Raw genomic sequence first — 111,233 nt, 5'->3', positions numbered from 1 at the left:
CGCGATGGACCACTGGCGCCGCATGATCGCCGCCCAGGGCGGCGACGTCGACGCCCCGCTCCCGGTCGCCCGCGAGCAGCACGTCATCCCGGCCCCCGCCTCCGGCGTGCTCACCACGCTGGACGCCTACGCGATCGGCGTCAGCGCCTGGCGCCTGGGCGCCGGCCGCGCCCGCAAGGAGGACCCGGTGCAGGCCGGCGCCGGCATCGAGATGCACGCCAAGCCCGGCGACACCGTGGTGGCCGGCCAGCCCCTGCTGACCCTGCACACCGACACCCCCGAGCGCTTCGACTACGCCGTCGAGGCCCTGGCCGGCGGCATCGAGGTCGCCCCGGCGGGCACCGCCTTCACCCCGAACCCGATCGTCCTCGACCGCATCGCGTAGTCATACGGCCACCGCGTGTGCGGCAGCGTGCTCTACGCTGCCGCACACGGGAGTCGACCGCTTCAAGAGGCGTATGCGGGGGACTGCCGAGGTCACCCGGGCGCTGTGGGCCCGGAAGGTCTGCGAGCCGGGTGACGAGGAGCCCGCACCCGCCACCCAGGTGCGGGCTCCTGTGCGTCAGGCGTACGTGAGCAGACTGCCGGTGTCGAGCGTCCAGGGGCCGACGGCGATCGTGTCGCCGAAGGCGAACTTCTCCCGGGACTCGTAGCCGGGTTCCGAGTGCACGACGCCCGTGCCCGTGCGGGGATCGACGAGCAGGTAGAACGGGATCCCCATGGCCGAGTAGTCGCGCACCTTGTCGTGGTAGTCGTTCTCCGGGTTGGACTTGGAGACGATCTCCACGACGAGCAGAACCTCGTGCGGGAGGACCGCCCGCTGCTCGCCCTCCAGGGTCGCCTCGGGGAACACCATCAGGTCCGGGTTGCGCAGTCGGCCGAGCCCCGCGTCCTGGAGGTCCGCGCCGTGGTAGGCGATGTGACCCGGGTGGGTCGTCGGCAACTGGGCGTTGAGCTGCCGGGAGAGGCGCAGCACGGCGAGCTCGTGGCGCTTCACGGGCGACATCATCATGACGATCTGGCCGTCGGCGATCTCGATCTTCCCTATCCCCGGCACCTTCGGCAGCTGATCCGCGATCTCGAGCAACCGGGCGTACACAGCAGGATCGATGCTCATATTCCGGAGTGTATCGGCGGCCGCCGTCAAGCGTCCGCGACCGTTCGCCGGGCGGTGGTGTGGGCCTGGCGGGTGGCGTAGAGGGTGACGGCGGCGGCGAGGGTCATGGCGGTGAGGCCGACGGTGGCGGCGCCGGGCCAGCCGGTGGCGTGGTAGGCGTCGGCGCCGAGGGTGCCGCCGAGGCTGTTGCCGAGGTAGTAGGCGATCAGGTAGAGGGCGGAGGCCTGGGCGCGGCCCTCGGTGGCGGTGCGGCCGACGGAGGAGGAGGCGGTGGCGTGGCCGGCGAAGAAGCCGGCGGTGATCAGGACCAGGCCGAGCAGGGCGCAGGTGAGGGATTCGGCGAGGGAGAGCAGCAGGCCGGCCGCGGTCACGCCGATGGAGACGTAGAGGGCGCCGCGCCGGCCGAGGCGGCCGGCGAGCCGGCCGGCCGCGGCGGAGGTGCCGGTGCCGACCAGGTAGACCACGAAGATCGAGGCGGCGATCGACTCCGGCAGGTGGAAGGGTGCGGCGATCAGCCGGTAGCCGACGGTGTTGTAGACCGCGCCGAACACCGCCATGAACAGCATGCCGAGCAGGTACAGCCGCAGCAGCAGCGGGTTGCGCAGGTGCCGTCCGACGGTGCGGGTGAGCGCGCGGGCGTCCACCTGGGCCGGGGTGAAGTGCCGGGCGGCGGGGATCAGCAGCCGGAAGGCGAGGGTGGCGAGCAGGGCGAGGACGGCGGAGGCGGCGAGGCCCCAGCGCCAGCCGAGTCCGGCGGCGGTCCAGCCGGAGAGCAGTCGGCCGCCCATGCCGCCGATGCTGTTGCCGGCCACGTACAGGCCCATCGCGGAGGGCAGGGCGCTGGGGTGGACCTCCTCGGCGAGGTAGGCCATGGCGGTGGCGGGGAGCCCGGCGAGGACGGCGCCCTGGAGGACCCGCAGGACGACGAGGGTGGTGAGGTCCGGCGCGAAGGGCAGGGCGAGGGCGAACGCGGAGGCGGCGAGGGTGGAGGCCGTCATCACCGCGGTGCGGCCGTACCGGTCGGAGAGCGCGCTGGCCGGGAGCAGCCCGAGGGCGAGGCCGAGGGTGGCGGCGGAGGCCGTCCAGCTGGCCTGGCCGGGGGTGAGGTCGAGGTCGGCCGAGAGGATCGGCAGCAGGCCCTGGGTGGAGTAGAGCAGGACGAAGGTCGCGACCCCGGCGGCGAACAGGGCGAGGTTGGCGCGGCGGAAGGCGCGCTGGCCGGGGCGGTGGCGGTCGTCGGCGGTGAGGGTGGTGGGGGCGGTGGCGGGGGCATCCGGGGTGGTCACGGATGCCCCGGTATCGGCGGGCTGCATGTCGTCGACCGTAGGCCTGTCGGCGTTGATGCGTCCAATGCATGAAGTGTGGATGATTGATGCACTGGCGTATGAGTCGAGGTGGTGCGGGGATGTCCGGTCTGGAATCGGTGGACGGTGGGGAACAGCGGTACCGGGTGGCCGAGTTGGGGCCGGAGGAGCCGGCCGTGCTGCTGGCGCCCCGGCTGGCCCGGTTCGCGGCGGTGGCCCGGCTGGAGCACGTGACCCAGGCGGCCGCGCTGCTCGGGGTGCCGCAGCCGACGCTGTCGCGCGCGGTGGCCGGGCTGGAGGAGGAGCTGGGGGTGGACCTGCTGGCCCGCCAGGGCCGTACGGTCCGGCTGACCAGGGCGGGCCGGCTGCTGCTGGCCTCGGTGGAGCGGGCGCTGGCCGAGCTGGAGCGGGGTGCGGAGGCGGCCCGGGCGGAGGCGGACCCGGCGGTGGGCCTGGTGGCCTTCGGGTTCCTGCACACGATGGGGCCGGACGCGGTGCCGGCGCTGCTGCGCGGCTTCCGCGCGGAGCACCCGCGGGTGCGGTTCCAGCTGGTGCAGGACTACGGCGCGGCGATGCTGGAGCGGCTGCGGGCCGGGGAGTTGGACCTCTGCCTGGTCGCGCCGCTGCCGGAGGACCCGGCGTTCGCCGCCCGGCCGCTGGACGAGCAGCGGCTGCACCTGGTCGTCCCGGCGGACCACCGGCTGGCCGGGCGGCGGCGGATCCGGCTGGCGGAGGTGGCGGAGGAGCCGTTCGTCGGGCTGGAGCAGGGGTACGGGCTGCGCGCGATCACGGACGGCTTCTGCGCGGAGGCCGGGTTCGTCCCCCGGCTGGCGTTCGAGGGGGAGGAGGCGGAGACGCTGCGCGGGCTGGTGGCGGCCGGGCTGGGGGTGGCGCTGCTGCCGCCGGCCCTGGTGCCGCGGCCGGGGGTGGTGGAGCTGGAGGTGGCGGCGCCGCGGACCCGGCGGGCGATCGGGTTGGCCTGGGCGGCGGGGCGGCCGTTGGCCCCGCCGGCGCGGGCGTTCCGGGACTTCGTGCTGTCCCGGCGCGGGCGGCTGCTGCAGCACGACTGAGAACGCCGTCGTGCGGCGCGACCGGGCCCGCCGCGGCGGCGGGTTGACGCTTTGGTGGATCGTATGGACCGGTCGGTGGAATTCCGGGTGGAGTTTGGACCATCCGGCGGTGTTCGCGGTGGTCGGTCTACGCGCGTAGGGGCTATATTTCCGCAATGGAACAGCAGATCCCCGTCACCACCGCGGGCACCGGCCCGCGCATCCCCACCCCCGACCAGATCCGCCGCGCGCCGAAGGTCCTCCTGCACGACCACCTGGACGGCGGGCTGCGCCCGGAGACCGTGGTCGAGCTGGCCGCCGCCTGCGGCTACCAGGGCCTGCCCACCACCGACCCCAAGGAGCTCGGCGAGTGGTTCCGCGAGGCCGCCGACTCCGGCTCGCTGGTCCGCTACCTGGAGACCTTCGCGCACACCTGCGCCGTGATGCAGACCCGTGAGGCGCTGATCAAGGTCGCCGCGGACTGCGCCGAGGACCTGGCCGCCGACGGCGTCGTGTACGCCGAGGTCCGCTACGCCCCCGAGCAGCACCTGGAGGCCGGACTGAGCCTGGACGAGGTCGTCGAGGCCGTCCAGGAGGGCTTCCGCCTCGGCGAGGCCAACGCCCGCGCGGCCGGCCACCGGATCCGCGTCGGCACCCTGATCACCGCGATGCGGCACGCCGCCCGCTCGCAGGAGATCGCCGAACTGGCCAACCGCCACCGGGACTCGGGCGTCGTCGGCTTCGACATCGCCGGTGCCGAGGCCGGCTACCCGCCCACCCGCCACCAGGCCGCCTTCGACTACCTCAAGGGCGAGAACAACCACTTCACCATCCACGCGGGCGAGGCCTTCGGCCTGCCGTCGATCTGGGAGGCCCTGCAGTGCTGCGGCGCCGACCGGCTCGGCCACGGCGTGCGGATCGTCGACGACATCACGGTGGGCGAGGACGGCACGGTCGAGCTCGGCCGGCTGGCCGCGTACGTGCGCGACAAGCGCATCCCGCTGGAGATGTGCCCGACCTCCAACATCCAGACCGGCGCCGCCGCCTCGTACGCCGAGCACCCGATCGGGCTGCTCAGCCGGCTGAAGTTCCGGGTCACCGTGAACACCGACAACCGGCTGATGAGCGGCACCAGCATGAGCCGGGAGTTCGGCCACGTGGTGGACGCCTTCGGCTACACCCTGGGCGACCTGGAGTGGTTCACGGTGAACGCGATGAAGTCCGCGTTCCTGCCCTTCGACGAGCGGCTGGCGATGATCAGCGACGTGATCAAGCCGGGCTACGCCGAGCTGAAGGCGGAGTGGCTGTTCAGCGCGGGCACCGGCGGCAACTGAGCCTCCGGGGCGCGGCGCCCCGGCGCGCGCCGGTCGGATGAACTCCAGGCTCCTGCAAGGGGGTTGGTGTTCATCCGACTACTCACTCGGGTGAGTGAACGCCCTTTGGCTCCCGCGTGACCTGCTCACTACGGTGTGCCAGTCATGCCGAAACGTCGCGGCGGCGGTCGCCCGTCCGCCGGTCCCGTGCGCGAAGTCGGCGACCGACGAGGACCCAAAGGGGACCAACCATGAAGCAGGCTCTCAAGGCCGCCGGTACCGCGGCGCTCGGCATCGCCATCGTGGCGGTCGGCGCCGGTGCCGCCTCCGCGGCCGACGGCCAGGCGGCCGGCGGCCTCGGGCTGCCCACCGGCGCGTTGACGAACCCGGCGGTGACCGGTGCGGTCACCGACACCGCCGCCAAGCTGCCCGCCGCCGGCAAGGTGACCGAGACGCTGGGCACCCTCGCCCCGAGCGTCGGCAAGGCCGTCCCCGCCGGGGACACCCCGCTGGCCGGCGTCACCGAGCAGCGCGCCGCCCAGCAGCGCGCCGCGCTCCCGACCATCCCCGGTCTGGACAAGACCCCGATCGGCGGGCTGACCAGCACCCTCCCGGCCATCCCCGGCCTGACCGGCTGAGCCACGGCCCACGGCACGGCGACGGGCCGCCCACCCCGGAGACCCCGGGGCGGGCGGCCCGTCGCCGTGCGGTGAGGCCCGGTCGCCCCCGGGCCGCTTGGTCGAGGGCGGGTCCCCGGGCCGCCGGGCTTACGGCTCCTGGGGGAGCAGCACCCAGAGGGCCAGGTAGAGCAGGAACTGGGGGCCGGGCAGCAGGCAGGAGAGCAGGAAGATCACGCGGACGGTCCACGGGGTCAGGCCGAAGCGTTCGGCGATCCCGGCGCAGACACCGGCGAGGACGCGGTTGCGGCGAGGACGGGCGAGGCGCGCACTCATGATTCTCTCCCTGTGGTGGCGGCCCGGTCCGGCAGGTCCGGCGGGCTGGTTCCATCCTCCGCCGCCGTCGGCCCCCGGGCCTCAGCCCGGCAGGTGATTCCCGGCCCCGAAGGGTCACCGGGGAGTCGTAGCCGGATGTCGGGGTTCCCTCGGGGTGGTCCCGTGGAACCGGGCGCGGTCCTCGGTCCGGACCGCCGGACGGGGCTCGGTAGGATGCTGCCGATCGCGGTCGGCCGGGGGGCGGACGAAAGCCCGACACTGTTGCGAAACGATCTCCCGTGCAAGCGATTTCACGTCCTGATGGGTTCTCTCCCGCATTCTCCCGTGAGGTTGGATTGCACATTCGGCAGCGCAGATTCCTGACCGCGACCACCGCCGTCACCCTGGCCTCCGGCCTGGCCGCCGTCGGGGTCGCGGCCGTCTTCGCCGCGCCGGAGGCCGTCGCGCTGTCCCCGGGCGCCCGGACCCGACCCTCGCCGGTCACGATCGCCTTCGGCGGCCTTCCCGGCACCGTCACGGCGGGGGGCGCGCCGGTGGAGTTCACCGCGACGCTCCGGAACACCGCCGACCACCGGCTGGACGTGCCGTCCTCGGCCTTCGTCGTCGCGGACGCCGGCACCGGCGCGGGGCAGGGCCACTTCCGGCTGGAGTACCGGGCGCCCGGCGGCACCCGGTGGCAGGACGCCAGGGCGAACCCCGCGGGCACGGGCGCCGTCTGGGCGCTCGACCAGCCCGCCGTGCTGTCGCTGCCGGCCGGCGCCGAGGCCGTCTACCGGCTGCGGCTCACCGTCACCGCCGACGCCCCGGCCGGCCGGGTGGCGCCGGGCTTCGACTCCGCGGTCTCGGACCCGGCCCTGCCGCCGGAGCAGCGCTCCACCGACGCGAGCAGCGGCCGCCCGGAGCTGGTCATCGTTCCGGCGGGGGCGCCGACCACCGCGCCGGCGACCGCACCGGCCACGGCGCCGCCCGCCCCGGCGGCCACCGCGGAGGTCGGGCTCCACGGGGTGCCCGTCGTGTTCACGGTGGGCGGCGAGGCGAAGCCGTTCACACTGGTCCTCACCAACCGGAGCGGCCGGGAGCTGCGGGTCGTGCCCGCGGTCGTGTTCCAGGGGGCGGCCGAACTTCCTTCGGACACGGTCGAGTTGGAGTTCCGTGGCGCCGACGGGCAGTGGCGGGGCGCCACCCCGGGCCGCGGCCCGGGGCACCCGAACCGGCTCGACTTCGCGCTGCGGACCGGGGACGGGGACGCCGACGTCATCACGCTGGCGAAGGGCGAGAGCCGCACCGTCGACCTCCGGCTGGCCTTCACCAAGGACGCGCCGATCCTGTTCGAGTCCCTGACGGCCGTGTCGCGCACCCTGCCGGAGCGGGGCGAGAGCGCGGCCGAGGCGGCCGGTCCGGCGGCCGACTTCATCACCGTGGCCGCGACGGGCGCCACCGCCGCACCCGCTCCGACCTTCGTGGACTCCGCCCCGGACCCGGACGTGCCGGAGCGGGCCGCCGCCCCGGTCCTCCCGGTCGTGCGGGCCACCGGCACGTCGCCGAGCCCGGCGGGGGCCGGCTCGCCGGTGGTCACCGCCGCCGCCCCGGCCGGGGACGGCGGGCTGGCCTCCACCGGCGGCGGCAGGGCCACGGAGCCGATGGCGATCACCGGGGCGACCGCGATCGCCCTCGGCCTCGGCACCCTGGTGGTGGCGTGGCGCCGCAACCGCGTGCGGGGCGGCACCGGGGACTGAGCCGGACACGCCGGAAGGCCCGCCCGTCGCCGCTTCGCAGCGGGTGACGGGCGGGCCTTCCGGCGTTCGTACGGCGGTACGGCTCGGCGCGATCAGCCGGCCGGGTGCTGCGGCGGCTGCGGCTGCGCGTACGGGTTGTCCGCCACCGGCTGCGGCGGGACACCCGGCTGGTACGGCGAGGCGCCCGGCGCCGGGGCGGGCGGCACGGGGGCACCGGCCGGCGGCGGGACGGGCGCGCCCGGCTGCGCGGCGTACGGGGCGGCCGGGTTGAACGGTGCCTGCGGGGCCTGCGGGGCGTTGGGGTTGAACGGCGCGTTGGGGTTGAACGGCGCCTGCTGGGCGGCGTTCGGATTGAACGGCGCGTTCGGGTTGAACGCCCCCTGCGGCGCGTTCGGGTCGAACGGGGCGGCCGCCTGCGCGGGCTGCTTCTTGGCGTTGCTGCGCTCCACCAGCGCCTTCACCGAGGCGACGATCATGCCGACCGGCAGGATGAACGCCTTGAAGAAGATGGTGTACGTGCCGCCCTCGAAGACGAACGCCAGGTAGTAGGCGTACCCCAGGAACGCGAGGCCGAGGACGAGGTTGAGGATGCGCAGGCCAACCTTCAGTCCGCCGGCCGCGACCCCGAGGGCCACCATGATGGCGCCGCTGAGGGCCAGCAGTACGACGTACCAGGAGAAGAGCGGTTCGGCGCTGAAGTCGAGATTGTTCACGGGGGCTTTCCTGGGAGGGGAAGGAGAAAAACGGCGGGAACCGTTCGGGGACGACAGCGCACAGTACTGGAGGCGGCCGACATCCGTCGCCGCCTTTGTGTCACGGTGTCATTGCGCCGGTCCGGAGCGGGAGTAGACGAGGTGGGGAAATGACGGGGTTTGAGGTGCTGCGGGTCTTTTGCGGGCCCGATGGGAGCCACGGGAACGCGCTCGGGGTGGTGCGCGACGGCGCCGCCGTGCCGGGTCGCGCGGACCGGCAGCGGGTCGCGCGCGAACTGGGCTTCAGCGAGACGGTGTTCGTCGACGACCCGGAGCGCGGGGAGATCGACATCTACACCCCGTCGGTGCGCCTGCCGTTCGCCGGCCACCCGTGCGTGGGCGCCGCCTGGCTGCTCGGGGTGGACCGGCTGGTCACGGCCGCCGGCGAGGTGGCCGTGCGGCGCGAGGGCGGGCTGATCCGGATCGAGGCCCGGCCCGAGTGGGCCCCGGGGCGCACGCTGCGGCCGTACGGTTCGGCGGCCGAGGTGGAGGCGCTGGAGGTGCCGCCGCCGGGGGAGTGGGTCTACGCCTGGGCCTGGCAGGACGAGGCGGCCGGCACCGTCCGGGCCCGGGCCTTCCCCGGGCGGGGCGACGGGATCGACGAGGACGAGGCGACCGGTGCGGCCGCCCTGCTGCTGGCCGCGCACCTCGGCCGGGCGCTGACCATCACCCAGGGCCGGGGCTCGCGGCTGCTGGCCGGGCCGCGCCCGGGCGGGCTGGTCGAGGTCGGCGGCCGGGTGGTCCGGGACCCGGGGCCGGTTCAGCCGGCCGGGGGCGTCGGCTCCGCGTAGGCGCGCCGCCGGGCGGCGGGCGTGACGGCGGCGACCGAGGTGGCGGCCGCGGCCGAGGTGGCGGCGGCGACCGAGGCGACGGCCGGCGGCACCGAGAGCACCGTCATCCGGGGCACCCGCGGCCGCCGGTCCCGCAGCAGGTGCCGCAGGCCCGGGACGAGCGCGAGGTGGACGACGGCCACGCCGACCACGGCGAGCAGGATGTGGTCCACGTTGAGGACGTGCCCGGGTGCCCAGGAGGAGAGGAACTCCAGCGCGGTCGCCAGCAGCGCGGAGGCGCCGGTGGTGCGCAGGAAGGACGGCAGCCAGGGGGCCCGGAGCCGGCCGCCGGCCAGCGGCAGCAGGACCCCGAGCGGGGCCAGCAGCAGGAGTTCGCCGACCACCTGCCAGCCGCTGGAGGAGCGGAGCGAGGCGAACGGCGTCAGGTTGGCGTCGTACACCCAGGCCACCGGCAGCGGTCTCAGCACCAGCCAGAGCACCAGTGCCAGGTGGCCGGTGAGGCCCGCCAGTCCGGCCAACCGGAGGGGACGGTGGACGGCCGCCGCCGGGTTGCTCTCGGTCCCCGCGCCGGAACGCTCGTCGCGTGTCCTGGTGCCATCTCGCTGCACGGGGGGAAGGACGTGGGCCGACGTCACGTCGGTTCCACACCCGGCGTGAACATTCCCAAACGCGCCCCCGAACCCCCTTCCCGCCCCCCTCCCGCCCTTGCCGGCGGCCTGCCCGCCGGGCGGCCCGCTCGCCGGGCGGGCCACTTGCAGGGAGGCCCACCCCCAGGGCGGGCTACCGGCAGGGCGAGGCCGTCGGCACCGCGCTGAACACGTTGTCCGGCGGCGGGCTGCCCGGCGCCACCGGGGTGGGCGACGGGCTCGGGCTCACGCCCGCCTTGGTGCCGCGGGTCGGGGACACGGTCGGGGCCGGGCCCGGCGGGGTGGCCAGGGCCGCCGGTATGTGCGGGGAGGTCGGGCAGGCCGTCCGGCTGGCGGGCGCGCCGGCGTCGACCGGCACGGCGGTCGGCCGGATACCGCAGCCGGAGGCCAGCGCGACCAGCAGCAGCACGCCGGCGCCGCGGCGCAGGACGGTGCGGGGGACAACGGTGTCGGTGGGGCTGGTCACGTGGCGTCCTTGTCCTCGGCGGCGTCGCCGGCGGGGCCGCCCTCGGCCTCGCCCGCGGACGGCGGAGGCGGCGGGGCCAGCGGCAGCGTCAGGGTGAACACCGCGCCGACCTCCCCGTTCGCCGCCGTGATCGTTCCCCCGTGTATCTGCGCGTTGGCCATCGCGATCGACAGGCCGAGGCCGCTGCCCTCCGAGCGGGCCCGCCCCCGGTCCGCCTTGTAGAAGCGGTCGAAGACGTGCGGCAGCACGTCCTCCGGGATGCCCGGGCCGCTGTCGGAGACCTCGACCACGACCGACTCCCCGTCCTGCCGGACCTTGACCCGCACCGGCGAGCCGCCGTGCTTCAGCGCGTTGCCGATCAGGTTCGCGAAGACCACGTCGAGCCGGCGCGGGTCGACCACGGCCAGGATGCCGCGCGGGGCGTCCAGTTCGACCGCGTCGTACCAGGCCCGCCCGTCGATGCAGGACATGATCAGGTCGGCGATGTCCACCTCGTCGGCGACCAGCCTGGCGGTACCGGCGTCGAAGCGGGTCACCTCCATCAGGTTCTCCACCAGGTCGGACAGCCGCCGGGTCTCGCTGACCACGAGCCGGACGGCCGGCTCGATCATCGGGTCCAGCGACTCGGCCTCGTCCTCCAGGATGTCCGTCACGGCGGTCATCGCGGTCAGCGGGGTGCGCAGCTCGTGCGACATGTCGGCGACGAACCGCCGGCTCTGCGCCTCGCGCGCGCTCAGCTCCTCGACCTGCTCGTGCAGCTGCTCCGCCGTCCGGTTGAAGGTCCTCGCCAGGTCGGCGAGCTCGTCCGAGCCGTCGACCTCCAGCCGGGTGTCCAGGTGCCCCTCGCCGAGCCGCCGGGCGGCGTCGCCGAGCCGCTTGACCGGCCGCAGCACGGTGGCCGAGGCGGCCTGGGCGAGCAGCGCCGAGCCGATCAGCGCGAACAGCGTGGCGATCGCCAGCGACCAGCCCAGGGTGTTGAGGTCGGCCCGCTCGTTCTCCAGCGACTTGAACATGTACGCCGTCGGGCCGTTCGGCACCACCTTGGTGCCGCCGATCACGAACGGCCGGCCCTCCAGGTTCTGCCGCTGCCAGTACAGGTGGTACGGGTACGGGTTGTTCTCGGTGATCTCGCGCGGCTTGGCGACGGTGGACTGCAGCGCGGTCGGCACGTCGGCCAGCGTGAAGTGCGCGGGGTCGGAGGAGGCCGGGCACTCCGGGTGCGCCGCGTCGACCACCACCACGTCGTACGTCAGGCCGGAGCTGGCCACGGTGGACGCCAGCGAGGCCAGCTCCTGGCAGGTCGCGTTCAGCGGCAGGTCGGAGACGTTGCGGGTGAGCGAGACCCGGAAGTCGTTCAGCACGGTGTTCTGGGCGCGCTTGAGCACCGCGTCGCGGTTCAGCCAGTACGCGATGCCGGAGGCCGAGACGGCGGCGAGCAGCGCGACGGCCGCGAACACCGCGATCAGCCGCACCCGCAGGGAGCGCAGCCGACGCCACCGGCCCGTCGAGAACCGCCGGGCAGTCGTCTGATGGTCAGTCACAAGAGCCTGTCGTGGTACGGGAGTTCAGAGGTCGGGGGAGGGGCCGGCGGCCGGTTCGCGGGGTCAGGCCGGCGGGTCCAGCCGGTAGCCCACCCCGCGGACGGTGCGGATCAGCGTCGGCGCGGACGGCACGTCCTCGACCTTGGCCCGCAGCCGCTGCACGCACGCGTCCACCAGGCGGGAGTCGCCGAGGTAGTCGTGCTCCCAGACCAGCCGCAGCAGCTGCTGGCGGGAGAGCGCCTGGCCGGGGCGGCGGCTGAGCTCCAGCAGCAGCCGCAGCTCGGTCGGGGTGAGCTGGAGGTCGAGTCCGTCCTTGGTGACGGTCATCGCCGCGCGGTCGATCACTACGGTGCCGTAGGCCGAGGAGTCCGAGCTCTCCCGTTCGCCGCGCCGCAGCACCGCCCGGATCCGGGCGTCCAGCACCCGCGGCTGCACCGGTTTCACGACGTAGTCGTCCGCGCCGGACTCCAGGCCCACCACCACGTCGATGTCGTCCGAGCGGGCGGTCAGCAGGATGATCGGCAGCTGGTCGGTGCGGCGGATCCGGCGGCACACCTCGAAGCCGTCGATGCCGGGCAGCATCACGTCGAGCACGATCAGGTCGGGCCGCTGCTCCTTGAAGAGACGCAGACCGTCCTCACCGGAGGCAGCGGTGGCCACGCGGTGGCCCTGGCGGGTGAGGGCGAGTTCGAGGCCGGTCCGGATGGCGTCGTCGTCCTCGATCAGAAGGAGGAAAGGCACGGCCCCATTTTGGCCCACCGGCAGCGCCGAATCACCCCCCGGACCACCCACCGTCCCTTCTGGAACCGGAACGCGTGCCACCGGCGTCAGGTTCACAGGGGGGCGGTCCGGGACATTCGGACGGCTCCTGTGACACCCCTGTGACAGTCGGCGGACAGCGCCATCACAACCGGCGGGCAGGATTTTCCATGTCGCCGCAGGACAGCGGGCCGCAAGGCCGGCTGAAGGGCGGCTACCGGAACCGCTCGTACCGACCCAGGGGGCGCACGATGAACGCCACGCTTCAGACCCGGACCAACCCGGCTGTCCGCACCGCGCGTTCGTCAGCCACGTCCCACCGGACCCGGTACGAGGTCAGGACCGACGAGAACTCCGGTGCCGTGACCGTGCGGGGGTGCGCGCACAGCACCGGTGGAAACCCTGTCGCCCGTCGGGTGAGCGGCGGCGGCAGGACGGGGGAGCTGTACGGGATCGGCCGTCTGGGGAGTTCGGCCGACTCCGCCACCACCCTCACGCTGCGGGGGATCCTCCCCGTCCGCGTCGAGGGCAAGGACGCCCCGGGGGGGAACCGGGGGACCGGGGGGAACGGTCTGCGGACGGTCGGTTCGGGGGAGCCGACCGGTCGCGAGGCCGCCGGTGCGACGCTGCTGCGGCTGAACCCCGCGGCGGCCCGCACCACCGAGGCCGGGCAGGGAGGCGCGCAGGGGGAGCACCCGGCCGTCGCGGAGGACCACATCACGGAGTTCACCGCGTACGTGCGCGAGCGCCGCGCCTCCCTGTACGCCACGGCCTACCACCTGACCGGTGACCGCTACGAGGCCGAGGACCTGCTGCAGAGCGCGCTCTTCAGCACCTACCGGGCCTGGGGCCGGATCACCGACAAGGCCGCGGTCGGGGGCTACCTCCGCCGCACCATGACCAACCTGCACATCTCCGCCTGGCGGCGCCGCAAGGTCAACGAGTACCCGACCGAGGAGCTGCCGGAGACGGCCGGCGACACCGACGCGATGGGCGGCACCGAGCTGCGCACCGTGCTCTGGCAGGCGCTGGCGAAGCTGCCGGAGAACCAGCGCACCATGCTGGTGCTGCGGTACTACGAGGGCAAGACCGACCCGGAGATCGCCGGCGTGCTGGGGATCAGCGTCGGCACGGTCAAGAGCAGCATCTGGCGCGCCCTGCGCCGGCTGCGCGAGGACGAGCACCTGAACAAGTCCGGCGACACCGTCCGGGCGTTCGGCGAGCTGGTCGCGTAACGAGGACTCCCGTCGGGGGACGGGAAGCGGACGGTCACGGTCCGGGGGCAGCGGCTCGGGGGAGCACGCCCGTGGGGGAGCCGAAGACCGTTCGGGGAAGGCGAAGGGCCCGGTGCGGGGGAGACGCACCGGGCCCTTCGTCATGCCCTGGGGGTTCGGCCGTACCGGGCTCGGCCGTACGGGGTTCAGGCGGCGGAGAGCTCGCCGGCCCGGGTCGCGGCGCGGATCCGCCGCTCGGCCTCCGGCCCGGCGCACGCGTACGAGCCGAGCGCGACCTGCCGTCCGACGATGGACCGCTCGGCCCGCATCAGCCGCAGGCCCCGGCGCAGCAGCACCGGCAGCGACTTGCGGCCCTCCCGGACGTCCCGGCGCAGCCGGCGCCAGGCCGTGGTGAGCGCGCCGTTGCGCAGGCACAGGGCGTCGCCGAGCAGGCCCTGGTCGGCGCACTCGGCGGTGATCTCGGCGGCGAAGATGCCCTCCGCGATGAACGCGTCCGCCCCGTCCAGCTCCAGGCCGCGGGTGCCGATCCGGCCGTTGTCCGGGATCGAGTACACCGGGACGTCGGTGCGGCCGTGCTCGTGCAGGGCGCGGATCGCGGCGACGGCCTGGTCGCGGTGCCAGGCCAGCGGGGAGTCCCAGTCGACGGCGCCGTCCGGCAGCCGCGGCAGGGTCGGGTCGTCCCCGTCCTTGTAGAAGTCGTCGAGCTGGAGCACCGGCAGGCCGCTGCGCTCGGCGAGCGAGGACTTCCCCGACCCGGAGGGCCCGGAGAGCAGGATCACCCGGGCATGCCCGGTCGGTGCGGGGTTCATGGGGGAGTCACTCACGGGACACCAGTCTGACGCATCCCGGCCGGTTGCCGAAACCGGCCGGGGCGGACCTTCTACCGCGCCCCTGGCTTCGACTGTGACGCCGGGTCGGCGAGGGCGACGTGGACCATCGGCAGGTAGCGGCTGTCCACCTGGAGGTAGACCGGTTCGTCGGCGCCGGGCGGCCGGTAGGCGGTGGCGGCCCAGTCCGGGCTGTGCCAGGTGTCGGGCTCGGGCTCGTGGAAGGTCCCGCCGGCGGGCAGTTCGCACCGGCCGGTGTCGCGGGTGACCAGGGCCACGGTGTCGGTGCCGGGCCTGATGCGCAGGCTGCCGTTGACGTAGTCGGGCTGCCGCTCGGACCGGGCCGAGCAGGGCACCCTGACCGGGCGGCCCGCGGCCAGCCGCCGCCTGGTGCGGGCCACGTGCCACGTGCGGTAGAAGCCGTCCGCGAACAGTGCCGTCAGCTCGCCGATGAACTCGCCCATGCGTCCCCCCGGTCGTTCCCCCGGCCGTCTCCGTCACCGGTGATTCTGGCCGGGCCGGTGGGGCGGGCGGGAGCGTCGAAAGTCGGCGGCGCGGGTGACGAAAGTCGACGGGCCGACGGCGGGAGCACCCCGGGAACGCCGACGGACCCGCGCCAGGGGGGGAGAGGCGCGGGTCCGTCCTGTGACCGTCCGGGCCCTGGGGGGGTGAGGGCACTGGGGACGGCCAGTCTGTGGAGTTGTTACCCGGAGTACCGGAGGTCAGATCCCCTTCGGGTGCCAGACCGTCTTCGTCTCCAGGAACGAGAGTAGCCGCTTTGTACCCGGCGCATTGGTCCAGTCCTGGGCGAACGGGTCCAGCGCCGGACGGACCACCCTCTTCAGGGTATCCGCGGCGGCCGCCTCCAGCGCGTACGCCGCGCCGGGACCGTCGGCGGCGATGGCCCCGGTGAGGTCCAGCGCGTTGACGTCCTGGTGCGAGGCCAGGGTGGGGGCGATGTCCGCGGTCCGGCCCGAGACGATGTTGACCACGCCGCCCGGGACGTCCGAGGTGGCCAGCACCTCGCCCAGCGACAGCGCGGGCAGCGGGGCGTCCGCGGCGGCCGCGACCACGACCGTGTTCCCGGTGGCGATCGCCGGGGCGATCACCGAGACCAGGCCGAGCAGCGAGTGCCCGTACCCGGCCTGCGGGGCGACGACCCCGACCACACCGGTCGGCTCCGGGGAGGAGAGGTTGAAGTACGGACCGGCGACCGGGTTGGCGCCGCCCGCGATCTGGGCGACCTTGTCGGTCCAGCCCGCGTACCAGACCCAGCGGTCGATCGCGGCGTCCACCAGCGCGGCGGCCTTCTTCGGGCCGATGCCCTCGGAGACGGCCACCTCGGCGGCGAACTGCTCGCGCCGGCCCTGGAGCATCTCGGCCACCCGGTACAGCACCTGGCCGCGGTTGTACGCGGTGGTGCCGGCCCAGCCCTTGACCGCCTTGCGGGCGGCCAGGACGGCGTCACGGGTGTCCTTGCGGGTGCCCAGCGGGACGTTGGCGAGCCACTCGCCCTTGGAGTCGGTCACCTCGTACACCCGCCCGCTCTCGGAGCGCGGGAACTTCCCGCCGACGTACAGCTTGTAGGTCTTGAAGACGTCAAGACGCGTTGCGACATCAGACATCGAGGGCCTCGACATTCAGGTAGGGCTCCAGACCGTGGCGGCCACCCTCGCGGCCGTAGCCCGACTCCTTGTAGCCGCCGAACGGCGAGGTCGGGTCGAACTTGTTGAAGGTGTTGGCCCAGACCACGCCGGCCCTGAGGCGGTCCGCCATCCAGAGGATGCGCGAGCCCTTCTCCGTCCAGATGCCGGCGGAGAGGCCGTACGGGGTGTTGTTGGCCTTCTCGACCGCCTCGGCGGGGGTGCGGAAGGTCAGCACCGACAGGACCGGGCCGAAGATCTCCTCCTGGGCGATCCGGTGGGCCTGGCTGACGCCGGTGAACAGGGTCGGCTTGAACCAGAAGCCGGTGCCCGGGAGTTCGCACTCCGGCGACCAGCGCTCGGCGCCCTCGGCCTCGCCGGCGTCGGTCAGCGCGGTGATCCGGGCCAGCTGCGCGGCGGAGTTGATGGCGCCGATGTCGGTGTTCTTGTCCAGCGGGTCGCCGACCCGCAGGGTGCCCATCCGGCGCTTCAGGGCGTCCAGCAGCTCGTCCTGGACGGACTCCTGGACCAGCAGGCGCGAACCGGCGCAGCAGACGTGGCCCTGGTTGAAGAAGATGCCGTTGACGATGCCCTCGACGGCCTGGTCGATCGGCGCGTCGTCGAAGACGATGTTCGCGGCCTTGCCGCCCAGCTCCAGCGAGAGCTTCTTGCGGGTGCCGGCCAGCTGCTTGGCGATGGCGCGGCCGACCGGGGTGGAGCCGGTGAACGCGACCTTGTTGACGTCCGGGTGGGAGGTCAGCGCGGCGCCGGTGCGGCCGTCGCCGGTGACGATGTTGACGACGCCCTTCGGCAGACCGGCCTGGCGGCAGATCTCGGCGAAGCGCAGCGCGGTCAGCGGGGTGGTCTCGGCCGGCTTCAGGACGACCGTGTTGCCGGTCGCCAGCGCGGGCGCGATCTTCCACGCCAGCATCAGCAGCGGGAAGTTCCACGGGATGACCTGGCCGGCCACGCCCAGCGGCTTCGGGTTGGGACCGAAGCCGGCGTAGTCCAGCTTGTCGGCCCAGCCCGCGTAGTAGAAGAAGTGGGCGGCGACCAGCGGCAGGTCGACGTCGCGGGTCTCGCGGATCGGCTTGCCGTTGTCGATCGACTCCAGCACGGCCAGCTCGCGGCTGCGCTCCTGGATGATCCGGGCGATCCGGAACAGGTACTTGGCGCGCTCGCTGCCGGGCAGCGCCGACCAGTCGGCGAAGGCCTTGCGGGCGGCGGCGACCGCGCGGTCCACGTCCTCCTCGGTGCCCTGGGCGAACTCGGCGAGCACCTGCTCGGTGGCCGGGTTGACCGTCTTCAGGGCCTCGTTGCCGGAGGAGTCGACGAACTCGCCGCCGATGAAGTGGCCGTAGGAGGTGGCGATGTCGCCCGCGGCGGCCGGCGACTCGGGGGCCGGGGCGTAGGCGAAGAGGCCGCCGGCGGGCTTGGCCACGGGCTCCTCGGTGTTCTTCTTCTTGGCCATGGTGATCAGTCCACCGTCACGTAGTCGGGGCCGGAGTAGCGGCCGGTGGCCAGCTTCTGGCGCTGCATCAGCAGGTCGTTGAGCAGGCTGGAGGCGCCGAAGCGGAACCAGTGCTGGGTCAGCCAGTCGTCGCCGAGGGTCTCGTTGACCATCACCAGGTACTTCATGGCGTCCTTGGTGGTGCGGATGCCGCCGGCGGGCTTGACGCCGACCTGGACGCCGGTGGCCGCGCGGAAGTCGCGGACCGCCTCCAGCATCAGCAGGGTGACCGGCGGGGTCGCGTTGACGGCGACCTTCCCGGTGGAGGTCTTGATGAAGTCGGCGCCGGCCAGCATCGCCAGCCAGGAGACCCGGCGGACGTTGTCGTAGGTCTGGAGCTCGCCGGTCTCGAAGATCACCTTGAGGTGGGCGGAGCTGCCGTCGGGGCGCTTGCACGCCTCCTTGACGGCCACGATCTCGTTGAAGACGTCGAGGTAGCGGCCGGAGAGGAAGGCACCGCGGTCGATCACCATGTCGATCTCGTCGGCACCCGCGGCCACCGCGTCGGCGGTGTCGGCGAGCTTGACCGGGAGGGCGGCGCGGCCGGCCGGGAAGGCGGTGGCCACGGAGGCGACCTGGATGTCGGTGCCCTCCAGGGCGGCCTTCGCGGTGGCGACCATGTCCGGGTAGACGCAGATGGCGGCGACGCGGGGGGTGGTCGGGTCGGTCGGGTCGGGGGTCCTGCCCTTGGCGCACAGTGCGCGCACCTTGCCGACCGTGTCCGCGCCCTCCAGCGTGGTCAGGTCGATCATCGAGATCGCCAGGTCGATGGCGTACGCCTTCGCCGTGGTCTTGATCGAGCGGGTACCGAGAGCGGCGGCACGCGCCTCCAGGCCGACCTGGTCGACGCCGGGCAGGCCGTGCAGGAACCGGCGGAGCGAGGCCTCGGACGCAGCAACGTCCTGAAGGCCGCTGCCCGCAACGCCGAGGGCATTGGCTGCAACAGTGGACATAGTCACCAGAGCAGCATATCTACGCGCGTAGTGGGCCGCCAGGGCACCTGCCATTCGTGGCCGGACCGAGACCTCAGGGTGAGGGGCATGGGGCAGAATCGTCGACATGACCGATTCCGACGGCAAGCCCGGCCAGGGCCCCGCCGCCCCCGACGGGGAGCCCGAGTACGCGGACCGCGTGTACCGCTCTGTCCCCGGTGTGATCTCCGGAGTGCTGCTGCTGGTGGTCGCCGCCTGGCTGATCGGCGACGCGGTGGTGAGCGGGACGGGCAAGACGCCGTACGTCTCGCTCGCCGCGGTGCCGGTGTTCGCCTTCCCGGTGATCGCGTACACGCTGCGCCCGGCCGTGACGGCCGGACGCGACCGGCTGGTGGTGCGCAACCCGTGGCGGACCGTCGTCGCGCCGTGGGCCTCGGTGGACGCGCTGCGCGCGGGGTACTCGGTCGAGCTGCTCGCGGGCGGGAAGAAGTTCCAGGTCTGGGCGGTGCCGGTGTCGCTGCGGCAGCGCAAGCGGGCCACCCGGGCGCAGAACCCCAGCGCCGCCGAGCACGCCTCCCGGACCGGCCTGGGGCTGGGGATGGCCAAGCGGACCAACCCGGTCGTCCAGGGCTCGCCCGACCCCACCCGCGCCTGGTCCGACCAGGTCACCGCCGTCCTCCAGGAGCTGGCCGAGCGCAACGCCGCCCGCCCCGCCGCCGCGGGCCCGGTCGAGGTCCGCTGGTGCTGGTGGGTCATCGCCCCCACCCTGCTCGGCCTGGTCGCGCTGATCACCGTCATCGCGGTCTGACACCGCGCAAACGCGATGGAGGGGCCCGCCGGTCACGACCGGCGGGCCCCTCCACGTGTGCGCGGGGATCAGGCGGTGATGCCCGCCGCGTCGGCGAGGTCCCGCTTGACGGTGGCGAGCAGGGCGGCGGCGCGCTCGCGGACCGGGGCCAGGTCGGCGGCCGAGGCGACCGGGAGGACGACCTCCAGGTAGCACTTGAGCTTGGGCTCGGTGCCGGAGGGGCGGACCACGATGCGGGCGGAGCGGACGCCCTCGCCGGCCAGGTAGTAGCGCAGGCCGTCGGTGGGCGGCAGCTCGGCGGAGCCGGCCGACAGGTCGTCGGCGCGGGTCACCCGGAGGCCGGCCAGCACGGTCGGCGGCTGCTCGCGCAGGCGGCGCATGGCGTCGGCGATCAGCGAGAGGTCCTGGACCCGGACGGAGAGCTGGTCGGTGGCGTGCAGGCCGTGCTCCAGCGCCAGGTCGTCCAGCAGGTCGGACAGGGTGCGGCCGGACTTCTTGAGGGTGGCGGCCAGCTCGGCGACCAGCAGGGCGGCGGTGATGCCGTCCTTGTCCCGGACGCCCTGCGGGTCGACGCAGTAGCCGAGCGCCTCCTCGTAGCCGTAGCGCAGGCCCTGGGCGCGGGAGATCCACTTGAAGCCGGTCAGGGTCTCGGCGTAGCCCAGGCCCGCGGCCTCGGCGATCCGGCCGAGCAGGGTCGCGGAGACGATGGTGGTGGCGAAGGTGCCCTCGGCCTTCTTCGCGACCAGGGCCGAGCCGAGCAGCGCGCCGACCTCGTCGCCGCGCAGCATCCGCCAGCCGGAGGTGCCGTTGCCGGCGCCGGCCGCGTTGCCGTTGACGGGGACGGCCACCGCGCAGCGGTCGGCGTCCGGGTCGTTGGCGATCACGATGTCCGGGCCGACGGTGGCGGCGGTGCGGAAGGCGAGGTCCATCGCCCCCGGCTCCTCCGGGTTGGGGAAGGCCACGGTCGGGAAGTCCGGGTCGGGCTCGGCCTGCTCGGCGACCACGGTGGGCGCGGGGAAGCCGGCCCGGCGGAACGCGGCGACCAGGGTGTCGCGGCCGACGCCGTGCATCGGGGTGTAGACCACCTCCAGGTCGCGCGGGCCGTGCTCGTCGACGATGGAGACGGCCCGGTCCAGGTAGGCCTCGACGACCTCCTCGCCGAGCACCTCCCAGCCCGACGCGGCGCGCGGGACGTCGTCCAGCGAGCCGATCGCGTCGATCCTGGCGGCGATCCCGGCGTCGGCCGGCGGGACGATCTGCGAGCCGTCGCCCAGGTAGACCTTGTAGCCGTTGTCCTGCGGCGGGTTGTGGCTGGCGGTGACGGTGACGCCGGCGGCCGCGCCCAGGTGGCGGACGGCGAAGGCGAGCACCGGGGTCGGCAGCGGGCGCGGCAGCAGCGCGGCGCGCAGGCCGGCGCCGACCACCACGGCCGCGGTGTCGCGGGCGAAGTCGTACGACTTGTGGCGGGCGTCGTAGCCGATGACGACCAGGTCGCCCAGGCCCTGCTGCTTGACGTACGCGACCAGGCCGGCGGCGGCCCGGATCACCACGGCGCGGTTCATCCGCATCGGACCGGCACCGAGTTCGCCGCGCAGGCCGGCGGTGCCGAACTGGAGCCGGTCGGAGAAGCGCTCGGCGAGCTCCGCCCAGGCGAGCTTGCCGTCGGTCTCGACCTCCGGGGCCTCGGCCCGGGCCAGCAGGGCGGCGAGCTCCTCGCGGGTCTGCGGGTCGGGGTCCTCGGCCAGCCAGGTCCGGGCCCGGGCGAGGAGGTCGGTGGTGGGTGCCTGCGTCATGCCAGCTCCATGGGGACGTGCGTCGGTGTGTCGGCCGGAGGTTCCGCTGTGGGTCGGGAGGGTTCCGCTGGGACCGGAGGGTTCCGCAAGGAAGGGGGTCGCGCATGCGGACGGGGCCCACGGGAGGGCGTGATCAGCGGATCACGCCGCCCGTGGGCCCCGTCAGTCATGATTCTGCGCCCGCCGGGCGTCAGATCCGCTCAAGGACCTTCGCCAGCAGCTCGCCCATGCGCTCGGCGGAGGCCTTGCCGGCCTCCAGCACCTCGGCGTGGTTGAGCGGCTCGCCGGTCATGCCGGCGGCCAGGTTGGTGACCAGGGAGATGCCGAGCACCTCGCTGCCGGCCTCGCGGGCGGCGATGGCCTCCAGGGTGGTGGACATGCCGACCAGCTCGCCGCCGATGACCCGGGCCATGTTGACCTCGGCCGGGGTCTCGTAGTGCGGGCCGCGGAACTGGACGTAGACGGCCTCGTCCAGGGACGGGTCGATCTCGCGGCAGAGCTCGCGCAGGCGCTTGGAGTACAGGTCGGTGAGGTCGACGAAGTTCGCGCCGACGATCGGGGAGTCCGCCGTCAGGTTGATGTGGTCGCTGATCAGCACCGGCTGACCCGGGGTCCAGCCCTGGCGCAGGCCGCCACAGCCGTTGGTCAGCACGATGATGCCGCAGCCGGCCGCGGCGGCGGTGCGCACGCCGTGGACGACGGTGGCCACGCCGTGGCCCTCGTAGTAGTGGTTGCGGCCGAGGAAGATCAGGGCGCGCTTGTCGCCGATCTTCACCGAACGGATCGTGCCGGCGTGGCCGGCGACGGCGGGGGCGGGGAAGCCCGGGAGCTCGGTGACCGGGAACTCGGCCACGGTCTCGCCCAGGGCGTCGGCGGCCGGCACCCAGCCGGAGCCCATCACCAGGGCGACGTCGTGCCGCTCGGCACCGGTCAGCTCGCGCAGGCGCTCGGCGGCGGCCTGGGCGGCGGCGTAGGGGTCGGCGGAGACGACCGACTGAGGAGAAGCGTTCACGGGTCAGAGGATAGACGGGTTTCGGCTACGCGCGTAGAAATTCAGCCGCGGCATGCCGGATCGTTACCCGGTTGACCCGAAAACACAGCTCGGTGACGCTTTTCGGGTGAGCGGGCCGTCGGATCGCACACAACCCGGGTGCCGCGCCGGGCCTTTCCCTCCGGGCGGTCGCTTCGTGCGCGTGCCGTCGTGGCCCGTTTCCCGGGGGGCCGGTCCGGGGCCGGCGGCGTTACGGTGACGGTCGGGGCCCGAGGGGCCGAGGGGGCCGATCCTTCGTCGCCGGTCCGGTCCGCGGCTCCGGCGGGGCGCCAGGACGGGGTCGACCGCCATGGGGAACACGGACAGCCGGTACCCGCCGCCCGCGGCGCCGCCCGGGCCCGCGCCGGTGGACCTGGCGGCCCGGGTGGACGCGTTCACCGCGGACTTCTTCCCGAGCGGCCGGTACACCGTGCCGGGCGCGGCCCAGCGCCGGGCGGTGGCCGACGGCGTGCTCGGCGCGCTGGACGGCCGGACCGGGGAGGCCGAACGGGCGCTGGCCCGGGCCGGGTACCGGATCACCGGGTTCACCGAGGCCGTGACCGGCCGCCCGGTCACCGAGATCGCCGAGACGGGCGAGACCGCCGATGACGGCGGCAGTGGGGACGGCCGCGGCTGGGGCCGGGTCTACCTGGACCGCTCGGTCCGCCCCGCCTGGTCCGTACAGGTGCCCCACCCGGCCTCGGACGTCCGCACCGAGGCGCTCGGGGTGGAGCTGTTCCGGGCCGTGCCGGGCGGCGTGCTGGTGCTCGCCGGGGCGCACCGCCGGGCCGGGGCGGACGGCTCCTCGGACGTCGCGCACCGCAGTGACACCGTCTTCGCCGCCGTGGTCGAGGCGCTCACCCTGCGCGGCCTGCCCGGCATCCAGCTGCACGGCTTCGGCGCGGCCAGTCTGCCCGGGCGGGACGCGGTGGTCTCCAGCGGCGCCGGGCGGCCGGGCCCGGCCGCCGAGCTGACCGCCGCGGGGCTCGGCGGGGCCGGCCTCGTGGTCCGCCGGGCCTGGCGGGAGCCGGGTGCGCGGCTGGCCGGCGCCACCAATGTGGCCGGCCTGTTCGCGGCCGGGCTCGGGGTGCCGTGGCTGCACGTCGAACTGGCGTACGGGGTGCGCGCCGACCCGGCCCGGCGCGCGGCGGTGGCGCGGGTGCTCGCGGAGACCGTGCGCGGCTGGGACGCGGATCAGCAGGGGCGGCGGCGCAGGTCCATCACGTAGTCGTGCGGGGCGCCGGCGCTCTCCGCGGCGTCGGCGACCAGGCCGAGGTAGCGGGCCGCGGGCAGGCCGCCCTCGTAGTCGTTGAGCACGTACGTCCAGACCGGGATGTCCCCGTCCAGGGTCTGCGCGCGCAGCTTGATCTTGCGGTAGATGCCGAGCTGGACGCCCTCCCAGCGGTCCAGGCCCTCCTCGTCCATCGGCGCGACGTCGTACAGGGAGACGAAGACCTGGTCCTTCTCGTCCTCGACCACGGTGGCCAGCGAGCCCTCCCAACCCAGCTGCTCGCCACCGAAGGTGAGCCGCCATCCGGCTAGCCACCCCGTGCCGCGCAGCGGGGAGTGCGGGGCTCGGCGGGTCATCTGCCGGGCATCGAGGTTGGTGGCATACGCGGCGTAAAGGGGCATGGGGGCCAGGGTAGCCCGGGCGGCGGGCGGGCCGGGGCGACTGGACGAACGTACGGGAGCCCCGACCCCGGCGTGGCGGCGCCGCGGGCGTGCGGGACAATGGGGAACGTGACTCGGATCGTGATCATCGGTGGCGGACCCGGCGGCTACGAGGCGGCCCTGGTCGCCGCACAGCTCGGCGCGGAGGTGACCGTCGTCGACACCGACGGTCTGGGCGGATCGGCGGTGCTCACGGACTGCGTTCCGTCGAAGACCCTGATCGCGACCGCGGAGGTGATGACCACCTTCGACAGCTCGTACGAGGAGCTGGGCATCCTGGTCGCGGACGACACCCCGCCCGTCGAGCAGGCGGCCCGGGTGATCGGCGTGGACCTGGGCAAGGTCAACCGCCGTGTGAAGCGCCTGGCGATCGCGCAGTCCCACGACATCACCCAGTCCGTCACCCGGGCCGGCGTCACCGTGCTGCGCGGCCGCGGCCGGCTCGGCACCGGCGGGCAGGCCGTGGACGGCTCCCGCGAGGTGCTGGTGGACGCGCCCGACGGCACCGTGCAGTCGCTGCACGCCGACGCGGTGCTGATCGCCACCGGCGCCCACCCGCGCGAGCTGCCGGACGCCCAGCCGGACGGCGAGCGGATCCTCACCTGGACCCAGGTGTACGACCTGGAGGAGCTGCCCCGCGAGCTGATCGTGGTCGGCTCCGGTGTGACCGGCGCCGAGTTCGCCGGCGCGTACCAGGCGCTCGGCTCCAAGGTGACCCTGGTGTCCAGCCGCGACCGGGTGCTGCCGGGCGAGGACCCGGACGCCGCCGAGGTGCTGGAGGACGTCTTCCGCCGCCGCGGCATGAACGTCATGGGCCGCTCGCGCGCCGAGAGCGTCAAGCGGATCGGCGACCGGGTCGAGGTCATGCTGGCCGACGGCAAGGTGATCGAGGGCACCCACTGCCTGATGGCGGTCGGCTCCGTCCCCAACACCTCCGAGATGGGCCTGGAGGAGGCCGGGGTCAAGCTCAACGACTGGGGCCAGATCCAGGTCGACCGGGTCTCCCGCACCACCGCCCCCGGCGTGTACGCGGCGGGCGACTGCACCGGCGTCTTCATGCTCGCCTCGGTGGCGGCCATGCAGGGCCGGATCGCGATGTACCACGCGCTCGGCGACGCGGTGCAGCCGCTGAACCTCAAGACCGTGGCCTCCAACGTCTTCACCGACCCGGAGATCGCCACCGTCGGCTACACGGCGGCCGACGTGGAGTGCGGCAAGATGGACGCCGTCGTGGTCAAGCTCCCGCTGCGCGGCAACCCGCGGGCGAAGATGCAGGGCATCCGGGACGGCTTCGTGAAGCTGTTCTGCCGCCCGGGCACCGGCATCGTGGTCGGCGGCGTGGTCGTCGCCCCGCGGGCCAGCGAGCTGATCCACCCGATCTCGCTCGCGGTGGACGCCAATCTGACGGTCGAACAGGTGGCCAGCGCCTTCACCGTCTACCCGTCCGTCTCCGGCTCGACCGCCGAGGCCGCCCGGCAGCTGCACATCCGCAAGCGGGTCGACGGCGAATCCTGAGCGTCCGGCGCACAGTTGAGGGCGGTTGCCGATCGGCGACCGCCCTTCGCGCGGGCATGGCCGTCACCCGGACGGCGGGCGCAGTTCCGGGCCATTGACGGCGCGTATTCTACGGTCACGCGCCGCTCGTGCGTGAGCAATTCCCGCTACTAGCTGCAAACGCCTGAAAGCAGACGGTCACGCAGGTTACCGTCGGTTCTGTGTTTGCAGCAGAACGTCGCCAGTTGATCCTCGAAATGGTGCGCGCCAACGGAGCCGTCTCGCTCCGGGAGTTGGCCCGCGTCGTCCAGACCTCCGAAGTGACCGTGCGCCGTGACGTGCGGGCGCTGGAGGCAGAAGGGCTCCTCGACCGCCGGCACGGCGGCGCGGTGCTCCCCGGCGGCTTCAGCCGCGAACCCGGATACCCGCAGAAGACCCACCTGTCCGCGGCGGAGAAGAGCGCCATCGCGGACTTCGCCGCCGGCCTGGTGGAGGAGGGGGACGCGGTGGTGGTCGGCGCCGGCACCACCACCCAGGAGCTGGCCCGCCGGCTGGCCCGGGTGCCCGGGCTGACGGTGGTCACCAACTCGCTGCTGGTCGCCCAGGCCCTGGCGCACGCCAACCGGGTCGAGGTGGTGATGACCGGCGGCACCCTGCGCGGCTCCAACTACGCGCTGGTGGGCAGCGGCGCGGAGCAGTCCCTGCAGGGGTTGAGGGTCAACAAGGCCTTCATCTCCGGCAGCGGTCTGACGGCCGAGCGCGGGCTGTCGACGGCGAACATGCTGTCCGCGAGCGTGGACCGGGCCATGGTGCTGGCGGCCGCCGAGGTGATCGTCCTCGCCGACCACACCAAGCTCGGCGCGGCCGGCATGTTCCAGACCGTCGCCACCGAGACCATCACCCGCCTGGTCACCGACGAGCAGGCCACCGCGGACGACAGCACCGTCCGCGAGCTGGACGCGCTCGCCGACTGCGGGGTGCAGGTCGACCTGGCCCCGCTGGGCGCCGGCCCGGGCGGTGACGCCCCGGTGCACGGCACCGGCAGCGGCCCGATGCACCAGCCCCAGCCCGGCCCGATGGCCCGCCGCGGCGGCCCGCCCCCCGGCGGCGCCCCGCTGCCCGGCCAGCGCCGCCCCGGCGCGCACGGCGGGCCCGTCGCCCCGGGCGGCATGCCCGCCAGGCTGGCCGAACTGGGCCTGCCGCGCGGGCGCTGAGCCCGTACGGTCCGCGGAAACGGGACCGGTCCGCACACCCCCGAGGGGCGTACGGACCGGTCCGGGGTCAGGGACGGTGTCAGTCCTTGATCTCGCAGAGCGCGGCGCCGCTGCTGACGCTCGCGCCGACCTCGGCCTTGAGGCCGGTGACGGTGCCCGCCTTGTGGGCGTTCAGCGGCTGCTCCATCTTCATCGCCTCCAGGACCACGATCAGCTCGCCCTCGGCGACGACCTGGCCCTCCTCCACGGCGACCTTGACGATGGTGCCCTGCATCGGCGAGGCCAGGGTGTCGCCGCTGACGGCCGAGCCGGCCTTCTTGGCGCCCACCCGGCGCTTGGCCTTGGCGGAGCCCGCCGCACCGGCCGCCGGGGCCGCCGTGACGCCCAGCGAGGACGGCAGCGAGACCTCGATCCGCTTGCCGCCGACCTCGACCACCACGGTCTCCCGGGTCTCGGCCTCCTCGCCGTCACCGGCCGCGCCGGCGAACGGCGGGATGGTGTTGTCGAACTCGGTCTCGATCCACCGGGTGAAGACCGTGAACGGCCCGTCGCCGCCGTGCACCTCGGGCGCGAACGCCGGGTCGGTGACGACCGCCCGGTGGAACGGGATGGCGGTGGCCATGCCCTCCACCTTGAACTCGGCCAGCGCGCGGCGGGCCCGCTCCAGGGCCTGCTTGCGGTCGCGGCCGCTGACGACCAGCTTGGCCAGCAGCGAGTCCCAGGCCGGGCCGATGACCGAGCCGGTCTCCACGCCCGAGTCCAGGCGCACGCCCGGGCCGGACGGCGGGGCGAACAGCGTCACGGTGCCGGGCGCGGGCAGGAAGTTCCGGCCCGGGTCCTCGCCGTTGATGCGGAACTCGAAGGAGTGGCCGCGGACCTCGGGGTCGCCGTAGCCGAGCTCCTCGCCGTCGGCGATCCGGAACATCTCGCGGACCAGGTCGAGGCCGGTGACCTCCTCGGTGACCGGGTGCTCCACCTGGAGACGGGTGTTGACCTCCAGGAAGGAGATCGTGCCGTCCAGCGCGACCAGGAACTCGCAGGTCCCGGCGCCCTCGTAGCCGGCCTCCTTCAGGATGGCCTTGGACGCCCGGTACAGCTCGGCGTTCTGCTCGGCGGTCAGGAACGGCGCGGGCGCCTCCTCGACCAGCTTCTGGTGGCGGCGCTGGAGCGAGCAGTCACGGGTGGAGACGACCACCACGTTGCCGTGCTTGTCGGCCAGGCACTGGGTCTCCACGTGCCGCGGGTTGTCCAGGTAGCGCTCGACGAAGCACTCGCCGCGGCCGAAGGCGGCGACGGCCTCGCGCACCGCGGACTCGTACAGCTCGGGGATCTCCTCCAGCGTGCGGGCGACCTTGAGGCCGCGTCCGCCGCCGCCGAAGGCCGCCTTGATGGCGACCGGCAGGCCGTGCTCCCGGGCGAAGACGACGACCTCGTCGGCGCCCGAGACCGGGTCCGGCGTGCCGGCCACCAGCGGGGCACCGGCCCGCTGGGCGACGTGCCGGGCGGTCACCTTGTCGCCGAGGTCGCGGATGGCCTGCGGCGGCGGGCCGATCCAGATCAGACCCGCGTCGAGGACGGCCTGGGCGAAGTCGGCGTTCTCCGACAGGAACCCGTAGCCGGGGTGGACGGCGTCCGCACCGGAGTCGGCGGCCGCCTTGAGGACCTTGGCGATGTCCAGGTAGCTGGTAGCGGGGGTGTCACCGCCCAGCGCGTAAGCCTCGTCGGCCGCGCGGACGTGCAGCGCATCCCGGTCCGGCTCGGCGTAGACGGCGACGCTGGCGATACCGGCGTCCGAGCAGGCACGGGCGACGCGGACAGCGATTTCCCCGCGGTTGGCGATGAGCACCTTGCGCACTGTGGCTCCCTTCTTGAACCTCGTTGAGTTTATGGATTCCTGGGCAGTACCGGCGAGTAGCCCCGGGTTGTGAACTATCCCACACGCTCGGTGATGGGTTTTCCGGGCCCGCTGGCGGCCCCGTGGACGACGTCGCAGGTCGGCGCCGGTCCGCCCGGATCGGCGGGGGCCACAGCGGGTGACCGGCCCGCGGCGCGGCGGGAGGGTGGCATGGGCCACAGTCTCGCGCGGGCCGCTCAAGCGGCGCCGGAGCGGGCGGCGGGCCGCCGCAGCGCCTCGGCCGTCACATCGGCCGCCACCTCGACCATGTCCGGCCCGTACGCCTCCGGGTTGACCACCCGCAGGACGAGCGCGAAGGTGCCGTCCTGCCCGTGCCTCCGGGCGAGTTCGCGGTGGTGGGCGACCAGGTAGCGCACCCCGGCCTGGTTGGCGGTGCCGGTCTGGCCGGAGACCAGGAACACCGGGCGGCCGCCGTCCGGGGTGGCGATCCGGGCGAGCAGGACGTGCGTCTCGTCCGGGCCGGCGGTGAAGTCCCGCTCGCCCACCACGAGGACGTTGCTGCCCGGGCCCGGCCCCGAGGTGATCAGCACGCCCGGCAGGCCCCAGGCCAGGTGGGCGGCCATCCGCTCGTTGCTGACCGGACCGCCCAGGCACAGCTCGGTCTTGGCGCCCAGGCCGCGGTGCGCGGCGTCGTGGGCCACCAGCTCGGGCCGCGCCCCGCACTCCTCGACCAGCCCGGCCAGCCACATCAGCGCGTACGCGTCGCGCCGGGTCACGGTGTGGGCGTGCGAGCCCGTCCCGATGCTGCGCGGCACCACGATCAGGCACTCGCTGCCGCCCGGCAGCCCGAAGAACGCCCGTACCCGTTCGACCCTGCGGCGCCGCCGCAGCGCCTGGGCGAGCCAGCCGAGGCCAGCGCTGATCGCGCTGGCCACCAGGCCGAGCACCACGTTGAGCACGCTGTCGGTCATCTGCCGCGTCCCCTCCCCCCGTTCGAGACCGCGGTCAGCTTAGGGCCTGTCTCCTGGATCCTTGCCGGGTCCGCGACGCCGGGGCACACACCTCGCGGCGTTGTCGTCGGTCGCCAATGCTCCGCAGTGGCTCCCTCCTCCGCCTTGCGATGCGCGCACCCCAACGCCGCGGCCTGATCCGACAAAATCCAGGAGACAGGCCCTGGGCCACCGCCGCGGGCTCCGGGAGGTCAGTTCGCCCACAGGTCCGTGATGCGCACGTCGAGGTCGGCGAGCAGCCGGCGCAGCAGCGGCAGGGAGAGGCCGATGACGTTGCCCGGGTCGCCGTCGATGCCGTCGATGAAGGGTGCGGAGCGGCCGTCCAGGGTGAACGCCCCGGCCACGTACAGCGGTTCGCCGGAGGCCACGTACGCGGCGATCTCGGCGTCGTCCGGGGTGCCGAAGCGGACGGTGGTGGAGGCGGTGGCCGAGGACTGCCGGCCGGTCGCGGTGTCGATCACGCAGTGGCCGGTGCGCAGCACGCCGGAACGTCCGCGCATCGACTGCCAGCGGGCCAGCGCCTCGGTGGCGTCGGCGGGCTTGCCGAGGGCCCGGCCGTCCAGTTCCAGGACGGAGTCGCAGCCGATCACCAGCTCGCCGTCGGCGAGTTCGGCGGCGACGGCCTTCGCCTTGGCCTCGGCCAGGACGAGGGCGAGCTCGGCGGGGGTGGCGGCGGTGATCGCGTCCTCGTCGACGCCGCTGACCACCACGCGCGGGTCGAGGCCCGCCTGGCGCAGCAGCCCGAGGCGGGCGGGGGAGGCGGAGGCGAGGACGAGGGGGCGCTGGTCGGTCATGTCCACCAGCGTAGGGGGTGCCGGTGTCCGCCGTTCGGGTGAACGGCTCAGGTGAAGGAGCGGGAGATCATGATCAGCACGGCGCCGACCAGCACGAGGGCGGCGAGCACCTTGCCGGCCCGCTGCATCCGCTCCTGCATCCGACGGGCCTCGGGCGAGGGCTCGTCACGGGGGTCTGACCAGAGCACCCGTCCAGAGTGCGCCGCGCGGGGGTGCGGGCGCCTGAGTATCCGTACTCAGGTTTCGGGCAAAGCGGGCGCCGGGTGCCCGGTACGGCACGGAGGGGGAGAGCGGCGGGGCCGTCCTCCCCCTCCACGCCGCGGAGTTCAGTGCGCCCAGCCCGAGGTCCGCCAGGCGTTCGGGCCCGGACGGGCGGCGAGACGGAGCCGGCGGGCGCGGTCGCCCCAGGGGGAGTCCGGGCCGGCGCCGGCCCTGCGGGCCGCCTCGGCGGCGGCCTGTGCGGCGGCGGCCCGGGCCTGGACCACCGCCAGGACGGTGGCCAGCTCCTCGGGGGTCGGCTGCCCGTGCAGCACGTGGATCGACATGGCTGGTTCTCTCCCGACAGGGACGGGGCCTACAGGGGGATGTTGCCGTGCTTCTTCGGCGGCAGCACCTCGCGCTTGCCGCGCAGCGCCCGCAGGCCGCGGACGATGTGCCGGCGGGTCTCGCTCGGCGCGATCACCGCGTCCACGTAGCCGCGTTCGGCGGCCAGGTAGGGGTTCAGCAGGGTTTCCTCGTACGAGGCGATCAGCTCGGCCCGCTTCTCCTCGGCGGTGCCGGCCGCCTCGGCCTCGGCGATCTCCCGGCGGTGCAGGATGTTGACCGCGCCCTGCGCGCCCATCACGGCGATCTGCGCGGTCGGCCAGGCCAGGTTGAGGTCGGCGCCCAGGTGCTTGGAGCCCATGACGTCGTAGGCGCCGCCGAAGGCCTTGCGGGTGATCACGGTGATCAGCGGGACGGTGGCCTCGGCGTAGGCGTAGATCAGCTTGGCGCCGCGCCGGATGATGCCGTCCCACTCCTGCTCGGTGCCGGGCAGGAAGCCGGGCACGTCCACGAAGGTCAGCACCGGGACGTTGAAGGAGTCGCAGGTGCGGATGAAGCGGGCGGCCTTCTCGCTGGCGTTGATGTCCAGGCAGCCGGCCAGGTCCATCGGCTGGCTGCCGACGATGCCGACGGACTGGCCCTCGACCCGGCCGAAGCCGGTGATGATGTTGCCCGCGAACAGCGGCTGGGTCTCCAGGAACTCGCCGTCGTCGACGATGTGCTCGATCACCTTGCGCATGTCGTACGGCTGGTTCGCCGAGTCCGGCACGATGGTGTCGAGTTCGAGGTCCTGCTCGGTGACGGTGAGATCGGCCTGCTCGGGGTAGGACGGCGGGTCGCTCAGGTTGTTGGAGGGCAGGTACGAGAGCAGGCTCTTGACGTACTCGATCGCCTCCTTCTCGTCCGCGGCCAGGTAGTGGGCGTTGCCCGACTTGGTGTTGTGGGTGCGCGCGCCGCCCAGCTCCTCCATCGCGACGTCCTCGCCGGTGACGGTCTTGATCACGTCGGGGCCGGTGATGAACATGTGCGAGGTCCGGTCGGCCATCACCACGAAGTCGGTGATCGCGGGGGAGTACACCGCGCCGCCCGCGCAGGGGCCCATGATCAGCGAGATCTGCGGGATGACGCCGGAGGCGTGCACGTTGCGGCGGAAGATCTCGCCGTACAGGCCGAGCGAGACCACGCCCTCCTGGATCCGGGCGCCGCCGGAGTCGTTGATGCCGATGACCGGGCAGCCGGTCTTCAGCGCGAAGTCCATCACCTTGACGATCTTCTCGCCGAAGACCTCGCCGAGCGAGCCGCCGAAGACGGTGAAGTCCTGGGCGAACACGGCGACCTGGCGGCCGTCCACGGTGCCGTAGCCGGTCACCACGCCGTCGCCGTACGGCCGGTTCCTCTCCTGGCCGAAGTTGGTCGAGCGGTGCCGGGCGAACTCGTCGAACTCCACGAAGGAGTCCTCGTCCAGCAGTTCCACGACCCGTTCACGGGCGGTCAGCTTGCCCTTGGCGTGCTGCTTCTCCACGGCCTTGGACGAGCCGGAGTGCACCGCCTCGTCCAGCCTGCGCCGCAGGTCGGCGAGCTTGCCGGCGGTGGTGTGGGGGTCGTACGGCGCCTCGGTCATCCGGTGGCTCTCCCTGATCCATGGCCGCGACCTGTTTCGAGTGCGCGCGGGGCCGGGTGGTGGGCCCGCGCATGAGGGCAGGGCGGCGCTACGAACTACCGCTGGGTAGCGTAGCCAGCGCGGAGGGCTATCCGGCACGTCCCGGCGTCATGACCATCGACACAGTTCTGTTGACGGGTGTTCTGCGGGACGATGGGGCGGCCTACGTCCCGGACCCGCTCTAGGGTTTTCCCATGACCGCACCCGAGACCCCCCGCCGCAGCGGACTGCGCGGCTTCGGCCACGCCGGACCGTCGCCCTGGACCGACCTGGACCGTCCGCCGCTGGACGAGGAGGCGCTGCGCCGCGACCTGCTCGTCCCGGGCGGCCTGTGGACCTCCCTGGACGTCGTCGCCGAGACCGGCTCCACCAACAGCGACCTCGCCGCCCGGGCCGCGGCGGGCGCCGGGCAGGGCGCGGTGCTGGTGGCCGAGGCGCAGAGCGCCGCCCGCGGCCGGCTGGACCGGCGGTGGACCGCCCCGCCCCGCTCCGGGCTGTTCCTGTCCCTGCTGCTGCGCCCCGAGGAGGTGCCGGTCGAGCGGTACGGCTGGCTGCCGATCCTGGTCGGGGTGGCCGCGGCCAGCACGCTGGGCCGGGTCGCCGGGGTCGAGGTCGGGCTGAAGTGGCCCAACGACCTCCAGACGGAGATCGACGGCGCGGAGCGCAAGCTCGGCGGCGTCCTCACCGAGCTGGCCGGCGGCGCGGTGGTGGTCGGCATGGGCCTCAACGTCTCGCTGCGCGCGGAGGAGCTGCCCGTCCCCACCGCCGCCTCGCTCGCGCTGGCCGGCGCCACGACCACCGACCGGGGCACCCTGCTGCGCGCCCTGCTGCGCGAACTCGCCGAGCTGTACCGGGAGTGGACGGCCGCCGCCGGCGACCCGCACGCCAGCGACCTGCTGCGCGCCTACGTGGACCGCTGCACCACGCTCGGCCGCCAGGTGAAGGTGCACCTGCCGGGCGACCGCGAGCTGGTCGGCGAGGCCGTCGCGGTGGACGGCGACGGGCGGCTGGTGGTCCGCACACCCGACGGCGTACGCCGGGCGGTCGGCGCGGGCGACGTCGTCCACGTACGCCCCGAGCCCCGCTGAACGGCACTCTTCACCTCTCCTTGACCCGGGCTGATGCCCCGGATCCGACGATTCCGTGCGAACATTCCACCTGGCAGCGGTGTGAGGCGCGCCACTGCCCGCCCGGGTGGCGGAGTGCGCGCCCGGACAGGTAGGACACGAGGCGAGTGCGGCGATCGCACGGGGACGGACCGGTGGCAGAGGACGGCAGCAGCGGCGCGACGGCGGGCAGCAACGACCCCACGGTCGCGCTCGAACTGGAGCGCCTGATCCTGGACGCGCCGCGCCGCTACACCCCGTACCAGGCCGCGCGCGCCGCCGACGTCCCGATGGAGCTGGCCACCCGCTTCTGGCGCGCCATGGGCTTCCCGGACATCGGGCAGTCCCGGGCGCTCACCGACGGCGACGTGATCGCGCTGCGGCGGCTGGCCGGCCTGGTCGAGTCCGGGCTGCTCAGCGAGTCGATGGCGATCCAGGTGGCCCGCTCCACCGGCCAGACCACGGCCCGGCTGGCCGGCTGGCAGATGGACACCTTCCTGGAGAACCTCACCCAGGCCGTCGAGCCCGGGCTGACCCGCGCCGACGTCGCGTACCCGCTGGTCGAACTGCTGCTGCCGGAGCTGGAGCAGTTCCTGGTGTACGTCTGGCGGCGCCAGCTGGCGGCCGTCACCGGCCGGGTGGTGCAGGCCGCCGAGGACCACGAGATCACCAGCGGGCGGCTCGCCGTCGGCTTCGCCGACCTGGTCGGCTTCACCCGGCTGTCCCGGCGGCTGGAGGAGGAGGAGCTCGGCGAGCTGGTCGAGACCTTCGAGAACACCTGCTCGGACCTGATCGCCGGCCAGGGCGGCCGGGTGATCAAGACGCTCGGCGACGAGATCCTCTACGTCTCCGAGGACCCGGCGACCGCCGCCGAGATCGCGCTGAGCCTGATCGAGGCGCTGGCCGGGGACGACACCATCCCGCCGCTGCGGGTCGGCATGGCCTTCGGCACGGTCACCTCGCGGATGGGCGACGTCTTCGGCACCACCGTCAACCTGGCGAGCCGGCTCACCTCGATCGCGCCCAAGGACGCGGTGCTGATCGACGGCGAGTTCGCCGCCGCGCTGGAGCAGAACGGCAGCGTCGCCCCGGCCGACGCGGAGGGGCCCGGCCTGGCCGAGGCGCTGTCGGCCGCGGCCGGGATGCCCGCCTCCGGGCTGCCGATCCCGGGACCGGACGCCGGGGCGCGGTTCCACCTGCAGCCGATGTGGCGGCGGCCGGTGCGGGGGCTCGGCCTGGTCGAGCCGTGGCTGCTCACCCGGCGGCTGAAGGCCGAGTAGCGCCTGCGCGCAGGGCCGTACGCGGCGGTGGCCGTACGCGGGTGGCGGCCGTACGCGGTGGTGGCCGTACGCGGGTGGCGCGCGTACGGCGGGCCCGCGCGGGGAAGACGCATCCGGTGGACGTACGGGGACGCGCGCTTCGGCCGTCCGCGGGCAGACGCATGCGGTGACGGCGTTCGTGGGCACGCTTCCCCACGGCGGACGGGCGGTTGCGGGTGCTGAACGGTTGAAACCCGTACGTTCTGCTGCGGGTCCACCCGGGCAAACGGGGCATAAGCGAACGAAACCGCCCTAGTCTTGGTGCAAGCGGCCGGTCGGGTGCGGCCGGCCGACGGGGGTCCGGCAGGACCGAGCACAGGGAGCGAGGCGAGCCGGTGAGCAGCGAGGCGATCATGACGGACCGCGACTGCGACTGCGGCGGCTCGCGGCACTCCGACCCGCTGCCCGACCTGAGGCTGCAGTCCGTGGTCGAGCTGGCCCAGGACATGGCCGCCGCGCTCACCCCGCTGGAGGCCGTCCGGGCCGCCGCCGCCCGGGCCACCGAGGCGCTCGGCGCCACCATGGCCGCCGTCTCCGTCTGGGACCGCGAGTCCGGCCGGCTGCGGGTGCTGGTCAACCACGGCGACCTCGCCCCGGGCGAGGAGGAGCTGCCCGAGGACGAGTCGTACCCGGTCGCCGACTTCCCCGAGATCGTCACGTACCTGGAGGAGCGCTGGACCACCGGGCGGCTGCCGCGCGCCTGGCTGCAGAGCGCCGAGAACAGCGTGCAGCACGCCGGGCACGCCCACCCGACGGCCGGCGCGTACTGCCAGGAGCGCGCCGCGGCGCTGCGCCGGCGCGGGCGGGCCTGCTGCGTGGTCGCGCCGGTCGTGCTGCACGGCCAGGCCTGGGGCGAGCTGTACCTCGCCCGGTCGGCCGGGATGCCCGAGTTCACCGAGGCCGACGCCGACTACGCGACCCTGCTCGCCGCCCAGGTCTCCGCCGGGCTGGCGCAGACCGAGCGCCTCGCCGACCTGCGCAGGCTCGCCTTCTCCGACCCGCTCACCGGCCTGGCCAACCGGCGCGCCGTCGACGCCCGGCTGGAGAGCGCGCTGGAGGCGCACAACCGGGACAACACCGTGGTCTCCCTGGTGGTCTGCGACGTCAACGGGCTGAAGCGGGTCAACGACCAGCTCGGCCACGAGATGGGCGACCGGCTGCTGGAGCGGTTCGCCCACCAGCTCTCGCTGGCCGCCGCCAAGCTCCCCGGCAGCCTCGCCGCCCGGCTCGGCGGCGACGAGTTCTGCCTGCTCGTGGAGGGGCAGAAGGCCGACGAGGTGGTCTCCGTCGCCGAGGAGCTGTGCGCCCGGGCGCTCGCGCTCTCCGAGGGCGAGGGCGTGGCCTGCGGGGTCGCCTCCACCGGGGACTCGATCGGGCCCGTCACCACCCCCGACCGGCTGTTCCGGCTCGCCGACGCCGCCCAGTACCGGGCCAAGGCCGCCCGGGCCGCCCACCCCGTCGTCGCCGGGCGCAGCCACGGCCCCGGCTTCTCGCCCGACCCCACCGTGCTGCTCGCCGACGCCGCCGACCCGCACCACCGGGCGGACGGGCGGCGCGGGCCGAACGGCCGGGCCGGGGCGGGCGACCGGCGGCGGTTCCGCGGCGCCGCCCACAGCGCCGACCCCGGGCAGCTGCTCACCGCCGTGCTCGCCTCCCTCGACCAGGCCGCCACGGCCCGGGCCGTCCACCCCGCGGACACCCTCGGCAAGCTGGTCGTCGTCGCCGAGGCCTCCGCCCGGCTGCTGGACGCCGTCGGCTGGTGGGTCTCGTACGTCCCGCCCGGCTCCCACCTCATGCGCACCGCCCAGCACGCCGTCTACCGGATGACCAGCGGCCCCAGCAGCGTCCGCGCGGAGACCCAGCGGGCCCAGATCGAGGCCCCCGACGCGGTCTTCGACCTCCGGCACTACCCGATGACCCGCCGCGCCGTCCGCGGCGGCTCCTTCGCGCTGCGGGCGGGCGCGGCCGGCAACGACCCGGCGGAGGAGGCCATGCTCGTCGTCTCCGGCTACCGGGGCATGGTGGCCGCGGGCGGCCAGAACCCGGCCGGCGGCTGGCTGGTGGAGCTCTTCGCCGACGACGCGACGCTGCCGCTGGGGCAGGCCGCCTCCGCCATGCGCGCCCTGGTCTCGGTCGCCCTGGCGGGGCCGGCCTCGCCGCCGGTGGTCTGAGGGACCGGCCGCGGTGGTGGCCGTCCGCTGGTTCAGGCGCCGGAACCGCCGCCGGCGGACGGCGGGTTGAGGGCCCGCAGGGCGGCGTCGACCAGGCGGTCGGCGTGCTCGTGGGTGAGCGGGCCGAGCCGGTACTGCCAGCGGTAGTAGAGCGGGCCGTAGACGATTTCGACGGCCAGGTCGAGGTCGGTGTCGGGGGCGATCTGGCCGGCCTCGCGGGCGCTGCGGAGGCGGTCGCGGGTGACGGCCAGCAGGGGGTCCAGCAGGCGGGTGCGGTGCTCGGCCTGCAGTGCCGGGTCGTTGAGGATCTCCGCCATGATCGCCCGGTAGGTGCGGTCGGTGTCCGGGTCGGCCAGCTCGTCGCTGGTGGGGCGCAGGACGGCGCGGAGGTCGGCGGCGAGGTCGCCGGTGTCGGGGAGCGCGATGCCGCCCTCGTGCTCGCCGGCGGCGAGGAAGGCGTCGAAGACCACGGCGCCCTTGGAGGGCCACCACCGGTAGATGGTCTGCTTGCCGACGCCGGCCCGGGCGGCGATCGCCTCGATGGTCAGCCTGCCGTAGCCGATCTCGGCGACGAGTTCGGTGGTGGCGGCGAGGACGGCGGAGTGCGCGCGCTCGCTGCGTCGGGCGGGGTCGGGAGCTGTTCTGGAGGCCATGGAAAAAATTCTATGCGAAACAACGAGACGAGACGTATTGTCTTCCCATGCCATCGCGAGACGGATCGTCTCGTCTCATCCCCCGTTCCCCGGAGGTGCCCGTGAACCGCCCCCCTGCACACATCCTGATGGTCTCCATTCCCGCTCATGGGCATGTCAACCCCAGTCTCGCGGTGATCACCGAGCTGGTCGCCCGGGGCCACCGGGTCAGCTACGTCAACGACCCCTCCTTCCGGGAGGTCGTCGAGTCCACCGGCGCGAGCTTCGTCCCGTACCCGACCAAGCTGCCGCTCACCGACGACCCGGCCGGCTGGCCGTCGGACCTGGTGGCGATCCAGGAGGTGTTCCTGGACGACACGCTGTCGATGTGGCCCGTCCTGCTGGAGGCCTTCGAGGACGACCGCCCCGACCTGGTGCTCTACGACATCGGCGGCTTCGCCGGGCGGGCGCTCGGCGAGCGGCTGGGCGTGCCGGTGGTGCAGCTGTCGCCCGCCTTCGTCGGCTGGGAGGGCTTCGAGGAGGACCTCGCGGCGATGTTCGAGCCGATGCGCAACGGCCCGGGCGGCCCCGAGCACTACCGCCGGTACGCCGACTGGCTGGCCGAGGCGGGCGCGGTGCAGCGCGACGTGGAGGGCTTCAAGAACCGCCCCGAGCGGTGCGTCGCGCTCGTCCCGCGCGCCCTCCAGCCCAACGTCGACCGGGTCGACGAGCAGCGGATCAGCTTCGTCGGGCCCTGTTTCGGCGACCGCGCCCACCAGGGCGAGTGGCAGCGGCCGGAAGGCGCCGAGAAGGTGCTGCTGGTCTCGCTCGGCTCGGCCTTCACCCACCAGCCCGCCTTCTACCGGGCCTGCGTGGAGGCCTTCGGCGACCTGCCGGGCTGGCACACCGTGCTCCAGGTCGGCAAGCACACCGACCTGGCCGAGCTCGGCGAGGTGCCGGACACCGTCGAGGTGCACCGGTGGGTGCCCCAGCTGTCGGTGCTCTCCCAGGCGGACGCCTTCGTCACCCACGCGGGCATGGGCGGCTCCAGCGAGGGGCTGTTCCACGCCGTGCCGATGATCGCGGTGCCGCAGGCCGCCGACCAGTTCGCCAACGCGGACGCCCTGGTCGGCCTCGGCGTCGCCCGCCGGCTGGACACCGAGCAGGCCACCGCGGAGGCGCTGCGCGCCGCCCTGCTGGAGCTGACCGGCGACCCGGCGGTGGCCGAGCGGCTGGCCGAGCTGTCCGCCGCCGGCCGGGCCGAGGGCGGCACCGCCCGGGCCGCGGACCTGATCGAGGCCGAGCTGCGCGTGTCGTGACGCCGCCCGTGCCGTGATGCGGGGGGCGGTCGGGGGCCGCGGTGTGCGGCGCCGATCCGGAGGGCGGAGAATCCGGATGGCGAGCACCTGTTGTCATATCTTCATTCACCTGATGAGATGGTGTATATGGATATGCACAGTGCTGTGGCCCCCGACGCTCCGCTGGTCCTGGTCGGCAAGGCCGACGTCGGTGCCGAGGACGTCCTGGCCGTCGCCCGGGGGAACGCCCGGGTCGAGATCGGTCCCGACGCGCTGGCCGAGATGGCGGCCGCCCGTGCGCGGATCGACGCCCTCGCGGCCGAGCCGCGCCCCGTCTACGGCGTGTCGACCGGCTTCGGCGCGCTCGCCGTGCGCCACATCAGCCCCGAGCTGCGCGCCCAGCTGCAGCGGTCGCTGGTGCGCTCGCACGCCGCCGGCATGGGGCCGGCGGTCGAGCGCGAGGTGGTCCGCGCGCTGGTGTTCCTGCGGATGAAGACGCTGGCCTCCGGCCGTACCGGCGTCCGGCCGCTGGTCGCGCAGACCATGGCCGCCCTGCTCAACGCGGGCATCACCCCGGTGGTGCGGGAGTTCGGCTCGCTCGGCTGCTCCGGCGACCTCGCGCCGCTCTCGCACTGCGCGCTGGTCCTGATGGGCGAGGGCACCGCCACCGGCCCGGACGGCGTGGAGAAGCCCGCCGCCGAGCTGCTCGCCGCCGCCGGCATCGAGCCCGTCGAGCTGCTGGAGAAGGAGGGCCTCGCCCTCATCAACGGCACCGACGGCATGCTCGGCATGCTGGTGATGGCCATCGCCGACCTCCAGCGGCTGTTCACCACCGCCGACATCACCGCCGCGATGAGCCTGGAGGCGCTGCTCGGCACCGACAAGGTGCTCGCCCCCGAGCTGCACGCCCCGATCCGCCCGCACCCGGGCCAGGCGCTGAGCGCCGCCAACATGCTCGCCGTCCTCAAGGACTCCGGCCTCACCGGCCACCACCAGGACGACGCCCCGCGGGTCCAGGACGCCTACTCGATCCGCTGCGCCCCGCAGGTGGCCGGCGCCGGCCGGGACACCCTGGCGCACGCCCAGCTGGTCGCCGCGCGCGAGCTGGCCGCCTCGGTCGACAACCCGGTGGTGCTGCCGGACGGCCGGGTGGAGTCCAACGGCAACTTCCACGGCGCCCCGGTCGCGTACGTGCTGGACTTCCTCGCCATCGCCGCCGCCGACCTCGGCTCGATCTCCGAGCGCCGCACCGACCGGCTGCTCGACAAGGCCCGCTCGCACGGCCTGCCGGCCTTCCTGGCCGACGACCCGGGCGTGGACTCCGGCCTGATGATCGCCCAGTACACCCAGGCGGCGCTGGTCAGCGAGAACAAGCGGCTCGCCGTCCCGGCCTCGGTCGACTCGATCCCGTCCTCCGCGATGCAGGAGGACCACGTGTCGATGGGCTGGTCGGCCGCGCGCAAGCTGCGCCAGGCGGTGGCCAACCTCGGCCGCATCCTGGCCGTCGAACTGACCGCCTCCGCCCGCGCGCTGGAGATCCGCCGGCAGGCCGACGGGGCCGGCGGGCTCGCCCCGGCCACCGCGGCCGCGCTGGCCGCCGCCCGCGAGGCGGGGGTCGGCGGCGCCGGCCGCGACCGCTTCCTCTCGCCGGACCTGGAGGCCGCCGCCGAACTGGTCGCCTCCGGCGAGCTGGTGCGCGCGGTCGAGCGGGTCACCGGTCCGCTGGCCTGACGTCCGTCCGACCGGGCCGATGGCGCCGCCGCGGGGTGACGGGGACTCAGTCCCAGTCGTCGCTCCGCGGCGAGCGCTCCCCGCGGCCCCCGCGGTTGCGCAGCTCGCCCAGGGCGGCGGCCAGGTTGACCCCGACGATGCCCGCCCAGCAGACCACCAGGCCGGCGAAGCCGCCGCTCTCCGGACTGCCCGCGATCGCCGTCAGCGGGACGCCGATGACCAGCGAGGTCACCGCGAGCCCGGTGTTGGAGCGCTTGCCGAAGCCCGAACGGCGGGGGTGGCCCCGGTGCTCGGAGCGCGGCTCGTCGTCCAGCCGCTTGGCCACCGAGCGCTCGACCCGGGCGTCCAGACGGGCGTCGAGCCGCCTCATGAAGGAGTCGACGAGTTCGTCCTCGTACTCCTTGCCGAGCTCCTTGCGGGCCTGGAGGGTGGCGTCGAGGTCGCGCCGCAGTTCGTCCTGACGAGTGTCCATAGGACCAGAGTGGGGCCGCGGGGGCGTCCGGTCCATCCGTTCGCGGGAGGAATCCGGGCGGGCTCAGGGAGAAATCAGGGTTGCCCCGCCCCGGCCCGGGTTTGTCCGATCCCGGCTCAGGTCTGTCCGACCCCGGCCCGGGTCTGTCCGACCCCGGCCCACCCGGCCCGGACCACCGCCGGGCCGTCCGACCCGCGGGGCGTCCCACCGGACGTCCCGCCGTACGAGACGTCTTTGCCAGGCGCCGCCCGCTCCTGCACAGTCGTCGTCCGAACCGCACGCACCCGGAGGTACCGCTGATGACCGCCACCGACGAGGCCGGCAGCGTCGGCCCCTCCGCCCGGCTGCTCCAGCTCTTCGAGGGGCACCGGCTGACGCCGACCCAGCGCCGGATCGCCCACTCGCTGGTGCGGCACGCCACCGAGGCGCCGTTCCTGTCCAGCGTGGAGGTCGCCGAACTCGCGGGCGTCAGCCAGCCGTCCGTCACCCGCTTCGCGGTCGCGCTCGGCTACGACGGCTACCCGGCGCTGCGCAAACAGCTGCGCGAACTCGGCGGCGGCGAACCGGCCGCGCCGGAGACCCCGGACGACGCGGTGCGCAACGAGCACCAGCAGGCCGTCCTCGCCGAGATCGCCCACCTGCGCCACCTCGCCGAACTCCTCGCCGACCCGGAGCCGATCATCCGGGCCGCCCGGCTGCTCGCCGCCTCCCGCCCGCTGCCGGTGCTCGGCCTGCGGGCCGCCTCGGCGCAGGCGCGCGGCTTCGCCTACTTCGCGTCCAAGGTGCACCCGGACATCCGGCTGCTGGACGAGGGCGGCAGCATGCTCGCCGACCGGCTGGAGCAGGCCCGGGCGGCCGGTGCCAGCGCGCTGCTCTGCTTCGCCCTGCCGCGCTACCCGCGGGAGCTGATGGACGCGCTGACGGTGGCCCGCGAGTGCGGGCTGACGGTGCTGACCGTCGCCGACAGCGCCTTCGCGCCGGTCGCCAAGCTGTCCGACCTGATGCTGCCGGCCGCCGTCGGCACCGGGCTGGTCTTCGACACCGCGTGCGCGCCGATGATGCTCGGCCGGGTGCTGCTGCAGTCCATGTGCGACGAACTCCCGGGCGCGGAGGCCCGGTTGGAGGCGATCGAGCAGTCGGCGGCGGCGCGCGGACTCTTCCTGGAATAACCGCGGCCCGCGGCGGCGGGGGAGTAGCCGCCACGAACCCGGGCATCCCCCCTGCAGGGGGTGCCGCCCATGCGCGTGATCCACGAGATGAAGTTCGTCGCCCGCCTCTCCTCGGGTGCCGACGAATGGTCCTGCCCCACCTGCGGACGCCGCGTCACCCTGCGGCGCCTGCCCGAACCCGAACTGACCGTCCTCGACCCGGGCGACGAGTCCGCCGTCCACGTCGGCGTCATCGAACCCGACGCCCGCACCGCCGCGGCCGCCGAGAAGTACGGCCTCGGCCCCGTCCAGAACATCCCCCGCCCGCCCTCCCCGCCCACCCCCGACGCCGACGACCGCCGCTGGCTCGCCGAGATCGGCATCGACTGGGACGGCGGCGCGGCGGCCTGAAGAGGTCAGCGACGAGGGGTGTAGATCGGAAGCTCGTCGGTCTGCAGTTCTGCGGGCAACGGGTCGGTGAGTGGAATGGGCTCGCCGTACTTGCCGTGAAGCACGCCCTGGTACTCGCCGTCGCGTGGATGCGTGTAGAGCGTCCAGGTGCCGTCGCGAGGGTCGGCGGCGACCAGGACGGCCACACCCGCGATGGCGTACCACTCGGTCTTGGCGGCGATGCCGCTGATCCGCTCGGAGGTGGAGATCACCTCCAGGGCGAAGGCGACGTCACCCGGGTCCGCCAGCCATTCGTCGTCGTCGCCCCAGTCCTTCGGGAAAACGACCAGGTCGGGAGTGGCGTAGTCGTCCTCGTTGTCCGGCATGCAGATCGACGAGTTCTCGTAGACGCGCAGGTCCTTGGGCAGCTTGGGGATGAGCTGGTCCCGTAGAACCTGCACGGTTCCCGCGTGCTTGCCGCGAGGCGTCGGGGACATCACCAGGGTTCCTCCGATGATCTGGACGCGAAGTCCCGTGCTCTCCTCGATCTCCTCCGCCGCATCCCGGAGTCTGCCGGGCCGCACGGTGATGGCCGTCATCGTGTCCTCCGCTCTCTGGTGCTGGGCCGAGTGGCTGGTGTCCGCCGGGTTCAGGCTAGCGCGCCAAGTGGGCCGGTGCCGGGGCTGATCGGATGCCTTCGGGGTCTGGTCGAAAGCCGACTGTTTAGTTATATTCAATCGAACATAGCTTGAATGAATCCATCCGCAGGGAGGCCGTGACTATGGTGCAGCAGCAGGCGAGCGGGCCGCGAGAGGTGCGCGCGGCGCGGGGGACGGGGCTGACGGCGCAGGGGTGGCAGCAGGAGGCCGCCCTGCGGATGCTGATGAACAACCTCGACCCGGAGGTGGCCGAGCACCCGTCGAAGCTGGTGGTGTACGGCGGGACGGGCAAGGCGGCGCGGGACTGGCGGTCCTTCGACGCCATGGTGCGGACGCTGGAGGGGCTGAAGCAGGACGAGACCATGCTGGTCCAGTCCGGGCGGCCGGTCGGCGTGATGCAGACCCACGAGTGGGCGCCGCGGGTGCTGATCGCCAACTCCAACCTGGTCGGCGACTGGGCCAACTGGGAGGAGTTCCGCCGGCTGGAGAGCCTCGGGCTCACCATGTACGGGCAGATGACCGCCGGCTCGTGGATCTACATCGGCACCCAGGGCATCCTCCAGGGCACCTACGAGACCTTCGCGGCCGTCGCCGGCAAGCGCTACAACGGTTCGCTGGAGGGCACCATCACCCTCACCGCCGGGCTCGGCGGGATGGGCGGCGCCCAGCCGCTGGCCGTCACCATGAACGGCGGCGTGGCGATCTGTATCGACTGCGACCCGTCCCGGATCGCCCGCCGGATCGAGCACCGCTACCTGGACGTCGAGGCCAAGGACCTCTCCCACGCGCTGGAGCTGGCCACCGCCGCCCGCGACAAGAGGCAGCCGCTCTCCATCGGCGTGCTGGGCAACGCCGCCGAGCTGGTCCCGCAGCTGCTCGCGATGGACGCGCCGATCGACATCGTCACCGACCAGACCAGCGCCCACGACCCGCTGGCCTACCTGCCGGTCGGCGTCGCCTTCGAGGACATGGCGGACTACGCGGCCGCCAAGCCCGCCGAGTTCACCCAGCGCGCCCGCGAGTCGATGGCCGCGCACGTCGAGGCGATGGTCGGCTTCCTGGACCGCGGCGCCGAGGTCTTCGACTACGGCAACTCGATCCGCGGCGAGGCCCAACTGGCCGGGTACGACCGCGCGTTCGCCTTCCCCGGCTTCGTCCCGGCGTACATCCGCCCGCTGTTCTGCGAGGGCAAGGGCCCGTTCCGCTGGGCGGCGCTGTCCGGCGACCCGCAGGACATCCACAAGACCGACAAGGCCGTCCTCGACCTCTTCCCGGAGAACGAGTCGCTGGCCCGCTGGATCAAGCTGGCCCAGGAGAAGGTGCACTTCCAGGGCCTGCCGGCGCGCATCTGCTGGCTCGGCTACGGCGAGCGCGACAAGGCCGGCGAGCGCTTCAACGACATGGTCGCCTCCGGTGAGCTGTCCGCCCCGATCGTGATCGGCCGCGACCACCTGGACTGCGGCTCGGTGGCCTCCCCGTACCGGGAGACCGAGGCGATGCTGGACGGCTCCGACGCGATCGCCGACTGGCCGCTGCTCAACGCCATGGTCAACGTCGCCTCCGGCGCCTCCTGGGTCTCCATCCACCACGGCGGCGGCGTCGGCATCGGCCGCTCGATCCACGCCGGCCAGGTCACCGTCGCCGACGGCACCGCGCTGGCCGGGGAGAAGATCCGCCGGGTGCTCACCAACGACCCGGGCATGGGCGTCATCCGGCACGTGGACGCCGGCTACGACCGGGCCACCGAGGTCGCCGCCGAGCGCGGTGTCCGCGTCCCGATGGGCGAGCTGTGACGCTTCCGTCGTTCGAAGAGATGTGGGCGGAGCTGCTCCCCGTGGGCCGCTCCGCCGCCTCCGGCGGCTACCGCCGCTTCGCCTGGAACTCCGCCGACGCCGAGTGCCGCGCCTGGTTCGAGCAGCAGGCCCGCGGCCGCGGCCTGGCGTACGAGCTGGACCGCAACGGCAACCAGTGGGCCTGGCTGGGCGATCCGACCGCCGGCGGCGCGGTCGTCACCGGCTCGCACCTGGACTCCGTCCCGGACGGCGGCGCCTTCGACGGCCCGCTCGGCGTGGTCTCCTCCTTCGCCGCGCTGGACGAACTGCGCTCCCGCGGCGCGGAGTTCACCCGGCCCCTGGCGATCGTCAACTTCGGCGACGAGGAGGGCGCCCGGTTCGGCGTGGCCTGCATCGGCTCCCGGCTGACCGCCGGGGTGCTCTCCCCGGAGCAGGCGTACGGGCTGCGCGACGCCGACGGCGTCCGGCTGCCCGACGCGATGGAGAAGGCCGGCTACGACCCCACCGCGATCGGCGCGGACGAGGACCGGCTGGCCCGGATCGGCGCCTTCGTCGAGCTGCACGTCGAGCAGGGCCGCTGCCTCGCCGAGGGGCAGCCGGTCGGTGTGGCCGGGGCGATCTGGCCGCACGGCCGCTGGCGGTTCGACTTCCACGGCGAGGCCAACCACGCCGGCACCACCCGGATCGAGGACCGCCGCGACCCGATGCTGACCTACGCCAACACCGTGCTGGCGGCCCGCAAGAAGGCGAAGCAGGCGGGCGCGCGGGCCACCTTCGGCAAGGTCGCGGTCGAGCCCAACGGCACCAACGCGATCGCCTCGCTGGTGCGCGGCTGGCTGGACTCCCGGGCGGCCGACGAGCGCACCCTCACCGAGCTGGTCGAGGCGATCGAGCGGGCCGCCGCCGAGCGCGGCGAGCGCGACGGCGTCCGGGTCGAGCTGACCCGCGAGTCCTACACCCCGGTGGTGGACTTCGACGGGCCGCTGCGCGACCGGCTGGCCAAGCTGCTGGACGCCCCGGTGCTGCCCACCGGCGCGGGACACGACGCCGGCATCCTGGCTTCGGCGATCCCGACCGCCATGCTGTTCGTGCGCAACCCCACCGGCGTCTCCCACTCCCCGGCCGAGCACGCCGAGCAGGCCGACTGCCTGGCCGGGGTCGCCGCCCTCGCCGACGTACTGGAGGACCTGGCGTGTCATTGACCCCGTCGAGCCCCGTGGCGTACTGGGCCGAGTACGCCTGGCTGCCGCACGACAACGGGCCGGTGGTCGAGCGGGACGTGCTGATCACCACCGGCCCCGGCGGGACGATCGCCGCCGTCGTCCCGGACAGCGGCCCCTGCCCGCCCGGCGCCGTCCGGCTCGACGGGCTGCTGCTGCCCGGCCAGGCGAACGCCCACTCGCACGCCTTCCACCGGGCGCTGCGCGGGCACGTCCAGGTCGGCTCCGGCACCTTCTGGACCTGGCGCGACACCATGTACCGGTTCGCCGGCGCGCTGGACCCGGACCGCTACCTGGCGCTCGCCACCGCCGTCTACGCCGAGATGGCGCTGGCCGGTGTCACGGCGGTTGGCGAGTTCCACTACCTGCACCACGCGCCCGGCGGCGCCCGGTACACCGACCCGAACGCGATGGGCGAGGCGCTGATCGAGGCCGCCGCCCGGGCCGGCATCCGGATCACCCTGCTGGACACCTGCTACCTGTCCTCCGGTTTCGGCGCCGAGCCGACCCACCCGCAGCTGCGGTTCAGCGACGGCGACGCCGAGGCCTGGGCCGCCCGGGCGGACGCGCTCAAGCCGCGCGAGCACGCCCGGATCGGCGCCGCCGTCCACTCGGTGCGGGCCGTCCCGGCCGAGCAACTGGACACCGTCGCGCACTGGTCGGCGCTGCGCGGGGCGCCGCTGCACGTCCACCTGTCCGAGCAGACCGCCGAGAACGACGCCTGCCTGGCCGCGCACGGCGTCACCCCGACCCGGCTGCTCGCCGACCACGGCGTGCTCGGCCCGCGCACCTCGGCCGTGCACGCCACCCACCTGACCGACGAGGACGTCAGGCTCCTCACCGACTCCTCCACCACGGTCTGCATGTGCCCCACCACCGAGCGGGACCTCGCGGACGGCATCGGCCCGGCCCGCCGGCTCGCCTCGGCGGGCTCCCCGATCACCCTGGGCAGCGACAGCCACGCGGTGATCGACCCGTTCGAGGAGGCCCGCGCGCTGGAGCTGGACGAGCGGCTGCGGACGCGGACGCGCGGCCACTGGACGGCGAACGCGCTGCTGCGGGCCGGCACCGAGGACGGGCACGCCTCGCTCGGCTGGCCGGAGGCCGGACGGATCGAGGCCGGGGCGCTCGCCGACTTCACGGTGATCGCGCTGGACACCGTCCGTACGGCGGGCCCGCCGCCCCGGCTGGGCGCCGAGATCGCCGTCTTCGCGGCCTCGGCGGCGGACGTGCGGCACCTGGTGGTCGGCGGCCGGCACGTCGTGCGGGACGGCGTGCACCTGCTGGTGGCCGACGTGCCGGGTGCGCTGCGCTCCGCGATCGGCGCGCTGGACTACTGACCCCCGTTCAACCCCCTTCGGAAGGCGTTGTCTTGAGCACCACGACCACCCTGATCACGGGCATCGGCAGCCTGGTCACCAACGACCCCGGGCAGGGCGCCGGGCCGCTCGGCCTGCTCACCGACGCGGCCGTGGTGGTCGACGGCGGCACCGTCGCCTGGGTCGGCCCGGCCGCGCAGGCCCCGGCGGCGGACGAGCGCTTCGACGCCGGGGGCCGGGCGCTGCTGCCCGGCTTCGTCGACTCGCACGCCCACCTGGTGTTCGCGGGGGACCGTACGGCCGAGTTCAACGCCCGGATGTCCGGGCAGGCGTACTCGGCGGGCGGCATCCGGACCACGGTGGCGGCCACGCGGGCCGCTTCGGATGCCGAACTGGAGGCCAACCTGGCCCGGTTCGTCCGGGAGGCGGTGCGGCAGGGCACCACCACCATCGAGTGCAAGTCCGGCTACGGGCTGACGGTCGAGGACGAGGCCCGGGCGCTGCGGATCGCCGCCGGGTACACCCCGGAGACGACGTACCTGGGCGCGCACGTGGTGGCGCCCGAGTACGCGGAGGACCCGGCCGGGTACGTGGAGCTGGTGACCGGCGAGATGCTGGACGCCTGTGCCCCGCACGCCCGTTGGGTGGACGTGTTCTGCGAGAAGGGCGCCTTCGACGGGGACCAGGCGCGGGCTGTCCTGACGGCGGGGATCGAGAAGGGCCTCACGCCGCGCGTGCACGCCAACCAGCTCACCTACGGGCCGGGCGTGCAGCTGGCGGTGGAGCTGGGGGCCGCCTCGGCGGACCACTGCACCCACCTGACGGACGAGGACGTGGCGGCGCTGGCGGGGTCGGCGACGGTCGCGACGCTGCTGCCGGGGGCGGAGTTCTCGACGCGGGCCGAGTACCCGAGCGGGCGCCGGCTGCTGGACGCGGGCGCGGTGGTGGCGCTGTCCACGGACTGCAACCCCGGTTCCAGCTTCACCAGTTCGATGGCGTTCTGTATTGCCGTGGCGGTGCGCGAGATGGGCATGACCCCGGACGAGGCGGTCTGGGCGGCCACCGCGGGCGGCGCCCGCGCCCTGCGGCGCAGCGACGTCGGCACCGTCACGGTCGGCGCCCGCGCCGACCTGCTGCTGCTGGAAGCGCCGTCGCATGTGCACCTGGCCTACCGCCCGGGTGTCCCCCTGACGGCGGCGGTCTGGCGCGCGGGCGTCCGCGAGGTCTGAACGGTGGGTTCGCGTCGCCCCGTCGAGCAGCTGCTCGACGGGGCGACGTGCTGTTCAGGGGGTGACGGTGAGGTGGTCGAACTCGCCGGCCTTGGCGGGGGCCTTACGGACTTCGCGGTCCGAACGGGCGATCACGTGGCAGGGGCCGGTACACGTGCCGACGTGTCCGTCCGCGGTCGCCAGGGCGGGCGGGTTCCTCGGCCGGGACACGGCAGCGCTTCCGGGCAGGCCGTGATCATTAGTCCAGGACGGGAATACTGCCCGAACCGTGTGGACAGGACACGCGGCCAGTCCATAGCGTCTCGCCCAGGCGGTCCAATCCGGGCCGAGCTGAAGGGGGTTGGCATGGCTCACCAGCGGCTCACGGGTGTCGGCGTCGGAGACTGCAAGGAGGGAGACTGCCCGAACGTCTACCTCACCGACCGGGGCACCCTCGTCTTCCAGGGGAACCAGTACGCGGAGCTGGCGGTGCCGGTACACGAAGGCGTCGTGGAGCTGCCCGAGCATGTCGTGAAGGAGGCCATTCGTGTTCTTGGATGGTGAGGACTGGCAGAGGCTTCTGCACGGTTTCTCGCGGTCGGCGTTCCGGCTTGAGACCCTGCCCGCTTACAAGGTCGCGGGGGAGGCGGAAGAGATCGAGGAGTTCCTGAACGGGTACCGGATCGACCCCGGTACCTACACGTCCGGCTGGACTGACAAGCTCAGGGCTCATACCGCGGCCGGTCGCACGGTTCAGCGCGTGCACATCGTTACCCGGCCGCTGAGTGACTACCTGCGGTACGAGTTCATGTACTACGCACCGCATGCCAGGGCCGGTGAGGACATCTACATTCTCGACCTGACCGACAGGCCGAACCCGGGCCTTCCGGCTCAGGACTTCTGGGCCTTCGACGATTCGACCGTGGTCCTGATGAACTACGAGCCCGACGGAACGCAGATCAACCGCGTGCTTGTCGAGGACGACGTCGAGAAGTACCGGGAATGGCGGCGGATCGCTGTGGCCGAGTCGGTGCCCTTCGTGGACTATGTGGAAGAGCACGGGTGGCAATAGACCCGGAAGAGCTGGGGCACAGTAGAAGTGACCTGGCAAAGGCCTTGAGGGAACTACGGGTTCAAGCCGGTCTCGCAGGAGACCGGCTTGCTCGGCGTTGTGGCATGACGCAGTCGAAGATCAGCAAGATCGAAACAGGCAGGACCGTGCCGTCCCTGGTGGACGTGGAGCTGATCCTGCGGGCCCTCGAAGTGCCGGCCGAGTTGGCGCGACAGGTGTTCGACCTGGCCCGTGTGGCGAATACCGAGTGGCAGGACATCCGCGCTCTGAGGAAGAAGGGCCTGGAGAGGAAGCAAGCCGAGCTCGCGGCGCTCGACCAGTCCTCCAGCGAGATCCGCTACTTCCTGATCTCGATGCTCAACACGCTGCTCGCCTCGCCCGAGTACGTGCGGGCGAGCCTCGCCCATGTGCCGGGAGACACCAGCAGGGCCGCCATGAAGAAACTGGAGCGCCAGACCGTCCTGTACGACGAGTCGAAGGCCTTCACCTTCGTACTCACCGAGCAGGCTGCCCGGTGGGCGCTCCTGCCGCCTCGGGCCATGGTCATGCAGATCGAACGACTCGTCTCCGTTTCCAGGCTCCCGAACGTCCGGCTCGGCGTGATTCCACTCGGGAAGCACATCCCGGAGAGCCCGCTGAACACCTTCACGGTGTACGACAGCAGCCTTGCCACGGTCGAGACGGAGACCGGAATCATCACGCTCCGGGACCGGCGGGACATCAAGGCGTACCGGGACGCGTTCGCCATGTACGAAGGTTATGCACTGTTCGGTGAGGAAGCCCGAGAGAAGCTGGCTGAGTGGTCGGCCCTCTTCCTCGGCGGTCTTTAGTCGAGCACGGGAATAATCGCCTTCCTCCCCTTTCGGTCCCCTTACTGTGGACTCCTCGCCTTGCGGCTGCTCTCCCGTGCGGTACCAGCGTCTCCGCTGACATCATCCCGATCGGTCTGATAATCGCGGATTTGGTGTCGGCGGTGCCGGTTGCGGGATCGTGGGCCCGCGCGAGCGGCGCGCGGGCCCCGTCAACGAAAGGGCGAACCCATGAAGAAGATCGCTGCGAAGCTCTGGCGGATCATCCGCGGCCCGATGCAGTGGCGCGTGCTGTGGCTGTGGCACTCGAAGTTCATGGTCGGGGTGACGGGCATCGTCCGCGACCAGGACGGCCGTGTGCTGCTGCTGAAGCACCGGATGTGGCCGGAGGGCCGGCAGTGGGGTCTGCCGACCGGCTACGCCGACAAGGGCGAGAGCTTCGAGGACACGATCGTGCGTGAGGTCCGGGAGGAAACCGGACTCACGGTGAAGGTGTGCGAGCTGGCGCACCTGAAGAGCGGCTACAAACTGCGTGTCGAAGTCGCCTACGAGGCCCTGTACGTCACTGGGCAGGTCAGGGCGGCTTCGTTCGAGATCCTGGAGGCTCGATGGTTCTCGCCGGACGAACTCCCCGGGGGAGTGCAGGAATCACATCGGCGACTGATCAGTCGTCGGCCGTACTGACCCTTGGTCGATCACTCACCCCCTCCTGCCTGGCGCCGAACGAGCACCTGTCCGGAGACCCCGCCGAGCGGGCCGAGTTGGCTCACCTGCTGGCCGCGCGACGGGCGACGGCATCGCTCGACCGGGCCCATCCGCACATCACGTTCTCACTGTTGCACTGGGTGGTCGACACATCGTCCGACGAGCCGGCCCGCGAAGTCTTTCGACAGGGTGCTGCCCTTCTGGCCGACCGCTACGGGGAATTGGGGCTGAGTCGACTGCTGCCGACTGACCGGGTGTGGGTGGGGGTGCGCTCGACCCGGCCCGACGCGTTCGGCGGCTTCCACCATCCGAACCAGGGGTACCGGCATGTGCAACTGGCGTCCGTGGTCACGAGGTACGGGCGGCTGAACGATCCCCGACCGGCGGCACCGGAACTGGTGGCGCTCGACCTCCTCCGTAGCTACGCGCACGACTGCCTGCACTGGGGGTCGTTCCGGGAGTACCGGCTCCAAGGCGAGCAAGTGATCCGGAGCCGTTACGGCATCAACCGCCGCGACCAGCACGGCCGGACGTACTCGTCCCAGGACAGGAGCGATGCTTCGTCGACGCGGAATCTCGACATCGTGATGGAGGGGGCCACGGATCGGGAGGCCCGGATGATCTCCGCTGCGGTGGCCGACCGTCTCGGCCTGGCCGAACGCATCGCGGCAGCCGATCGCCTGGCGTTCCGCGACACCACGGGACGGCTGGAGCCGAGCGATTTCGACCACGCAGAGCCTGGTGTCGCCACCCGCTTCCACCTGGCCATGGCCGGATATGAGCACGGCGTCGGCGCTCGCTACCAGCGCTTCCTCGCCGACATGGGCGGCCCGGAGGCGGACACGCTGCATGCGCTGATCATCGCGGCGGTGATCAGCGGCAATCTGTTCGGCCTTTCGAGCTGGCTCGATCAGCGGCACGGCCCCGAGGCTTTCCGTCGCACCTTCCGCTCGTCTGCCTACTCGGGGCCTGACCCCGATGAATGGACGACCACGGCAAGTCGTGCCTGATCCTTCGTGCTCAGCAGTCTCGTGCCCTGACTCTTCGAGTCGGCCGGCAAGCACGACCGGCAGGTCCGCTGGGGTGGGCCCGCCCACAACCGGACCGAACCGTTCGCCTCGCGCAGGAGGTCGGGTGGGCCGACTTCCTGCGGCTGCAAGCGACCATCGCTTCGACTACGAGAACAGCCGTGCTGGACGCGCCGTCGCACGTCCACCTGGCCTACCGGCCGGGCGTGCCGCTGACGGCGGCGGTCTGGCGGGCGGGCGGGCGGGCGGGAGGTCTGAGCGGTGGGTTCGCGTCGCCCCGTCGAGCCGGTGCTCGACGGGGCGACGTGCTGCTCAGGGGGTGGCGGTGAGGTGGTCGAACTCGCCGGCCTTGGCGCCCTGGAGGAACGTGGCGAACTTGAGGGACGCGGTGCGGACGATGACGTCTCCCTCATCGGACTCCCGGAGTTCAACTACCCCGTCGGCAGCCCGGACCTCAACGCATGCGTTGCTGGAGCCGGAGTAACTGGACTTCTGCCATGCAGGGCTGGTCATGAGGCCCAGGCTAGCCACCGGCGGCCTCTTGCGGGGGAGCAGGAGGCCGCCGGAACGATTCGCTCAGGGGTTGGTGGTGAGGTGGTCGAACTCGCCGGCCTTGGCGCCCTGGAGGAACATGGCGAACTTGAGGGACGTGGTGCAGACGATGACGTGTGCGTCGTCGGACTCCCGGAGTTCGACCAGCCCTTCACGTGCGCGCACCTCGACGCAGTTGCTGGACGCTTCGCTGAAGCTGGATTTCTGCCACTCGGAGCTATTCATACCTGTCGTTCAGTTCCTTCATGATCGAGCGAATGTAATCTCGCGACTCGCTCTCCGGGAGCGCGACGGCTTCGATGCGCTCAAAGATTGCGCGGTAGCCCGCCAGCTGGGCGGGTGAGTCGAAGACATGGGAGCCGTGGGACGAGTCGGCCTGGACCGTATCCAGCTCCGGCACTGGCCCCGCCGCGTAGACCAGGTTCTCACTGGGGCCGGGGAAGTCGGCCGTATCGAACGGTACGACTCGCAGCGAGACTCCCGGAAGCTCGGAGTCTTCGACGAGGGAGCCAAGCTGTTCCCTGAGTACTGCGGGGCCGCCGTACTGAATCCGCAGCGCTGCCTCGTGGACCAGCGCAACGTACGGCGTTTCACCGGATCGAATAGTTCGCTGCCTCCGCAGGCGGAACCCCACCCTGCGATCGACCTCGCGACCGGGGAGAGGAATGAAACCTGTCGCGAACACGGCGGCGGCATAGGGGATCGTCTGAAGCAGCCCCGGGATGAAGCCGATGTTGAAGCTCTTGAGCCTCTTCGCATGCCCCTCCATTTCCGCCACATCAATGGGGGCGGCTGTGAGGGTGTTGCGATACTCATCCCACCAGGCCCGATCTCGCTCCCCAGCCATCCCTGCGAGCGCGTCGACCAAGGGCGCGTTGGCACACATGCAAGCCTCCGCGATCTCGTGCAGGCGCTCCACGCTGACGGCGGACTTCCCGTTCTCCATCTGCGTCACCAGAGCTGGAGTCACACCGAGCAAGCGGGCGAGGTGGCTGCCTGCGAAGCCGGCCTGCTCTCGCATCCTCCGCAGCTCGGCGCCGAGTCGACGCTGGCGAAGGGTCGGGTTCTGGCGGTTGGCCATGGCGTCCTCTCTGCTGGTGCCGGCGCCAGTCTGCCGTGCCGCGAGCGGGGGTGGCCATCTGGGGTGCTACTCGATCGAGGGAACCTCCGCGCATCGAGATTAACCTTAAGCTCCGATGCGCTATCGTCGTTCACAGCTCGATCCGACGGATCGTCAGCAATGCCTGTATCCACGGCAGTAGGCGCCTGCTGCCCGCACACCGAAGAGCAACCGCCGCCCCGGCCTGGCTCACGGCGACGACCGTCATCCCCCTCCCCACACCACAGCCTCACGGAGGTTCCCGTGTGCACCCGTAACACCCCCTCGCTCACCCTCTCCCGCCAGGCCCTGCGGGACGCGATGACCCGTAGCGGCGGCTGGGACGCCGACAGCATCTTCAACGCCGAACTCGCCCTGATGGAGCTCGTCGTCAACGCCTGGCGGCACGGCGACACCCCCGCGCCCGTCGTCTGGTTCTCCGTCCTCGGCCGCACCCTCCGGGTCACCGTCTCCGACGAGAGCGACGCCCTCCCCTGGCGGCGAACCCCCGCCGACTCCGCCGAGTCCGGCCGGGGCCTCCAACTCGTGGAGGGCCTCACCCACCGCTGGGGCGTCGACCCGCAGAAGCGCGGCAAATCCATCTGGTACGAGCTGGACTGCCGCGCGTGACCGGCTACCCCGTCCGGCCGGAGGACCCCCGGATGCGTGGCTACACCAAACCCCACCTCGTGGCCCTTCTGGGCGAGTTGCACAGGCGCGGCCTGCCGCACGGGCTCCTCTGGGGGTCCGCCTCGCCGGGCGAGACCACCATCGACGGGCGCATCCTGATCGACTTCGGGAACGCTCCGGTGAGCACTCTGCTCAACCTCCTCCGCCTGCTCCGCGAACTGGACGATGACGACGAGGGAGGGCAGCCGTGAGGTTCTTCGTCGGCGCAGGCCTCCTCGCCCTCGGCGTCCTCGCGACCCTCAGGATGCCCCGCCCCGAGGCGCGCGACGAGCAGTACTGAAACACGCGAAGGCCCTCGCCCACCCAGGGCGAGGGCCTCGCGGGCATGGAGCCGGTCTTCGTCAGATCTCGTACAGATGGTGCGGGAGCGCTCGCTCCCAGACTGCTTCGAACGCGGTGGTGCACAGCGTCACGGCGTCCGGCTCTGTCGTGATCTCGTCCTCGACCACGGCGCCGTCCCCGGAGAAGTGGTGCACTCGAAGCAGCGCACCGTCGAACAGCCAGAAGTCGTTCCCGGGCAGGGGGATGCTCGTGGCCTGCCGCCGTGGCAGCCAGCGGACCTGCTCGCCGGCCGTGACGTTGGCGTGGGTGACGTAGTGCTCCCACCGGATGTACTCGGACACGGGCTCGGAGACCACCCGGGCTCGGCGAATGACCACGCCCCGCGCCACGGCGTCCGTGATCAACTGGTCATAGGGATGCCACCAGGACGCCTGGTCCTCCCAGTTGATCCGCTCACCGCGCTGCCAGGCCTCGAACCGATCCGTCGGGGCGTACGAGTCCCGCAGCTCCAGATGGACGGCGGACCGCTGGCACTGCTCAAGCAGCTCAGCGAAGCCGGGCACGCTCGATGGCATCACATGCCTCCCTGATCATGGGCACCGGCCCGTTCGCTGGGCAGGCGTTCGGTGGCGCGGTGCTGATCACTTCATTCCCAACGAGCGGCGCAGGAAGTGCAGTTCGTGGTGCAGCAGGTTTTCCACCACCGCCTCGTCGGTGGGCCGGTGGCCGGTGGCGCGTAGGGGGAGGACCTCGTGCGGGCGGCCGGCGGCGAGGAGGGCGGCGGACAGCCGCAGGGTGTGGGCGGGGTAGACGTTGTCGTCCGCGAGGCCCTGGATCAGCAGCAGCGGACGGCGGAGCTCCGGCGCCAGGGCGATCAGCGAGCCGCTGTCGTAGTGCTCGGGATGCTCGTCGGGGTGGCCGAGGAAGCGCTCCTGCCAGTGGGTGTCGTAGAACCGCCAGTCGGTGGGGGCGGCTCCGGCGGAGGCGGCGTGGAAGACGTCCGGGCGCCTCAGTACGGCGAGGGCGGCGAGGTAGCCGCCGTAGGACCAGCCGCGGATGCCGACCCGGTCGAGGTCGAGCAGCCCGGGCCGCAGCCGGGCGGCCGCCCGCAGGCCCTCGACCTGGTCCGCCAGCGGGAGCGTCGCCTTGTCGCCGTACACGGCCTTCTCCCACCGGGGCCCGCGGCCGGGGGTGCCCCGGCCGTCCACCACGAGCACCGCGAAGCCCTGGTCGGCGAACCACTGCGAGACCTGGTCCCACCAGAAGCCGCCGGTGGTGGCCTTCTGCATCGCGGGCCCGGCGTACGGGTCGAGCAGGACGGGCAGCGGGCCGTCCCCGGGGCGGTGGCCGGCGGGGAGGAAGAGCGTGGCGCGCAGGGCGTGTGGGCCGAGCCTGAGCAGCTCGGGCGCGGCAGTGACGACGGGCGGCTCGGCGTACGAGGTGAGCGGGCGGGGTGCCGAGCCCTCCCGCAGAGCGGTTGTGAAGCCGCCGGGGTGTCCCGGGGTCCGGGTGGTGAGCACCAGCGTGCCGCCGCGCCGCACGCCGGTGTGCAGCCCGGGGCCGTCGCTCAGCCGACGGATGCCGCCGTCCGGTCCGTACGTCCAGAGGTGGGTCTCGGTGGGCTCCTCGGAGGCGGTGAACAGCACCTGCTCGCCCTCCGTGCCGAGCACCGCGCGCAGCTGGAGCCCGGGCGGGGTGACCGGTTCGCCGTCGACGGTCAGGTGCCGGGTGTCGCCGAGGTCGGCGGTGTCCACCAGGGCGCCGGCCGCGGTGCGGGCGGGCAGGCCGGGCAGCAGCTCGACCCAGTGGGCGTCCCGGCGCTCGGCGAGCGGCCGGATGGTGCCGTCCGGCTCGACGGCCACCACAAGGACGGTGCGCTGGTCGCGGCTCTGTACGGCGGCGTACGGGCCGTGGCCGTCCCAGCCGGCGGCGGTCAGGTACTCGAAGGCGGTGCGGTCCCAGCGGACCTCGGTGTCGCTGCCGTCGAGGCCGAGCAGCCGCAGGGTGACCTCGGCGTTGGCGGTGCCGGCGAGCGGGTAGCGGACGGCGCGCGGCGGGCGGTGCGGGTCGGAGGGGTCGGCCGGGAAGAGCCGGGCGAGCGGGCGGTCGTCGACCCGGGCGACCAGCAGCGCGGTGCCGTCGGGGGACCACCAGTGGCCGCGGTCGCGGTGCATCTCCTCGGCGGCGACGTACTCGGCGAGCCCGTAGGAGACGTCCTCGGCCTCGGGTTCGGCGAGCGGGCGGTCGTCGGTGCCGTCGACGCCGACCACCCGCAGGGCGCCGCCGCGGACGTAGGCGATCCGGCGCCCGGTCGGGTCGAGCCTGGGGTCCTGCGGCGGGCCGGGGACGGGGACGGCGCGGACGGTGCCGGCGGCGGTGTCGGCCAGCCACAGGGCGCCGTCCAGGGCGAAGGCGGCGAGCGTGCCGGCGGCGTCGGTGCTGTACGCGGCGATGCCCTCGTCGGCGCCCAGCGCGGCCGGGTCGGCGAGCAGCCGTTCCTGGCCGGTGGCGGTGTCCAGGGCCCAGAGGCAGGCGAGCGGGTCGGTGCCGGAGCGGCCGCGCAGGAAGAGCACGGTGGCGCCGTCCGCCGAGGGCTCGGGCCGGGTGGGGACGCCCAGGGTGAAGCGCCGGGTGCGGGCCAGCTGGCGGGGTAAGGAGGGGGTCGTCATGCCGGGCACCATAGGCACGGCCGACGGGCTCCTGTCGAGCGGGAAAAGCACTCGGGGCCGCCGCGGATCCTGGAATCCACGGCGGCCCCGGAGCGGGCGGGGACGGGCGTCAGTGCACGTCGCCCATGAGGGCCTGGACCTTCTTGCGGTAGGTGAAGATGGCGAACCCGGCGAGGGCCGCGAGCGACGCCTGCATCGCGATGATCCCGGTGCCGTTGAGGCTGACGCCGGCCAGCGAGAGCAGGCTGGTGGTGCAGTCACCGGCGGTGACGGCGAGGAACCAGACGCCCATCATCTGGGAGGCGTACTTGCGCGGTGCCATCTTGGTGGTGACCGAGAGGCCGACCGGGGAGAGGCAGAGCTCACCGATGGTCTGGATCAGGTAGATCGAGACGAGCCAGAGCGGGGAGACCAGGGTGCCGTTGTCCGCCATGGTCATCGGGATGATGAAGACGAAGAACGAGACGCCGACCAGGAGCAGGCCGATCGAGAACTTCACGATGGTGTTCGGCTCCTTGTCCCGGCGGGACAGCCAGAGCCACAGCCAGGCGAAGACCGGCGCGAACGCCATCACGAACAGCGGGTTCAGCGACTGGTACCAGGTGGCCGAGAAGCCGAGGCCGAACAGGGAGTCCGCGGTCTTCTTGTCCGCGAACAGGGAGAGCGTCGACCCGCCCTGGTCGTAGATCATCCAGAAGATCGCGGCCGCGGCGAAGAACCAGATGTACGCGGACATCTTGGACTGTTCGTCGGCGGTCAGGTCCTTGTCGCGCTTGATCCGGGTCAGCACGGTGATCGGGATCAGCAGACCGGCGATGGTCAGCGGGACGAGGGCCCAGTTCAGCGTGTAGACGCCCAGGCCGGCCACGACGCCGTAGAAGGCGGCGACGCCGAGCACCGTCAGGCCGGCCTTCTTCAGCAGGCGCTTGCGCTCCTCGGGCAGCAGCGGGTTGGGGACCTCGCTGCTCACCGGGTTCAGGTGGCGGCTGCCGAGCAGGAACTGGGTCAGGCCGAGGGCCATGCCGATCGCGGCCAGACCGAAGCCCAGGTGCCAGTTGTACTCCTTGCCGATCGTCCCGATGACGAACGGGGCGACGAAGGCACCGAGGTTGATGCTCATGTAGAAGACGGTGAACCCACCGTCGCGGCGCGGGTCCTCGGGGCCGTTGTAGAGCTGGCCGACCATCGTGGAGATGTTGGCCTTCAGCAGCCCGGAACCGAGCGCGACCAGGAGCAGGCCGAGGAAGAACGCCGCCTGGCCCGGGACGGCCAGCGCGATGTGGCCGGACATGATCACGAACCCGGCGATGGCGACGGTCTTGCGGGCGCCCCAGACCCGGTCGCCGAACCAGCCGCCCGGGTAGGCCATGAGGTAGACCATCGAGACGTAGACGGAGTAGATCGCCGTCGCCGTCGTCGCCTTCATGGCGAGGCCGCCGCCCTGGCTGCCGACGGCGGCGTCGGCGCCACCGGAGACCAGGTAGTAGATGAGCAGGGCGCGCATGCCGTAGTAGGAGAAGCGCTCCCACATCTCGGTCATGAACAGCGTGGCGAGACCTCGGGGATGCCCGAGGAAGGTCTTGCCGCTGGGAGATGCCGACGTCGCGTCGGTGTCCAGGGTCTTAGACGCCATGAGTAGTGGTTCCTTGCCTGACAGCGTCCGCGTAGGGGGGTGGGCGGCGGACGTGGACCAAACCACTCTACGTGGCGACATTTGGCTCTATCAGATGACAAAAGTCTTGAATCAGGTATGTGAATGGCAAAGTTGGCGACAAATCTGCCCGATCTATCGATGGTAGATGGGCGTGTCTTCCTTCGGTTTCAAGATCCAACAGGCGATTCTTCACCGAAGGGCCGGTCTGTTGCGCCCTGTTGAGCCCGATTGCGGCCTTGTATAACGATCACGCTCTGTGAACTACCTCACAGGGCGTACGGGGATACCCCGGCGGACTACCATCACCACATGACCTGTGTGCTGCTCGCCGAGGACGATCCGGCGATCTCCGAACCGCTCGCCCGGGCCCTGCGACGCGAGGGCTATGAGGTGCTCGTCCGCGAGGACGGTCCGACCGCACTCGCCGCCGGCCTCACCGAGGAGGTCGACCTCGTCGTCCTGGACCTCGGCCTGCCCGAGATGGACGGCCTGGAGGTCTGCCGCCGCCTGCGTGCCGACGGCAAGAGCTGCCCCGTCCTGGTGCTCACCGCCCGCGCGGACGAGGTGGACACCGTGGTCGGCCTGGACGCCGGTGCCGACGACTACGTCACCAAGCCCTTCCGCCTGGCCGAACTGCTCGCCCGCGTCCGGGCCCTGCTCCGGCGCGGCAACGTCGACCAGCTCACCACCGGCGCGCACGGGGTGAAGATCGACATCGAGTCCCACCGCGCCTGGCTCGGCGACGAGGAGCTCACCCTCTCCGCCAAGGAGTTCGAGCTGCTGCGCGTCCTGGTCCGGGACGCCGGCCGGGTGGTCACCCGCGAGGAGATCATGCGGCAGGTCTGGGACACCACGTGGTGGACCTCCACCAAGACCCTGGACATGCACATCTCCTGGCTCCGCAAGAAGCTCGGCGACGACGCGGCCAACCCGCGCTACATCGCCACCGTGCGCGGCGTGGGGTTCCGGTTCGAGAAGAATTGACCCTGACGGAGACCGGGCCCTCGGCCCGCGGCGGCGGAACACCCCGGGGAGCGGCAGCGTGAAGCGCAGGATGATCAACTCGCTGCTGGGCGTCGTCCTGGTGGTCGTCGTGGTGTTCTGCGTGCCGCTCGCCCTGGTCGAGAAGCGGACCATCGTCAACTCGGCCCAGGACCGGGTGGACGCCGCCGCCGTCCGGGTGCTCGCCCTGGTCGAGAGCCGGCTCGCCGCGGGCGAGCCGGTCACCGGGCGGGCCTTCGAGAGCCAGGTCACCGAGGGCAGCTACGTCGAGGTGCAGGTGCCCGGCCAGCCGGTGGTCTCCGCCGGCGAGCGCCCGGCCGGGAACCACCTGCTGAAGGCCGTCGAGCGGGGCAACAGCGGCGAGACCGTCACCGTCGAGCAGTCCCGCGAGGACGTCGACCACGAGATCGCCAACAACCTGTTGCTGCTCGGCGTGGTCGCCCTGCTGGCCGTCCAGGCCGCGGTGGCGCTCGCCGTCTGGCAGGCCAAGCGGCTCGCCCGGCCGCTCACCGACCTCGCCGAGACCGCCGAGCGGCTCGGCTCCGGCGACCCGCGCCCGCGCGACCGCCGCTACGGGGTGCCCGAGCTCGACCGGGTCGCCGAGGTGCTGGACACCAGCGCCGAGCGGATCGCCCGGATGCTCACCGCCGAGCGCCGGCTCGCCGCCGACGCCTCGCACCAGCTGCGCACCCCGCTCACCGCGCTCTCCATGCGGCTGGAGGAGATCACCGCCCTCGCCGAGGAGCCGGAGACGGTCAAGGAGGAGGCGACCATCGCCCTCCAGCAGGTCGAGCGGCTCACCGACGTGGTCCAGCGGCTGCTCACCACCCAGCGCGACCCGCGCAGCCCCACCGCCGTCGCCTTCGACCTGGACGAGGTGATCAAGCAGCAGGTGGAGGAGTGGGGCCCGACGCTGCGGGAGCAGGGCCGGGTGCTCTCCCTGGAGGGGCTGCACGGGGTCACCGCGGTCGGCACCCCGGGGACGGTCGCCCAGGTGCTGGCCACCCTGATCGAGAACTCGCTGATGCACGGCGCCGGGACGATCACCCTGCGGATCCGGCCCTCCGGCACCTCGGTGGTGGTCGAGGTCCAGGACCAGGGCGCCGGTGTGCCGCCGGACCTCGGCAACCGGGTGTTCGAGCGCGCGGTCAGCGGGCGCAACTCCACCGGCATCGGGTTGGCCGTCGCCCGCGACCTCGCGGAGGCGGACGGCGGGCGGCTCGAACTGCTCTCGCTGAAGCCGGCGGTGTTCGCGCTCTTCCTCGGGCGCAGCCACCAGGACTGAGGGCCTGAGGCCGGCCGGGACACGGCAGGATCCGGCAAGGGGGATCCGGTGGGGGGATACGGCCGGGGATGCGGCGAGCCCCGGCGGCCGGGTTCGGCGCGCCGGGGCTGCGCGGGGTACGAGGGCGGTGCGAGGACCGCGGGGCCTACTCGGCCTTGGCGAGCCGGATCCGCTCGGTGGCCAGCATCAGCTCGGCCTGCGCGGCCAGCTCCTGGCCGGCGGCGGCGCCCACCGACTGCTGGGCGGGCAGCTCGACGGTCTCCGGCACGGCCTTGAACACCCAGGTGCGGTACGAGACGAAGCGGAACACGGTGGCCACGGCGAGGCCGATCACCTTGGCGCCGATCTGCTCGTAGTGCGAGCGCAGGTCGAGCACGTACACCGAGAAGCCGAGGACGCCGGTCTCGATCAGCATGCCGATGCCGCTGTAGACCAGGAAGAGCGTGATCTCCCGCTTGCGGGAGGCGGCGTCGCGGTCCCGGTAGAGCCAGTAGCGGTAGCCCAGGTAGTTGGTCGCGATCGCGATCACCGTCGCGACGATGTTCGACCGCACCGAGGCCAGGCCCATGCCGTTGAGGCAGACCCAGAACACGGCGAAGTTGACCACCACGCCGCTCAGGCCGACGATGCCGAACTTCACCACTTCGCCCTTGAGCCCACGCAGCTTCTGCGCGAGTGAGGGTTCCGAAGCCGTGTTCGTCGCCATACCGGAGTGCCTCCATGTGCCTGCTGGTCGAAAGGGCCGGTCGCGGTCGCGCGGCCGCCCCTTGAGCCCTGCGTGCACGCACATGATCGGACCGCGCAGACCAGGACCTAGCCGTCCAGGCTACCCGCTTCCATCGAACGGCTCAGCCCCCAGGGCGCCAGGTTGACATCTACGCGCGTCCGCTCCAGTGGCCCCACCTGCGGCTCCACCGCCCCCGACCGGCCCGGATATCCTGGGCCGCGTGACTTCCCCGGGCAATGTGAATTTTCCAGTGGTGGGCATGATCGGTGGCGGGCAGCTGGCCCGCATGGCACACCAGGCGGGCATCCCGCTCGGGGTCAGGTTCAAACTCCTCGCCGACACGCCCCAGGACTCCGCCGCACAGGTGGTCTCCGACGTCGTCCTCGGTGACTACCGCGACCTCGACACCCTGCGCGCCTTCGCCGCCGGCTGCGACGTGATCACCTTCGACCACGAACACGTCCCCACCGAGCACCTGCGGGCCCTGGAGGCCGACGGCATCGCCGTCCGCCCCGGCCCGGAGGCGCTGGTCAACGCCCAGGACAAGGGCGTGATGCGGGCCAAGCTGGACTCCATCGACGTGCCCTGCCCCCGGCACCGGCTCGTCGCCGACCCGGCCGACGTGACCGCCTTCGCGAACGAGGGCACCGGGTACCCGGTCGTCCTGAAGACCGTCCGCGGCGGTTACGACGGCAAGGGCGTCTGGGTCGTCGACGACGAGGAGCAGGCGCACGCCCCGTTCCTGGCCGGCGTCGCGGTGCTGGCCGAGGAGAAGGTCGACTTCGTCCGCGAGCTGGCCGCCAACGTCGTCCGCTCGCCCAGCGGCCAGGCCGTCGCCTACCCGGTGGTGGAGAGCGTCCAGGAGAACGGCGTCTGCGCCGAGGTCACCGCCCCCGCGCCGGACCTCGACCCGGCCCTGTCCGACGAGGCCCAGCAGCTCGCCCTGCGGATCGCCGGGGACCTCGGCATCGTCGGCCACCTCGCCGTCGAGCTGTTCCAGACCCGCGACGGCCGCATCCTCGTCAACGAGCTGGCCATGCGCCCGCACAACTCCGGGCACTGGACCCAGGACGGCGCCGTCACCTCGCAGTTCGAGAACCACCTGCGGGCCGTCCTCGACCTCCCGCTGGGCGACCCCCGCCCGCGCGCCAGGTGGACCGTCATGGTCAACGTCCTCGGCGGCGACTACCCGGACATGTACCACCCCTTCCTGCACTGCATGGCCCGCGACCCCGGGCTGCGGATCCACATGTACGGGAAGGACGTGAAGCCCGGCCGCAAGGTCGGCCACGTCAACGTCTTCGGGGACGACCTCGAAGACGTCCGCGAGCGCGCCCGCCACGCGGCCGCCTACCTGCGAGGAACGATCACCGAATGACCAACCCCCTCATCGGCATCGTGATGGGCTCGGACTCCGACTGGCCGGTCATGGAGGCCGCCGCCCAGGCCCTGGACGAGTTCGAGGTCCCGTACGAGGTGGACGTCGTCTCCGCCCACCGGATGCCCCGCGAGATGGTCGCGTACGGCGAGCAGGCCCACGGGCGCGGCCTGAAGGCGATCATCGCGGGCGCCGGCGGCGCGGCCCACCTGCCGGGCATGCTCGCCTCGGTCACCCCGCTGCCCGTCATCGGCGTGCCGGTGCCGCTGCGGTACCTGGACGGCATGGACAGCCTGCTGTCGATCGTCCAGATGCCGGCCGGCGTGCCGGTGGCGACCGTCTCGGTGGCCGGCGCGCGCAACGCCGGCCTGCTCGCGGTGCGGATGCTCGCCGCCTTCGACCCCGAGCTCACCGAGAAGATGACCGACTTCCAGGCCGAGCTGAACAACCAGGCCACCGAGAAGGGCCGGAAGTTGCGCGCCAAGGTGGCCGGTTCCGCGTCCTTCGGCTTCGGCAAGTAGTTCGGCCACCCGCGGGCGTGGGGTAGAACAGCACGCATGACCGCTGACCTGGACTCCCCCACCCCGCTGGACCGCGCCCGCGCCCTGCTGCGCACCGCCCCCGTGGTGGACGGCCACAACGACCTCCCCTGGGCGATGCGCGAGCAGGCCGGGTACGACCTCGGCGCGCTCGACCTCGCCGCCGACCAGAGCGACCGGCTGCACACCGACCTCGCCCGCCTCGCGGAGGGCGGCGTCGGCGCCCAGTTCTGGTCCGTCTACGTCCCCTCCTCGCTGGCCGGCGACCACGCCGTGAGCGCCACCCTGGAGCAGATCGACTTCGTCCACGCCCTGGTGGAGCGCTACCCGGACCGGCTGCGCCTGGCCCGTACCGCCGCCGACATGGAGGCCGCCCGCGCCGAGGGCCGGATCGCCTCCCTGATGGGCGCCGAGGGCGGCCACTCCATCGACTGCTCGCTGGCCACCCTGCGCGCCCTGTACGAGCTGGGCGTCCGGTACCTGACGCTCACCCACAACGACAACGTGCCGTGGGCGGACTCCGCGACCGACAAGCCGGCGGCCGGCGGGCTGACCCGGTTCGGCGAGGAGGTCGTCCGGGAGATGAACCGGCTCGGCATGCTGGTCGACCTCTCGCACGTCTCCGCCGACACCATGCGCGACGCCCTGCGGGTGAGCGAGGCGCCGGTGGTCTTCTCCCACTCCTCCTCGCGCGCGGTCTGCGACCACCCGCGCAACATCCCGGACGACGTGCTCGCCCAGCTGCCCGCCAACGGCGGCGTGGCGATGGCGACCTTCGTGCCGAAGTTCATCCTGCCCGCCGCCATCGAGTGGACCGTCGCCGCGGACGGGAACATGCGCGCCCACGGCTTCCACCCGCTGGACACCACCCCGCCGGCCATGGAGCGCCAGCGCGCCTTCGAGGCCGCCAACCCGCGCCCGATCGCCACCCCGGCCACCGTCGCCGACCACCTCGACCACATGCGCGAGGTGGCGGGCATCGACCACATCGGCATCGGCGGCGACTTCGACGGCACCGCCTTCCTGCCGGACGGCCTGGACTCGGTGGCCGGCTACCCCAACCTGGTCGCCGAACTCCTCGGCCGCCACTGGTCGGAGGCCGACCTGGCCAAGCTCACCTGGCACAACGCCGTCCGCGTCCTGCGCGACGCCGAGTCGGCGGCCGCCGGGCTGCGGGCGGGCCGCCGCCCGTCCATCGCCACCATCGCGCAGCTGGACGGCCCGGCCTCCTAGCCCAGCAGCGGGATCTCGATGGCCGGGCACCGGTCCATCACCATGGCCAGCCCGGCCTCCCGCGTCCGCCCGTACGCGGCCTCGTCCACCACGCCCAGCTGGAACCAGACCGCCTTCGCCCCGATGGCGACCGCCTCGTCCGCGACCTCCCCGGCGAGGTCGGACCGGACGAACACGTCCACCACGTCGACCGGGAACGGGATCTCGGCGAGCGAGGCGTAGCCCCGCTCGCCGAGGACCGTCTCGGCCTTCGGGTGCACGGGCACGATCCGCTTGCCGTACTCCTGGAGCACCCGGGCCACCCCGTACGCGGCCCGGGCGGTGTTGGTGGACAGGCCCACCACCGCCCAGGTGTCACCGGTGCGGGTGAGGATCTCGCGGACCGCCGCGTCGTCGCCGTAGCTCGTCATGCCGGTGGGAACGCCGGGCGGCGGTGCGGGATTCCTGCCCGGTCAGCTCGGGCGGCCCAGGGCGCGGTAGGTCCAGCCGGCGGCGCGCCAGGCCTCGGCGTCCAGGACGTTGCGGCCGTCGAGGAGGCGGCGTTCGGCGACCACGGCGCCGAGGACGGCCGGGTCCAGCTCGCGGAACTCGGACCACTCGGTGAGGTGGAGGACGACGTGGGCGCCCTCGGCTGCCTCCAGGGCGGAGTGGGCGTAGGCGAGGGAGGGGAACATCTTGCGGGCGTTGTCCACGGCCTTGGGGTCGTAGACGGTGACCTGGGCGCCCTGGAGCTGGATCTGGGCCGCCACGTTGAGGGCGGGGGAGTCCCGGATGTCGTCCGAGTTGGGCTTGAAGGCGGCGCCGAGGACGGCGACCCGGCGGCCCAGGAAGCCGCCGCCGCACTGCTCGCGGGCCAGCTCGACCATCCGGGAGCGGCGCCGCATGTTGATCGAGTCGACCTCGCGCAGGAAGGTCAGCGCCTGGTCGGCGCCGAGTTCGCCGGCCCGGGCCATGAACGCGCGGATGTCCTTGGGCAGGCAGCCGCCGCCGAAGCCGAGGCCGGAGTTGAGGAACTTGCCGCCGATCCGCTCGTCGTAGGCGAGCGCCTTGCTGAGCTGGGTGACGTCCGCGCCGGCCGCCTCGCAGACCTCGGCCATCGCGTTGATGAAGGAGATCTTGGTGGCCAGGAAGGAGTTGGCGGCCGCCTTGACCAGTTCGGCGGTCGCGTAGTCGGTGACCATGAACGGCACCCCGGCCGCGATCGGCTCCGCGTACACCTCGCGCAGCAGCCGCTCGGCCCGCTCGCTGTGGGCGCCGACCACGATCCGGTCCGGCCGCAGGGTGTCCCGCACGGCGAAGCCCTCGCGCAGGAACTCCGGGTTCCAGGCGAGTTCGGCGCCCTCGCCGACCGGCGCCAGCGCGGCCAGCCGTTCGGCCAGCCGGGCCGCCGAGCCGACCGGGACGGTCGACTTGCCGACCACCAGGGCGGGGCGGGTCAGGTGCGGCGCGAGCTCGTCCAGCGCGGTGTCGACGTACGACATGTCGGCGGCGAACTCGCCCTTGCGCTGCGGGGTGTTGACGCAGATGAAGTGCACGTCGCCGAACTCGGCGGCCTCCCGGGCGGAGGTGGTGAAGCGCAGCCGTCCGGTCGAACCCTCGTGCCCTGCCACGTGCTTGAGCAGCAGTTCGGACAGCCCGGGCTCGTACATCGGGACCCGCCCTGCGGTCAGCATGGCGATCTTGTCCGGGTCGATGTCCAGGCCCAGCACCTCGAAGCCGAACTCGGCCATCGCGGCGGCGTGCGTGGCGCCGAGGTAGCCGGTGCCGATCACGGAGATGCGGAGGGTCACGGGTTCTCCTTGGATGCGGACGCGACCAGTACGGATGCCCTGATGCTATCCGCCCGCCGGGGGCGCCCCGGGATCACCTGCACGCCGGAGGGGCCGTCCCGCCGGTCGCCCCCGGGGCGCGGACATGAACGACCGGGCCGCCGCTGGACGCTAGGCAGCCGCAGGTCGGCGCCCTAGGATCTCTACTGAACGGTAGTTAACCGCGGATTCGACTCGCACCGGGCGTCGATCGGACCTCGATCGGGCCTCGCCCGGGCGTCGGTCACTGAACGACGAGGCAGGCATCATGGCGGGCAGCGCAGGGGCGGCTGACTTCGATCTCTTCCGGATCTCCGAGGAGCACGGGATGCTCCGTGAGGCGGTGCGTTCGCTGGCCGAGGCGAAGATCGCTCCGTTCGCGGCGGAGGTGGACGAGCAGGGGCGGTTCCCGCAGGAGGCGTTGGACGCGTTGCGGGGCAACGACCTGCACGCGGTGCACGTGCCGGAGGAGTACGGCGGTGCGGGGGCGGACGCGCTGGCGACGGTGATCGTGATCGAGGAGGTGGCGCGGGTGTGCGCGTCGTCCTCGTTGATCCCGGCGGTGAACAAGCTGGGGTCGCTGCCGGTGCAGCTGTCGGGTTCGGAGGAGTTGAAGGCGAAGTACCTGGGGGCGCTGGCGCGGGGCGAGGGGATGTTCTCGTACTGCCTGTCGGAGCCGGAGGCGGGTTCGGACGCGGCGGGGATGAAGACCCGGGCGGTGCGCGACGGGGACTTCTGGGTGCTGAACGGGGTGAAGCGCTGGATCACCAACGCGGGCGTCTCCGAGTTCTACACGGTGATGGCGGTGACGGATCCGGAGAAGCGGTCGAAGGGCATCTCGGCGTTCGTGGTGGAGAAGGGCGACGAGGGGGTGTCCTTCGGTGCGCCGGAGAAGAAGCTGGGTATCAAGGGGTCGCCGACGCGTGAGGTGTACTTCGACAACGTGCGGATCCCGGCGGACCGGATGATCGGTGCGGAGGGGACGGGTTTCGCGACGGCGATGAAGACCCTGGACCACACCCGGGTGACGATCGCGGCGCAGGCGATCGGGATCGCGCAGGGTGCGCTGGACTACGCGAACGGGTACGTGCGGGAGCGCCGGCAGTTCGGGAAGGCGATCGCGGAGTTCCAGGGTGTGCAGTTCATGCTGGCGGACATGGCGATGAAGCTGGAGGCGGCGCGGCAGTTGACGTACGCGGCGGCGGCGAAGTCGCAGCGGGGGGACGCGGATCTGACGTTCTTCGGTGCGGCGGCGAAGTGCTTCGCGTCGGACGCGGCGATGGAGATCACGACGGACGCGGTGCAGTTGCTGGGCGGGTACGGGTACACGCGGGACTACCCGGTGGAGCGGATGATGCGGGACGCGAAGATCACGCAGATCTACGAGGGGACCAACCAGGTCCAGCGGATCGTGATGGCCCGCAACCTCCCGTAACGCGCACACACACGCACCGGCGTTACAGCCACGGCCCCCGACCGCCCGTCCGCGGTCGGGGGCCGGAAAACCGTGCGACGGCGGGCGGCCGCGCTCCGTAGGCTGCCCGCCATGTCCTCCACGCCCGCCGCGACGACCACGCCGTCCGCACCGCCCGCCACGCTCAGCCTGGCCCCGATCACCCCCGAGAACATCGACGCCGCCCTCGCCCTGCGGGTCCGTCCCGACCAGGAGCACCTGGTGGCGCCGGTGGTGAAGTCGCTGGCCGAGGCGTACGCGTACGGGGAGACGGCCTGGCCCCGGCTGATCCTGGAGGACGGCCGGCCGGTCGGCTTCGTGATGGCCTTCTTCGACATCGTCTTCCACCCCGACCGCCCCGGGGACCGCCCCCGCTCCGGCCTGTGGCGGCTGCTGGTCGACGCCGGGCAGCAGCGCGGCGGGTACGGCCGCTTCGCCGTCGAGCAGGTCTGCGCCGAGATCCGCCGCCGCGGCGGCACCCGCGCCACCGTCACCTACCACCCGGGCCCGGACGGCCCGGCGGAGTTCTACGCCCGCCTCGGCTTCCGCCCGACCGGCGAGCTCAGCGGCGACCAGGCCGTCGCCGAACGGGAGTTGTAGGACCGCCACGGCCAGCCGCGGGCCGGCGGCCGCCGGGTAGGGTCCGGGGCCATGACCGAGCCGGGCTTCCTCACCGAGACCAGGGCGTTCTACGACGCCGTCGCCACCGAGTACACCGATCTCTTCCGGGACGCGCTGGACCGCATGCCGATGGACCGGGCGATGCTGGCGCTCTTCGCCGACCTGGTCCGCGCCGAGCGGCCGGACGGCAGGACGGCCGAAGTCGGCTGCGGCCCGGGCCGGATGACCGGGCCCCTGCACGGCCTCGGCGTGGACGTGCACGGGATCGACCTCTCGCCGCGGATGGTCGAGCTGGCCCGGAAGGCCCACCCGGAGGTGCCGTTCAGCGTCGGCTCGATGTTCGACCTCCCCTTCCGGGACGGGGAGTTGACCGGCGTGGTGGCCTGGTACTCGATCATCCACACCCCGGCGGATCGGCTCCCCGAGGTGTTCGCCGAGTTCGCCCGGGTGCTCGCCCCCGGCGGCCACCTGATGCTCGCCTTCCAGGTCGGCGACCGGCCCCTGCACCTGGAGCGGCCGTTCGGGCAGCCGGTGTCGCTGGACTTCCGCCGGCTGCGGCCGGAGCACGTCGAGGAGCTGGCCCGGGAGGCCGGCCTGCCGGTCACCTCCCGTACGGTCCGGGAGCCGGAGGGCGACGAGAGGACCCCGCAGGCCTACCTGCTGGCCCGCAAGCCGGTGGCCGGGGGCTGAACCGGAGGCCGGATGCCGAACGCCGCGCCGAACGCCGACGGCCGCACGTCAGGCGGCCGGGGCCGATGGCTGCCCGGAGGCGGTCGCGATCACCTCGTCCAGCACCTCGCGGGAGCGGAGCAGGTCGTCGATCGTCCGGTCGATCCGCTGGCGCTCCGCGGTGAGCTCCTCCACCAGGAGCGGGGTGGCGATCTCGTTCGGGCTGCCGTCGGAGTCCCGCATGCAGGGGAGGATCTTGTAGATGGTCCGGCTGTGCAGTCCGGCCGCGAACAGCTCCTGGATGTGCACCACCCGGTCGACGGCGGCCTCCGGGTACTCCCGGTGGCCGCCCTCGGTGCGGCGGGCGGCCAGCAGGCCCTGCTGCTCGTAGTAGCGCAGCGAGCGCTCGCTCACACCCGTCCGCCGGGCCAGTTCGCCGATCCGCATGCCGTCCACCCCGTCCCGTCCCGTGCCGCCGTCGCCGTCCGCCGTCGCCGTTCACCGGCCCCGCCCGCCGTCGCGGATCGGGCCGCCCGGAAACCTGACATCGATGGTAGCTTCCCGGTCCCGGCGCGGGGGGCGGAACCGGATAACACAGCGGTGTCCGGCCCGGCCCGACCGGGGGTGACGCGCGAGGAACAGGCGATCGTGCCATGATCCCTGCATGTCTTCCAACGTTTTCTTCGACATCGAGATCAACGGCGAGGCGGCCGGCCGGATCGTCTTCAAGCTCTACGACGACGTCGTCCCCAAGACCGCCCAGAACTTCCGCGAGCTGGCCACCGGCCAGAACGGCTTCGGCTACGAGGGCTCCGGCTTCCACCGCGTGATCCCGGCCTTCATGCTCCAGGGTGGTGACTTCACCAACCACAACGGCACCGGCGGCAAGAGCATCTACGGCGAGAAGTTCGCCGACGAGAACTTCAAGATCAAGCACGACCGCCCGGGTCTGCTGTCGATGGCCAACGCCGGCCGCAACACCAACGGCTCGCAGTTCTTCATCACCACCATCGTCACCGACTGGCTGGACGGCAAGCACGTCGTCTTCGGCGAGGTCCTCGAGGGCATGGACCTGGTCAAGAAGATCGAGGGCCTCGGCTCGCAGAGCGGCCGCACCTCGGCCAAGATCACCATCGCCAAGTCCGGCGTGGTCGCCTAAGCACCGCCGCCACCTGGCACGCACCGCCCCGGAGCGGGACGTCGGATCTTCCGATCTCCCGCTCCGGGGCGGTTTCGCGTCCGCCCCCGTACCCGCGCCCGCGCCCGGACGCCGCCCGGTTCCCGCCCCCTTTCGCGCCGGGCGCCGCCGTGCGGCGGGCAGGGTAGCCCGGAGCGCGGCCGTCCGGGCCGGAACCGGGCAATCGTGCGGCCTGCCTGCGCCGGAGCCCTACGCTCGATTCGGACGCGGCCCCAGCCGCGGCCGAACTCGACTTTGCGGCAAGGTGGTTGACCGATGATGGAGCAGGGCGCCGACGACGGCGAGGTGACCTACGAACAGGTGACGGTGGTCTCCCTGGCCGGCTGTGAGCCGGTCGGCCCGGCGCGGTTCGCCGTCCGGGTCGCCCGCGAGGGCATGACCGTCAAGCGGGTGGCGGGCTACTGGGTGCGCTGGGACGAGCGGTGGGGTCCGGAGGAGGTCCGCCACCACTCCCGCTGGATCGCGGACGAGGAGTACGTGCGGCCGGACACCGGCAGCCTGGAGGGCACCCTCGCGGTGATGGTCGCCGCGTACTGGACGGACCCGGCGGGCGCCTTCCCGCGCCGCCCGGGCACCGAGACCGTGGTGACCTTCCGGCCGGGCGAGACCGAGCACGAGCTGGTGCTGGAGCAGCCCGCGCCGCCCGTGTCGGCGGCCGCCGCCGCGCACCGCCCGGCCTCGCTGTCGGTGCAGCTGACCCACGCGCGCTGGCTGGGCGGCGACGGGCAGCCGATCCACTACGGCTTCTCGGGCGCGACCGAGGAGGCGGCCGGCGGCGAGGGGGAGTGGCTGGTCCGCTTCCCGGAGTGCGGCACCGGGCTGCTGCCGTACGTCTAGGCCGCATGGCACGTCCCGTACCCCCGCGCGTTCAGGCGGGGCTCGGAGCGGGCCGGGCCGGCGCCGCCGCGGGCCCCCAGTCGCCCGCCCGCGTCCCCACCTTGCGCGCCGGTGCGCCGGCCCAGATCTCGCCGGGGCCGGTCGAGCGGGTGAGCACCGCGTTGGCCCCGACGACGGTGCCCGCGCCGACGGTCAGCACGCCCTCCTTGCACACCACCTTGGCGCCCGCGCACAGCACCGCCCCGTCCTCGACCACCACCCGCCGCATCGCGCTCTCCTCCTGCGGCACCCAGGGGTCGGCCCGGCCGATGGTCACGCCGTTGTAGAGCGTCACGCCGGCGCCGAGGGTGGTGTACGGGTGCAGCACGGTGCCGAAGCCGCGGTGGAAGACCATCAGCCCGGGCCCGATCTCGCAGGCGGCGGGCACCTCCATCCCGTACAACGCGAGCGCCTCCTGGACCAGGCGGCCCAGGAGGCGGTGGCGACGGCGGCGGATCAGTGCGGTGACGAGTGGCATCCACTCATTGTGGTGGAGCGGTCACGCGAAGTGGCCGACTACTTGAACTCCGGCACCGCAGTGTCGTTCTTGAAGGCGTCGAAGACCTGCTTGGACTTGCCGGCGTCCCAGAGCACGGCGGACTCGCCGGTCTTGGTCCGGTAGTCCGGGTTGCCGATCGGCACGGTCAGCGACTTGCCGCTGCCGCCGTTGACGTCCTTCATGGCGAGGAAGAGCGAGCCGAGGTCGGTCAGCCCGCAGTCCTCGTCGACGATCAGGGTGCCGAGCGCGGAGTCGACCAGCGGGTAGAAGGTGAACGGGTTCATCAGGTTGCCCGGGGAGGCGGCCTGGTGGGCGAGGGCGCCGAGGAACTTCTGCTGGTTGCGCATCCGGCCGAGGTCCTGGTCGGCCATCTGGTGGCGCTGGCGGACGAAGGCCAGGGCCTGCTTGCCGGTGAGGGTCTGGTCGCCGGCCTTGAGGTCGAGCCCGGAGTCCTTGTCCTTGACGTCCTGGTCGATCTTCATCTCGACGCCGCCGATCGAGTCGACGATGCCGACGAAGCCGCCGAAGCCGATCTCGGCGTAGTGGTCGATCCGTATGCCGGTGTTCTGCTCGACGGTCTGGACCAGGAGGCGGCCGCCGCCGTTGCCGAAGGCCGAGTTGATCTTCGCGGTGGTGCCCTTGACCGGCTTGCCGTTGCTGCCCGGGTGCTCGGGGATCGGCACCCAGGAGTCGCGCGGGATGCTCATCAGGGTGTTCCCGTTGTCCCCGACGTGCAGGATCATCATCGAGTCGCTGCGCTTGCCCTCGGTGTCGTGCCCGGTGTGCAGGTCGTCCTGCTCGGAGTCGGTGAGGCCCTGGCGGCTGTCGGAGCCGACGATCAGCCAGTTGGTGCCCTTGCCCGCGGCGGGGCGGCCGGGGTAGTCGGCGAGCACGTTCTCGTGGTTGAGCTTGGAGTCCGCCCAGAACCAGGTGGAGACGGCGGTCACCATGACGGCGATCAGCAGGCCGAAGACCGACCACTTCACGATCCGCCGCCGCGGCCAGCGCCGGGCCTGGGCACCGGGCGGGCGGGTGCCGCCGGGGCCTCCGGGACCGCCGGGGCGGCCCTGACCACCCTGGCCCCCCTGCCCGCCGGGCCCGCCCGGGCCGCCGGGACCGCCAGGACCACCGGGGCGCCCCGGGCCGCCGGGACGGGCGCCGGGTGCACCGGCCCCCTGCGGCGGGACGCCGCCCAGCCGGGACTGCCCCGGTTGCCCCGGCTGCCCCCCGGGCTGTCGCGGCTGCCGTGGCGCGGCCGCCCCCGGCCCGCGCGGGTTCAGCGAGGACGGCAGCGGCGGCTCGGCCGAGCCGCCTCCACCGCTGCCGCCGTACGGGTTCCCGCCGCCCCCCGGGCGGCCCTCCTGCCACGTGTTCATGCCGACGAGGATGCCCGACCCCGGTCGGGCTGACTCCCCCCGGGGGGCCCACCAGGCCTCTTGTAGCAGTTTTGATGCACGCCCCGAATCGTTCCGCCGAAACATCCGGACACCCGCCGTTCCAGCGGCTGAAACGTTTCTTGACCAGCTCGAACACAGCGTGTTTGCATTCCAGGCATGGATCAGCGTTGGGCACTCACGCGTCGGCGGCACGTCGACCTGCGGCGCGGTGTGGCCTGTTCGCTCTGTCGCGGCTGACACGCGCCCGTCGGGTCCCCGTACTCCCCGCAGGCCCCGCACGTCCGCCGACGTAGCGCCCCGGTGCCCCGCAACGCCCCCCCGCACCGTTCCCGCACCGCCCCCGGTACCGGCCCCCACCGCGGCGCCTTCCCCCGCCGCCGCACTCCGCCGCACCGCGCCGCCCCGCTTCCAGCCAGAGGTGAAACCCATGGCCGTCGTCCTGTCCGTTTCCGGCTCCCCGTCCGCCACCTCCCGCACCACCCGCCTGCTGCGCCACGTCGACGCGCGGCTGGCGGAGCGCGGCCACCACGTCGTCCCCTTCGAGGCCCGCAGCCTGCCCGCGCACGCGCTGCTGTCGGGCGACTTCGACCACCCCGAGATCGTCGCCGTCACCGAGCTGTTCGCCCGCGCCGACGGCGTGGTCGTCGGCACCCCCGTCTACAAGGCCGCCTACTCGGGCCTGCTGAAGGCCCTGCTGGACGTGCTCCCGCAGTACGCCCTGGCCGGCAAGGCCGTCCTGCCGCTCGCGACCGGCGGCTCGCCCGCGCACGTCCTCGCGGTGGACTACGCGCTGCGCCCGGTGCTCAGCTCGATGGGCGCCGGCCACATCACCCAGGGCTGGTTCGTGCTCGACCGCCACATCACCGCCCGGGAGGACGGGACGACCCTGGTGGAGCGCGAGACCGAAACGCTGCTGGCCCCGGTCGTGGACGGCTTCGCCACGGCCCTGGAGCGGCTGGCCGCACCCGCGCTGACGAGCTGACGGACCGTCGCCGCCGGCCCGTACGGGGCGTCCCCGAGACGGGCCGCGGCGACCCCTAGGGGGAGCCGCGCCGCGGCCCGTAGAACCTTGGTTGAGAGGCTTCATTCCGGCGGATGACGAGCGCTCCGCCGCCGACTCCTAACGTGGTTCACACATCCCCACCCGCCAGGAAGCGGCCCGGTTGCGCCGGGTCCGGTGGCCAGGTCCACCGGGAGGGTGGAGACAACTCCCGGTCGAGGACTACCGCCCGCGCCATGTCGCGCGGCGGGCGGGCCCGTGAGGCTGGGGGCCAACGGGTGAGCGCATCTTCCTTAGGAGTGTCCCAGTGACGACGGCAGCAGCAGCCGTGTACGACCCCCAGCTTCCCGGCGGGGCGCCCGCCGTCGCCGCGTCGGCCCGTCAGGTCACCAAGGCGTACGGCTCGGGTGAGACCAGGGTGACCGCGCTCGACGCGGTCGACGTCGACATCCAGCGCGGCCGGTTCACCGCGATCATGGGGCCGTCGGGCTCCGGCAAGTCCACCCTGATGCACTGCCTGGCGGGCCTCGACACGGTCACCTCCGGGCAGATCCGGATCGGCGACACCGAGATCACCGGCCTGAAGGACAAGCAGCTCACCAGGCTCCGGCGCGACAAGATCGGCTTCATCTTCCAGGCCTTCAACCTGCTCCCCACGCTGAACGCGCTGGAGAACATCACGCTCCCGATGGACATCGCCGGGCGCAGGCCCGACCAGGCCTGGCTGGACCAGGTGGTGGAGACGGTCGGCCTGTCCGGCCGGCTCAAGCACCGCCCCGCCCAGCTCTCCGGCGGCCAGCAGCAGCGCGTCGCGGTGGCCCGGGCACTGGCCGCCCGGCCCGAGATCATCTTCGGTGACGAGCCCACCGGGAACCTGGACTCCCGGTCCGGCGCCGAGGTGCTGACCTTCCTGCGCCGCTCGGTGGACGAACTGGGCCAGACCATCGTGATGGTCACCCACGACCCGGTCGCCGCCGGCTACGCGGACCGCGTGCTCTTCCTCGCCGACGGCGTGATCGTGGACGAGATGTACGCGCCCACCGCCGACTCCGTCCTCGAACGCATGCGCCGTTTCGACGGCAAGCGCACCAGCTGAGCGGCGGGACGACACCATCATGCTGCTCAAGACCTCACTGCGGAGCTTCCTCGCCCACAAGGGCCGGATGGCGCTCTCGCTCATCGCCGTCGTGCTGTCGGTGGCCTTCGTCTCCGGCACCCTGGTGTTCTCCAACACCGCCACCGGCACCTTCGACAAGCTCTTCGCCGCGACCTCCTCCGACGTCTCGGTCCAGCCGCCCAAGCCGGCCGAGGACGAGGAGCAGCAGGCCGCCGTCAAGCCGCCGACCGTCCCGGTCGCGCTGGAGCGGCAGGTCGCCGCGCTGCCCGGGGTGAAGAGCGCCGTCGGCCAGGTCCTGGTCGAGAACGCCGTCATGATCAACCCGGCCACCAACAAGCTGGTCGGCCCGACCACCGGCGCGCCCACCCTGCTCGGCAACTGGACCGACACCCCGGGCAACCCGCTGAAGGTCACCTCCGGCCACACGCCGCGCGGCCCGACCGAGCTGCTGCTGGACGCGGACACCGTGAAGAAGGCCAAGCTCGCCCTCGGTGACACGCTCAGGGTCGAGAACCCCCTCGGCCGGCACGACTTCACCATCGTCGGCATCGGCACCTTCACCACCACCAACCCGGGCGCGGCGCTCGGCTTCCTGGACACCCCGACCGCCCAGCAGGCGCTGCTCGGCGGGCCGGCCTTCAGCACCGTCGAGGCGTACGGCGACGGCAGCCGCGGCGACGACCGGCTCAAGGCCGACGCGCTGGCCCAGCTCGGCGGCGGGTACCAGGTGAAGACGGCGGCCGAGCAGAAGGCCGACCGCAGCGAGCAGGTCGGCAAGGGCCTCGGCTTCATGAAGTACGCGATGCTCGGCTTCGCCTTCGTCTCGGCGATCGTCGGCGCCTTCCTGATCGTCAACACCTTCTCGATGCTGGTCGCCCAGCGCACCCGGGAGATCGGCCTGCTGCGCGCCATCGGCGGCAGCCGGCGGCAGGTCAACCGCTCGGTGCTGGTCGAGGCGCTGATCCTGGGCGTGCTCGGCTCGACCCTCGGGGTCGCGGCCGGCCTGGGCGTGGCGGTCGGCCTGATCAAGCTGATGACGGCGATCGGCATGGACCTGGAGGCGGCCGACCTGCAGATCGGGCCGGACGTGTTCGTCGCCGGGTACGCGCTGGGCATCGTGGTCACCCTGGTCGCGGCCTGGTTCCCGGCCCGCCGGGCGAGCCGGATCTCGCCGATGGCCGCGCTGCGCGACCACGGCACCCCGGCGGAGGCCCGGGCCAACCTCGTCCGCACCGGCCTCGGCCTGCTGCTGACGGCGGGCGGCGGCGCGGTCCTGGTGCTCGGCGCGGGGGCGGAGAAGGCGGCCACCGGCGGCCGGTACCTGGGCCTCGGCGTGGTGCTCACCCTGATCGGCTTCGTGGTGCTCGGCCCGCTGCTGGCCTCGGCCGTCGTCCGGGTGCTCGGCGCGCTGCTGCCGGCGCTGTTCGGCCCGTCCGGCAGGCTCGCCCAGCGCAACGCGATGCGCAACCCGCGCCGCACCGGCGCCACCGCCGCCGCGCTGATGATCGGCCTGGCGCTGGTGATCGCCTCCGCGGTGTTCAGCTCCTCGGCCGTCACCTCGACCAGCGCGCAGATCGACAAGTCGGTGGGCGCGGACTACATCGTCTCCGGCGGCCGTACCGCGATCACCCCCGAGATGATGGACGCGGTCCGGAAGACCCCGGGCATCGACCACGTCACCACCCAGCGGTTCTTCGCCGCCAAGGTCCAGCTGCCGGACGGGCAGAAGGCCAAGACCCCGCTGACCGCGGTGCCGCCGTCCTTCTTCGGCACCGACTTCCGGCCGACCGTCGACTCCGGTGCGGTGGACTCGCTCCAGCGCGGCTCGCTGGGCATCGGCGCCGCCTTCGCCAAGGACCACGGCCTGAAGGTCGGCGACCAGGTCACCGTCGACTACGGCCAGGGCCGCACCCAGACGGTGCCGGTCGGCGCGGTCTTCGGCAAGGGCGAGCTGTTCGGCGACGGCTCCTTCGTGGCCATGGACACCATGGAGAAGGTCGTCCCGGCCGCCGAGCAGCCGCCGGTGTGGACCTTCTTCGCCAAGGCCTCCCAGGGCGCCGACGTCGACCGGACGCTGACCGCGCTGGAGGACGGGCTGAAGGAGTACCCGCAGCTCACCATCAAGGACCGGGCCGGCTACAAGGAGCTCGCCCAGTCCCAGATCAACACCCTGCTCTACCTGATCTACGGGCTGGTCGCCCTCTCGATCACGGTCGCGGTGCTCGGCGTGGTCAACACCCTGGCGCTGTCGGTGGTCGAGCGGACCCGCGAGATCGGCCTGCTGCGGGCGATCGGGCTCTCCCGCCGCCAGCTGCGCCGGATGATCCGGCTGGAGTCCGTGGTGATCGCGGTGTTCGGCGCCGTCCTCGGCACCGGACTGGGCCTCGGCTGGGGCGTCACCGCCCAGCGGGTGCTGCGGGACCAGGGCCTCGGGACGCTCTCCGTCCCGACCGTCACGGTGGCGGTCACGCTGGTCGCCTCGGTGCTGATCGGCCTGTTCGCCGCACTCGTCCCGGCCTTCCGGGCCGGACGCATGAACGTCCTCGCGGCCATCGCGACGGACTGACCCGGCGCCGGGGGGCGCCGGGCCCGGACTACGGGGGAACGGGGGAACGGGGGGACCCACGGGGGACCGGGGGCACGGGGGACAGGGGCCGGGTGCGCACAGCGCCCGGCCCCTGCGCCGTGCCCCGCCCCGCAGGTCCGGGCCGGTCCGGCGGGCGTACCGTCCGTTTCCCGGGTGCTGGGATGATCGTCCGATGCTCCCCTCGGACGCCCCGCCCCTGCCCAGCGCAGCGCCCCTCACCAGCGCGGCCGCCGCCCGCTGGCGCGCCGCCCGGACCGCCTGGCGGCTGGACGGCCGCTGGCTCGCGCTGGTGCCGCTCGCGTTCGTGGTCCTGGCCGGCGCGGTGGAGCCGGACGTGGGCCGGTGCAACGTCCAGAACGTCTGCCGGGACACCTGGGGCTCGGGGCTGGCCGGCTGGTCGGTGCTGGCCGAGATCGTCCTGCTGGCCACCAGGGCCCGGGTCCGGGTGCTCGTCCCGCCGGTCGTCCTGGCGCTGCTCTGGTACCTCCCGGAGGGCCTGGTCACCCCGGTCGCCCGCTGGTCGGCGGTGCTGCTGCACGTGCTGCTCACCGCCGTCCTGCTCGGCGCCGAGTCCGGCCGCCGCCGCGCCCGCCAGCAGCTGGACGAGCTGATGGCCCCGCCCGTCCCCTATCCCTGGAGCGCCGCCGGCGGGCCCTCGCCCGTCCACCGGGACGGCCCGCCCGTGCTGCGCCGCGCCCTCGGCGTCCTGCTGCTGGTGGTCGCCGCGGCCTTCCCGGTGTACGGCCTCTGGGCGCAGGCCCGGGCGGACGGCGCCGCCGAGCGGGCCACCCGGGTGACCGGCACCGCGGACGGGAGCGACCGGGACGGCGCGCTGACCGTCCGCTTCCAGCCGCCCGGCGGCGGCCCCGAGCGCACCGCCGCCCTGGACGTCTGGTGGCAGCGCCGGCCGCAGCCCGGCGAGCCCGTCCCGCTGCTGGTGGACGGCGACTCGGTGCGCGCCCTGGGCGACGACTACGACGTCTCCGGCCAGCTGGCCGCCGGCGGCCTGATCGCCCTGCCCGGCCTGGTGCTGCTCGGCTCGGCCGCCGTCGCGAGCGCCCGCCGGGGCAGGCCCGCCTTCGCCGGAGCCGGCCCCGCGCTCGCCGTCCGGGTGCGCGCCGACGCCCGCGGCGACCTGCTGGTGCTGCCGCTGGACGGCCCGCCGGACGGCCCCGGGCTCTGGCGGCTGGTCGAGCGCGACCGCTACCGCTGGGCCCGGAACGCCGCCCCGGACGGCGCGGCCCCGGCCTGGGTGCCCGAACACCTGGAGACCGAGGACGAGGACGCCGACTACCCCGACCCGGTGCTCGACCACGACGAGGACGAGGAGGAGCACTGGGAGCTGTTCGACCGGGCGACCCCGGCCGAGGCCGCCGAGTGGCTGGCCCGGGCCGGCCGCAGCGTGCCCGCCGTGCTGTACGGCGGCCCGGACGGGCCCGACCACCAGCTCCTGGTCCGCCCCGGCCTGCTGGACGGCGACCCGCACTGGGTGGCGGCCGTGGTCGCCCCCGCCGCCCGGCCCCCGCGCGTCGGCCGGCGCTCCGGGCGCTACCGCGAGCGCGACCTGGCCGTCGCCGCGCTGACCGCCGAGACCGTCGCCGCCGCCCCGGCGGCCGGTCCGGACGCCGAGCCGCTGGCCGCCCGCCGCTGGGAGATGCCGCTGCCGCTGCGCGCGGCCGCCGGACCGGTGGCGGCCCTGGTGGTCGCCGCCGCCGTGGTGCTGCTCGACGACGACGGCTGGTGGGAGGGGCTGCTGCGCCCGCTGTGGATCGGCTCGCTGGCGATCCTGGCCTGCGCCCAGACGCTGTCCTGGCAGCTGGTCGCCGACCGCAACGGCCTGCGGGTGGCCACCGCGCTGCGTACCCGCTGCTACCGGTGGGCGGAGATCTCGGCGGCGGCGGCGCACCGGAACCTGCTCACCATCCGGCTGCACGGCGGGCGGGAGTTCTCCTTCTTCAGCCGCCCGGCGGTCTGGCTGGCCGCCCTCTTCGGCGGCCGGTACGACCCGGGCGCGGTGGCCCGGACCGTCGCCACCGCCGCCCACCGCCCCGACCTGCGCCCGGCACAGGCCCTGCCGGACCGGCTGGGCGGCCCCCAGCACCTGGTGAACCGGCTCGCGCTGACCGGCTACGCGGTGTTCACCGTCGCCCACTACGCACTCTGAACCCACCCCGGACCGCCACCGGATCCACACCGCTTCCGGCCTGCGCGTAAGGGGGAGTACGGTGTTCTTGATCACAGCACCGGCGCGGCACCGCGAGGCGTCCCCGGCAGCCCGGACCGGGACAAGACGAGGACACGTCCGCACCGGTACGGTTGGCCCCGATGAACACCAAGGCTGCTGAGGAGCTGCCGGCTGTTTCCGTGATCATGCCGGTGCTCAACGAGGAACGTCACCTGCGCACGGCGGTCCGGCGCATCCTGGACCAGGAGTACCCCGGGCCGATGGAGGTGGTGATCGCCCTCGGCCCCTCCACCGACCGCACCGCGGAGATCGCGGCCGAGCTGGTGGCCGAGGACCCGCGGGTGCGGACGGTGGCGAACCCCACCGGCCGGACGCCGGCCGGGCTGAACGCCGCGATCCGGGGCTCCCGGCATCCGATAGTCGTGCGCGTGGACGGCCACGGCCTGCTCACTCCCGGCTACATCACCACGGCGGTCCGGCTGCTCGGCGAGATGGACGCGGCCAACGTCGGCGGCATCATGCACGCCGAGGGCGAGACCGAGTGGGAGAACGCGGTCGCCGCCGCGATGACCTCCAAGATCGGCGTCGGGAACGCGGCCTTCCACACCGGCGGCCTGGCCGGCCCGGCGGACACCGTCTACCTCGGGGTGTTCCGGCGCGAGGTGCTGGAGAAGCTCGGCGGCTACAACGAGGAGTTCATCCGCGCCCAGGACTGGGAGCTGAACTACCGGATCCGCCAGGACGGCGGCCTGGTCTGGTTCACCCCGCAGCTCAAGGTGACGTACCGGCCCCGCCCCTCGGTGCGGGCGCTGGCCAAGCAGTACAAGGACTACGGCCGCTGGCGCCGGGTGGTCACCCGCTACCACCGGGGCTCGGTCAACCTGCGCTACCTCGCCCCGCCGGCCGCGCTGGCGGCGGTCCTGCTCGGGCTGGGGCTCGGCGCCGCCGTCCACCCGGCCTTCCTCGCGGTGCCCGGCGCGTACCTGCTGGGCATCCTCGGCGGTGCGGCGGTCGAGGGGCGCGGCCTGTCGTTCAAGGCCAAGGCGCTGCTGCCGGTGGCCTTCGCGACCATGCACCTCAGCTGGGGCTTCGGCTTCCTGACCTCACCGCGCTCGCTGGCCCGGAGAGTGATCGCCAGCGTCGGCCCGGCCGCCAAGGACGTGCTCTCGAAGACCGGCTGATCCGCGGATCCGCCGATTCGTTTCGGCAGCCGCCCCGGCGCCTTCTCGACGCCTCCTCGGCGGCACCGCCCGGAACCCGTCCGGGACCCGTCCGGCACCCTTCCCGGCACCGCTATCGTCGGTGCGCATGGCGACAGTTGAGGGCGGGTCGGGCGCGGCCCGGATCGAGCCGAGCGCGGACGTCGACGGACGGGCCGCGATCGGCGCCGGGACGACGGTCTGGCACCTCGCCCAGGTCCGCGAGGACGCGGTGGTCGGCGCGGACTGCGTGATCGGCCGCGGCGCGTACGTCGGCCCCGGCGTCCGGATCGGGGACCGGGTCAAGGTGCAGAACCACGCGCTGGTGTACGAGCCGGCGGTGGTCGAGGACGGGGTGTTCATCGGCCCGGCCGCCGTCCTCACCAACGACCGGTACCCGCGCGCGGTCACCCCCGACGGGCGCCCCAAGGGCCAACTCGACTGGTGTGCCGAAGGAGTGACGCTCCGTCACGGCTGCTCGATCGGCGGCCGGGCGGTGCTGGTCGCCGGGGTGACGGTCGGCCGCTGGGCCCTGGTCGCGGCCGGCGCCGTGGTGCACCGGGACGTCCCGGACTTCGCCCTGGTCGCCGGTGTCCCGGCCCGCCGGATCGGCTGGGTGGGCCGGGCCGGCGAGCCGCTGCGGCCCGCCGGGGACGGCGGCTGGCAGTGCCCCCGGACCGCCGAGCGCTACCGCGAGCGGGACGGAACCCTCGTACCGCTGTAGCTACTTGGCGCAGACGTCGGTGTCGTCCGCCTGCACCCGCTGGAGGTCCTCGGGCGCCTCGGTGGGCACCGCCGGGGTGGCGGGGGCGGTCAGCACGTCCTTGCCGAGCACCAGCAGCAGCCCGTTCTTCGGGTCGGACTTCTCGGCCGGCCGGACGGCGTCGCCGGGCAGGCCGAGGGCGGCGGCCAGGGCGCCGGCCTCGGCCTCCATGCCGCTCGGGTAGGACACCGTGGTGGTGTCGGCGGGCGGTGCGTCGCTGCCCACCGCGGCCCGGTCGAAGCCCTTCGCCCGGAGCTTCTCCACGGTCGGCCCGGACTGTCCGCGCTTGCCGCTGCCGTTGCGGACCGTCAGCTGGGCGGTCTTGAGGTGGATCGCCGGGAGGGTGGCGGCCGGCGTGGCGGGGGCCGGGGCCGCCGGGGCCACCGAGGCGTCGGCGGCCGGTGCCTCGGGGGCGGGCGGGGCGGCGGTCTCGGTCAGCGAGCGGTCGGCCGCGACCATCGCGAACAGCTGCCCGGCGTCCGGCTGCTTGAGGATCACCCGGTTCTCGTCCTTGGGGTCGTCCAGGACGGGCGCGGTGGTGAAGGTGATGTTCTTGGTGTCGACCCTGCTGATGTCCAGCGCGAGGTCCTTGAGCTTGTCCACGCTGCCGATGCCGGAGTCCACGGTGAGCGCCTTGGTGGCGGCGTCCGCGAGCTTGTAGAGCTTGGTCGGGCTGGTCAGGGTGTCGTCGCTCTTGATCTTGCGGATCATCGAGCTGATGAACTGCTGCTGGAGCGGGATCCGGGTGAGGTCGCCGCCCTGGCCGACCGCGTGCCGGGTGCGGACGAAGGCCAGCGCCTCCTCGCCCTGGACCACGTGCCGGCCCTTGGTCATCTTGAGGTGGGAGCCGGAGTCGTTGATGTCCTTGGCCGCGCAGACCTCGACCCCGCCGACGGCGGTGGACAGGCTCTTCACCGCCTCGAAGTTGACCTGCACGAAGTGGTCGACCCGGATCCCGGTGTTCTTCTCGACGGTCTTCCAGGTGCAGCCCGCGTCGCGCCCGGCCTGGCCGAGGCTGTTGTTGAACTCCTCCCGCGCCGAGCCGGGGATCTTCTTGCCCTGGGTGCTCTGGCACTCCGGGATCGGCAGCATCAGGTCGCGCGGGAGGCTGATCACCGTCGCGTTGGTGCGGTCCTTGGCGATGTGGAACAGCAGGGTGGTGTCGGCGTGCCCGGTGCTGCCCTCGTCGCCGTACTCCCGGCCGAGGCCCTCCCGGCTGTCCGTGCCGATCACCAGGACGTTCAGCGCGTCCCCGGCGGCCGGCGGGCGCTCGGACTCGTCGCCCAGCTGGACCTTGACCGAGGTCAGGTTGTCGTTGAAGTGCCGGTACAGGTAGTACGCCCCGCCGCAGCCCGCGACCATCACCAGGGCGCCCGCCCCGGCCGTCCACTTGAGGGCCCGTCGGCGCCGGCTGCGCCTGGCGAGCGCGGCGGCCCGCCGACGGGTGTCCCGGCGGCCCTCCGGGGCCGGTGCGGCGGGCTCCTCGGCGGTCGGTGCGGCGGCCCCGCGGCGCTGCCGGGGGACGCCGGGGGCCGGGTCCACCCGGTACCGTCCGGTTTCCGGTTGCTCCTCGTGCACGGGGGTTCCCTACCTTCGACCGGTCACGGCTGTGGACCGCCCGTACGGACGGGCCGATCCGGACACAGTAGACGAGCCGAACGCGGGAGTCGTTCCCGGTGTGATCTCCGCCATGTTCCGGCAATGCGGAGGTAAATACCGTACGTGGCCGACCAATTGCGGAAGCGTCCGGATCGGTCGGCGCGGCCGGCCCGGGGCGGCCGGGGTCGGCAGGGGCGTCCGGCTCAGTGCTGGGCGCAGGCGTCCACGTCGGCGGTGCGTCCCTCGAAGGTGGGCGCGGCGCCCGCCGAGGGTGACGCGTTCGCCAGCGCCGCCACCTCGGCCGTCGGCTGGCTCCCGGAGCCCGGCCCCGCCGCCGGCGAGCGGCCCGCCCCCGGGACCGGCCCCGGGGACGGCGCGGACCCGGGCGGCCGGACGGCGACCGGCCGGTCGTCCCGCAGCGCCGCGAACAGCTGGCCGGTCTGCGGCTGCACGAACTCGTCCCGGTCCGAGTCGTAGCGGTACGGGCGGCGCGGCGCGGTCAGGAAGACCACGTCCGCCGAGGGGATGCCGCGCAGGTCCTGGGTGAGGTCGTACAGCGCGCCGAGCGAGGACAGCGCGCCGTCCGCCCGGACCGAGGAGGTCGCGGCGTCCAGCACCGGCCACAGCTTCGCCGGGTTCAGCAGCACGCCCTGCGACTGCACCTTGCGGATCAGCGCGGCCAGGAACTGCTGCTGACGGCCCATGCGCTGGGTGTCGCTGCCGTCGCCCAGGCTCTCCCGGGCCCGGACGTAGCCGAGGGCCTGCTCGCCGTGCAGGGTCCGCCGCCCGGCGGCCAGGTCGAGCTTGGCGTCCTTGTCGTGGATCGGCTGCGGCACGCACACCTCGACCCCGCCGATCGCGTCCACCATCGTCTTGAAGCCGCTGAAGTCGAGGATCACGTAGTGGTCGATCCGGATGCCGCTCAACTGCTCGACGGCCCGGATCGAGCAGGCCGGACCGCCCGTCTCGAAGGCCCAGTTGAACTGCATCAGCGCGGGCCTGCTGCGGGTGCCGTCCGGCTTCTCGCAGGCGGGGACGGTGACCATGACGTCCCGCGGCACGGAGACCGCCGTCGCGTGCCTGCGGTCGGCGGCCAGGTGCAGCAGGATCGTGGTGTCCGAGCGCTGGCTGCCCGGCTCGCCGCCGTACGAGCCGTTCGCGCCGGAGCGGTCGTCACTGCCGATCAGCAGGAGGTTCTCGGCGCCCCGCGCCCCGGCGGTGCGGCTCGGCCGCTCGGCCTCCAGTTTGGCGAGCAGCCGGTCGGTGGCCGAGTCCGCGCGGATGTTGCCGTCCAGCGTGCGGTAGGCGATCCAGAGCAGCACCCCGGTGGCGACCAGCAGGAACGCGACGGCGCCGGCGGTGATCATCAGCCACCGCCGGCGCCTGCGCGGGCGTCCGCTCCCGCCCGGAGGGGTGTCCGTCGGCGGGCCGTCCTGGGCCGCGCCGTTCGTCGGGGGAGTGGCGGTCGGGGGGTGCTCGGTGTCGTCCTCGGCCATGGCAGCGATCCCTACCCGCCGGGCCCGGGCCGGGGGTTAGCCGAGGCGCAGTGTCACCCGTTCGGATTCGGTCCGCTTCTCCCACTGCCCGGCGTCCAGCGCCTGCGAGTTGCGGCAGAGCACCACCGAGGCGCCGGCCGCCAGCGGCGCCAGCAGACCGGCCTCCAGACCGGTCCAGTCGTCGTACGAGAGGGTGGACAGCACGCGGTCGCCGGGCTTCAGGCCGAGCCGTGCCGCCCCCTCCCGGGCCAGCGCCACGGTCTGCTCGCCCGTCAGCTTCAGCGGCAGCCCGTCCACCGCGGTCTCCAGCGCCGGCCCCTCCGGGGCGACGGGGGAGTACGGGGCGAAGCGGTCGCCCTGGCCGGGCACCTCGGCGGCGTAGTCGAGGAAGCCGTCCGGGCGCTGCGGGAAGCGGCCGCCGAGCGGACGCAGGGCGAGCGCGACCCGCTCGCCCTCGCAGGCCTGGGCGGCCTCCAGCCCGTCCGGGCCGCTGACCACCAGGTCGGCGGCGGCCGGGTCGCCGCCCGGCACCGCCGTCACCCCGACCGACCAGCAGGCCAGCAGCCAGACGGCGCTCTGCCAGTGGGCGGGCAGCAGCAGCGCCGCCCGGTCGCCGGGGCCGGCGTTCAGCTCGTCCTGGAGGAGGTTGGCCGTCTTGGCCACCCAGTTGTCGAAGGTCCGGGCGGACAGCTCCACCCGTTCGCCGGTGGCGTCGTCGTAGAAGGTGACCAGAGGGGCCGCGGGATCGACCGAAGGCGTGCCGCCGCGCAGGAATGCGTGCAGCAGCTCGACGGGGGTGCGGGCGTCGGCAGCGAAGGGCGCAGTCATGGTGCGCCCCAGCCTACGGCCTTCGGGTGGGAGGTCGGGAGGGGCGGCCGAACGGGCGCGGAGCGGCGTGGCGGGCGGTCCGGTTTGCGGCGACGATCCGGTTTATGCGCCTCTCACTTCCGGCCGCCCTGCTCGCCGGCTGCACCGCCGCCCTCCTGCTCCAGCCCGCCGCCGGTGCGACCCCCTCGTCCGCCCCGCGCCGCCACGACTTCGCCGGCGGCGGCTCCACCACCACGCTCCCGCTGCCCGCCGGGACCGGTCTCGCCCCGCGCGGCACCGCACCGTTCGAACTCCTCGGCCTCGGCTGGGACGGCCCGGCGGACGCCCTCGCCGGCGCGGTGCTCCGGGTCCGCACCCGGGACGCGGCCACCGGCCGCTGGAGCGGCTGGCACCGGCTGGAGGCCGACGCCGAGGACGGCCCCGACCACACGGCGCACGGCGCCACCGCCCCGCTCTGGACCGGCCGCAGCGACGGCGTCGCCGTCGAGTTCCGGCCCGGGCCCGCCGGAGCACCGCCCGGACTGCGGCTCGACCTGGTCGACCCGGGACACGGCGCCGCCCCGGCCGCCGTACGGACCCTGCCCGCGGAACCGCCGACTGCGCCGCCCGCCGGGCCGGCCAAGGGGCAGGCCCCGCGCCCGAGGATCGTCACCCGGGCCGGATGGGGCGCCGACGAGTCGCTGCGCGACCCGGAGTTCGAGTACACCGGCCCGGTCCGCGAGGTCTTCGTCCACCACACGGCCACCACCACCGACTACGCCTGCGCCGACGCGCCCCGGGTGGTCCGGGCGATCTACCAGTACCACGTGAAGACCAACGGCTGGCGGGACATCGGCTACAACTTCCTGGTCGACCGCTGCGGCACCGTCTACGAGGGCCGGGCCGGCGGCGTCGACCAGCCCGTCCACGGCGCCCACACCCTCGGCTTCAACACCGACTCCGCCGGCGTCGCCGCCCTCGGCACCTACACCGGCGACCAGCCGTCCCGCCCCCTCCTCGACGGCCTCGCCGCCCTCGCCGCCTGGAAGCTCGGCCTCGCCGCCCGCCCCGCCGACGGCCGCGCCCGCCTCACCTCCTCCTCGGACGCCAGCCGCTACCCCAAGGGCAGCACCGTCGACTTCGACGCCGTCTCCGGCCACCGCGACGCCTTCGACACCGAGTGCCCCGGCAACGCCCTCTACGCCCGCCTCCCCGCCCTGCGCGCCGCGGCGGCCCGCCTCCAGACCCGCTGACCCCGGGGCCCTCCGCCGTCCCTCCCGCGCTGTCCGACCCCCCGCGTATCGTTCATGTCCGGAGGCGACCCGGGAGGCGACGGCGGTGGAAGCGGTACGGCGCTGGCGCCCGGGCTTCCCGCTGGACGTCGCCCGCACCCTGCTCCCGCTGCGCCGCGGCCCCGCCGACCCGGCGTACCGCAGCACCGGCGACGGCGCCGTCTGGCGCGCCTCCCGCACTCCGGGCGGCATCGGCACCCTGCGGGTGCTGCCGCGTCCGGCCGCCGGCGAGGTCGAGGCGAGCGCCTGGGGCCCCGGCGCGGACTGGCTCCTCGACCGCCTCCCCGCCCTGCTCGGCGCCGAGGACGCCCCGGAGGCGCTGGTCCTGCCGCCCGGCCCGCTGCGGGACGCCCAGCGCCGTACCGCCGGGGTCCGGCTGACCAGGACGGGCCTGGTGCTGGAGTCGCTGGTCCCGGCGATCCTGGAGCAGAAGGTCACCACCGACGAGGCGTACCGCGCCTGGCGCCTCCTGCTGCGGGACTTCGGCACCCCGGCGCCGGGCCCGGCCGAGGGCATGCGGGTGGCGCCGTCGGCCCGCGAGTGGGCACTGGTGCCGAGCTGGGAGTGGCACCGGGCGGGCGTGGACCCGAAGCGCTCGGGCACGGTCGTGCGCGCCGTCCGCCTGGCGCCGCGGCTGGAGGAGGCCTCGGCCATGGGCCACGAGGAGGCCTTCGCCCGCCTCACCGCCGTCCCCGGCATCGGGCCCTGGACGGCCGCCGAGACGCTGCAGCGCAGCAACGGCGACCCGGACGCGGTCTCGGTCGGGGACTTCCACCTGCCCAACCTGGTCGGCTGGGCGCTGGCCGGCCGCCCCCGCAGCGACGACGCCCAGATGCTCGCGCTCCTGGAGCCCTACCGCCCCCAGCGCCACCGGGTCTGCCGCCTCCTGCTGGCCACGGCCGCCCACGCCCCCCGCTACGGCCCCCGGCTGACCCCCAACGACCACCGCCACCGCTGACCCCGGCGGCTGCCGCTACCGGACGGTGATGAAGGCCTCCGCGTCGCGTTCCGGACGGACCTTCGGCTCCTCCGCCGGCCGGCCGACGGCGACGGCGCCCATCGGGTCCCACCCCTGCGGGAGGTCCAGCGCCTCCCGCACGGTGTCGCGGCAGAACATGGTGGACGAGACCCAGGCGGAGCCGTACCCCTCGCCGGTGAGCGCGACCAGCAGGTTCTGCACGGCGGCGCCGGCGGCGACGGTGAACATCTCCCGTTCGGCGGCGGCCCGGCGCGGGTCCGGGTAGTCGTGCGAGCCGTCCGTCACCAGGCAGGGCACCACCAGGTACGGGGCGTCGCGCAGGACGTCGCCGCGGGCGGTGCGCCGGGCGATCTTCGCCTCGTCCCAGCCGTCGAGTTCGCGCAGGTCGCGCTGCCAGGCGGCGAGCATCGCGTCGAGCAGCCGGACCCGGGTGTCCGCCGACTCCAGCAGCACGAACCGCCAGGGCGTGGTGTGGTGCGGGGCGGGCGCGGTGACGGCGGCGGCGACGGCGCGGCGGACGGCGGCCGGGTCGACCGGCTCGGTGGTGAAGGAGCGGACGGTGCGCCGCAGGGTGACGGCCTGCCGCAGCGCCTCGGAGGTGCCGAGCCGGAACATGTCGTCGACGGCGGGCCGGACCAGCGGCCGGGCGCCGTCGCCGTCCTCGGCGGTGACGAGGTGTCCGAGTCCGCGCACGACGGCGACCGGGACGCCGCTGGCCTTGCCCTTCACCAGGTCGGCGGCGGCGGCGAGTTCGTCGGCCGTCGCGGTGACGGTCATCTCCAACCGGTTGCCGTGGCTGTCGGTGCGGCCGCGGTGGTCCTCCAGGACGGAGAGGCCCGCGGCGCCGATCGCCACGTCGGTCAGCCCGTTGCGCCAGGGCCGGCCGAAGGTGTCGGTGACGACGACGGCGAGCCGGCGGCCGGTCAGCCGCTGGAGCCGGGCCCGCAGCGCCCGGGCGGAGGCGTCCGGGTCCTCGGGCAGCAGCAGCACGGTGCCGGGGGCGGTGTTGGAGGCGTCGACCCCGGCGGCGGCCATGACGAGGCCGTTGCGGTTCTCCACGATCCGGACCGGCCCGCGCCGGGCGACCACCCGGACGGTCTCGGCGTCGATCGCGGCCTCGCGGTCGGCGGCGTGCAGCAGCCGGCCCTCGGCCTTGCTGACGATCTTCGAGGTGACCAGCAGGATGTCGCCGTCCTGGTACGTCCCCGCCTTGGCGATGAGCTCGCCGAGGTCCGCCCCGGCCGCGACCTCGGGCAGCCCCTCGACGCCGAGGACCTCCAGCGTCACTTGCGCACCTGCTCGGCCAGCGCGAGCGCCGCCCGCGCCATCTCGGCGGTGGCCTCGACGTCGGTCATCAGCAGCGGGACGGCCCGGCAGGCGATCCCGGCGGCCTCGACGGCGGCCACCGAGGCCTCGTCCACGGTGTCCACCAGCCATCCGTCGACGAGCGCCGGCCCGTAGTCGAGCGCGACCGCCTCCGCCGTGGCCTCGACGCCGACGGCGGCGAGCACCTTGTCGGCCATGCCGCGCACCGGCGCCCCGCCGATGATCGGGGAGAGCCCGACCACCGGCGCGGGCGCGGCGGCGACCGCCTCCCGGATGCCGGGGACGGCGAGGATGGTGCCGATCGAGACCACCGGGTTGGACGGCGGGAAGAGGATGACGTCCGCCTCGGCGATCGCCTCCAGCACACCGGGCGCGGGCTTGGCGGTGTCCGCGCCGACCGGGACGATCGCCTCGGCGTCCACCTCGGCGTGCAGCCGGACCCAGTACTCCTGGAAGTGGACCGCCCGGGTGCCCTGCTCGTCGGTGATCCGCACGTGGGTCTCGACCCGGTCGTCGCTCATCGGCAGCAGCCGCACGCCCGGCTTCCAGCGCACGCACAGCGCCTCGGTGACCTGGCTGAGGCTGTACCCGGCGGTGAGCATCTGGCTGCGCACGAGGTGGGTGGCGAAGTCGCGGTCGCCGAGCCCGAACCACTCGGGGCCGACGCCGTACTCCTTCATCTCGGCCTTGATGGACCAGGTCTCGTCGGTCCGGCCCCAGCCCTGTTCCTCGTGGATGCCGCCGCCGAGGGTGTACATCACGGTGTCGAGGTCGGGGCAGACCTTGAGGCCGTAGAGGTGGATGTCGTCGCCGGTGTTGCCGATGACGGTGATCTCGTCCTGCGGTCCGACCGCCGCGAGGAGTCCGCGCAGGAAGCGCGCCCCGCCGATTCCGCCTGCCAGTGCCACGATGCGCATGGGGTTCATCCTGCCACGGTCCGACTTTCCGTCAGCCGTGATCAGTGCGACCCGGCCTGCGCCTGCCGCCCGGTGTGCTGCTCCTGGTGCTGCTCGGGGACGGCGGTGGCGCCGTACTGGTTCATCTCGGTCAGGCCGGGGGCGTAGAGGTGGATGGAGACGGCGGGTTCGAGCGCGCCGTTGACGACCTCGTGCAGGTAGCCGGAGGAGAACACCCGCTGCCCGCCGGGCCGCAGGGTGCGGGCGATCGCGCCGCTGGGGTCACCCCCGGCCGAGGGCTGGGGGAGGGTGAGGGAGCGCTCGATCAGCTCGCCCCGGACGACGCTCATCACGCCGGAGGACTCGCCGTGGTCGTGGAAGCCGCTGGACTGCCCGGGCAGCCAGCTGAGCAGCCAGACCTCGTAGCCGGGGCCGGTCTCCAGCCGGGCGTACCAGCGGGTCAGCGCGTCGTAGCGGACCAGCGGCTCCCATCGGGAGCGGTCGGCGGCGATCTCGCGCACCAGCCGGGCGTACTCGGCGACGGTGGTGGGGTGGGCGGGCAGGTCGGTGCGCGCCAGGTGCGGGAAGGCGAGCGGGTCGCCGGCGATGGAGACGTCGCTGAGGCCGTCGGCCCACTGGCGGGTCCGGGCGTCGGCGGGGGTGCCGGTGCGGACGGTGGCGGGGCCACGGCGGGAGAGCTTGTTGCGGTCGCGGTTCCGCTTGCGGATGCGGATCATGCGCACGGGAGTCGTCCTCGGAAGGGTCGGCCGGTTCGTCGGGATCGGCCGGATCCGGGATGTCCTGGGACGGGAATCGCGGGCGGCCTCTGTGCTTCCTGGGGGCGGCGCGCGGTGGGACGCGGGCGCCTAGATACAGCAGGAACAGAGGCGACAACAAGAGTTCACGGCACGGCGGAGCGTGGAACCGCTCCGGGGGCTGGCGAACTCTGACATAGGAGCAAGGACACCGCATCCGCAGGGGCGGTGTCAAACCGAAGGATGCGGCATTCGAGTGGGTTAGGTCCGGATCTTTCCCTGATGGGGTGATTCATCACTCTCTATGTTTCGATGGGAAGATCGCCGGGAAGGCAGGCCGATGACCGGCCTGTGACGGTGACCGAGCGTCACCCGGTGAATGGTTGCGGATGGTTCGGCACCGTTCAGGACCTTGAGGTGGAAGGTCCGATGTGTCCGGATATGTACACTATTCGTAACGGCTTGGTGCCAGGGAGTGAATCCCAGCCCCAATACCAGAGCTCGGCTTGACTGGGCCAGAGTGACGCAACTGTAATTTCACTCGTGTCGTCAGCCGCACGAGGCAACGGCAACCACGGGGACGCCAAGTAGGGGCAGAGGAGGCGCGCCACATGAGCGAGCTCTTTGAGCTGTTGATCGGGGACGGCATCGCGGAGGACGAGGAGGAACTCGGCTGGCAGGAGCGCGCGTTGTGCGCCCAGACCGACCCCGAGTCCTTCTTCCCCGAGAAGGGCGGCTCGACCCGCGAGGCCAAGAAGGTCTGCCTCGCCTGCGAGGTCCGTTCCGAGTGCCTGGAGTACGCCCTCGCCAATGACGAGCGTTTCGGCATCTGGGGCGGCCTCTCCGAGCGCGAGCGCCGTCGGCTCAAGAAGAGCGCGGTCTGACCGGGCGGCCCCCGCCCCCCGCTGACCCTTCGACAGCGACGGACAACCGCACAGCTGTACGGGCGCCTCACCGCGGTGGTGGGGCGCTTTCGTGTTCCCGGGGCCCCTTCACCGTCCCCGCACGCACACCCCGGACGAAGCGGCCACCCGGAGCCGTTAGTGTGGTGCGCCATCCGGTTGCCGTTCACCGGCTGTGTCCACCGAGAACTGGGGCCCGCGCACGCGATGACCGTCTACAGCCACCAGAGCGGCTCCACCGCTTCCCGGCCGCCCGCCTATCCGCGCCACCTGGTCACCGCCGTGATCGTCTCGCACGACGGCGCCCGCTGGCTCCCGCGGGCCATGGCCGGCCTGCTCGGTCAGGACCGCCAGGTCCAGCGCGTCCTCGCGGTCGACACCGGATCCACCGACAACTCTCCGCAACTGCTCGCGGACACCCTCGCCGACTGGCTGCCCGAGAGCGGACCGCTGGTCCTCGGCCGCCGGGCCGGCTTCGGCACCGCCGTCCACGAGGCCGTGGCGGGCAGCGCGCCCCTGCGCCCGGAGGACCTCCCGTACCGGCTCGACCCCTCCGGCTACGACCCGGTCACCGGCGGCTGGGACGACTTCGGCGACCCGCTCGCCCAGGAGGACGACCTCGGCCGCGGCGGCCCGCGCGAGACCCGGCCGGTCGAGTGGCTCTGGCTGCTGCACGACGACTGCGAGCCGCAGACCGACGCCCTGCGCCGACTGCTCCAGGTCGCCGACTCCACCCCCAGCGCCGCCGTGGTCGGCCCCAAGCTGCGCAGCTGGTACGACCGCCGCCAGCTCCTCGAGGTCGGCGTCACCATCGCCCGCTCCGGCCGCCGCTGGACCGGCCTCGACCGCCGCGAGCAGGACCAGGGCCAGCACGACCAGGTCCGCCCGGTGCTCGCCGTCTCCAGCGCCGGCATGCTGGTGCGCCGGGACGTCTTCGAGGAGCTCGGCGGCTTCGACCGGGCCCTCCCGCTGATGCGGGACGACACCGACTTCTGCTGGCGGGTCAACGCCGCCGGCCACCGCGTGGTGGTCGCCCCCGACGCCGTGCTGCGGCACGCCGAGGCGGCCGCCCGCGAGCGCCGGGCGATCGACTGCGGCCCCGCCCACCCGCACCGGATGGACAAGGCCGGCGCCGTCTACACCCTGCTCACCAACTGCAAGGGCGCGCTCTTCCCCTACGTCCTGCTGCGGCTGGTGCTCGGCACCCTGCTGCGGGCCGTCACCAACCTGCTCGGCAAGGACCCGCGCCAGGCCTTCGACGAACTCGCCGGCCTCGGCCACGAACTCGTCCGCTTCCCACGGCTGTTGGCCGGGCGCAAACGCCGCGCCAAGTCCCGGTCGGCGGACGCCCTGGACGACCGCACGCTCTTCCCGGCCCCCGGCGCCACCACCCGGCTGGCGGTCGAGGGCGTCGTCGGCTCGCTCGGGATAGGGGGCGGCGACGACACCGGCCGGCACGGCTCGGCCGAGGCCGGCGGCGACGAGGACGCCGAGGACCTGGTCGTCGAGCAGTTCGCCCTGCTCAAGAAGCTCGCCCGGCGCCCGGCGCCGGTGCTGTTCGCGGCCCTGCTGGTGTTCGCCCTGATCGCCTGCCGCGGCCTGCTCGGCAGCGGCGAGCTGTTCGGCGGCGCCCTGCTGCCGGCGGCCGACGGGGCCGGCGGCCTCTGGTCGATGTACGCGGACGCCTGGCACCCGGTCGGCACCGGGTCCACCGCCGCCGCACCGCCGTACCTCGGCGTGCTCGCGGTGCTCTCCTGGATCCTGTTCGACCACGCCGACCTCGCGCTCACCCTGCTCGTGGTGCTCTCCGTCCCGCTCTCCGCGGTCAGCGCCTACCTGGTGTCCCGGCCGCTGCTGGACTCCAAGCTGGTCCGCGCCTGGGCCAGCGCCACCTACGCGCTGCTGCCCGCCGCGACCGGCGCGCTCGCCCAGGGCCGGATCGGCACCGCCGTGCTCGCCGTGCTGCTGCCGCCGCTGGCCCGCGCCGCCGCCATCGCGGCCGGCCTCGGCATCCGCGCCGAGAGCGCCGCCAAGGGCGCCCGCCCGGGCTGGCGCCCGGTCTGGATGACCGTCCTGCTGCTCACCCTGGCCACCGCCTTCGTCCCGATAACGTGGGCGCTCGCGGTGCCGCTCTGCCTGGCGATGCTGGTCGTCGGGGTGCTGCGCGGCAGCGCCTTCGGCTCCGGCGGCGCGGCCCTGCGGCCGCTCGGCCTGCGCGTCCTGGTGATCCTGGCGGTGCCGGTCGCGGTGCTGGCCCCGTGGTCGCTCAAGGTGCTGTCGCACCCGCAGTGGCTGCTGCTGGAGGCCGGGCTGCCCGGTCTGCACGGCACCGGCGCGAGCGCGGCCGGCCTGCTGCTGGTCAACCCGGGCGGCGCCGGGGTGCCGCCGGTCTGGCTCTCGGCGGGTGTCGTGCTGGCCGCCCTGGCCGCGCTGCTGCGCGCCGACCGCCGCCGTGCGGTGCTCGTCGCCTGGGGCGCGGCCGGCGCCGGCCTGGTCTTCTCGGTCGTGGTGGCGGGCACCTCCGTCACCCCGGCCTCCGGCGGTCCGGCGGTGCCCGCCTGGACCGGCCCGGCGACCCTGATCGCCGGGCTCGCCCTGCTCGCCGCCGCCGCGATCGGCGCCGACGGGGCCAACGCCCGCGTCGCCGGGATCGCCTTCGGCTGGCGTCAGCCGGTGGCCGCCCTGGTGGTGGCCTCGGCCGTGCTGGCCCCGCTGGGCACCGGCCTGTGGTGGGCGCTGACCGGCGCCGGCGGCCCGCTGCACCGCGGCCAGGCCGACCAGGTCCCCGCGTTCATCGCCGAGGAGGCCGGCACCACCGACCGGGCCCGCACCCTGGTCGTCACCGGGGAGAAGGGCGGCGGCGCGGTCCGCTACACCGTGCTGCGCGGCGCCGGTCTGACGCTCGGCCAGGCCGAGTCCACCGTCGACCCGGCGACCGGCACCCAGGACGGCCTGAACAAGATGGTCGGCAGCCTGCTGGCCGGCTCCGGCGCCGACCAGGCCAGCGCCCTGGCCGGCTACGGCATCGCCTACGTGCTGGTCCAGCAGCCGGTGATCGACGCCTTCAAGGACGTCCTGGACACCACCCCCGGCCTGGTCAAGGCCAACCAGGACGGCGCCGCCGCGCTCTGGCAGGTCAACGGCACCCCCGCGGTCCGCGCGGTGATCACCGCCCCGGGGGCCACCCCGGTGGTCGTCCCGTCCGGGGCCCGCGACCTGTCCGCCACCGTCCCGGCCGGCCCGGACGGCCGGGTGCTGCGGCTCGCCGAGTCCGCCGCCCCGGAGTGGAAGGCCACCGTCAACGGCACCGCGCTGGAGCCCACCACGGTCGACGGCTGGGCGCAGGGCTTCAAGCTCCCGGCCGCCGGCGGCAAGCTGGCCGTCACCCGCGAGGGCGGCGCCGCCCACACCGGCTGGATCTGGGCCCAGGTGCTGCTCGGCCTCACCATCCTGGTGCTGGCCCTGCCCGGCCGCCGCAGCCACAAGGACGACGACCTGCCGGAGGAGGCCGTCGCCACCGCCGCGCTGGCCGCCGCCGCCCAGGCGCAGGCCCCCGCCCCCGGCAGCCGCCGGGCCCGCCGGATGGCCGAGCGCGGCGAGGGCGCGGAGGGCGCCGAGGGCGGTGCCGAGGAGTCCGGGGTGTACGACCGGCCGGGCGCGATCCCGGCCCAGCCGAGCTCCGAGCCGGTGACCGGCGCCGTCCAGGCGGCCGCCGCCATCCAGGACGCCGAGCAGTACACGGACCCGTACCAGGCGTACCAGCAGGCCGACCCGTACAGCTACGACCAGTACGCGGCCCAGCAGCCGGTCGCCGCGCCGTACGGCGGCCAGGGCTACGACACCCAGGGGTACGACGCCCACGGGTACGGCCGGCAGCAGGGCTACGAGCAGCCGTACCAGCCCGAGCAGCAGCCGTACTACGAGGTCCACGGCTACGACGGCGGGCAGCAGCCCGAGCAGCAGCAGCCCTGGCTGCCCGGCCAGTCGCAGGGCGAGGCCCCGTACGACCCGAACGACCCCAACGGCCCCGGCCGGTACCCGCACCAGCACGGATCGGGGAGCTGACCCGCGATGAAGAAGCCCGCATTCAGGAAGAAGTCCGGCGCCGGCGAGGCCGCCGAGCCGGCCGGGCCCGCCGTCGCGGCGGAGCCGTCCGGCCCGGCCCGGACGTCCCGCCCCGGCCGCGGCCGCGGCCCGCTCGCCGGGCGAGCCGGAGGAGCCGGAGGAGCCGGGCGAGCCGGAGGAGCCGAGGGGGCCGGAGCAGCCGGGTCCGGCGGGGCGGCGAAGACCACCCAGTCCCTGCTCGCCGCGGCCGTGGTGCTCGCGGCGGTGTTCGGGATCGCCCAGGTACGCCCGCCGGCCGCCCCGGCCAAGGCCGGCACCGGAGCCGCCGCGACCACCGCGCAGGTCGAGCGGACCTCGGTGGTCTGCCCGCAGCCGGTCCAGGGCCTGACCGGCTCGACCACGCTCACCGCCTACACCCCGCCCGGGACGGGCTCCGCCACCGGCGGGGCCGGCTGGCTCTCCGACGCGGCCGCGCCCGCCGTGCCCGCCGCCCAGCCGACCACCGCCCCCGCGGCCCCGGCCGCCGCCACCCCGGCCCCGACCGGCTCGGGCGCCCCGGGCGCCCCGGTCCAGGACAAGAACGCGGCGCCCGCCGACGCCCGGTTGACCGTGCCCAAGCCCGGCACCCCGGCCACCGGCCCGGCCGCCAACGGCGACGCCGCGCCCGGCACCGGGGCCGTCGCCACCGGCGCCCTCGCCCCCGGCTTCACCGTCACCCAGACCACGGTGGTCACCGAGCAGCGCGGCCTCGGCCTGTCCGGCCTCACCTGCACCCCGGCCGCGACCAGCTTCTGGTTCGCCGGGGCCAGCACCGCCGCCGACCGGGTCGACTACCTCAGCCTGGTCAACACCGAGTCCGCCGCCGCGGTGGTGGACATCAAGCTGTACGGCGACAAGGGCCTGATCGACAACGACGCCGCCAACGGGATCACCGTCTCGCCCGGCAGCTCCCAGGCCGTCCTGCTGTCGACCCTCACCAAGGGCGCGGTCGCCGACCTCGCGGTGCACGTGGTGGTGCGCTCCGGGCGGGTCGGCGCCGCGCTGCACGCCGCCGACGGCGGCAAGGGCGCCGACTGGGTCCCCGCCTCGGACGCCCCGGCCCCGGTCCAGGTGATGCCCGGCCTGCCCGCCGACACCGCCTCCGCCCGCCTGGTGGTCTGGGCGCCGCCGGAGGACGACGCCGACCTGAAGATCCAGCTGTCCGGCAAGAACGGCTGGTTCAGCCCGGCCGGCAACGAGTCGATCCACGTCAAGGCGGGCATGGTGGCCGCCGTCGACCTCGGCAAGCTCACCCGGGACGAGGTCGCCGGGCTGCGGTTGTCGCCCAGCGACGACAAGCACCGCACCCCGGTCGTGGCCGGGCTGCGGGTCGACCGGGCGGCGGCCAACGGCAAGACCGACGCGGCCTGGCTGACCGGCAGCGACCCGGTCGGCGCCCGCGCCACCGTCGCCGACAACCGGGCCGGCGCCTCCACGCTCTACCTGACCTCCAGCGGCGAGGCCGCCACCGTCCGGGTCACCGCCTCGGCCGGCAGCGGCGGCGGCACCCCGGCCACCAAGGAGGTCCAGCTGCCGGCCGGCGGCACGGTCGCCCTCCCGGCGCCCGAGCCCGCCGGGCTGAACGGCGTCTTCGCGCTCACCGTGGAGACCGTCTCCGGCGGCCCGGTGGTGGCCGCCCGGATGCTCTCCCTGCCGGCCAAGGACGTGCCGATGTTCACCGTCCAGGCGCTGCGCGACGACCGCAGCACCGTCAAGGTCCCGCAGGCCGGCCAGGACCCGGGCGTCGTCCTGCGCTGAGCGCGCCGAGCGGGGCCCGCGCCGGACACCCGGCGCGGGCCCCGACCCGTCTCAGTCCTCGTCGTAGCGCGGGTCGATGGCGTCCGGCGACAGCCCGAGCAGCTCCGCGACCTGTTCGATCAGGATCTCGTGCACCAGCGCCGCGCGGTCCTCCCGGGTCTTCGCCCGGATCTCCACCGGCCGCCGGTACACCACGATCTGGCTCTTGCGCCCCTGCTGGCCCGGCGACACCCGCCCCAGCGGCACGCCGTCCTCGGCGTCGGCGCCGTCCGGCTCGTGCAGCGGCACCTCCTGGACGGCGAACTCCACCTCGATCAACTGCGGCCAACGCCGTTCGAGGCGCTCCACCGACTCGCGCACGTAGTCGTCGAACAGTTCGGAGCGGGTGAGCGAGATCGGCACCTGGGGCGGCGCCAGCGGGCCGCGCAGGCCCCGCCCGTGCCGGTCGCGGTGCCGGGGGCGGCGCGCCGGGCCTGTCGATGACTGCGGTGCGGAGCTGTCCATATCACTGCCGAGGGTAGTCCTTGGACGGTCGGAAGTGGACCACTCCGACCGGGAATCGCACGGGGCGTCGGATACGCGGACCCGGCGCCCGCGGGGCGACACGGCACCCCCTCCGGGCAGGCGGTCTTCGCTCCCCGGCGGGGAGTGCGGTACCGTCCACCCTCGTGAGCTCTGTACGTCGTTGTTCGCGGACCGCGTGCGGCCGGCCGGCCGTCGCGACGCTGACGTACGTCTACGCGGACTCCACCGCCGTCCTCGGGCCGCTCGCCACCTACGCCGAGCCGCACTGCTACGACCTGTGCGCCGAGCACGCCGAGCGCCTCACCGCCCCGCGCGGCTGGGAGGTCGTCCGGCTCGCCGCCGAGGCCGGGCCGCTGCGCCGCAGCAGCGACGACCTGGAGGCGCTGGCCAACGCCGTGCGCGAGGCCGCCCGCCCGCAGACCCCCCGTCAGGGCCGCGGCTTCGAGGGCGAGTCCACCGAGGGCGGCCGCCGCGGCCACCTCCGGGTGCTGCGCTCGCCCGACAACTGACACCCCTCCCGGTACGGGGCGTCCCCGGTCCTGGCACGGGGCGTTCGTCCGGCCCGGGTACGCTGCCCGTCTACCGTCACCGCGCCCGTCGACCGACGCGCGGTGGCCCCGACGTTTCGTGATCAGTCCTAAAACCAGGGTGGAGCCGCAGTGCGCGACCTCAAGCAGCTCGTGAAGGCGTACGACGTCCGAGGCGTTGTCCCGGACCAGTGGGACGAGAGCCTGTCCCGGGCCTTCGGTGCCGCGTTCGTGCAGGTCACCGGCGCGACCGCGATCGTGGTCGGGCACGACATGCGGCCCTCCTCGCCGTCGCTGAGCCTGGCCTTCGCCGAGGGCGCCGCGGCCTACGGCGCCGACGTGGTGCAGATCGGGCTGTGCTCCACCGACCAGCTGTACTACGCCAGCGGCAAGCTCGACCTGCCCGGCGCGATGTTCACCGCCAGCCACAACCCGGCCCAGTACAACGGCATCAAGCTGTGCCGGGCCGGCGCGGCCCCGGTCGGCCAGGACACCGGCCTGTCCGAGATCCGCGAGCTGGTCGAGTCCTGGACCGCCGAGGACGACACCGTCACCGTCCCGGCCAGGGACGTGAAGCCGGGCGCGCTGTCCGCCCAGGACACCCTGCGCGGCTACGCCGACCACCTGCTGGGCCTGGTCGACCTCACCGCGATCCGCCCGCTCAAGGTCGTGGTGGACGCCGGCAACGGCATGGGCGGCCACACCGTGCCGACCGTCTTCGACGGCCTGCCGATCGAGCTCGTCCCGATGTACTTCGAGCTGGACGGCACCTTCCCGAACCACGAGGCCAACCCGCTCGACCCGAAGAACCTGGTCGACCTCCAGGCCAAGGTCCGCGAGGTCGGCGCCGACGTGGGCCTAGCGTTCGACGGCGACGCCGACCGCTGCTTCGTCGTGGACGAGCGCGGCGAGCCGGTCTCCCCGTCGGCGATCACCGCCCTGGTCGCCGTCCGCGAGATCGCCCGCGCCCGGGCCGCCGGCGAGGCCGAGCCGACCGTCATCCACAACCTGATCACCTCCTGGACCGTCCCCGAGGTGGTCCGCGAGCTCGGCGCCAAGCCGGTGCGCACCCGGGTCGGCCACTCCTTCATCAAGCAGGAGATGGCCGAGACCGACGCCGTCTTCGGCGGCGAGCACTCCGCGCACTACTACTTCCGCGACTTCTGGCGCGCCGACACCGGCATGCTGGCCGCGCTGCACGTGCTGGCCGCGCTCGGCGGGCAGCCGTCCGCGCTGTCCGGGCTCACCGCCGAGTACGACCGCTACGCCGCCTCCGGCGAGATCAACAGCACCGTGGCCGACCAGGCCGCCAGCACCGCCGCCGTCCGCGCCGCCTACGCGGGCGGGGAGGGCACCACGGTGGACGAGCTGGACGGCCTGACCGTGGCCGGCCCGGACTGGTGGTTCAACCTGCGCGCCTCCAACACCGAGCCGCTGCTGCGCCTGAACGTCGAGGCCAAGGACCCGGCGAAGATGGCCGAGCTGCGCGACGGCGTGCTCGCCGTCGTCCGCGGCTGAGCCCCTCGCCCGACGCCGAGCCCGGGCCCCCGACCGGGCTCGCGCCCGCGCGGAGCGCCTGAGCACGGGCCCCGGTGCCCCGGCCGGTAGGGTTTCCTATCGGCCGGGGCACCTCCGTGCCACCCCCGAACCTTGGAGAGCCCCATGAAGCTCGAATCCTTCCTGCTGGAGATCCTGGTCTGCCCGCAGTGCCGGGCCGCGCTCGTCGAGGGCGGCACCGAGGAGCAGCCCGAGCTGGTCTGCACCGGCGCGGACTGCGGCCTCGCGTACCCGGTCCGCGAGGGCATTCCGGTCCTCCTGGTGGACGAGGCCCGCCGCCCGGCCTGATCCTGGGGGCGACGCCCGGGACGAAGCCCGGGCGGAAGCCCCGGGACGAAGCCGCCCCGACCGCCCCGACCGCCCGTCCAGGACCGCAGCCGGAGGTTCGCCGCATGCTCGACGACACCCTGCTCGACGACCCGGCCGCCCTCCAGCGCGCCGACCACGACCGCGCCCTGCTGGCCCTGGCCGGCGCCGGTGCGCGGGTCCGCACCGCACTGCGGCAGGCCGAGGCGGCCGGCCTCGACCGGCTGCGGCCGGACGGTCGCCCGCGTGCCGTCCTGGTCGCCGGGCACGGCAGCGCGCTGACCGCCGCCGAGATGCTCTCGGCGCTGGCCGGTACGAGCTCCCTGGTCACCCCGCTGCCGCCGACCGAGGCCGCCGCCCCGCGCGCCGACCGGGCCGGCGCCCCGCCCGCCTTCACCGCCGGGCTCGGCTGGCAGCTGCCCGGCTGGGCCGGCCCGCTGGACCTGCTGGTGATCAGCTCCGCCGACGGCGGCGAGCAGGGCCTGGTCGCCCTCGCCGAGCAGGCGTACGCGCGCGGCTGCGCGATCGTGGTGACCGCCCCGGCCGGCAGCGCGCTGGCCGAGGCCGCGCTGCAGGTGCGCGCGCTGCCGCTGCCGTTCGTGGCCTCGGTGCTGCCCGAGGACCTCGCGCCCGTGACGGCCGTCGAGCCGGACCTGCCGGCCGAGGACCCGGCGGCGCTCTGGTCCCACCTCGCCCCGCTGCTGGCGCTCGCCCAGAAGATCGGCCTCACCCAGCTCCCGTACGACGCGCTGCCGGCCCTCGCCGACCTGCTGGACGCCGCCGCGGTGCGCTGCCGCCCGGACGCCGCCGCGTACACCAACCCGGCGAAGGGCCTGGCCGCCCGGCTGGCCGGGACGGTCCCGCTGCTGTGGGCCGAGGGCCCGATCGCCGGGGCGGCCGCCACCCGGTTCGCCGCCCAGCTGGCCGACCGAGCCGGGCGTCCGGCGCTGGCCGGGCCGCTGCCGCAGGTGCTCACCGCCCACCGCGGCATGTTCACCGGGCAGTTGGGCGCGGGCGCCGATCCGGACGACTTCTTCCGCGACCGGGTCGAGGAGCCGGACCCGCTGCACCTCCAGGTCCTGCTGCTGCGGCACGCCCCCGGCGCGGCCGGCCCGGCGGCGCCGGACGAGCAGGACGGCCCGGCCGAGGTGCCGGAGGAGGACGCCGGGCCGCGCAGCTTCGGCGTCTCCCGGGCGCACCGGCTGGCCGCCGCGCACGACGTCCGGCTGACCGAGTACGCGAGCACCCGGCCGGACGCGCTGCACGCGCTGGCCGACCTGGTCGCGCTGACCGACTTCGCCGCCGTCTACCTGGGGCTCGCCGCCGCGCAGTCCTGAGACGGTCGGCCGATCGGGCCCCCGGGGCCGGTACGGTAAGCGCTCGACGACGCCGACCGACCCGTGAGGACCTGGAAGCATGAGCACCGAAGGCGGTACCAAGGCACTGATCGCGGCGCTGTCCGCGAACCTGGCGATCGCCGTGGCCAAGTTCACCGCCTTCGGCTTCACCGGCTCCTCCTCGATGCTGGCCGAGGGCGTGCACTCGGTGGCGGACTCCGGCAACCAGGTGCTGCTGCTGATCGGCGGCAAGCGGGCGCGCCGGGCGGCCGACGAGGAGCACCCCTTCGGGTACGGCCGCGAGCGCTACGTGTACGGCTTCCTGGTGGCCATCGTGCTGTTCAGCGTCGGCGGCCTGTTCGCGGTCTACGAGGGCTGGCACAAGATCAGCCACCCGGAGGCGCTGGACTCCTGGGGCTGGGCGGTCGGCGTGCTGGTCTTCGCCATCGGCATGGAGGGCTGGTCCTTCCTGACCGCGATGCGGGAGTCGGAGAAGGCCAAGGGCAAGCAGAGCTGGACCCAGTTCATCCGCACCGCCAAGGCGCCGGAGCTGCCGGTGGTGCTGCTGGAGGACACCGGCGCGCTGATCGGCCTGGTGCTCGCGCTGTTCGGCGTCGGGCTCACCGTGATCACCGGCGACGGCGTCTGGGACGGCATCGGCACCCTGTGCATCGGCCTCCTGCTGGTGGTGATCGCCGTGGTGCTCGCCCTGGAGACCAAGTCGCTGCTGCTCGGCGAGTCGGCCGACAAGGACTCGGTGCGCCGGATCCGGGAGGCGCTGGTGGACGGCGAGGCGGTCACCCGGGTGATCCACATGCGCACCCTGCACCTCGGCCCGGAGGAGCTGCTGGTCGCGGCCAAGATCGCCGTCAACGCGGAGGACAGCGCCGCCCGGGTCGCGGAGGCGATCGACGCCGCCGAGTCGCGGGTCCGCGCGGTCGTCCCGATCGCCCGGGCGATCTACCTGGAGCCCGACGTGTACAGCGCCGAGAAGGCCGCGGCGGGCGACGACCCGGCCGCCACGCCCGGCGGCCCCGGCCCGGGCGGCGCGCACTGACCCCTCCCGCGCCCCCGTCCCGCTGACCGACCTGTCCCGTACACCGGCCCGTCCTGGGGCCCGGCTTGAGAGCGGGTCGGACCGGGGGCCGAAATCGGTCATCGGCGGACGGCCGGCGGGGCCATCGGTGTAGATTCGTCACCAGAGCCAGAACGTCGCTGCTGATGGCGGTCGATCGGCGGTCCGCACCCCGCGGGGCGCGCGCCGGTCGAGGGAGAGAGGTCCTCCGACGGTTTGTGCTGCGCAACGGGAAGCCGGTCCACCACCACGGACCCGGCGGTCCCGGCGTGGCCGTGCACCCGTACGGCCTGACGCACGCGACGCACGCCCGGACCTATGGCCCCACCCCCATCAGCGAGGAGCAGACGCATGTCGACCGACATCACCGGTGACTTCAAGGTCGCCGACCTTTCCCTGGCGCCGTTCGGCCGCAAGGAGATCCAGCTGGCCGAGCACGAGATGCCCGGTCTGATGGCGATCCGCGCCGAGTACGCCGAGGCGCAGCCGCTGGCCGGCGCCCGCATCACCGGCTCGCTGCACATGACCATCCAGACCGCCGTGCTGATCGAGACCCTGACGGCGCTCGGTGCCGAGGTCCGCTGGTGCTCCTGCAACATCTTCTCCACCCAGGACCACGCGGCCGCCGCCATCGCCGTCGGCCCGGAGGGCACCCCGGAGAACCCGCAGGGCGTGCCGGTCTTCGCCTGGAAGGGCGAGACCCTGGAGGAGTACTGGTGGTGCACCGAGCAGGCCCTGACCTGGCCTGACGGCAAGACCCCGAACATGATCCTGGACGACGGCGGCGACGCCACCCTGCTGATCCACAAGGGCGTCGAGTTCGAGAAGGCCGGCGTCGCGCCGGACCCGTCCACCGCGGACAACGACGAGTTCCGGATCATCCTGGAGCTGCTCAACCGCACCCTCAAGGACACCCCGAACAAGTGGACCGAGGTCGCCTCCACGATCAAGGGCGTGACCGAGGAGACCACCACCGGTGTCCACCGCCTGTACGAGATGCACCGTGACGGCCAGCTGCTGTTCCCGGCCATCAACGTCAACGACTCGGTCACCAAGTCGAAGTTCGACAACAAGTACGGCTGCCGCCACTCGCTGATCGACGGCATCAACCGCGCCACCGACGTCCTGATCGGCGGCAAGGTCGCGGTCGTCTGCGGCTACGGCGACGTCGGCAAGGGCTGCGCCGAGTCGCTGCGCGGCCAGGGCGCCCGCGTGATCGTCACCGAGATCGACCCGATCTGCGCGCTGCAGGCGGCGATGGACGGCTACCAGGTCACCACCCTGGAGGAGGTCGTGGAGATCGCCGACATCTTCATCACCACGACCGGCAACAAGGACATCATCATGGCCTCGCACATGGCCCGGATGAAGCACCAGGCCATCGTCGGCAACATCGGCCACTTCGACAACGAGATCGACATGGCCGGCCTGGCCAAGCTCGACGGCGTCGTGAAGACCGAGGTCAAGCCGCAGGTCCACGAGTGGCGCAAGGCCGACGGCCGCACCATCATCGTCCTCTCCGAGGGCCGCCTGCTGAACCTGGGCAACGCGACCGGCCACCCGTCCTTCGTGATGTCCAACTCCTTCGCCAACCAGACGATCGCCCAGATCGAGCTGTTCACGAAGACCGAGCAGTACCCGATCGGCGTCTACGTGCTGCCGAAGCACCTGGACGAGAAGGTCGCCCGCCTGCACCTCGACGCGCTGGGCGTGAAGCTGACCACCCTGAGCCAGGAGCAGGCCGACTACATCGGCGTCCCGGTCGAGGGCCCGTTCAAGTCGGAGCAGTACCGCTACTGACCGATCAGCGGATCCGACGGCCGGCGCCCTCCCCTCCGGGGGCGCCGGCCGTCGGCGTTCCGCCGGGGCGGTTCAGCGGGTCCAGGAGGCCTCGTCCGCGCCGAGCACCTCGAACCGCTCGAGCAGACCCGCCAGTCCGCCGGCCCCCTGGACGGACGGGAGCCCCGCCGCGGTGCCGTTGGCGCAGAGCTGGACGCCCTTCTCGACCCGGCACACCGGGGTGCCGCCGTTCGGCCGGCCGTCCGCGAACTTCCCGAAGCCGTCCGGCTGGACCGTGACGCTCAGCCACTTGTCGCCGACGGTGTACGACAGGATGGCGCTCCACGGGGGCTCGGAGTCCCTGGTGGGCCGGTGGACCTCGGCGTTCCGCAGCCCGAGGTCGGCGGGCAGGCCGGTCGGGCGCACCGGGAAGGGGACGTCCCAACTGCCGAACTCGGCGCCGGCCGCGACCCGGAGCAGGTCGTCCTGGACCTTCGCGTCCAACCACAGGGTGGCGGTCAGCTGGGCCCAGCGGCCGGAGGCGGTCAGCCAGCGCAGCCCGCCCAGGGACCCCGACGCGTCGGTGAGCAGCCACTGGGCCTCCCGGCCGGCGACCGGGGGCGCGGGGGCGGTGTGCTGTCCGGGGGCGGGGGACTCGCCGGGGCCGCGCAGCAGCTCCAGCTTCAGGGCGGGGGTCGCGTTGAGGACGGCGGTGGTGGTGGCCGCGGTGGTGACGGAACGGCTGTCGCTGTTCGCGTAGCCGACGGCCGGCCGGGCCAGCCACGACGGCAGCCAGCCGAAGCGGGCCTCGGCGCTCAGCGGACCGGTCCGCGCCGCCGGGGTCGGCGCGGCCGTCGGGGACGGCGCGAGCGAGACCGGGGCGGTGGGCGCGGGGACGGCCGGCGCGGGCGGCGCCCCGGCCGGGCGCAGCAGCAGGACGCCGGCCAGGACGGCGGCGGTCGACCCGGCCACCACACCGACCAGGGCCTGCCGGCGGCGGCGCAGCCGGACCCGGCCGCGGGCGATCACCGCCGAGGTGTCGAGTGCGGCGGGCGGCGCCGGGGCCTCGGCGAGGGCACTCAGCCGGGCGGTCAGATCACGCTGCTCGTGCGACCTCATGACGTCCTCTCGGCGGTGGTGGGACGGGGGGAGAGCGTCGTCCGGAGGGTGGCGAGAGCCCGCGAGGTCTGGCTCTTCACGTTGCCCGAGGAGCAGCTCATCGCATCGGCGGTCTGATCGACCGTGAGGTCGCAGTAGTACCGGAGCACCACGGTGGCCCGCTGCTTGGGCGGCAGCGCGGCCAGCGCCTTGCGCAGGTCGAGCCGGGCGTCGAGGTCGGCGGCCACCGACGCCACGTCCACCGGCGCCGCGGTCCGTGACGTCCGCCGCCACCAGGACGAGCGCTGCTCGGCGAGGAAGGTGTTGACCAGCACCCTGCGGGCGTAGCCGTCCAGGTTCTCCACCCGGCCGGCCCGCGACCAGTTCACGTACAGCTTGGTCGCGCACTCCTGCACCAGGTCGTCGGCCCGGTGCCAGTCCCCGCACAGCAGATAGGCGACCTTGCGCAGCCAGCCGCTCCTGGAGGCCACGTACTCCGTGAACTCCACGTCGCGCGTCTGCTTCGCCATCCGCACCCCCTCTCGTCGTGGTGGCGGCGCACCGGCGCGCCGTCCGCCCCTCTAATGCGGGCACCGGCCGGAACGTTGCACGCGAACCGCGGACGTAGGCTTTCCGGCATGCCCAACGGCCGGTACTCGCTCCACGACCCGCACGACCACGTCCCGCTCGGGGAGGAGCGCTTCAGTTGCGCGCCCGGGGCGGCCGGGTGGCGGTACGTCTCCAAGACCTACGCGCCGGACGGCCGGGTGCTCGGCAGCACCGACCTGACGCTGGACTCGCGCGCCCGGCCGCTGCGGCTGGAGCTGCGGGCCGGCGGCTGGCAGGTGCGCGGCGGGGCGGTGGACGGGGTGGCCTGGGTCCGGACCGACGCGGCCGACCCCGGCGGCGAGCACGCGGCGGAGGGCCACGACCGGGCGCACGCCTTCACCGGCCGCTCGCCGGGCTTCCTGGTCGCCACCGCCCGGCTGCTGCGGCTGCGGGAGGGGGCGAGCGCGCGGGTGCGGCTGGTGGCCTTCACCGAGCCGGTGCTGGCGCCGCGCACCCTCGACCAGGGGTGGCTGCTGGAGGGCGTCGACACCCACGAGACGGATTCGGGGCCACTGCTGGTCGAGCGGTACCAGGTGGCGGACCTGGAGACGGGCGAGCAGCAGGTCGTGCACCTGGCGGGCGACGTGGTGCTGGCGGCGGAGGGGATCGAGCTGGAGGAGCTGGAGTCGCCGCCGAACGCCTGGCGGGTGGGGGCGGAGGAGGAGTAGCGGGCCTTCGCGGCCGGGGCTGGTGCGGCAGGGCTGCTGCGGCCGGGGCGGTTCGCCTCAGGCGGGCGGGGCGAAGCCGCTGCCGGCGGCGGGCTTGTCGAAGGACGGGGCCGTCGGGGCGGTCGGTGCGGCTGCCGGGGCCGCGGCGGGGGCCGGGGGAGCCGTGGGCGCGGGCTGCTGGGCCGGCAGGCCGAGGACCCGGACGGGCCGTCCGTCGGCCGGGCCGGTCGGAGCCGGCGCGGGGAGCGGACCGGAGGCCGGGCGGGGAGCGGGCACCTGGGCGGGCACCTGGGCGGGTACCGGTCGGCCGGGTATCGGCCCGGCCGCCCACAGCTGCTGCTGGGCCCGGGTCCACTCCCGCCGCTGGCGCTCGGTGAGCACCGCGCCCAGGTACGCCGCCGGGTGCAGCCCCGGCGCGATCGGGTGGCCGATCAGGGCGGACAGGTCCTCGGCCAGCCGGGTGGACATCCGGTGCATCACCGCCGGGTCCAACTGGCTCGTCCGGCCGAGCAGTTGGCGGACGGCCAGCCAGAGCGGCTCCGGTACCGCGGACAGGTCCATCGCGACCAGCTCGTGGCCCATCGACTGCAGCAGGTGCGGGTGCACCGGCGGCAGCGGGGTGGCGGAGCCGCCCGCACCCGGGGTGCGCTCGCGGACGACCACCGTCCCGGCGAAGATGTCGCCGAGCCGCTTGCCGTCCGAGTGCACCGCCGAGGTGATCACGGCCGGGGCGCCGGTCAGCACGATCATCTCGAAGAAGCCGACCAGCCCGCGCACCAGCGAGTGCCGGAAGCGCACCGGCCCGCCGTCGGTGCGCACCACCCGCAGGCCGAGCGCGGCCTTGCCGAGCGAGCGGCCGCGGGTGAGGGTCTCGACCATCACGGGCACGGCGACCAGGAAGAACACCATCAGGCCGATCATCGTGGCGGCCAGGGCCGCGCCGTCGAGCCCGATCAGCGCGAGGCTCAGCAGCAGCGTGAACACCAGCAGGGCGGCGAACTCCACCAGCAGGTCGATCACGATCGCCAGGGCCCTGCTCGGAAGCTTCGCCGTCTGCAGGCCGAGGACGACCGCCTCACCCGTCACCAGGTCGCTCAAGACACCTGTCCGTTCACGTTCTTGGAGCCGGTACGGCTCGCCCATGGGGATCCGGCGCCTGGGAGGGCGGCGGTGCCGGGGGAGGGAACCACCCCGGACCGGCTCCCCGTGACGCGCTCTCCGCAGTCTGATCCGCAGCCGCAAACATACGGGGCCCGGTGGGCGCACGGGAAGTGAGATCCCGACGGCCGGGGCGGCGGCCGCTGCTGGCATGCTGGGCCGCGCGTGTCCGCCCGGACCCGCCAGCCCGGACCCGCCCGCCCGCGGACCCGCCCGCGCACGCACGTCCGCGCCCGCCGCCGATCTATGGAGCCGCCGAAATGGACCTGGACGTCTTCGTCGCCACCCACCAGGGGGAGTGGGCCCGACTGGACGCCCTCGCCCGCCGGCGCCGGCTCGGCGGGGAGGAGGCCGACGAGCTGGTCACGCTCTACCAGCGCGCCACCGGACACCTCGCCAAGGTCCAGGCCGCCGCGCCGGACCCGGCCCTGGTGAGCCGGCTGACCGGCCTGGTCTCCCGCGCCCGCAGCGCGGTGACCGGCGCCCGGACCAACGGCTGGCAGGACGTCGCCCGCTACTACACGGTGAGGTTCCCGGCCGCGCTCTACCGCTCGCGCCGCTGGTGGGTGCCGGTGGCGGTGGTCTCGATGGTCGCCACCGCACTGCTCGCCTGGTGGATGGCCACCCACCCCGAGGTCCGCAACAGCCTGGTCGCGCCCGAACACCTCCAGGAGCTGACCCGCCCCGGCGGCCAGTACGAGACGTACTACTCGGACCGGCCGGCCAGCTCCTTCGCGGCACAGGTCTGGACGAACAACGCCTGGATCGCCGTGCAGTGCCTGCTGTTCGGGATCGCGTTGGGCATTCCGGTGCTCTACGTGATGTGGACCAACGTGCTCAACCTCGGCATCGGCGTCGGGCTGATGGCCTCCGCCGGTCGCCTCGACGTCTTCCTCGGCCTGCTCATCCCGCACGGCCTGCTGGAGCTGACCGCGGTCTTCGTGGCCGGCGGCCTCGGGCTGCGCCTCGGCTGGACCGTCATCGACCCCGGCCCGCGCACCCGCTCGGTGGCCCTGGCGGAACAGGGCCGCGCGATCATCGGCATGTCGATCGGCCTGGCGACGGTCCTGGCGGTCTCCGGCGTCCTCGAAGCCTTCGTGACCCCGTCCGGCCTGCCGACCTGGGCCCGCATCTCCATCGGTGTGCTGGCCGAGGCGGCCTTCCTCCTCTATGCCCTGGTGCTGGGCCGGCGGGCCGCCGGGGACGGGGAGTTCGGCGATCTGGACGCGGCCGACCGGGCGGACCTCCAGCCCGTCGCGGCCTGAGCCGATGTGATCGACAGGTCTCTGACCTGCTAGTCTCCTACTCGTCCGGCCAAAACCATTGACGTGGTGAGGGTGGGCTAGTAGGTTTGAACGGTTGGGACTGACTGGACAACGGTCGGTCCCGGGCGTTAGTGTCTACGACACCGCCGAATCGAGGCGAGCGTGTTCCACGGAATACGCGTCCTCTGACGAAGCAAAATCCCACGGACGGATCACTCCGAAAGCCTTGATAGGCTTCGGAACGAAGTTCGCAGGAAATCCCCCCAGTGGGAATCGGATGAATGAAGCGCCGGTAAACGGAGCGGAAAACGTCTGGTAAGCTGGAAACACGAAAGAACGAAGCCCGGAGGGTCCGCTGGAAGGCGGTCCGAAGGAAGCGTCCGTTCCTTGAGAACTCAACAGCGTG

105 protein-coding genes and 1 pseudogene (1 of these 106 running past the window's edge) are annotated in these 111,233 nt (G+C 73.7%); 58 read left to right on the top strand and 48 right to left on the bottom strand.

Annotated features, from left to right (window positions below):
* Positions 1–385, top strand: the 3' end of a protein-coding gene (locus tag ACFY4B_RS33420) for a thymidine phosphorylase (protein WP_049649193.1). Its footprint begins 893 nt before the window's first position; the window shows 385 of its 1,278 coding nt (coding positions 894–1,278); its start codon lies beyond the left edge, outside the window; its stop codon occupies positions 383–385.
* Positions 386–562: 177 nt separating this feature from the next.
* Here the strand turns inward: ACFY4B_RS33420 and ACFY4B_RS33415 are convergent, their stop codons facing one another.
* The gene (locus tag ACFY4B_RS33415; protein WP_063780018.1) at positions 563–1,117 is read right to left on the bottom strand and encodes a Uma2 family endonuclease; all 555 of its coding nucleotides are present in this window, start codon (positions 1,115–1,117) and stop codon (positions 563–565) included.
* A 26-nt stretch (positions 1,118–1,143) separates the two neighbouring features.
* A complete protein-coding gene (locus tag ACFY4B_RS33410; protein ID WP_387974245.1) occupies positions 1,144–2,430 on the bottom strand; it encodes an MFS transporter in 1,287 nt (428 codons plus the stop codon).
* 92 nt (positions 2,431–2,522) lie between these two features.
* Between ACFY4B_RS33410 and ACFY4B_RS33405 the strand changes: the two genes are divergently transcribed.
* The 3 genes from ACFY4B_RS33405 (at position 2,523) to ACFY4B_RS33395 (ending at position 5,421) form a co-directional block, all read left to right on the top strand.
* Positions 2,523–3,491 (top strand): LysR family transcriptional regulator, encoded by a 969-nt coding sequence (locus ACFY4B_RS33405; RefSeq protein WP_387974242.1) that lies wholly within the window; start codon positions 2,523–2,525, stop codon positions 3,489–3,491.
* A gap of 155 nt (positions 3,492–3,646) precedes the next feature.
* Positions 3,647–4,804, top strand: coding sequence for an adenosine deaminase (locus ACFY4B_RS33400; protein ID WP_049649196.1), 1,158 nt, complete (start codon positions 3,647–3,649; stop codon positions 4,802–4,804).
* 230 nt (positions 4,805–5,034) lie between these two features.
* Positions 5,035–5,421: a hypothetical protein gene (locus ACFY4B_RS33395; protein ID WP_049649197.1), complete on the top strand. Its 387-nt coding sequence runs from the start codon at positions 5,035–5,037 to the stop codon at positions 5,419–5,421.
* Positions 5,422–5,550: 129 nt separating this feature from the next.
* On the opposite strand, the gene ACFY4B_RS33390 is transcribed toward ACFY4B_RS33395, so the two are convergent.
* The gene (locus ACFY4B_RS33390) at positions 5,551–5,736 is read right to left on the bottom strand and encodes a PspC domain-containing protein (protein WP_049649198.1); all 186 of its coding nucleotides are present in this window, start codon (positions 5,734–5,736) and stop codon (positions 5,551–5,553) included.
* Between the two features lie 335 nt (positions 5,737–6,071).
* On the opposite strand from ACFY4B_RS33390, the gene ACFY4B_RS33385 reads away from it, so the two are divergent.
* Positions 6,072–7,472: a hypothetical protein gene (locus tag ACFY4B_RS33385; protein WP_387974239.1), complete on the top strand. Its 1,401-nt coding sequence runs from the start codon at positions 6,072–6,074 to the stop codon at positions 7,470–7,472.
* Positions 7,473–7,564: 92 nt separating this feature from the next.
* On the opposite strand, the gene ACFY4B_RS33380 is transcribed toward ACFY4B_RS33385, so the two are convergent.
* Positions 7,565–8,185: a hypothetical protein gene (locus ACFY4B_RS33380; RefSeq protein WP_387974236.1), complete on the bottom strand. Its 621-nt coding sequence runs from the start codon at positions 8,183–8,185 to the stop codon at positions 7,565–7,567.
* 149 nt (positions 8,186–8,334) lie between these two features.
* Between ACFY4B_RS33380 and ACFY4B_RS33375 the strand changes: the two genes are divergently transcribed.
* A complete protein-coding gene (locus ACFY4B_RS33375; RefSeq protein ID WP_074003909.1) occupies positions 8,335–9,015 on the top strand; it encodes a PhzF family phenazine biosynthesis protein in 681 nt (226 codons plus the stop codon).
* On the opposite strand, the gene ACFY4B_RS33370 is transcribed toward ACFY4B_RS33375, so the two are convergent.
* The 4 genes from ACFY4B_RS33370 to ACFY4B_RS33355 all read right to left on the bottom strand — a co-directional run bounded on the left by ACFY4B_RS33370 (position 8,985) and on the right by ACFY4B_RS33355 (position 12,410).
* Positions 8,985–9,623, bottom strand: a complete 639-nt coding sequence (locus ACFY4B_RS33370) for a VanZ family protein (RefSeq protein ID WP_158077740.1) — start codon at positions 9,621–9,623, stop codon at positions 8,985–8,987. The two genes, ACFY4B_RS33375 and ACFY4B_RS33370, sit on opposite strands and share 31 nt — an antisense overlap.
* Before the next feature lie 172 nt (positions 9,624–9,795).
* Complete coding sequence (locus ACFY4B_RS33365; RefSeq protein ID WP_074003907.1) at positions 9,796–10,128, bottom strand: hypothetical protein; 333 nt, start codon at positions 10,126–10,128, stop codon at positions 9,796–9,798.
* On the bottom strand, positions 10,125–11,669 hold the full coding sequence (locus ACFY4B_RS33360; RefSeq protein ID WP_049654103.1) for a HAMP domain-containing sensor histidine kinase: 1,545 nt from the start codon (positions 11,667–11,669) through the stop codon (positions 10,125–10,127). Before ACFY4B_RS33360 ends, ACFY4B_RS33365 begins: the two co-directional genes overlap by 4 nt.
* A gap of 63 nt (positions 11,670–11,732) precedes the next feature.
* On the bottom strand, positions 11,733–12,410 hold the full coding sequence (locus ACFY4B_RS33355; protein ID WP_049654100.1) for a response regulator transcription factor: 678 nt from the start codon (positions 12,408–12,410) through the stop codon (positions 11,733–11,735).
* 269 nt (positions 12,411–12,679) lie between these two features.
* Here ACFY4B_RS33355 and ACFY4B_RS33350 point away from each other — a divergent pair, with 269 nt between their 5' ends.
* Positions 12,680–13,663, top strand: a complete 984-nt coding sequence (locus tag ACFY4B_RS33350; RefSeq protein ID WP_369808315.1) for a SigE family RNA polymerase sigma factor — start codon at positions 12,680–12,682, stop codon at positions 13,661–13,663.
* Between the two features lie 185 nt (positions 13,664–13,848).
* On the opposite strand, the gene ACFY4B_RS33345 is transcribed toward ACFY4B_RS33350, so the two are convergent.
* The 5 genes from ACFY4B_RS33345 to deoC form a co-directional block, all read right to left on the bottom strand.
* Complete coding sequence (locus ACFY4B_RS33345; protein WP_375876652.1) at positions 13,849–14,487, bottom strand: ATP-binding protein; 639 nt, start codon at positions 14,485–14,487, stop codon at positions 13,849–13,851.
* Positions 14,488–14,543: 56 nt separating this feature from the next.
* Complete coding sequence (locus ACFY4B_RS33340; protein ID WP_117488159.1) at positions 14,544–14,954, bottom strand: hypothetical protein; 411 nt, start codon at positions 14,952–14,954, stop codon at positions 14,544–14,546.
* A gap of 258 nt (positions 14,955–15,212) precedes the next feature.
* On the bottom strand, positions 15,213–16,115 hold the full coding sequence (locus ACFY4B_RS33335; protein ID WP_049654094.1) for an aldehyde dehydrogenase family protein: 903 nt from the start codon (positions 16,113–16,115) through the stop codon (positions 15,213–15,215).
* Entirely contained in the window at positions 16,108–17,604 is a 1,497-nt protein-coding gene (locus tag ACFY4B_RS33330; RefSeq protein WP_074003903.1) for an aldehyde dehydrogenase family protein, read from the bottom strand. Before ACFY4B_RS33330 ends, ACFY4B_RS33335 begins: the two co-directional genes overlap by 8 nt.
* Positions 17,605–17,609: 5 nt before the next feature.
* Positions 17,610–18,596, bottom strand: coding sequence for a deoxyribose-phosphate aldolase (deoC, locus tag ACFY4B_RS33325; RefSeq protein WP_079272367.1), 987 nt, complete (start codon positions 18,594–18,596; stop codon positions 17,610–17,612).
* A 106-nt stretch (positions 18,597–18,702) separates the two neighbouring features.
* Between deoC and ACFY4B_RS33320 the strand changes: the two genes are divergently transcribed.
* Positions 18,703–19,383 carry a PH domain-containing protein gene (locus ACFY4B_RS33320; protein ID WP_049654090.1) on the top strand — a complete coding sequence of 227 codons (681 nt, stop codon included), beginning with the start codon at positions 18,703–18,705 and terminating at the stop codon, positions 19,381–19,383.
* A 68-nt stretch (positions 19,384–19,451) separates the two neighbouring features.
* Here the strand turns inward: ACFY4B_RS33320 and ACFY4B_RS33315 are convergent, their stop codons facing one another.
* The gene (locus tag ACFY4B_RS33315; RefSeq protein ID WP_049654088.1) at positions 19,452–21,176 is read right to left on the bottom strand and encodes a phospho-sugar mutase; all 1,725 of its coding nucleotides are present in this window, start codon (positions 21,174–21,176) and stop codon (positions 19,452–19,454) included.
* 190 nt (positions 21,177–21,366) lie between these two features.
* Positions 21,367–22,188, bottom strand: coding sequence for a purine-nucleoside phosphorylase (locus ACFY4B_RS33310; protein WP_049654087.1), 822 nt, complete (start codon positions 22,186–22,188; stop codon positions 21,367–21,369).
* 328 nt (positions 22,189–22,516) lie between these two features.
* On the opposite strand from ACFY4B_RS33310, the gene ACFY4B_RS33305 reads away from it, so the two are divergent.
* Entirely contained in the window at positions 22,517–23,434 is a 918-nt protein-coding gene (locus ACFY4B_RS33305; RefSeq protein WP_387830549.1) for a hypothetical protein, read from the top strand.
* Here the strand turns inward: ACFY4B_RS33305 and ACFY4B_RS33300 are convergent.
* Positions 23,401–23,838: a gamma-glutamylcyclotransferase gene (locus tag ACFY4B_RS33300; RefSeq protein ID WP_049660023.1), complete on the bottom strand. Its 438-nt coding sequence runs from the start codon at positions 23,836–23,838 to the stop codon at positions 23,401–23,403. The two genes, ACFY4B_RS33305 and ACFY4B_RS33300, sit on opposite strands and share 34 nt — an antisense overlap.
* A 99-nt stretch (positions 23,839–23,937) precedes the next feature.
* Between ACFY4B_RS33300 and ACFY4B_RS33295 the strand changes: the two genes are divergently transcribed.
* Both ACFY4B_RS33295 and ACFY4B_RS33290 read left to right on the top strand, forming a co-directional pair.
* A complete protein-coding gene (locus tag ACFY4B_RS33295) occupies positions 23,938–25,392 on the top strand; it encodes an NAD(P)H-quinone dehydrogenase (protein ID WP_049660024.1) in 1,455 nt (484 codons plus the stop codon).
* Between the two features lie 236 nt (positions 25,393–25,628).
* Positions 25,629–26,585: a DeoR/GlpR family DNA-binding transcription regulator gene (locus ACFY4B_RS33290; protein ID WP_241853005.1), complete on the top strand. Its 957-nt coding sequence runs from the start codon at positions 25,629–25,631 to the stop codon at positions 26,583–26,585.
* A gap of 79 nt (positions 26,586–26,664) precedes the next feature.
* Here ACFY4B_RS33290 and ACFY4B_RS33285 read toward each other — a convergent pair whose 3' ends face one another.
* The 6 genes from ACFY4B_RS33285 to ACFY4B_RS33260 form a co-directional block, all read right to left on the bottom strand.
* Positions 26,665–28,440 (bottom strand): biotin carboxylase N-terminal domain-containing protein, encoded by a 1,776-nt coding sequence (locus ACFY4B_RS33285; RefSeq protein WP_049655764.1) that lies wholly within the window; start codon positions 28,438–28,440, stop codon positions 26,665–26,667.
* 236 nt (positions 28,441–28,676) lie between these two features.
* The gene (locus tag ACFY4B_RS33280) at positions 28,677–29,411 is read right to left on the bottom strand and encodes a hypothetical protein (RefSeq protein WP_049655766.1); all 735 of its coding nucleotides are present in this window, start codon (positions 29,409–29,411) and stop codon (positions 28,677–28,679) included.
* 230 nt (positions 29,412–29,641) lie between these two features.
* Positions 29,642–30,244: a nucleoside triphosphate pyrophosphatase gene (locus ACFY4B_RS33275; RefSeq protein WP_074003898.1), complete on the bottom strand. Its 603-nt coding sequence runs from the start codon at positions 30,242–30,244 to the stop codon at positions 29,642–29,644.
* A 47-nt stretch (positions 30,245–30,291) separates the two neighbouring features.
* On the bottom strand, positions 30,292–30,432 hold the full coding sequence (gene mmpB / locus ACFY4B_RS33270) for a morphogenic membrane protein MmpB (protein ID WP_181970605.1): 141 nt from the start codon (positions 30,430–30,432) through the stop codon (positions 30,292–30,294).
* Between the two features lie 138 nt (positions 30,433–30,570).
* Positions 30,571–30,789, bottom strand: coding sequence for an acyl-CoA carboxylase epsilon subunit (locus tag ACFY4B_RS33265; RefSeq protein ID WP_049655770.1), 219 nt, complete (start codon positions 30,787–30,789; stop codon positions 30,571–30,573).
* 29 nt (positions 30,790–30,818) lie between these two features.
* On the bottom strand, positions 30,819–32,408 hold the full coding sequence (locus ACFY4B_RS33260) for an acyl-CoA carboxylase subunit beta (RefSeq protein ID WP_387974231.1): 1,590 nt from the start codon (positions 32,406–32,408) through the stop codon (positions 30,819–30,821).
* A 233-nt stretch (positions 32,409–32,641) separates the two neighbouring features.
* Here ACFY4B_RS33260 and ACFY4B_RS33255 point away from each other — a divergent pair, with 233 nt between their 5' ends.
* The 3 genes and pseudogenes from ACFY4B_RS33255 to ACFY4B_RS33245 all read left to right on the top strand — a co-directional run.
* Entirely contained in the window at positions 32,642–33,535 is an 894-nt protein-coding gene (locus ACFY4B_RS33255; protein WP_074003897.1) for a biotin--[acetyl-CoA-carboxylase] ligase, read from the top strand.
* A 173-nt stretch (positions 33,536–33,708) separates the two neighbouring features.
* Positions 33,709–34,833 carry an adenylate/guanylate cyclase domain-containing protein gene (locus ACFY4B_RS33250; protein WP_049655773.1) on the top strand — a complete coding sequence of 375 codons (1,125 nt, stop codon included), beginning with the start codon at positions 33,709–33,711 and terminating at the stop codon, positions 34,831–34,833.
* Positions 34,834–35,225: 392 nt separating this feature from the next.
* Positions 35,226–36,452 (top strand): annotated as a pseudogene (locus ACFY4B_RS33245) (diguanylate cyclase domain-containing protein); the annotation flags it as partial.
* Positions 36,453–37,075: 623 nt separating this feature from the next.
* Here ACFY4B_RS33245 and ACFY4B_RS33240 read toward each other — a convergent pair.
* Complete coding sequence (locus ACFY4B_RS33240) at positions 37,076–37,696, bottom strand: TetR/AcrR family transcriptional regulator (RefSeq protein WP_380740740.1); 621 nt, start codon at positions 37,694–37,696, stop codon at positions 37,076–37,078.
* Between the two features lie 128 nt (positions 37,697–37,824).
* Here ACFY4B_RS33240 and ACFY4B_RS33235 point away from each other — a divergent pair, with 128 nt between their 5' ends.
* On the top strand, positions 37,825–38,994 hold the full coding sequence (locus ACFY4B_RS33235) for a macrolide family glycosyltransferase (protein WP_387974264.1): 1,170 nt from the start codon (positions 37,825–37,827) through the stop codon (positions 38,992–38,994).
* Positions 38,995–39,126: 132 nt separating this feature from the next.
* Positions 39,127–40,704, top strand: a complete 1,578-nt coding sequence (gene hutH, locus ACFY4B_RS33230; RefSeq protein WP_107418822.1) for a histidine ammonia-lyase — start codon at positions 39,127–39,129, stop codon at positions 40,702–40,704.
* Positions 40,705–40,750: 46 nt separating this feature from the next.
* Here hutH and ACFY4B_RS33225 read toward each other — a convergent pair whose 3' ends face one another.
* Complete coding sequence (locus ACFY4B_RS33225) at positions 40,751–41,176, bottom strand: hypothetical protein (protein WP_049650040.1); 426 nt, start codon at positions 41,174–41,176, stop codon at positions 40,751–40,753.
* Positions 41,177–41,475: 299 nt separating this feature from the next.
* On the opposite strand from ACFY4B_RS33225, the gene ACFY4B_RS33220 reads away from it, so the two are divergent.
* Both ACFY4B_RS33220 and ACFY4B_RS33215 read left to right on the top strand, forming a co-directional pair.
* Positions 41,476–42,345, top strand: coding sequence for a MurR/RpiR family transcriptional regulator (locus ACFY4B_RS33220; RefSeq protein WP_074003893.1), 870 nt, complete (start codon positions 41,476–41,478; stop codon positions 42,343–42,345).
* Positions 42,346–42,414: 69 nt separating this feature from the next.
* Positions 42,415–42,735, top strand: a complete 321-nt coding sequence (locus ACFY4B_RS33215) for a hypothetical protein (RefSeq protein ID WP_387974227.1) — start codon at positions 42,415–42,417, stop codon at positions 42,733–42,735.
* A 5-nt stretch (positions 42,736–42,740) separates the two neighbouring features.
* Here the strand turns inward: ACFY4B_RS33215 and ACFY4B_RS33210 are convergent, their stop codons facing one another.
* On the bottom strand, positions 42,741–43,313 hold the full coding sequence (locus ACFY4B_RS33210) for a Uma2 family endonuclease (RefSeq protein WP_049650037.1): 573 nt from the start codon (positions 43,311–43,313) through the stop codon (positions 42,741–42,743).
* 182 nt (positions 43,314–43,495) lie between these two features.
* Here ACFY4B_RS33210 and hutU point away from each other — a divergent pair, with 182 nt between their 5' ends.
* The 4 genes from hutU to hutI are packed head-to-tail and all read left to right on the top strand — an operon-like array spanning position 43,496 to position 48,934.
* The gene (gene hutU, locus ACFY4B_RS33205; RefSeq protein WP_387830538.1) at positions 43,496–45,166 is read left to right on the top strand and encodes a urocanate hydratase; all 1,671 of its coding nucleotides are present in this window, start codon (positions 43,496–43,498) and stop codon (positions 45,164–45,166) included.
* A 20-nt stretch (positions 45,167–45,186) separates the two neighbouring features.
* A complete protein-coding gene (locus ACFY4B_RS33200) occupies positions 45,187–46,368 on the top strand; it encodes an allantoate amidohydrolase (protein ID WP_387974261.1) in 1,182 nt (393 codons plus the stop codon).
* Positions 46,359–47,726: a formimidoylglutamate deiminase gene (locus tag ACFY4B_RS33195; RefSeq protein ID WP_387974224.1), complete on the top strand. Its 1,368-nt coding sequence runs from the start codon at positions 46,359–46,361 to the stop codon at positions 47,724–47,726. Before ACFY4B_RS33200 ends, ACFY4B_RS33195 begins: the two co-directional genes overlap by 10 nt.
* A gap of 32 nt (positions 47,727–47,758) precedes the next feature.
* The gene (gene hutI / locus ACFY4B_RS33190; RefSeq protein WP_387974221.1) at positions 47,759–48,934 is read left to right on the top strand and encodes an imidazolonepropionase; all 1,176 of its coding nucleotides are present in this window, start codon (positions 47,759–47,761) and stop codon (positions 48,932–48,934) included.
* 54 nt (positions 48,935–48,988) lie between these two features.
* Here hutI and ACFY4B_RS33185 read toward each other — a convergent pair whose 3' ends face one another.
* Entirely contained in the window at positions 48,989–49,144 is a 156-nt protein-coding gene (locus ACFY4B_RS33185) for a hypothetical protein (RefSeq protein WP_387974218.1), read from the bottom strand.
* Positions 49,145–49,279: 135 nt separating this feature from the next.
* Here ACFY4B_RS33185 and ACFY4B_RS33180 point away from each other — a divergent pair, with 135 nt between their 5' ends.
* From ACFY4B_RS33180 to ACFY4B_RS33160, 5 genes are all read left to right on the top strand, one after another.
* A complete protein-coding gene (locus ACFY4B_RS33180; protein ID WP_387974216.1) occupies positions 49,280–49,477 on the top strand; it encodes a hypothetical protein in 198 nt (65 codons plus the stop codon).
* A complete protein-coding gene (locus tag ACFY4B_RS33175; protein WP_387974213.1) occupies positions 49,461–49,985 on the top strand; it encodes a DUF6879 family protein in 525 nt (174 codons plus the stop codon). Before ACFY4B_RS33180 ends, ACFY4B_RS33175 begins: the two co-directional genes overlap by 17 nt.
* Positions 49,976–50,815 (top strand): helix-turn-helix transcriptional regulator, encoded by an 840-nt coding sequence (locus ACFY4B_RS33170; protein WP_117488129.1) that lies wholly within the window; start codon positions 49,976–49,978, stop codon positions 50,813–50,815. Before ACFY4B_RS33175 ends, ACFY4B_RS33170 begins: the two co-directional genes overlap by 10 nt.
* A gap of 210 nt (positions 50,816–51,025) precedes the next feature.
* Entirely contained in the window at positions 51,026–51,478 is a 453-nt protein-coding gene (locus ACFY4B_RS33165) for an NUDIX domain-containing protein (RefSeq protein WP_117488127.1), read from the top strand.
* A gap of 77 nt (positions 51,479–51,555) precedes the next feature.
* On the top strand, positions 51,556–52,509 hold the full coding sequence (locus ACFY4B_RS33160; protein ID WP_387974210.1) for a hypothetical protein: 954 nt from the start codon (positions 51,556–51,558) through the stop codon (positions 52,507–52,509).
* Positions 52,510–52,839: 330 nt separating this feature from the next.
* Here the strand turns inward: ACFY4B_RS33160 and ACFY4B_RS33155 are convergent, their stop codons facing one another.
* The 3 genes from ACFY4B_RS33155 to ACFY4B_RS33145 form a co-directional block, all read right to left on the bottom strand.
* On the bottom strand, positions 52,840–53,040 hold the full coding sequence (locus ACFY4B_RS33155; RefSeq protein WP_387974207.1) for a DUF397 domain-containing protein: 201 nt from the start codon (positions 53,038–53,040) through the stop codon (positions 52,840–52,842).
* A gap of 63 nt (positions 53,041–53,103) precedes the next feature.
* Positions 53,104–53,304, bottom strand: a complete 201-nt coding sequence (locus ACFY4B_RS33150) for a DUF397 domain-containing protein (protein WP_117488124.1) — start codon at positions 53,302–53,304, stop codon at positions 53,104–53,106.
* Positions 53,297–54,160 (bottom strand): helix-turn-helix domain-containing protein, encoded by an 864-nt coding sequence (locus tag ACFY4B_RS33145; RefSeq protein ID WP_387974204.1) that lies wholly within the window; start codon positions 54,158–54,160, stop codon positions 53,297–53,299. The genes ACFY4B_RS33150 and ACFY4B_RS33145 overlap by 8 nt, the downstream gene beginning before the upstream one ends.
* Before the next feature lie 282 nt (positions 54,161–54,442).
* Here ACFY4B_RS33145 and ACFY4B_RS33140 point away from each other — a divergent pair, with 282 nt between their 5' ends.
* Positions 54,443–54,808 (top strand): ATP-binding protein, encoded by a 366-nt coding sequence (locus tag ACFY4B_RS33140; protein ID WP_387974201.1) that lies wholly within the window; start codon positions 54,443–54,445, stop codon positions 54,806–54,808.
* Entirely contained in the window at positions 54,805–55,059 is a 255-nt protein-coding gene (locus ACFY4B_RS33135; protein ID WP_387974198.1) for a hypothetical protein, read from the top strand. The genes ACFY4B_RS33140 and ACFY4B_RS33135 overlap by 4 nt, the downstream gene beginning before the upstream one ends.
* A 150-nt stretch (positions 55,060–55,209) precedes the next feature.
* Here ACFY4B_RS33135 and ACFY4B_RS33130 read toward each other — a convergent pair whose 3' ends face one another.
* The 3 genes from ACFY4B_RS33130 to ACFY4B_RS33120 form a co-directional block, all read right to left on the bottom strand.
* On the bottom strand, positions 55,210–55,725 hold the full coding sequence (locus ACFY4B_RS33130; protein ID WP_049650025.1) for a DUF6879 family protein: 516 nt from the start codon (positions 55,723–55,725) through the stop codon (positions 55,210–55,212).
* A 66-nt stretch (positions 55,726–55,791) separates the two neighbouring features.
* Positions 55,792–57,819, bottom strand: a complete 2,028-nt coding sequence (locus ACFY4B_RS33125; protein ID WP_387974195.1) for a prolyl oligopeptidase family serine peptidase — start codon at positions 57,817–57,819, stop codon at positions 55,792–55,794.
* Positions 57,820–57,928: 109 nt separating this feature from the next.
* Complete coding sequence (locus ACFY4B_RS33120) at positions 57,929–59,452, bottom strand: peptide MFS transporter (RefSeq protein WP_117488113.1); 1,524 nt, start codon at positions 59,450–59,452, stop codon at positions 57,929–57,931.
* Positions 59,453–59,782: 330 nt separating this feature from the next.
* Here ACFY4B_RS33120 and ACFY4B_RS33115 point away from each other — a divergent pair, with 330 nt between their 5' ends.
* Both ACFY4B_RS33115 and ACFY4B_RS33110 read left to right on the top strand, forming a co-directional pair.
* Positions 59,783–60,457, top strand: coding sequence for a response regulator transcription factor (locus tag ACFY4B_RS33115; RefSeq protein ID WP_030058577.1), 675 nt, complete (start codon positions 59,783–59,785; stop codon positions 60,455–60,457).
* Between the two features lie 58 nt (positions 60,458–60,515).
* Positions 60,516–61,760: an ATP-binding protein gene (locus tag ACFY4B_RS33110; RefSeq protein ID WP_049650022.1), complete on the top strand. Its 1,245-nt coding sequence runs from the start codon at positions 60,516–60,518 to the stop codon at positions 61,758–61,760.
* 145 nt (positions 61,761–61,905) lie between these two features.
* Here the strand turns inward: ACFY4B_RS33110 and ACFY4B_RS33105 are convergent, their stop codons facing one another.
* Entirely contained in the window at positions 61,906–62,466 is a 561-nt protein-coding gene (locus ACFY4B_RS33105; protein ID WP_387974192.1) for a GtrA family protein, read from the bottom strand.
* A gap of 259 nt (positions 62,467–62,725) precedes the next feature.
* On the opposite strand from ACFY4B_RS33105, the gene ACFY4B_RS33100 reads away from it, so the two are divergent.
* Genes ACFY4B_RS33100 through ACFY4B_RS33090 form a run of 3 tightly spaced genes read left to right on the top strand, consistent with a single transcriptional unit; the run spans position 62,726 to position 65,637 of the window.
* Positions 62,726–63,865, top strand: coding sequence for a 5-(carboxyamino)imidazole ribonucleotide synthase (locus tag ACFY4B_RS33100; RefSeq protein WP_049650020.1), 1,140 nt, complete (start codon positions 62,726–62,728; stop codon positions 63,863–63,865).
* Positions 63,862–64,386: a 5-(carboxyamino)imidazole ribonucleotide mutase gene (purE, locus tag ACFY4B_RS33095; RefSeq protein ID WP_049650019.1), complete on the top strand. Its 525-nt coding sequence runs from the start codon at positions 63,862–63,864 to the stop codon at positions 64,384–64,386. Before ACFY4B_RS33100 ends, purE begins: the two co-directional genes overlap by 4 nt.
* A 36-nt stretch (positions 64,387–64,422) precedes the next feature.
* Complete coding sequence (locus ACFY4B_RS33090) at positions 64,423–65,637, top strand: dipeptidase (RefSeq protein WP_074003877.1); 1,215 nt, start codon at positions 64,423–64,425, stop codon at positions 65,635–65,637.
* Here ACFY4B_RS33090 and ACFY4B_RS33085 read toward each other — a convergent pair.
* Positions 65,634–66,047 (bottom strand): CoA-binding protein, encoded by a 414-nt coding sequence (locus tag ACFY4B_RS33085; RefSeq protein ID WP_074003876.1) that lies wholly within the window; start codon positions 66,045–66,047, stop codon positions 65,634–65,636. The genes ACFY4B_RS33090 and ACFY4B_RS33085 overlap by 4 nt on opposite strands.
* Positions 66,048–66,089: 42 nt before the next feature.
* On the bottom strand, positions 66,090–67,427 hold the full coding sequence (locus tag ACFY4B_RS33080; RefSeq protein ID WP_049650016.1) for a UDP-glucose/GDP-mannose dehydrogenase family protein: 1,338 nt from the start codon (positions 67,425–67,427) through the stop codon (positions 66,090–66,092).
* A 286-nt stretch (positions 67,428–67,713) separates the two neighbouring features.
* Here ACFY4B_RS33080 and ACFY4B_RS33075 point away from each other — a divergent pair, with 286 nt between their 5' ends.
* The 3 genes from ACFY4B_RS33075 (at position 67,714) to ACFY4B_RS33065 (ending at position 70,209) form a co-directional block, all read left to right on the top strand.
* Positions 67,714–68,880 carry an acyl-CoA dehydrogenase family protein gene (locus ACFY4B_RS33075; protein WP_049650015.1) on the top strand — a complete coding sequence of 389 codons (1,167 nt, stop codon included), beginning with the start codon at positions 67,714–67,716 and terminating at the stop codon, positions 68,878–68,880.
* A gap of 111 nt (positions 68,881–68,991) precedes the next feature.
* Positions 68,992–69,498 carry a GNAT family N-acetyltransferase gene (locus ACFY4B_RS33070; RefSeq protein WP_375876628.1) on the top strand — a complete coding sequence of 169 codons (507 nt, stop codon included), beginning with the start codon at positions 68,992–68,994 and terminating at the stop codon, positions 69,496–69,498.
* Between the two features lie 51 nt (positions 69,499–69,549).
* On the top strand, positions 69,550–70,209 hold the full coding sequence (locus tag ACFY4B_RS33065; RefSeq protein WP_387974186.1) for a class I SAM-dependent methyltransferase: 660 nt from the start codon (positions 69,550–69,552) through the stop codon (positions 70,207–70,209).
* A gap of 48 nt (positions 70,210–70,257) precedes the next feature.
* On the opposite strand, the gene ACFY4B_RS33060 is transcribed toward ACFY4B_RS33065, so the two are convergent.
* A complete protein-coding gene (locus ACFY4B_RS33060) occupies positions 70,258–70,635 on the bottom strand; it encodes a MerR family transcriptional regulator (RefSeq protein ID WP_049650041.1) in 378 nt (125 codons plus the stop codon).
* Between the two features lie 217 nt (positions 70,636–70,852).
* Here ACFY4B_RS33060 and ACFY4B_RS33055 point away from each other — a divergent pair, with 217 nt between their 5' ends.
* Both ACFY4B_RS33055 and ACFY4B_RS33050 read left to right on the top strand, forming a co-directional pair.
* Positions 70,853–71,347 (top strand): peptidylprolyl isomerase, encoded by a 495-nt coding sequence (locus ACFY4B_RS33055; RefSeq protein WP_049650012.1) that lies wholly within the window; start codon positions 70,853–70,855, stop codon positions 71,345–71,347.
* 294 nt (positions 71,348–71,641) lie between these two features.
* Positions 71,642–72,223 (top strand): hypothetical protein, encoded by a 582-nt coding sequence (locus tag ACFY4B_RS33050; RefSeq protein WP_049650011.1) that lies wholly within the window; start codon positions 71,642–71,644, stop codon positions 72,221–72,223.
* Between the two features lie 31 nt (positions 72,224–72,254).
* On the opposite strand, the gene ACFY4B_RS33045 is transcribed toward ACFY4B_RS33050, so the two are convergent.
* Complete coding sequence (locus tag ACFY4B_RS33045) at positions 72,255–72,740, bottom strand: hypothetical protein (RefSeq protein ID WP_049650010.1); 486 nt, start codon at positions 72,738–72,740, stop codon at positions 72,255–72,257.
* Positions 72,741–72,778: 38 nt separating this feature from the next.
* Positions 72,779–73,747: an LCP family protein gene (locus tag ACFY4B_RS33040; RefSeq protein WP_387831195.1), complete on the bottom strand. Its 969-nt coding sequence runs from the start codon at positions 73,745–73,747 to the stop codon at positions 72,779–72,781.
* 838 nt (positions 73,748–74,585) lie between these two features.
* On the opposite strand from ACFY4B_RS33040, the gene ssuE reads away from it, so the two are divergent.
* The 6 genes from ssuE (at position 74,586) to ACFY4B_RS33010 (ending at position 82,970) form a co-directional block, all read left to right on the top strand.
* Positions 74,586–75,140, top strand: a complete 555-nt coding sequence (ssuE, locus tag ACFY4B_RS33035; protein ID WP_049658692.1) for an NADPH-dependent FMN reductase — start codon at positions 74,586–74,588, stop codon at positions 75,138–75,140.
* Positions 75,141–75,465: 325 nt separating this feature from the next.
* Positions 75,466–76,254 carry an ABC transporter ATP-binding protein gene (locus tag ACFY4B_RS33030; protein WP_049658694.1) on the top strand — a complete coding sequence of 263 codons (789 nt, stop codon included), beginning with the start codon at positions 75,466–75,468 and terminating at the stop codon, positions 76,252–76,254.
* Between the two features lie 16 nt (positions 76,255–76,270).
* Positions 76,271–78,841, top strand: coding sequence for an ABC transporter permease (locus tag ACFY4B_RS33025; RefSeq protein WP_387974258.1), 2,571 nt, complete (start codon positions 76,271–76,273; stop codon positions 78,839–78,841).
* A gap of 193 nt (positions 78,842–79,034) precedes the next feature.
* Positions 79,035–81,026, top strand: coding sequence for a hypothetical protein (locus ACFY4B_RS33020; protein ID WP_380777150.1), 1,992 nt, complete (start codon positions 79,035–79,037; stop codon positions 81,024–81,026).
* Between the two features lie 161 nt (positions 81,027–81,187).
* Entirely contained in the window at positions 81,188–82,228 is a 1,041-nt protein-coding gene (locus ACFY4B_RS33015) for a glycosyltransferase family 2 protein (protein ID WP_049659498.1), read from the top strand.
* Positions 82,229–82,355: 127 nt separating this feature from the next.
* A complete protein-coding gene (locus ACFY4B_RS33010) occupies positions 82,356–82,970 on the top strand; it encodes an acyltransferase (RefSeq protein ID WP_387974184.1) in 615 nt (204 codons plus the stop codon).
* Here ACFY4B_RS33010 and ACFY4B_RS33005 read toward each other — a convergent pair whose 3' ends face one another.
* The 3 genes from ACFY4B_RS33005 to ACFY4B_RS32995 form a co-directional block, all read right to left on the bottom strand.
* Positions 82,971–84,587, bottom strand: a complete 1,617-nt coding sequence (locus ACFY4B_RS33005) for an LCP family protein (RefSeq protein ID WP_387974182.1) — start codon at positions 84,585–84,587, stop codon at positions 82,971–82,973. It abuts the gene before it with no gap.
* 224 nt (positions 84,588–84,811) lie between these two features.
* Positions 84,812–86,104 carry an LCP family protein gene (locus ACFY4B_RS33000; RefSeq protein ID WP_387974179.1) on the bottom strand — a complete coding sequence of 431 codons (1,293 nt, stop codon included), beginning with the start codon at positions 86,102–86,104 and terminating at the stop codon, positions 84,812–84,814.
* A 36-nt stretch (positions 86,105–86,140) separates the two neighbouring features.
* A complete protein-coding gene (locus tag ACFY4B_RS32995) occupies positions 86,141–86,932 on the bottom strand; it encodes a TIGR03089 family protein (protein ID WP_049660500.1) in 792 nt (263 codons plus the stop codon).
* A gap of 104 nt (positions 86,933–87,036) precedes the next feature.
* On the opposite strand from ACFY4B_RS32995, the gene ACFY4B_RS32990 reads away from it, so the two are divergent.
* Both ACFY4B_RS32990 and ACFY4B_RS32985 read left to right on the top strand, forming a co-directional pair.
* Positions 87,037–88,164 carry a peptidoglycan recognition protein gene (locus tag ACFY4B_RS32990; protein WP_074003866.1) on the top strand — a complete coding sequence of 376 codons (1,128 nt, stop codon included), beginning with the start codon at positions 87,037–87,039 and terminating at the stop codon, positions 88,162–88,164.
* Positions 88,165–88,249: 85 nt separating this feature from the next.
* Positions 88,250–89,161 (top strand): DNA-3-methyladenine glycosylase family protein, encoded by a 912-nt coding sequence (locus ACFY4B_RS32985; RefSeq protein ID WP_375877533.1) that lies wholly within the window; start codon positions 88,250–88,252, stop codon positions 89,159–89,161.
* A gap of 15 nt (positions 89,162–89,176) precedes the next feature.
* Here the strand turns inward: ACFY4B_RS32985 and ACFY4B_RS32980 are convergent, their stop codons facing one another.
* Genes ACFY4B_RS32980 through ACFY4B_RS32970 form a run of 3 tightly spaced genes read right to left on the bottom strand, consistent with a single transcriptional unit; the run spans position 89,177 to position 92,147 of the window.
* Entirely contained in the window at positions 89,177–90,469 is a 1,293-nt protein-coding gene (locus tag ACFY4B_RS32980) for a coenzyme F420-0:L-glutamate ligase (RefSeq protein ID WP_387974175.1), read from the bottom strand.
* Entirely contained in the window at positions 90,466–91,425 is a 960-nt protein-coding gene (cofD, locus tag ACFY4B_RS32975; protein WP_074003863.1) for a 2-phospho-L-lactate transferase, read from the bottom strand. The genes ACFY4B_RS32980 and cofD overlap by 4 nt, the downstream gene beginning before the upstream one ends.
* 41 nt (positions 91,426–91,466) lie before the next feature.
* Positions 91,467–92,147, bottom strand: a complete 681-nt coding sequence (locus tag ACFY4B_RS32970) for a cysteine dioxygenase family protein (RefSeq protein WP_234348590.1) — start codon at positions 92,145–92,147, stop codon at positions 91,467–91,469.
* A 623-nt stretch (positions 92,148–92,770) separates the two neighbouring features.
* Between ACFY4B_RS32970 and ACFY4B_RS32965 the strand changes: the two genes are divergently transcribed.
* The 3 genes from ACFY4B_RS32965 to ACFY4B_RS32955 all read left to right on the top strand — a co-directional run bounded on the left by ACFY4B_RS32965 (position 92,771) and on the right by ACFY4B_RS32955 (position 98,923).
* The gene (locus ACFY4B_RS32965) at positions 92,771–93,043 is read left to right on the top strand and encodes a WhiB family transcriptional regulator (protein ID WP_030062195.1); all 273 of its coding nucleotides are present in this window, start codon (positions 92,771–92,773) and stop codon (positions 93,041–93,043) included.
* 225 nt (positions 93,044–93,268) lie between these two features.
* Positions 93,269–97,126, top strand: a complete 3,858-nt coding sequence (locus tag ACFY4B_RS32960) for a glycosyltransferase (protein WP_387974172.1) — start codon at positions 93,269–93,271, stop codon at positions 97,124–97,126.
* Positions 97,127–97,132: 6 nt separating this feature from the next.
* Positions 97,133–98,923, top strand: a complete 1,791-nt coding sequence (locus tag ACFY4B_RS32955; protein ID WP_387974169.1) for a DUF5719 family protein — start codon at positions 97,133–97,135, stop codon at positions 98,921–98,923.
* A gap of 51 nt (positions 98,924–98,974) precedes the next feature.
* Here the strand turns inward: ACFY4B_RS32955 and ACFY4B_RS32950 are convergent, their stop codons facing one another.
* Entirely contained in the window at positions 98,975–99,427 is a 453-nt protein-coding gene (locus ACFY4B_RS32950; RefSeq protein ID WP_049659268.1) for a metallopeptidase family protein, read from the bottom strand.
* 164 nt (positions 99,428–99,591) lie between these two features.
* On the opposite strand from ACFY4B_RS32950, the gene ACFY4B_RS32945 reads away from it, so the two are divergent.
* The 6 genes from ACFY4B_RS32945 (at position 99,592) to ahcY (ending at position 106,050) form a co-directional block, all read left to right on the top strand.
* Complete coding sequence (locus ACFY4B_RS32945; RefSeq protein ID WP_049659269.1) at positions 99,592–99,957, top strand: DUF3499 domain-containing protein; 366 nt, start codon at positions 99,592–99,594, stop codon at positions 99,955–99,957.
* Between the two features lie 150 nt (positions 99,958–100,107).
* Positions 100,108–101,493, top strand: coding sequence for a phosphomannomutase/phosphoglucomutase (locus tag ACFY4B_RS32940; RefSeq protein ID WP_049659270.1), 1,386 nt, complete (start codon positions 100,108–100,110; stop codon positions 101,491–101,493).
* Between the two features lie 144 nt (positions 101,494–101,637).
* A complete protein-coding gene (locus ACFY4B_RS32935; protein ID WP_049659271.1) occupies positions 101,638–101,820 on the top strand; it encodes a Trm112 family protein in 183 nt (60 codons plus the stop codon).
* 104 nt (positions 101,821–101,924) lie between these two features.
* The gene (locus tag ACFY4B_RS32930; protein ID WP_375877529.1) at positions 101,925–103,175 is read left to right on the top strand and encodes an SIS domain-containing protein; all 1,251 of its coding nucleotides are present in this window, start codon (positions 101,925–101,927) and stop codon (positions 103,173–103,175) included.
* A 79-nt stretch (positions 103,176–103,254) separates the two neighbouring features.
* Positions 103,255–104,232: a cation diffusion facilitator family transporter gene (locus ACFY4B_RS32925; protein ID WP_049659434.1), complete on the top strand. Its 978-nt coding sequence runs from the start codon at positions 103,255–103,257 to the stop codon at positions 104,230–104,232.
* A 369-nt stretch (positions 104,233–104,601) separates the two neighbouring features.
* Complete coding sequence (gene ahcY, locus ACFY4B_RS32920) at positions 104,602–106,050, top strand: adenosylhomocysteinase (protein WP_049659437.1); 1,449 nt, start codon at positions 104,602–104,604, stop codon at positions 106,048–106,050.
* 72 nt (positions 106,051–106,122) lie between these two features.
* On the opposite strand, the gene ACFY4B_RS32915 is transcribed toward ahcY, so the two are convergent.
* Together ACFY4B_RS32915 and ACFY4B_RS32910 are read right to left on the bottom strand one after the other, a co-directional pair.
* Positions 106,123–107,148: a hypothetical protein gene (locus tag ACFY4B_RS32915; RefSeq protein WP_387974164.1), complete on the bottom strand. Its 1,026-nt coding sequence runs from the start codon at positions 107,146–107,148 to the stop codon at positions 106,123–106,125.
* Complete coding sequence (locus ACFY4B_RS32910) at positions 107,145–107,657, bottom strand: SigE family RNA polymerase sigma factor (RefSeq protein ID WP_049661338.1); 513 nt, start codon at positions 107,655–107,657, stop codon at positions 107,145–107,147. The genes ACFY4B_RS32915 and ACFY4B_RS32910 overlap by 4 nt, the downstream gene beginning before the upstream one ends.
* Before the next feature lie 108 nt (positions 107,658–107,765).
* Here ACFY4B_RS32910 and ACFY4B_RS32905 point away from each other — a divergent pair, with 108 nt between their 5' ends.
* Positions 107,766–108,404: a hypothetical protein gene (locus tag ACFY4B_RS32905; RefSeq protein ID WP_074003857.1), complete on the top strand. Its 639-nt coding sequence runs from the start codon at positions 107,766–107,768 to the stop codon at positions 108,402–108,404.
* A gap of 57 nt (positions 108,405–108,461) precedes the next feature.
* Here the strand turns inward: ACFY4B_RS32905 and ACFY4B_RS32900 are convergent, their stop codons facing one another.
* Positions 108,462–109,502 (bottom strand): RDD family protein, encoded by a 1,041-nt coding sequence (locus ACFY4B_RS32900; protein ID WP_375877527.1) that lies wholly within the window; start codon positions 109,500–109,502, stop codon positions 108,462–108,464.
* 320 nt (positions 109,503–109,822) lie between these two features.
* On the opposite strand from ACFY4B_RS32900, the gene ACFY4B_RS32895 reads away from it, so the two are divergent.
* The gene (locus tag ACFY4B_RS32895; protein ID WP_387974161.1) at positions 109,823–110,827 is read left to right on the top strand and encodes a stage II sporulation protein M; all 1,005 of its coding nucleotides are present in this window, start codon (positions 109,823–109,825) and stop codon (positions 110,825–110,827) included.
* The last annotated feature ends 406 nt before the right edge of the window (positions 110,828–111,233 follow it).

Source organism: Kitasatospora sp. NPDC001261, assembly GCF_042896795.1.
Classification (GTDB): Bacteria; Actinomycetota; Actinomycetes; order Streptomycetales; family Streptomycetaceae; genus Kitasatospora.
The sequence above is the reverse complement of the archived record's forward strand: the minus strand, read 5'-3'. Positions and strand labels throughout refer to the sequence as shown.

Excerpts from the sequence above, each read along its gene's own strand:
- ACFY4B_RS33305 (WP_387830549.1), top strand. The coding sequence starts at position 22,517 with ATGGGGAACACGGACAGCCGGTACCCGCCGCCCGCGGCGCCGCCCGGG.
- ACFY4B_RS32930 (WP_375877529.1), top strand. The coding sequence starts at position 101,925 with ATGCTCGACGACACCCTGCTCGACGACCCGGCCGCCCTCCAGCGCGCC.
- ACFY4B_RS33315 (WP_049654088.1), bottom strand. The coding sequence starts at position 21,176 with ATGACGCAGGCACCCACCACCGACCTCCTCGCCCGGGCCCGGACCTGG.
- ACFY4B_RS33295 (WP_049660024.1), top strand. The coding sequence starts at position 23,938 with ATGGGGAACGTGACTCGGATCGTGATCATCGGTGGCGGACCCGGCGGC.
- ACFY4B_RS33265 (WP_049655770.1), bottom strand. The coding sequence starts at position 30,789 with ATGTCGATCCACGTGCTGCACGGGCAGCCGACCCCCGAGGAGCTGGCC.
- ACFY4B_RS33180 (WP_387974216.1), top strand. The coding sequence starts at position 49,280 with ATGGCTCACCAGCGGCTCACGGGTGTCGGCGTCGGAGACTGCAAGGAG.
- ACFY4B_RS33050 (WP_049650011.1), top strand. The coding sequence starts at position 71,642 with ATGATGGAGCAGGGCGCCGACGACGGCGAGGTGACCTACGAACAGGTG.
- ACFY4B_RS32895 (WP_387974161.1), top strand. The coding sequence starts at position 109,823 with ATGGACCTGGACGTCTTCGTCGCCACCCACCAGGGGGAGTGGGCCCGA.
- ACFY4B_RS33070 (WP_375876628.1), top strand. The coding sequence starts at position 68,992 with ATGTCCTCCACGCCCGCCGCGACGACCACGCCGTCCGCACCGCCCGCC.
- ACFY4B_RS33240 (WP_380740740.1), bottom strand. The coding sequence starts at position 37,696 with ATGGCCTCCAGAACAGCTCCCGACCCCGCCCGACGCAGCGAGCGCGCG.
- hutU (WP_387830538.1), top strand. The coding sequence starts at position 43,496 with ATGGTGCAGCAGCAGGCGAGCGGGCCGCGAGAGGTGCGCGCGGCGCGG.
- ACFY4B_RS32935 (WP_049659271.1), top strand. The coding sequence starts at position 101,638 with ATGAAGCTCGAATCCTTCCTGCTGGAGATCCTGGTCTGCCCGCAGTGC.
- ACFY4B_RS32915 (WP_387974164.1), bottom strand. The coding sequence starts at position 107,148 with ATGAGGTCGCACGAGCAGCGTGATCTGACCGCCCGGCTGAGTGCCCTC.
- ACFY4B_RS32990 (WP_074003866.1), top strand. The coding sequence starts at position 87,037 with ATGCGCCTCTCACTTCCGGCCGCCCTGCTCGCCGGCTGCACCGCCGCC.
- ACFY4B_RS32965 (WP_030062195.1), top strand. The coding sequence starts at position 92,771 with ATGAGCGAGCTCTTTGAGCTGTTGATCGGGGACGGCATCGCGGAGGAC.
- ACFY4B_RS33120 (WP_117488113.1), bottom strand. The coding sequence starts at position 59,452 with ATGGCGTCTAAGACCCTGGACACCGACGCGACGTCGGCATCTCCCAGC.
- ahcY (WP_049659437.1), top strand. The coding sequence starts at position 104,602 with ATGTCGACCGACATCACCGGTGACTTCAAGGTCGCCGACCTTTCCCTG.
- ACFY4B_RS33115 (WP_030058577.1), top strand. The coding sequence starts at position 59,783 with ATGACCTGTGTGCTGCTCGCCGAGGACGATCCGGCGATCTCCGAACCG.
- ACFY4B_RS33010 (WP_387974184.1), top strand. The coding sequence starts at position 82,356 with ATGGCGACAGTTGAGGGCGGGTCGGGCGCGGCCCGGATCGAGCCGAGC.
- ACFY4B_RS33045 (WP_049650010.1), bottom strand. The coding sequence starts at position 72,740 with ATGCCACTCGTCACCGCACTGATCCGCCGCCGTCGCCACCGCCTCCTG.
- ACFY4B_RS33395 (WP_049649197.1), top strand. The coding sequence starts at position 5,035 with ATGAAGCAGGCTCTCAAGGCCGCCGGTACCGCGGCGCTCGGCATCGCC.
- ACFY4B_RS33145 (WP_387974204.1), bottom strand. The coding sequence starts at position 54,160 with ATGGCCAACCGCCAGAACCCGACCCTTCGCCAGCGTCGACTCGGCGCC.
- ACFY4B_RS32955 (WP_387974169.1), top strand. The coding sequence starts at position 97,133 with ATGAAGAAGCCCGCATTCAGGAAGAAGTCCGGCGCCGGCGAGGCCGCC.
- ACFY4B_RS33055 (WP_049650012.1), top strand. The coding sequence starts at position 70,853 with ATGTCTTCCAACGTTTTCTTCGACATCGAGATCAACGGCGAGGCGGCC.
- ACFY4B_RS32910 (WP_049661338.1), bottom strand. The coding sequence starts at position 107,657 with ATGGCGAAGCAGACGCGCGACGTGGAGTTCACGGAGTACGTGGCCTCC.
- ACFY4B_RS33075 (WP_049650015.1), top strand. The coding sequence starts at position 67,714 with ATGGCGGGCAGCGCAGGGGCGGCTGACTTCGATCTCTTCCGGATCTCC.
- ACFY4B_RS33390 (WP_049649198.1), bottom strand. The coding sequence starts at position 5,736 with ATGAGTGCGCGCCTCGCCCGTCCTCGCCGCAACCGCGTCCTCGCCGGT.
- ACFY4B_RS33290 (WP_241853005.1), top strand. The coding sequence starts at position 25,629 with ATGGTGCGCGCCAACGGAGCCGTCTCGCTCCGGGAGTTGGCCCGCGTC.
- ACFY4B_RS33125 (WP_387974195.1), bottom strand. The coding sequence starts at position 57,819 with ATGACGACCCCCTCCTTACCCCGCCAGCTGGCCCGCACCCGGCGCTTC.
- deoC (WP_079272367.1), bottom strand. The coding sequence starts at position 18,596 with ATGTCCACTGTTGCAGCCAATGCCCTCGGCGTTGCGGGCAGCGGCCTT.
- ACFY4B_RS33340 (WP_117488159.1), bottom strand. The coding sequence starts at position 14,954 with ATGGGCGAGTTCATCGGCGAGCTGACGGCACTGTTCGCGGACGGCTTC.
- ACFY4B_RS33330 (WP_074003903.1), bottom strand. The coding sequence starts at position 17,604 with ATGGCCAAGAAGAAGAACACCGAGGAGCCCGTGGCCAAGCCCGCCGGC.
- ACFY4B_RS33065 (WP_387974186.1), top strand. The coding sequence starts at position 69,550 with ATGACCGAGCCGGGCTTCCTCACCGAGACCAGGGCGTTCTACGACGCC.
- ACFY4B_RS33090 (WP_074003877.1), top strand. The coding sequence starts at position 64,423 with ATGACCGCTGACCTGGACTCCCCCACCCCGCTGGACCGCGCCCGCGCC.
- ACFY4B_RS33215 (WP_387974227.1), top strand. The coding sequence starts at position 42,415 with ATGCGCGTGATCCACGAGATGAAGTTCGTCGCCCGCCTCTCCTCGGGT.
- ACFY4B_RS33410 (WP_387974245.1), bottom strand. The coding sequence starts at position 2,430 with ATGCAGCCCGCCGATACCGGGGCATCCGTGACCACCCCGGATGCCCCC.
- ACFY4B_RS33210 (WP_049650037.1), bottom strand. The coding sequence starts at position 43,313 with ATGACGGCCATCACCGTGCGGCCCGGCAGACTCCGGGATGCGGCGGAG.
- ACFY4B_RS33350 (WP_369808315.1), top strand. The coding sequence starts at position 12,680 with ATGAACGCCACGCTTCAGACCCGGACCAACCCGGCTGTCCGCACCGCG.
- ACFY4B_RS33150 (WP_117488124.1), bottom strand. The coding sequence starts at position 53,304 with ATGAATAGCTCCGAGTGGCAGAAATCCAGCTTCAGCGAAGCGTCCAGC.
- ACFY4B_RS33255 (WP_074003897.1), top strand. The coding sequence starts at position 32,642 with ATGACCGCACCCGAGACCCCCCGCCGCAGCGGACTGCGCGGCTTCGGC.
- ACFY4B_RS33000 (WP_387974179.1), bottom strand. The coding sequence starts at position 86,104 with ATGGCCGAGGACGACACCGAGCACCCCCCGACCGCCACTCCCCCGACG.
- ACFY4B_RS33300 (WP_049660023.1), bottom strand. The coding sequence starts at position 23,838 with ATGCCCCTTTACGCCGCGTATGCCACCAACCTCGATGCCCGGCAGATG.
- ACFY4B_RS33060 (WP_049650041.1), bottom strand. The coding sequence starts at position 70,635 with ATGCGGATCGGCGAACTGGCCCGGCGGACGGGTGTGAGCGAGCGCTCG.
- ACFY4B_RS33335 (WP_049654094.1), bottom strand. The coding sequence starts at position 16,115 with ATGTCTGATGTCGCAACGCGTCTTGACGTCTTCAAGACCTACAAGCTG.
- purE (WP_049650019.1), top strand. The coding sequence starts at position 63,862 with ATGACCAACCCCCTCATCGGCATCGTGATGGGCTCGGACTCCGACTGG.
- ACFY4B_RS33085 (WP_074003876.1), bottom strand. The coding sequence starts at position 66,047 with ATGACGAGCTACGGCGACGACGCGGCGGTCCGCGAGATCCTCACCCGC.
- ACFY4B_RS32905 (WP_074003857.1), top strand. The coding sequence starts at position 107,766 with ATGCCCAACGGCCGGTACTCGCTCCACGACCCGCACGACCACGTCCCG.
- ACFY4B_RS33235 (WP_387974264.1), top strand. The coding sequence starts at position 37,825 with ATGGTCTCCATTCCCGCTCATGGGCATGTCAACCCCAGTCTCGCGGTG.
- ACFY4B_RS33200 (WP_387974261.1), top strand. The coding sequence starts at position 45,187 with ATGTGGGCGGAGCTGCTCCCCGTGGGCCGCTCCGCCGCCTCCGGCGGC.
- ACFY4B_RS33155 (WP_387974207.1), bottom strand. The coding sequence starts at position 53,040 with ATGACCAGCCCTGCATGGCAGAAGTCCAGTTACTCCGGCTCCAGCAAC.
- ACFY4B_RS33020 (WP_380777150.1), top strand. The coding sequence starts at position 79,035 with ATGCTCCCCTCGGACGCCCCGCCCCTGCCCAGCGCAGCGCCCCTCACC.
- ACFY4B_RS32995 (WP_049660500.1), bottom strand. The coding sequence starts at position 86,932 with ATGACTGCGCCCTTCGCTGCCGACGCCCGCACCCCCGTCGAGCTGCTG.
- ACFY4B_RS33400 (WP_049649196.1), top strand. The coding sequence starts at position 3,647 with ATGGAACAGCAGATCCCCGTCACCACCGCGGGCACCGGCCCGCGCATC.
- ACFY4B_RS33280 (WP_049655766.1), bottom strand. The coding sequence starts at position 29,411 with ATGACCGACAGCGTGCTCAACGTGGTGCTCGGCCTGGTGGCCAGCGCG.
- hutH (WP_107418822.1), top strand. The coding sequence starts at position 39,127 with ATGCACAGTGCTGTGGCCCCCGACGCTCCGCTGGTCCTGGTCGGCAAG.
- ACFY4B_RS33105 (WP_387974192.1), bottom strand. The coding sequence starts at position 62,466 with ATGGCGACGAACACGGCTTCGGAACCCTCACTCGCGCAGAAGCTGCGT.
- ACFY4B_RS33405 (WP_387974242.1), top strand. The coding sequence starts at position 2,523 with ATGTCCGGTCTGGAATCGGTGGACGGTGGGGAACAGCGGTACCGGGTG.
- ACFY4B_RS33375 (WP_074003909.1), top strand. The coding sequence starts at position 8,335 with ATGACGGGGTTTGAGGTGCTGCGGGTCTTTTGCGGGCCCGATGGGAGC.
- ACFY4B_RS33220 (WP_074003893.1), top strand. The coding sequence starts at position 41,476 with ATGACCGCCACCGACGAGGCCGGCAGCGTCGGCCCCTCCGCCCGGCTG.
- ssuE (WP_049658692.1), top strand. The coding sequence starts at position 74,586 with ATGGCCGTCGTCCTGTCCGTTTCCGGCTCCCCGTCCGCCACCTCCCGC.
- ACFY4B_RS33130 (WP_049650025.1), bottom strand. The coding sequence starts at position 55,725 with ATGCCATCGAGCGTGCCCGGCTTCGCTGAGCTGCTTGAGCAGTGCCAG.
- ACFY4B_RS32960 (WP_387974172.1), top strand. The coding sequence starts at position 93,269 with ATGACCGTCTACAGCCACCAGAGCGGCTCCACCGCTTCCCGGCCGCCC.
- cofD (WP_074003863.1), bottom strand. The coding sequence starts at position 91,425 with ATGCGCATCGTGGCACTGGCAGGCGGAATCGGCGGGGCGCGCTTCCTG.
- ACFY4B_RS33415 (WP_063780018.1), bottom strand. The coding sequence starts at position 1,117 with ATGAGCATCGATCCTGCTGTGTACGCCCGGTTGCTCGAGATCGCGGAT.
- ACFY4B_RS32950 (WP_049659268.1), bottom strand. The coding sequence starts at position 99,427 with ATGGACAGCTCCGCACCGCAGTCATCGACAGGCCCGGCGCGCCGCCCC.
- ACFY4B_RS33275 (WP_074003898.1), bottom strand. The coding sequence starts at position 30,244 with ATGACCGACCAGCGCCCCCTCGTCCTCGCCTCCGCCTCCCCCGCCCGC.
- ACFY4B_RS33015 (WP_049659498.1), top strand. The coding sequence starts at position 81,188 with ATGAACACCAAGGCTGCTGAGGAGCTGCCGGCTGTTTCCGTGATCATG.
- ACFY4B_RS33260 (WP_387974231.1), bottom strand. The coding sequence starts at position 32,408 with ATGACCGAGGCGCCGTACGACCCCCACACCACCGCCGGCAAGCTCGCC.
- ACFY4B_RS33320 (WP_049654090.1), top strand. The coding sequence starts at position 18,703 with ATGACCGATTCCGACGGCAAGCCCGGCCAGGGCCCCGCCGCCCCCGAC.
- ACFY4B_RS33225 (WP_049650040.1), bottom strand. The coding sequence starts at position 41,176 with ATGGACACTCGTCAGGACGAACTGCGGCGCGACCTCGACGCCACCCTC.
- ACFY4B_RS32925 (WP_049659434.1), top strand. The coding sequence starts at position 103,255 with ATGAGCACCGAAGGCGGTACCAAGGCACTGATCGCGGCGCTGTCCGCG.
- ACFY4B_RS33165 (WP_117488127.1), top strand. The coding sequence starts at position 51,026 with ATGAAGAAGATCGCTGCGAAGCTCTGGCGGATCATCCGCGGCCCGATG.